103 protein-coding genes (1 of these 103 only partly in view) are annotated in these 112,845 nt (G+C 70.6%); 47 read left to right on the top strand and 56 right to left on the bottom strand.

Going from position 1 to position 112,845, the window contains the following annotated elements:
• Both ABGB12_RS25935 and ABGB12_RS25930 read right to left on the bottom strand, forming a co-directional pair.
• Nucleotides 1-361, bottom strand: the 5' portion of a protein-coding gene (locus ABGB12_RS25935) for a serine/threonine-protein kinase (RefSeq protein ID WP_347682066.1). 1,670 nt of this gene lie to the left of the window's left edge; the window shows 361 of its 2,031 coding nt (coding positions 1-361); the start codon lies at nt 359-361; its stop codon lies beyond the left edge, outside the window.
• A gap of 78 nt (nt 362-439) precedes the next feature.
• Entirely contained in the window at nt 440-928 is a 489-nt protein-coding gene (locus ABGB12_RS25930) for a MarR family transcriptional regulator (RefSeq protein WP_347682065.1), read from the bottom strand.
• A gap of 177 nt (nt 929-1,105) precedes the next feature.
• Here ABGB12_RS25930 and ABGB12_RS25925 point away from each other — a divergent pair, with 177 nt between their 5' ends.
• Nucleotides 1,106-1,711, top strand: a complete 606-nt coding sequence (locus tag ABGB12_RS25925; protein WP_347682064.1) for a TetR/AcrR family transcriptional regulator — start codon at nt 1,106-1,108, stop codon at nt 1,709-1,711.
• A gap of 4 nt (nt 1,712-1,715) precedes the next feature.
• Here the strand turns inward: ABGB12_RS25925 and ABGB12_RS25920 are convergent, their stop codons facing one another.
• Nucleotides 1,716-3,362 (bottom strand): amidohydrolase, encoded by a 1,647-nt coding sequence (locus ABGB12_RS25920; protein WP_347682063.1) that lies wholly within the window; start codon nt 3,360-3,362, stop codon nt 1,716-1,718.
• 65 nt (nt 3,363-3,427) lie between these two features.
• Nucleotides 3,428-4,228: an SAM-dependent methyltransferase gene (locus ABGB12_RS25915; RefSeq protein WP_347682062.1), complete on the bottom strand. Its 801-nt coding sequence runs from the start codon at nt 4,226-4,228 to the stop codon at nt 3,428-3,430.
• Between the two features lie 126 nt (nt 4,229-4,354).
• Here ABGB12_RS25915 and ABGB12_RS25910 point away from each other — a divergent pair, with 126 nt between their 5' ends.
• The 4 genes from ABGB12_RS25910 (at nt 4,355) to ABGB12_RS25895 (ending at nt 9,281) form a co-directional block, all read left to right on the top strand.
• The gene (locus ABGB12_RS25910) at nt 4,355-5,170 is read left to right on the top strand and encodes an NAD(P)H-binding protein (protein ID WP_347682061.1); all 816 of its coding nucleotides are present in this window, start codon (nt 4,355-4,357) and stop codon (nt 5,168-5,170) included.
• Between the two features lie 76 nt (nt 5,171-5,246).
• Nucleotides 5,247-5,759, top strand: coding sequence for a nuclear transport factor 2 family protein (locus tag ABGB12_RS25905; protein WP_347682060.1), 513 nt, complete (start codon nt 5,247-5,249; stop codon nt 5,757-5,759).
• Complete coding sequence (locus ABGB12_RS25900) at nt 5,756-6,610, top strand: SDR family NAD(P)-dependent oxidoreductase (protein ID WP_347682059.1); 855 nt, start codon at nt 5,756-5,758, stop codon at nt 6,608-6,610. Before ABGB12_RS25905 ends, ABGB12_RS25900 begins: the two co-directional genes overlap by 4 nt.
• Before the next feature lie 208 nt (nt 6,611-6,818).
• Entirely contained in the window at nt 6,819-9,281 is a 2,463-nt protein-coding gene (locus ABGB12_RS25895; RefSeq protein ID WP_347682058.1) for a hypothetical protein, read from the top strand.
• A 13-nt stretch (nt 9,282-9,294) separates the two neighbouring features.
• Here the strand turns inward: ABGB12_RS25895 and mltG are convergent, their stop codons facing one another.
• Nucleotides 9,295-10,497 (bottom strand): endolytic transglycosylase MltG, encoded by a 1,203-nt coding sequence (gene mltG / locus ABGB12_RS25890; protein WP_347682057.1) that lies wholly within the window; start codon nt 10,495-10,497, stop codon nt 9,295-9,297.
• A 268-nt stretch (nt 10,498-10,765) separates the two neighbouring features.
• Here mltG and ABGB12_RS25885 point away from each other — a divergent pair, with 268 nt between their 5' ends.
• The gene (locus ABGB12_RS25885) at nt 10,766-11,422 is read left to right on the top strand and encodes a TetR/AcrR family transcriptional regulator (protein ID WP_347682056.1); all 657 of its coding nucleotides are present in this window, start codon (nt 10,766-10,768) and stop codon (nt 11,420-11,422) included.
• A 69-nt stretch (nt 11,423-11,491) separates the two neighbouring features.
• Here ABGB12_RS25885 and ABGB12_RS25880 read toward each other — a convergent pair whose 3' ends face one another.
• Both ABGB12_RS25880 and ABGB12_RS25875 read right to left on the bottom strand, forming a co-directional pair.
• Nucleotides 11,492-12,313: an SAM-dependent methyltransferase gene (locus tag ABGB12_RS25880; protein WP_347682055.1), complete on the bottom strand. Its 822-nt coding sequence runs from the start codon at nt 12,311-12,313 to the stop codon at nt 11,492-11,494.
• A 129-nt stretch (nt 12,314-12,442) separates the two neighbouring features.
• Nucleotides 12,443-13,462 (bottom strand): AraC family transcriptional regulator, encoded by a 1,020-nt coding sequence (locus ABGB12_RS25875; RefSeq protein WP_347682054.1) that lies wholly within the window; start codon nt 13,460-13,462, stop codon nt 12,443-12,445.
• A 356-nt stretch (nt 13,463-13,818) separates the two neighbouring features.
• Here ABGB12_RS25875 and ABGB12_RS25870 point away from each other — a divergent pair, with 356 nt between their 5' ends.
• Nucleotides 13,819-14,967, top strand: coding sequence for an NDMA-dependent alcohol dehydrogenase (locus ABGB12_RS25870; RefSeq protein ID WP_347682053.1), 1,149 nt, complete (start codon nt 13,819-13,821; stop codon nt 14,965-14,967).
• 85 nt (nt 14,968-15,052) lie between these two features.
• On the opposite strand, the gene ABGB12_RS25865 is transcribed toward ABGB12_RS25870, so the two are convergent.
• On the bottom strand, nt 15,053-16,024 hold the full coding sequence (locus ABGB12_RS25865) for a helix-turn-helix domain-containing protein (protein WP_347682052.1): 972 nt from the start codon (nt 16,022-16,024) through the stop codon (nt 15,053-15,055).
• A 97-nt stretch (nt 16,025-16,121) separates the two neighbouring features.
• Between ABGB12_RS25865 and ABGB12_RS25860 the strand changes: the two genes are divergently transcribed.
• From ABGB12_RS25860 to ABGB12_RS25805, 12 genes are all read left to right on the top strand, one after another.
• On the top strand, nt 16,122-16,529 hold the full coding sequence (locus ABGB12_RS25860; RefSeq protein ID WP_347682051.1) for a hypothetical protein: 408 nt from the start codon (nt 16,122-16,124) through the stop codon (nt 16,527-16,529).
• 144 nt (nt 16,530-16,673) lie between these two features.
• Complete coding sequence (locus ABGB12_RS25855; protein ID WP_347682050.1) at nt 16,674-17,816, top strand: sensor histidine kinase; 1,143 nt, start codon at nt 16,674-16,676, stop codon at nt 17,814-17,816.
• Nucleotides 17,813-18,481 (top strand): response regulator transcription factor, encoded by a 669-nt coding sequence (locus ABGB12_RS25850; protein WP_347682049.1) that lies wholly within the window; start codon nt 17,813-17,815, stop codon nt 18,479-18,481. Before ABGB12_RS25855 ends, ABGB12_RS25850 begins: the two co-directional genes overlap by 4 nt.
• A 103-nt stretch (nt 18,482-18,584) precedes the next feature.
• The gene (locus ABGB12_RS25845; RefSeq protein WP_347682048.1) at nt 18,585-18,815 is read left to right on the top strand and encodes a hypothetical protein; all 231 of its coding nucleotides are present in this window, start codon (nt 18,585-18,587) and stop codon (nt 18,813-18,815) included.
• 2 nt (nt 18,816-18,817) lie between these two features.
• Nucleotides 18,818-21,007: an MMPL family transporter gene (locus ABGB12_RS25840; RefSeq protein ID WP_347682047.1), complete on the top strand. Its 2,190-nt coding sequence runs from the start codon at nt 18,818-18,820 to the stop codon at nt 21,005-21,007.
• Between the two features lie 228 nt (nt 21,008-21,235).
• Nucleotides 21,236-22,696 (top strand): serine/threonine-protein kinase, encoded by a 1,461-nt coding sequence (locus ABGB12_RS25835; RefSeq protein ID WP_347682046.1) that lies wholly within the window; start codon nt 21,236-21,238, stop codon nt 22,694-22,696.
• Nucleotides 22,697-22,823: 127 nt separating this feature from the next.
• Nucleotides 22,824-23,411, top strand: coding sequence for a TetR/AcrR family transcriptional regulator (locus tag ABGB12_RS25830; protein ID WP_347682045.1), 588 nt, complete (start codon nt 22,824-22,826; stop codon nt 23,409-23,411).
• 73 nt (nt 23,412-23,484) lie between these two features.
• A complete protein-coding gene (locus tag ABGB12_RS25825; protein WP_347682044.1) occupies nt 23,485-23,733 on the top strand; it encodes a hypothetical protein in 249 nt (82 codons plus the stop codon).
• Complete coding sequence (kdpF, locus tag ABGB12_RS25820; RefSeq protein WP_347682043.1) at nt 23,730-23,819, top strand: K(+)-transporting ATPase subunit F; 90 nt, start codon at nt 23,730-23,732, stop codon at nt 23,817-23,819. Before ABGB12_RS25825 ends, kdpF begins: the two co-directional genes overlap by 4 nt.
• Entirely contained in the window at nt 23,820-25,481 is a 1,662-nt protein-coding gene (gene kdpA / locus ABGB12_RS25815) for a potassium-transporting ATPase subunit KdpA (RefSeq protein ID WP_347682042.1), read from the top strand.
• 53 nt (nt 25,482-25,534) lie between these two features.
• Entirely contained in the window at nt 25,535-27,589 is a 2,055-nt protein-coding gene (gene kdpB / locus ABGB12_RS25810) for a potassium-transporting ATPase subunit KdpB (protein ID WP_347682227.1), read from the top strand.
• Nucleotides 27,589-28,503 carry a potassium-transporting ATPase subunit C gene (locus ABGB12_RS25805; protein ID WP_347682041.1) on the top strand — a complete coding sequence of 305 codons (915 nt, stop codon included), beginning with the start codon at nt 27,589-27,591 and terminating at the stop codon, nt 28,501-28,503. Before kdpB ends, ABGB12_RS25805 begins: the two co-directional genes overlap by 1 nt.
• Nucleotides 28,504-28,574: 71 nt before the next feature.
• Here ABGB12_RS25805 and ABGB12_RS25800 read toward each other — a convergent pair whose 3' ends face one another.
• The 3 genes from ABGB12_RS25800 to ABGB12_RS25790 all read right to left on the bottom strand — a co-directional run bounded on the left by ABGB12_RS25800 (nt 28,575) and on the right by ABGB12_RS25790 (nt 33,069).
• Nucleotides 28,575-29,249, bottom strand: coding sequence for a response regulator (locus tag ABGB12_RS25800; RefSeq protein WP_347682040.1), 675 nt, complete (start codon nt 29,247-29,249; stop codon nt 28,575-28,577).
• Nucleotides 29,246-31,744 carry a DUF4118 domain-containing protein gene (locus ABGB12_RS25795; protein WP_347682039.1) on the bottom strand — a complete coding sequence of 833 codons (2,499 nt, stop codon included), beginning with the start codon at nt 31,742-31,744 and terminating at the stop codon, nt 29,246-29,248. Before ABGB12_RS25795 ends, ABGB12_RS25800 begins: the two co-directional genes overlap by 4 nt.
• 71 nt (nt 31,745-31,815) lie before the next feature.
• Nucleotides 31,816-33,069, bottom strand: a complete 1,254-nt coding sequence (locus ABGB12_RS25790; RefSeq protein ID WP_347682038.1) for a cytochrome P450 — start codon at nt 33,067-33,069, stop codon at nt 31,816-31,818.
• Between the two features lie 137 nt (nt 33,070-33,206).
• On the opposite strand from ABGB12_RS25790, the gene ABGB12_RS25785 reads away from it, so the two are divergent.
• On the top strand, nt 33,207-33,800 hold the full coding sequence (locus tag ABGB12_RS25785) for a TetR/AcrR family transcriptional regulator (protein WP_347682037.1): 594 nt from the start codon (nt 33,207-33,209) through the stop codon (nt 33,798-33,800).
• Nucleotides 33,801-33,868: 68 nt separating this feature from the next.
• On the opposite strand, the gene ABGB12_RS25780 is transcribed toward ABGB12_RS25785, so the two are convergent.
• The 7 genes from ABGB12_RS25780 to ABGB12_RS25750 all read right to left on the bottom strand — a co-directional run bounded on the left by ABGB12_RS25780 (nt 33,869) and on the right by ABGB12_RS25750 (nt 41,937).
• Complete coding sequence (locus ABGB12_RS25780) at nt 33,869-34,975, bottom strand: NDMA-dependent alcohol dehydrogenase (RefSeq protein ID WP_347682036.1); 1,107 nt, start codon at nt 34,973-34,975, stop codon at nt 33,869-33,871.
• 233 nt (nt 34,976-35,208) lie between these two features.
• Nucleotides 35,209-36,015: an alpha/beta fold hydrolase gene (locus tag ABGB12_RS25775; RefSeq protein ID WP_347682035.1), complete on the bottom strand. Its 807-nt coding sequence runs from the start codon at nt 36,013-36,015 to the stop codon at nt 35,209-35,211.
• Between the two features lies 1 nt (nt 36,016).
• Nucleotides 36,017-36,400 (bottom strand): VOC family protein, encoded by a 384-nt coding sequence (locus ABGB12_RS25770; RefSeq protein WP_347682034.1) that lies wholly within the window; start codon nt 36,398-36,400, stop codon nt 36,017-36,019.
• A 115-nt stretch (nt 36,401-36,515) separates the two neighbouring features.
• Entirely contained in the window at nt 36,516-37,484 is a 969-nt protein-coding gene (locus tag ABGB12_RS25765) for a helix-turn-helix domain-containing protein (protein ID WP_347682033.1), read from the bottom strand.
• A 202-nt stretch (nt 37,485-37,686) separates the two neighbouring features.
• Nucleotides 37,687-39,009, bottom strand: coding sequence for a potassium transporter TrkG (locus ABGB12_RS25760; protein ID WP_347682032.1), 1,323 nt, complete (start codon nt 39,007-39,009; stop codon nt 37,687-37,689).
• 144 nt (nt 39,010-39,153) lie between these two features.
• Nucleotides 39,154-40,386 carry a cation:proton antiporter gene (locus ABGB12_RS25755; protein WP_347682031.1) on the bottom strand — a complete coding sequence of 411 codons (1,233 nt, stop codon included), beginning with the start codon at nt 40,384-40,386 and terminating at the stop codon, nt 39,154-39,156.
• 261 nt (nt 40,387-40,647) lie between these two features.
• The gene (locus tag ABGB12_RS25750) at nt 40,648-41,937 is read right to left on the bottom strand and encodes an AarF/UbiB family protein (RefSeq protein ID WP_347682030.1); all 1,290 of its coding nucleotides are present in this window, start codon (nt 41,935-41,937) and stop codon (nt 40,648-40,650) included.
• 131 nt (nt 41,938-42,068) lie between these two features.
• On the opposite strand from ABGB12_RS25750, the gene ABGB12_RS25745 reads away from it, so the two are divergent.
• The 3 genes from ABGB12_RS25745 (at nt 42,069) to ABGB12_RS25735 (ending at nt 44,562) form a co-directional block, all read left to right on the top strand.
• Nucleotides 42,069-43,256: a histidine kinase gene (locus ABGB12_RS25745; RefSeq protein WP_347682029.1), complete on the top strand. Its 1,188-nt coding sequence runs from the start codon at nt 42,069-42,071 to the stop codon at nt 43,254-43,256.
• Entirely contained in the window at nt 43,253-43,903 is a 651-nt protein-coding gene (locus tag ABGB12_RS25740; protein ID WP_347682028.1) for a response regulator transcription factor, read from the top strand. The genes ABGB12_RS25745 and ABGB12_RS25740 overlap by 4 nt, the downstream gene beginning before the upstream one ends.
• A 62-nt stretch (nt 43,904-43,965) precedes the next feature.
• Complete coding sequence (locus tag ABGB12_RS25735) at nt 43,966-44,562, top strand: DinB family protein (protein WP_347682027.1); 597 nt, start codon at nt 43,966-43,968, stop codon at nt 44,560-44,562.
• Between the two features lie 143 nt (nt 44,563-44,705).
• Here the strand turns inward: ABGB12_RS25735 and ABGB12_RS25730 are convergent, their stop codons facing one another.
• The gene (locus ABGB12_RS25730; protein WP_347682026.1) at nt 44,706-44,855 is read right to left on the bottom strand and encodes a hypothetical protein; all 150 of its coding nucleotides are present in this window, start codon (nt 44,853-44,855) and stop codon (nt 44,706-44,708) included.
• 125 nt (nt 44,856-44,980) lie between these two features.
• Between ABGB12_RS25730 and ABGB12_RS25725 the strand changes: the two genes are divergently transcribed.
• Nucleotides 44,981-46,048, top strand: a complete 1,068-nt coding sequence (locus tag ABGB12_RS25725) for a HupE/UreJ family protein (RefSeq protein WP_347682025.1) — start codon at nt 44,981-44,983, stop codon at nt 46,046-46,048.
• A 70-nt stretch (nt 46,049-46,118) separates the two neighbouring features.
• On the opposite strand, the gene ABGB12_RS25720 is transcribed toward ABGB12_RS25725, so the two are convergent.
• The 3 genes from ABGB12_RS25720 to ABGB12_RS25710 all read right to left on the bottom strand — a co-directional run bounded on the left by ABGB12_RS25720 (nt 46,119) and on the right by ABGB12_RS25710 (nt 49,122).
• The gene (locus ABGB12_RS25720; protein ID WP_347682024.1) at nt 46,119-47,351 is read right to left on the bottom strand and encodes an MFS transporter; all 1,233 of its coding nucleotides are present in this window, start codon (nt 47,349-47,351) and stop codon (nt 46,119-46,121) included.
• The gene (locus tag ABGB12_RS25715; protein ID WP_347682023.1) at nt 47,348-48,469 is read right to left on the bottom strand and encodes a PLP-dependent cysteine synthase family protein; all 1,122 of its coding nucleotides are present in this window, start codon (nt 48,467-48,469) and stop codon (nt 47,348-47,350) included. Before ABGB12_RS25715 ends, ABGB12_RS25720 begins: the two co-directional genes overlap by 4 nt.
• A 140-nt stretch (nt 48,470-48,609) precedes the next feature.
• The gene (locus ABGB12_RS25710) at nt 48,610-49,122 is read right to left on the bottom strand and encodes a hypothetical protein (RefSeq protein ID WP_347682022.1); all 513 of its coding nucleotides are present in this window, start codon (nt 49,120-49,122) and stop codon (nt 48,610-48,612) included.
• A gap of 138 nt (nt 49,123-49,260) precedes the next feature.
• Here ABGB12_RS25710 and ABGB12_RS25705 point away from each other — a divergent pair, with 138 nt between their 5' ends.
• The 6 genes from ABGB12_RS25705 to ABGB12_RS25680 all read left to right on the top strand — a co-directional run bounded on the left by ABGB12_RS25705 (nt 49,261) and on the right by ABGB12_RS25680 (nt 56,398).
• Nucleotides 49,261-49,599, top strand: a complete 339-nt coding sequence (locus ABGB12_RS25705) for a metalloregulator ArsR/SmtB family transcription factor (protein WP_347682021.1) — start codon at nt 49,261-49,263, stop codon at nt 49,597-49,599.
• 104 nt (nt 49,600-49,703) lie between these two features.
• Nucleotides 49,704-51,080: an MFS transporter gene (locus ABGB12_RS25700; RefSeq protein WP_347682020.1), complete on the top strand. Its 1,377-nt coding sequence runs from the start codon at nt 49,704-49,706 to the stop codon at nt 51,078-51,080.
• 115 nt (nt 51,081-51,195) lie between these two features.
• The gene (locus tag ABGB12_RS25695; protein ID WP_347682019.1) at nt 51,196-51,708 is read left to right on the top strand and encodes a helix-turn-helix domain-containing protein; all 513 of its coding nucleotides are present in this window, start codon (nt 51,196-51,198) and stop codon (nt 51,706-51,708) included.
• 225 nt (nt 51,709-51,933) lie between these two features.
• Complete coding sequence (locus ABGB12_RS25690; protein ID WP_347682018.1) at nt 51,934-53,271, top strand: lipase family protein; 1,338 nt, start codon at nt 51,934-51,936, stop codon at nt 53,269-53,271.
• A 44-nt stretch (nt 53,272-53,315) separates the two neighbouring features.
• Nucleotides 53,316-54,902 carry a GMC oxidoreductase gene (locus tag ABGB12_RS25685; RefSeq protein WP_347682017.1) on the top strand — a complete coding sequence of 529 codons (1,587 nt, stop codon included), beginning with the start codon at nt 53,316-53,318 and terminating at the stop codon, nt 54,900-54,902.
• Nucleotides 54,903-54,949: 47 nt separating this feature from the next.
• Nucleotides 54,950-56,398, top strand: a complete 1,449-nt coding sequence (locus ABGB12_RS25680) for an aldehyde dehydrogenase (RefSeq protein WP_347682016.1) — start codon at nt 54,950-54,952, stop codon at nt 56,396-56,398.
• A 161-nt stretch (nt 56,399-56,559) separates the two neighbouring features.
• Here ABGB12_RS25680 and ABGB12_RS25675 read toward each other — a convergent pair whose 3' ends face one another.
• Nucleotides 56,560-57,618 carry a DUF4267 domain-containing protein gene (locus ABGB12_RS25675; protein ID WP_347682015.1) on the bottom strand — a complete coding sequence of 353 codons (1,059 nt, stop codon included), beginning with the start codon at nt 57,616-57,618 and terminating at the stop codon, nt 56,560-56,562.
• Nucleotides 57,619-57,699: 81 nt separating this feature from the next.
• On the opposite strand from ABGB12_RS25675, the gene ABGB12_RS25670 reads away from it, so the two are divergent.
• Entirely contained in the window at nt 57,700-60,906 is a 3,207-nt protein-coding gene (locus tag ABGB12_RS25670) for a BTAD domain-containing putative transcriptional regulator (RefSeq protein WP_347682014.1), read from the top strand.
• Between the two features lie 126 nt (nt 60,907-61,032).
• On the opposite strand, the gene ABGB12_RS25665 is transcribed toward ABGB12_RS25670, so the two are convergent.
• Nucleotides 61,033-61,944 carry a UbiA family prenyltransferase gene (locus ABGB12_RS25665; protein WP_347682013.1) on the bottom strand — a complete coding sequence of 304 codons (912 nt, stop codon included), beginning with the start codon at nt 61,942-61,944 and terminating at the stop codon, nt 61,033-61,035.
• 195 nt (nt 61,945-62,139) lie between these two features.
• Between ABGB12_RS25665 and ABGB12_RS25660 the strand changes: the two genes are divergently transcribed.
• The 3 genes from ABGB12_RS25660 to ABGB12_RS25650 are packed head-to-tail and all read left to right on the top strand — an operon-like array spanning nt 62,140 to nt 64,570.
• Nucleotides 62,140-62,823, top strand: a complete 684-nt coding sequence (locus ABGB12_RS25660) for an iron-containing redox enzyme family protein (protein WP_347682012.1) — start codon at nt 62,140-62,142, stop codon at nt 62,821-62,823.
• Nucleotides 62,823-64,070, top strand: coding sequence for a 3-isopropylmalate dehydratase large subunit (locus tag ABGB12_RS25655; protein ID WP_347682011.1), 1,248 nt, complete (start codon nt 62,823-62,825; stop codon nt 64,068-64,070). The genes ABGB12_RS25660 and ABGB12_RS25655 overlap by 1 nt, the downstream gene beginning before the upstream one ends.
• Nucleotides 64,067-64,570, top strand: coding sequence for a 3-isopropylmalate dehydratase (locus ABGB12_RS25650; RefSeq protein WP_347682010.1), 504 nt, complete (start codon nt 64,067-64,069; stop codon nt 64,568-64,570). The genes ABGB12_RS25655 and ABGB12_RS25650 overlap by 4 nt, the downstream gene beginning before the upstream one ends.
• Nucleotides 64,571-64,633: 63 nt before the next feature.
• Here the strand turns inward: ABGB12_RS25650 and ABGB12_RS25645 are convergent, their stop codons facing one another.
• The 3 genes from ABGB12_RS25645 to ABGB12_RS25635 are packed head-to-tail and all read right to left on the bottom strand — an operon-like array spanning nt 64,634 to nt 67,085.
• On the bottom strand, nt 64,634-65,410 hold the full coding sequence (locus ABGB12_RS25645; protein ID WP_347682009.1) for an ABC transporter permease: 777 nt from the start codon (nt 65,408-65,410) through the stop codon (nt 64,634-64,636).
• The gene (locus tag ABGB12_RS25640) at nt 65,407-66,132 is read right to left on the bottom strand and encodes an ABC transporter permease (protein WP_347682008.1); all 726 of its coding nucleotides are present in this window, start codon (nt 66,130-66,132) and stop codon (nt 65,407-65,409) included. The genes ABGB12_RS25645 and ABGB12_RS25640 overlap by 4 nt, the downstream gene beginning before the upstream one ends.
• Entirely contained in the window at nt 66,129-67,085 is a 957-nt protein-coding gene (locus ABGB12_RS25635; RefSeq protein WP_347682007.1) for an ABC transporter ATP-binding protein, read from the bottom strand. Before ABGB12_RS25635 ends, ABGB12_RS25640 begins: the two co-directional genes overlap by 4 nt.
• Before the next feature lie 160 nt (nt 67,086-67,245).
• Between ABGB12_RS25635 and ABGB12_RS25630 the strand changes: the two genes are divergently transcribed.
• Genes ABGB12_RS25630 through ABGB12_RS25585 form a run of 10 tightly spaced genes read left to right on the top strand, consistent with a single transcriptional unit; the run spans nt 67,246 to nt 76,345 of the window.
• Nucleotides 67,246-68,208: a 3-oxoacyl-[acyl-carrier-protein] synthase III C-terminal domain-containing protein gene (locus tag ABGB12_RS25630; RefSeq protein ID WP_347682006.1), complete on the top strand. Its 963-nt coding sequence runs from the start codon at nt 67,246-67,248 to the stop codon at nt 68,206-68,208.
• Nucleotides 68,208-69,080, top strand: a complete 873-nt coding sequence (locus ABGB12_RS25625) for a diiron oxygenase (protein WP_347682005.1) — start codon at nt 68,208-68,210, stop codon at nt 69,078-69,080. Before ABGB12_RS25630 ends, ABGB12_RS25625 begins: the two co-directional genes overlap by 1 nt.
• Entirely contained in the window at nt 69,070-69,303 is a 234-nt protein-coding gene (locus ABGB12_RS25620) for a hypothetical protein (RefSeq protein ID WP_347682004.1), read from the top strand. Before ABGB12_RS25625 ends, ABGB12_RS25620 begins: the two co-directional genes overlap by 11 nt.
• Entirely contained in the window at nt 69,300-70,160 is an 861-nt protein-coding gene (locus tag ABGB12_RS25615) for an aminoacyl--tRNA ligase-related protein (RefSeq protein ID WP_347682003.1), read from the top strand. The genes ABGB12_RS25620 and ABGB12_RS25615 overlap by 4 nt, the downstream gene beginning before the upstream one ends.
• Nucleotides 70,157-71,218 carry an SDR family oxidoreductase gene (locus ABGB12_RS25610; protein ID WP_347682002.1) on the top strand — a complete coding sequence of 354 codons (1,062 nt, stop codon included), beginning with the start codon at nt 70,157-70,159 and terminating at the stop codon, nt 71,216-71,218. The genes ABGB12_RS25615 and ABGB12_RS25610 overlap by 4 nt, the downstream gene beginning before the upstream one ends.
• Nucleotides 71,211-71,768, top strand: a complete 558-nt coding sequence (locus ABGB12_RS25605) for a ferritin-like domain-containing protein (protein WP_347682001.1) — start codon at nt 71,211-71,213, stop codon at nt 71,766-71,768. The genes ABGB12_RS25610 and ABGB12_RS25605 overlap by 8 nt, the downstream gene beginning before the upstream one ends.
• Entirely contained in the window at nt 71,756-72,505 is a 750-nt protein-coding gene (locus ABGB12_RS25600; protein WP_347682000.1) for a 4'-phosphopantetheinyl transferase superfamily protein, read from the top strand. The genes ABGB12_RS25605 and ABGB12_RS25600 overlap by 13 nt, the downstream gene beginning before the upstream one ends.
• The gene (locus ABGB12_RS25595; RefSeq protein WP_347681999.1) at nt 72,499-73,620 is read left to right on the top strand and encodes a DUF3419 family protein; all 1,122 of its coding nucleotides are present in this window, start codon (nt 72,499-72,501) and stop codon (nt 73,618-73,620) included. The genes ABGB12_RS25600 and ABGB12_RS25595 overlap by 7 nt, the downstream gene beginning before the upstream one ends.
• Nucleotides 73,617-74,714 (top strand): GNAT family N-acetyltransferase, encoded by a 1,098-nt coding sequence (locus tag ABGB12_RS25590; RefSeq protein ID WP_347681998.1) that lies wholly within the window; start codon nt 73,617-73,619, stop codon nt 74,712-74,714. Before ABGB12_RS25595 ends, ABGB12_RS25590 begins: the two co-directional genes overlap by 4 nt.
• Nucleotides 74,714-76,345: an AMP-binding protein gene (locus tag ABGB12_RS25585; RefSeq protein ID WP_347681997.1), complete on the top strand. Its 1,632-nt coding sequence runs from the start codon at nt 74,714-74,716 to the stop codon at nt 76,343-76,345. The genes ABGB12_RS25590 and ABGB12_RS25585 overlap by 1 nt, the downstream gene beginning before the upstream one ends.
• Here ABGB12_RS25585 and ABGB12_RS25580 read toward each other — a convergent pair.
• The 24 genes from ABGB12_RS25580 to ABGB12_RS25465 all read right to left on the bottom strand — a co-directional run bounded on the left by ABGB12_RS25580 (nt 76,327) and on the right by ABGB12_RS25465 (nt 104,227).
• Complete coding sequence (locus ABGB12_RS25580; RefSeq protein ID WP_347681996.1) at nt 76,327-77,016, bottom strand: response regulator transcription factor; 690 nt, start codon at nt 77,014-77,016, stop codon at nt 76,327-76,329. The two genes, ABGB12_RS25585 and ABGB12_RS25580, sit on opposite strands and share 19 nt — an antisense overlap.
• Nucleotides 77,017-77,147: 131 nt before the next feature.
• Entirely contained in the window at nt 77,148-78,245 is a 1,098-nt protein-coding gene (locus ABGB12_RS25575; RefSeq protein ID WP_347681995.1) for a DUF2332 domain-containing protein, read from the bottom strand.
• A gap of 21 nt (nt 78,246-78,266) precedes the next feature.
• Entirely contained in the window at nt 78,267-78,836 is a 570-nt protein-coding gene (locus tag ABGB12_RS25570) for a hypothetical protein (RefSeq protein ID WP_347681994.1), read from the bottom strand.
• A 10-nt stretch (nt 78,837-78,846) separates the two neighbouring features.
• Nucleotides 78,847-79,590: a maleylpyruvate isomerase family mycothiol-dependent enzyme gene (locus tag ABGB12_RS25565; protein WP_347681993.1), complete on the bottom strand. Its 744-nt coding sequence runs from the start codon at nt 79,588-79,590 to the stop codon at nt 78,847-78,849.
• Nucleotides 79,587-80,924 carry a PEP/pyruvate-binding domain-containing protein gene (locus ABGB12_RS25560; RefSeq protein ID WP_347681992.1) on the bottom strand — a complete coding sequence of 446 codons (1,338 nt, stop codon included), beginning with the start codon at nt 80,922-80,924 and terminating at the stop codon, nt 79,587-79,589. Before ABGB12_RS25560 ends, ABGB12_RS25565 begins: the two co-directional genes overlap by 4 nt.
• Nucleotides 80,921-81,952, bottom strand: a complete 1,032-nt coding sequence (locus ABGB12_RS25555; protein WP_347681991.1) for an aldo/keto reductase — start codon at nt 81,950-81,952, stop codon at nt 80,921-80,923. The genes ABGB12_RS25560 and ABGB12_RS25555 overlap by 4 nt, the downstream gene beginning before the upstream one ends.
• A gap of 21 nt (nt 81,953-81,973) precedes the next feature.
• Nucleotides 81,974-82,246: an acyl carrier protein gene (locus ABGB12_RS25550; protein ID WP_347681990.1), complete on the bottom strand. Its 273-nt coding sequence runs from the start codon at nt 82,244-82,246 to the stop codon at nt 81,974-81,976.
• Nucleotides 82,233-83,723: a PEP-utilizing enzyme gene (locus tag ABGB12_RS25545; protein ID WP_347681989.1), complete on the bottom strand. Its 1,491-nt coding sequence runs from the start codon at nt 83,721-83,723 to the stop codon at nt 82,233-82,235. The genes ABGB12_RS25550 and ABGB12_RS25545 overlap by 14 nt, the downstream gene beginning before the upstream one ends.
• Nucleotides 83,720-84,709: an SDR family oxidoreductase gene (locus tag ABGB12_RS25540; protein ID WP_347681988.1), complete on the bottom strand. Its 990-nt coding sequence runs from the start codon at nt 84,707-84,709 to the stop codon at nt 83,720-83,722. Before ABGB12_RS25540 ends, ABGB12_RS25545 begins: the two co-directional genes overlap by 4 nt.
• On the bottom strand, nt 84,706-85,785 hold the full coding sequence (locus tag ABGB12_RS25535; protein ID WP_347681987.1) for an SDR family oxidoreductase: 1,080 nt from the start codon (nt 85,783-85,785) through the stop codon (nt 84,706-84,708). The genes ABGB12_RS25540 and ABGB12_RS25535 overlap by 4 nt, the downstream gene beginning before the upstream one ends.
• On the bottom strand, nt 85,782-86,975 hold the full coding sequence (locus ABGB12_RS25530; RefSeq protein WP_347681986.1) for an acyl-CoA dehydrogenase family protein: 1,194 nt from the start codon (nt 86,973-86,975) through the stop codon (nt 85,782-85,784). Before ABGB12_RS25530 ends, ABGB12_RS25535 begins: the two co-directional genes overlap by 4 nt.
• Nucleotides 86,972-88,003 carry a UbiA family prenyltransferase gene (locus ABGB12_RS25525; RefSeq protein ID WP_347681985.1) on the bottom strand — a complete coding sequence of 344 codons (1,032 nt, stop codon included), beginning with the start codon at nt 88,001-88,003 and terminating at the stop codon, nt 86,972-86,974. Before ABGB12_RS25525 ends, ABGB12_RS25530 begins: the two co-directional genes overlap by 4 nt.
• Nucleotides 88,000-89,733 (bottom strand): AMP-binding protein, encoded by a 1,734-nt coding sequence (locus tag ABGB12_RS25520; protein ID WP_347681984.1) that lies wholly within the window; start codon nt 89,731-89,733, stop codon nt 88,000-88,002. The genes ABGB12_RS25525 and ABGB12_RS25520 overlap by 4 nt, the downstream gene beginning before the upstream one ends.
• On the bottom strand, nt 89,726-90,766 hold the full coding sequence (locus ABGB12_RS25515; RefSeq protein ID WP_347681983.1) for an ABC transporter permease: 1,041 nt from the start codon (nt 90,764-90,766) through the stop codon (nt 89,726-89,728). Before ABGB12_RS25515 ends, ABGB12_RS25520 begins: the two co-directional genes overlap by 8 nt.
• Complete coding sequence (locus ABGB12_RS25510; RefSeq protein WP_347681982.1) at nt 90,763-91,464, bottom strand: ABC transporter ATP-binding protein; 702 nt, start codon at nt 91,462-91,464, stop codon at nt 90,763-90,765. The genes ABGB12_RS25515 and ABGB12_RS25510 overlap by 4 nt, the downstream gene beginning before the upstream one ends.
• Nucleotides 91,461-92,714 carry an LLM class flavin-dependent oxidoreductase gene (locus ABGB12_RS25505; RefSeq protein ID WP_347681981.1) on the bottom strand — a complete coding sequence of 418 codons (1,254 nt, stop codon included), beginning with the start codon at nt 92,712-92,714 and terminating at the stop codon, nt 91,461-91,463. Before ABGB12_RS25505 ends, ABGB12_RS25510 begins: the two co-directional genes overlap by 4 nt.
• Nucleotides 92,711-93,916 carry a cytochrome P450 gene (locus ABGB12_RS25500; RefSeq protein WP_347681980.1) on the bottom strand — a complete coding sequence of 402 codons (1,206 nt, stop codon included), beginning with the start codon at nt 93,914-93,916 and terminating at the stop codon, nt 92,711-92,713. The genes ABGB12_RS25505 and ABGB12_RS25500 overlap by 4 nt, the downstream gene beginning before the upstream one ends.
• Entirely contained in the window at nt 93,913-94,998 is a 1,086-nt protein-coding gene (locus ABGB12_RS25495; protein ID WP_347681979.1) for a cytochrome P450, read from the bottom strand. The genes ABGB12_RS25500 and ABGB12_RS25495 overlap by 4 nt, the downstream gene beginning before the upstream one ends.
• 286 nt (nt 94,999-95,284) lie before the next feature.
• On the bottom strand, nt 95,285-96,076 hold the full coding sequence (locus ABGB12_RS25490; protein ID WP_347681978.1) for a histidine kinase: 792 nt from the start codon (nt 96,074-96,076) through the stop codon (nt 95,285-95,287).
• A gap of 876 nt (nt 96,077-96,952) precedes the next feature.
• The gene (locus ABGB12_RS25485; protein ID WP_347681977.1) at nt 96,953-97,429 is read right to left on the bottom strand and encodes a DDE-type integrase/transposase/recombinase; all 477 of its coding nucleotides are present in this window, start codon (nt 97,427-97,429) and stop codon (nt 96,953-96,955) included.
• 113 nt (nt 97,430-97,542) lie between these two features.
• Nucleotides 97,543-97,713 carry a hypothetical protein gene (locus ABGB12_RS25480; protein ID WP_347681976.1) on the bottom strand — a complete coding sequence of 57 codons (171 nt, stop codon included), beginning with the start codon at nt 97,711-97,713 and terminating at the stop codon, nt 97,543-97,545.
• 342 nt (nt 97,714-98,055) lie between these two features.
• Nucleotides 98,056-98,337: a type II toxin-antitoxin system RelE/ParE family toxin gene (locus ABGB12_RS25475; RefSeq protein ID WP_347681975.1), complete on the bottom strand. Its 282-nt coding sequence runs from the start codon at nt 98,335-98,337 to the stop codon at nt 98,056-98,058.
• A 3-nt stretch (nt 98,338-98,340) separates the two neighbouring features.
• A complete protein-coding gene (locus ABGB12_RS25470; protein ID WP_347681974.1) occupies nt 98,341-98,622 on the bottom strand; it encodes a type II toxin-antitoxin system Phd/YefM family antitoxin in 282 nt (93 codons plus the stop codon).
• A 415-nt stretch (nt 98,623-99,037) separates the two neighbouring features.
• Nucleotides 99,038-104,227: a PA14 domain-containing protein gene (locus ABGB12_RS25465; protein WP_347681973.1), complete on the bottom strand. Its 5,190-nt coding sequence runs from the start codon at nt 104,225-104,227 to the stop codon at nt 99,038-99,040.
• 354 nt (nt 104,228-104,581) lie between these two features.
• Here ABGB12_RS25465 and ABGB12_RS25460 point away from each other — a divergent pair, with 354 nt between their 5' ends.
• On the top strand, nt 104,582-105,001 hold the full coding sequence (locus ABGB12_RS25460) for a PQQ-binding-like beta-propeller repeat protein (RefSeq protein ID WP_347681972.1): 420 nt from the start codon (nt 104,582-104,584) through the stop codon (nt 104,999-105,001).
• Between the two features lie 346 nt (nt 105,002-105,347).
• On the opposite strand, the gene ABGB12_RS25455 is transcribed toward ABGB12_RS25460, so the two are convergent.
• The 5 genes from ABGB12_RS25455 to ABGB12_RS25435 all read right to left on the bottom strand — a co-directional run bounded on the left by ABGB12_RS25455 (nt 105,348) and on the right by ABGB12_RS25435 (nt 110,800).
• On the bottom strand, nt 105,348-106,790 hold the full coding sequence (locus tag ABGB12_RS25455) for an MDR family MFS transporter (protein WP_347681971.1): 1,443 nt from the start codon (nt 106,788-106,790) through the stop codon (nt 105,348-105,350).
• 479 nt (nt 106,791-107,269) lie between these two features.
• The gene (locus tag ABGB12_RS25450; protein WP_347681970.1) at nt 107,270-108,493 is read right to left on the bottom strand and encodes an ABC transporter permease; all 1,224 of its coding nucleotides are present in this window, start codon (nt 108,491-108,493) and stop codon (nt 107,270-107,272) included.
• Nucleotides 108,490-109,233 carry an ABC transporter ATP-binding protein gene (locus ABGB12_RS25445; RefSeq protein ID WP_347681969.1) on the bottom strand — a complete coding sequence of 248 codons (744 nt, stop codon included), beginning with the start codon at nt 109,231-109,233 and terminating at the stop codon, nt 108,490-108,492. The genes ABGB12_RS25450 and ABGB12_RS25445 overlap by 4 nt, the downstream gene beginning before the upstream one ends.
• On the bottom strand, nt 109,230-110,330 hold the full coding sequence (locus tag ABGB12_RS25440; protein WP_347681968.1) for a peptidoglycan-binding protein: 1,101 nt from the start codon (nt 110,328-110,330) through the stop codon (nt 109,230-109,232). The genes ABGB12_RS25445 and ABGB12_RS25440 overlap by 4 nt, the downstream gene beginning before the upstream one ends.
• Nucleotides 110,327-110,800: a hypothetical protein gene (locus ABGB12_RS25435; RefSeq protein ID WP_347681967.1), complete on the bottom strand. Its 474-nt coding sequence runs from the start codon at nt 110,798-110,800 to the stop codon at nt 110,327-110,329. The genes ABGB12_RS25440 and ABGB12_RS25435 overlap by 4 nt, the downstream gene beginning before the upstream one ends.
• Before the next feature lie 123 nt (nt 110,801-110,923).
• Here ABGB12_RS25435 and ABGB12_RS25430 point away from each other — a divergent pair, with 123 nt between their 5' ends.
• Together ABGB12_RS25430 and ABGB12_RS25425 are read left to right on the top strand one after the other, a co-directional pair.
• Nucleotides 110,924-111,619, top strand: a complete 696-nt coding sequence (locus ABGB12_RS25430; protein WP_347681966.1) for a response regulator transcription factor — start codon at nt 110,924-110,926, stop codon at nt 111,617-111,619.
• Between the two features lie 10 nt (nt 111,620-111,629).
• Entirely contained in the window at nt 111,630-112,703 is a 1,074-nt protein-coding gene (locus ABGB12_RS25425) for a HAMP domain-containing sensor histidine kinase (RefSeq protein ID WP_347681965.1), read from the top strand.
• The last annotated feature ends 142 nt before the right edge of the window (nt 112,704-112,845 follow it).

Raw genomic sequence — 112,845 nt, 5'->3', positions numbered from 1 at the left:
GCCGGTGCGCGGATTCGAGCCCGAGGAGCGAGCCCTTGAGGACGGTCAGCGCCGCTTCGGGCGTCAGGGCACCGTGCGCGTCCAGCAGGGCGCGCAGCGAGGTGCCGTCCACCGCCTCCATGATGATCGCGGCGCCGCCGGGGAACTCGCGGAACTCGTGCAGTGCCGCGACATGAGGGCCGCCGACGCGCTGGAGCAGCACCGCCTCGTCCCGGAACCGCTCGACGGCCGAGGCGTCCGCGCCGTGCAGGTACTTGACGGCGACGACCAGCCCGGACGGATTGTGCCGTGCGAGCACGACCCGTCCCTGGGATCCCGTGCCCAGCTCCCGCAACTCCAGATACTCGGGAAGATCGCCCATATCGGCAATCTAGCGATACCGGCACCCCTTTCCCGGGCGGTTCTCCCGGCCTCGGGGGCCGGAACAGGCCGGAGGGGCCTACTTCTGGCGCTCCCGGGCGCGCCGGCTGAGGGCCGGGCCGTCGGCCGGAGCGGCCAGGTGGCCTTCGGCCAGCCGGTTCAGGGCGCGGAGCAGGATCTCCCGCTCCTCGTCGGGGAGGGAGTCGAGGGCGGCCCGGTGCACGCCGTCGACGATCTCCTGGCTGCGGTGGGCTATCTCGGCGCCCTCCTCGGTCACCGCGATGATCCGCGCCCTGCGGTCGGTGCCGGACGGGCGCCGCTCGGCGAGCCCGGCCTTCTCCAGGGCGTCGACGGTCACCACCATGGTGGTCTTGTCCATGTCGCCGAGCTCGGCGAGCTGGATCTGCGTGCGCTCCTCCTCCAGCGCGTGCACGAGCACGCAGTGCATGCGGGCGGTCAGCCCGAGCTCGGAGAGCGCCGCGGCCATCCGCGTCCTGAGCACGTGGCTGGTGTGGTCCAGCAGGTAGGACAGGTCGGGAGCGGTACGTGAGGGAACCATCGCAGTCATGCCCACCAGCCTAAGGGCTCGTCCCGAGCAAGATAATCCGCTATTCACCTATATGTCCGGATGGTTCGCTCGGCGGGTTCCCGCCGTCCGTACTGGGCCATATCTTGCAATGTCTTGAAGCTCTGTTTAAGTGCTATATGTCGGTATTAGTGACTCGCTTCATAGGCTGGGGAGACTATGGAGCAGGAGCTTACGGCGGAACAGGTAGCCCAGGTCGCCACCAGACTGTTCGCGGGACTCGGTTATGACCTGACCTCCCTCGACACCATCGCCGACGCCCTCGGCGTCCCCACCTCCAGGGTCGTCGAGCTGACCGGAGGCAAACGCGACCTCTACATGCTGGTGATGAAGCGGATCTTCGACGCCAAGTACGTCAAGGTGCAGGAGATCGTCGACAGCCCGATGCCGGCCCGGGAGGCGGCACACCGGATCCCCGAGGCCTATCTCGACTTCTACGTGGAGAGCCCCCAGCTCCTCGCGCTGTGGACGCACCGCTGGGCGGCCGACGCCGCCGAGATCCCCGACGTGGAGGACCGCTACATGCGGCCCCTGATGCAGCTGGCCGCCCAACGGATCCGCGACGTGGTGCCCCCGGACCTGGGCCCCTACGCGTTCCTGGGCGTCACGCTGTGGTGCATCAACGGGTTCCTCGGCACCGGGCTCCTGGCTCCGGAGAAAGGCATGGCGCGCGTCGACGACCCGACGGCGGTGAAGTATTTCCGAGCCACCCTGCACACCGTCGTCGACCGCCTGCTGACCCCGCCGGACGGACGGGCCGCCTGACGCCTCAGGCGTCGGGAGCGGCGTGGACCCGCCTCCCGTCGACGTAGGTCAGGGCCACCCGGGTCTCGGCTATGGCCTCGGCGGGGCCGTCGAAGGGGTCACGGTCCAGGACGACGAGATCGGCGCGGTGGCCGGGGCGCAGGCTGCCGGTGTCGTCGAGACGGTTCACGTAAGCGCTGCCCGCCGTGTAGGCGGCCAGAGCGGCGGTGAGATCCAGGGCCTGCTCGGGCAGGAAGGGCTTCTCCTCGTGGCCGTGGACGACCCGGTTGACCGCGACGTGGACGCCTTGGAGGGGGTCGGGACTGCTGACGGGCCAGTCGCTGCCCGCGGCCAGGGTGGCCCCCGCCCGGAGCAGGCCGCCGAACGGGTACTGCCAGGCGGCGCGTTCCGGGCCGAGGAACGGGATGGTCAGCTCGTCCATCTGCGGTTCGTGGGCGGCCCACAGCGGCTGGATGTTGGCGGTGGCGCCGAGCTCGCGGAACCGGGGGACGTCGTCGGGGTGGACGACCTGGAGATGGGCCAGGTGCGGACGGGTGTCACGCCACCCGTTGGCCTCGCGGGCGGCCTGGACGGCGTCCAGCGCCTCGCGGACGGCCCGGTCGCCCAAGGCGTGGAAATGGACTTGGAAGCCGAGCGCGTCGAGTGAGACGACGTGCTCCTTGAGCGCCTCCGGTTCGATGAAGCTGATGCCGCTGTTGGCGGTGGCGCAGCCGCAGGCGTCCAGGTAGGGGCTGGTCATCGCGGCGGTGAAGTTCTCCGCGATGCCGTCCTGCATGATCTTGACGGTGTCGCAGCGCAGCCTGCCGTGGGTGAGCCGATCGCGCCGCTCCAGGAGCGCGGGGATCTGCTCGGTCCCCTGCCCCCGGGTCCACCACAGCGCGCCGACGACGGTCGCGGTGAGCAGGCCGTCGCGGGCGGCGGCCAGGTAGGCGCCGGAGTGGTCGGGGTAGCCGTCGGTGCCGGCCAGCATGGCGTCCTGCCAGGCGGTGACGCCCAGGCTGTGCAGGAGTTCCTGGGCCCGCAGCAGCCCGGCGAGGTACTCCTGCCCGGTCGGCTCCGGGATGTGCCCGGTGACCAGGGCGATGGCGCCCTCCTGAAGCATGCCGCCGGGGGAGCCTCCGGCGTCCCGCTCGATCCGGCCGTGGGCCGGGTCCGGGGTGTCGGCGGTGATCCCGGCCAGTTCCAGGGCCCGGCTGTTGACCCAGGCGCCGTGGTGGTCGCGGTTGACGAGGTAGACGGGCCGGTCGGGGACCACCGCGTCGAGCAGGTCCCGGGTGGGCACCCCGCCGTCGAAGCTCTCCATGGACCAGCCGCTGCCGATGATCCACTCCCGCTCGGGGTGGGCGTCGGCGTAGGCGCGGACGCGCCGCAGGTACTCCCGCCGGTCGGTGGTCCCGGTCAGGTCGCACTGGCCCAGCTCCACCCCGCCCGCCACGGCGTGGATGTGGGCGTCCTGGAAACCGGGGAGCAGCGGCCGCCCCCGCAGGTCCACGACCTCGGTGCGCGGCCCGATCAGCTCCTTGACCTCGTCGTGCCCCACGGCGGCGATCCGGCCGTCGCGCACGGCGAGGCAGGTGGCCCGCGTGCGCGCGGAGTCCATGGTCAGGACGGGGCCACCGGTGAACAGCAGATCGGCGGGCGAGTGCGTCATGGGGACACTCTCCCACCGATGCCCCGGACATCCGATGCCGGCACCGCCCGGCGACCGGCGCGGTGTCAGGGGCGGCGGCCCAGGCCCGCGTAGACGGGGGCCTGCTCGACCGGGCGGGGCTCGACGCCCGGCAGCGGACGCCAGTGGCCCGCGTAGACGACACCGGGATCGATCAGGTCGAAGCCTTCGAAGAACGCCGTGACCTGCGCGCGGTCCCGAAGGAACAGGGTGCTGCTCGCCCGCTGGGAATAGGCGTCAGCGAGGGCCTCGGAATTGTCGCGTTCGATGTCGGAGGTGCCGTGGGAGACGGCGAGGTAACCGCCCGAGGGGAGCGCTTCGCGGATTTGTGCGACGAGCCGGTAGGGGTCCTGATCGTCGGTGAAGAAGTGCAGGACGGCGCTGAGCAGAACGGCCACGGGCCGGGTGAAGTCCAGCGCCTCGCGGGCCCGTTCCAGAATGGTCCCGACGTCCGCCAGGTCGCCTTCGGCGACGGTGACGTTCTTCGCCCCGGCGAGCAGGGCGCGGCCGTGCGTCATGACGATGGGGTCGTTGTCCACGTACATCACCCGGCAGCCCGGGTCGACGGCCTGCGCCACCTGGTGCACGTTCTCCTGGGTGGGAAGCCCCGCTCCGATGTCGAGGAACTGGCGGACGCCGGCCTCCTCCACCAGGTGGCGGACGACCCGTCCCAGCCAGGCCCGGTTCTCCCGCGCGGTCGCCTCCGCGTACGGGTACATCTCGCGCAGCAGTTCGACGACCTGCCGATCGGCCGCGTAGTTGTCCTTGCCGCCGAGCATCGCGTCGTAGATCCGGGCCGGAGAGGGGAGGGAGGGGTCGATGCCCCGGGGCGCGGTTTCCTCTGTCACGCGGCGAGCATAAACTCCCCAAGCCCTGACGTGGTAGGAAATTTACGGGTATCTCACGCCCGGTCGGGACGCCATCCGCTCAAAGGCGTTGACTTCAAGTGGACTTCAAGTTTTAGCGTCGGGCTCATGACCTTTTTGATCACCGGAGCCACCGGAAACGTCGGCCGTCACCTCATGGCGGAACTCCTCGGGTCGGGCCGGAACGTCCGCGCCCTGACCAGGAACCCCGAGGCGGAGCTGCCGCCCGGCGTGGAGCGCGTCGTCGGGGACCTCACCCGGCCGGAGACCTGGGGGGACGCCCTCTCCGGCGTCACCGGACTGCACCTGCTGGGCGGCGACGACAACGGCCCCCTGGCCGCCGCGCCCGAGATCCTGGAGCGGGCGGCGAAGGAGGGAGTCCGGAGGGTGACCGTGCTGTGGAACGGGCAGAGCGGACCGGCGGAGGCGGCGCTGGAGGAGGGGAACTTCGCGTGGACCCGCCTGGAACCCACCGAGTTCATGTCCAACACTCTGGGTTGGGCGGCTTTGGTCCGGGAGGAGGGACTCGTTCGCGAACCCTTCCCGGAGGAGCCCGCCGCCGTCGTCCACGAGGCCGACATCGCCGCGGTGGCGGCGGTGGCCCTCACGGAGGACGGGCACGACGGCGCCGTCTACCCGATCAGCGGCCCCGAGGTGCTCACCACCGTCGACCGCGTCCGCGTCCTCGGCCGGGTGCTGGGCCGTGACCTGCGCTACGTCGAACTCACCAAGGAACAGGCCAAGGAACGGATGCGGGCCGCGGGCCACGCCGAGCAGGTCGTCGACTTCGTGATCGGCTGGCACGCCGACCCCCCGCCCGCGGGCCGCACCGTCGTCCCCACCGTCGAACAGGTCACCGGCCGCCCCGCCCGCACCTTCGCGCAGTGGGTAGAGGAGCACGCCGCCGTGTTCTCCTCCCGATGACCGGGAGGGCGGTGTGCGGGCGGTGCCCGTACGGGTTCTACTGGACGGTCGAGCGAGTCCACCGCTGGAGGAGCCCATGCGAGCAGCCCCCGCCCCGTCCGTCCGAACCCTGGAAGAACGCGTCGCCGCGCTGGAGGCGGTCGAGGCCATCAAGGCGCTGAAGCACCGGTACCTGCGCGCCTGCGACCTCAAGGACGCCGAGACCCTCCGCGACTGCTTCGTCGCGGAGGGGGCTTCCATCGACTACGGGCCCGCCGGGGCCTTCGAGGGGGCCGACCTGCTCACCGACCTCTACCGGAAGGTGGCGCTGGCGAAGCACGACGGACGGTACGTCGTGCTCGACATGCACCACGCCGTGCACCCGGTGATCGAACTCCTCGGGGACGGACGCGCGAAGGGCGCGTGGACGCTGAGGTTCCGCCAGGTCGACCGGGTCGAGCGCACCGAGAAGGTGAGCGCGATCGAATACGACGACCGCTACGAGGTCGAGGACGGGCGGTGGCTGATCCGCTCGTCCCACGTGAAGGTGCTGTGGCAGCTCACCCGGCCGCTGCCCGAGGGCTTCTCGATCCGGGGAGCCTTCGCGTGAGCCCGGCACGGGCCGCGAGCGGCGGCGGACGGGTCGCGCTGGTCACCGGCGGCAGCCGAGGAGTGGGCGAGGGCATCGCCGTCGGCCTGGGCGAGGCGGGCTGGACGGTGGTGGTCTCCGCCCGCGACGAGGCCAGGCTCGCCCGCACGGCGAGACGGGTGGAGGAGGCGGGCGGCCGGGCCCGGGCGATCGTCTGCGACCACGGCGACGACGCCCAGGTGGAAGCCCTGATCCAGCGGGTGGGGGAGGAGCACGGCGGGCTGGACCTGCTGGTGAACAACGCCTGGGCCGGCCCCGCCATGGACTACTCCCGCCCCGAGCCCTTCTGGGAGCGGCCCCTCTCCGACTGGGACCTCCTGGTGGGCATCGGCCTGCGGGCCCACTACGTCGCCACCCGCGCCGCCGCTCCCGGCATGGTCGAACGCGGCAGCGGCATGATCGTCAACATCTCCTCGGTCGGCACCCGCGCCTACCTGCACTCCACCCTGTACGGCATCTCCAAGGCGGGCCTGGACAAGATGACCCACGACACGGCCCTGGAACTCAGGCCCCACGGCGTCACCGTCCTGTCGTTGTGGCCCGGCCTGATCCGCACCGAGCGGCTCCTGGCCAGCGGACGCGAGACGGTCTTCGGCGTCTCCATCAAGGACACCGAGACCCCCGAACTCCAGGGGCGCGTCATCGCCGCGCTGGCCGCCGACCCGTCCGTTCACGAGCGCACCGGCCAGGTCGTCATCAGCGCGGAGGCCGCCCGCGAGTACGGAATCCCCGAACCCGAGGGCGGAGTCCCCGTCTCTCCCCGGGACATGTTCGGCGGCGGTCCGGTCTTCCCCGCCCTGCCGACCGCGTGATCTTAAAGCGCGAATTCGGCGGCGGACAATTGCGGTCTCCGGTCGGAAGCGAGTTTCGGGTCCTCTTTCCCAGGCGGTGAGAGCGCCCGAAACTCGCCGGTCACCGCTTTTTCGGCGATGGTCAGAAGGGAGTGGATCAACGAGATTCCAGGGACTAGGGTGAGAATTCACCAGGGGGTGGTTCCGGGGGCGGAGCCGAGGAGCTGAGGTGGTCCGGGCGGAGGTCGGTTGGGCGCTGCGCGCCAGCCACGACGAGTACACGGTGCTCGCCTCGGGTGGCCCGGTGCCCGGTGCGGGCGACCTCGCGGAGGTCTTCTCGCGGTTCTCCCCGGACGTGCGCGGGGCCGACGGGAAGAGCCCGGATTCGTCGCTCCGGGTCGTGCTCGGCGGGGTCCGCGACGGCCATCTCGGCCTGACATTCCACGAGTGGTCGCGTGATATCGACGCCGTGGGGCGTCCCATTCCGCTCAGTCGGCACTTCTCCGTTCCGTACGCGGTCCTTTCTGATGGCGGCATCACTTATCGGCCGCTGTATGCGGCGCTCCACGCGATGGAGCCTCCCCGGGACGGCGGGGCCCTGCGGATCGAGCTGTCCGGAACCTCGGCGGAAGAGCAGGCCGCCTCGGTGGAGCGGTTCGGGTTCGGCAGGGTCGCGGCCGCCGCGTCCTCCCTCCTGGACGGCCCGGTCACCGTCACCCGCGCCGAGGAGCTCTCCCTCGACGAGAGGCTGGCGTTCTTCGACGCGGTGGCGGCGCTGCTGCCCTACGGCCGTCGCATGAGCCTCGTCGCGAGCACCTGGGACGACGGCGACAGCGGGCACGTCGCCCTGGCCTTCGCCCGGCGCCGCCGTCCCGGCTCGGCGGAACTGGACTGGCGGCTGCCGTCCCCGCCCGTCGAGGCCGTGGCCGCGAGCGGGTATCTGCGGCGGCTGTCGGAGCTGATGGAGAAACGGCCGCTGTCCGCGATCGTGGAGTACCTCGCCGGCCGGACGGAGCCGCTCGCCGGGACGGACGCGGTCGAGACCTTCCAGATCCTGGACGAGATGGACATGCCGGATGCGGTGTCGCGTGCGGCGCGGGAGGGGCGGCTCTCCTACGACCTGCTGCACCGGCTCTTCTCGTCCGGCAGGTTCCGGGAACTGCCCTCGGACGACGACCGCCGGTACCTGTTCAACGAGCTGATCATCCGGGGCCGCGTCGACGACCTCATGGTGATCGAGCCGCTCTGGACGGAGGCCGGGGGAGACTTCGAGGCGCTCGCCAAAGCCGCGCGGACGAAGCTGTGGCAGCTGGAACCCGAACTCGAGACGGTGCGCTACCTCTGGACGGCCGAACGGCTCGGGTTCGCGGACGCGTTCCTGGCGCGGCTCGTCACCTGCCCCGACCCCGAGAAGAGCCTGGAGGGCGCCCCGGGCGGCGAGGCCGCGGTGGCGCGTCTGGTGCGCACCCGCAGCAAAGCCGAGTACACGCTGACGTTCAGCGCGCTGGCGGACAACGGGCCGGTGCTGTACGAGCTGTTCCACCAGCTCGCGTCCGACCCCGAGGCCGACACGGACGGCTGGTACGAGCGGCTGAAACGGTTCGTCCCCCCGGAGATCCTGCTGCCCTTCTTCCGCGTGCTGCGCGAGGACGGGGCGTCCGTGGACACCAGCACCCTCTCCAGGATCGTCGCCCGCGGACCGGGCTGCCTGACGACGCTGCTGCGCACGGCGGCGGCCGGAGGACGGCTGGAGGGCGTGCTGCCCGCGTTCGCCGTGCTCCTGTCACGCGGGGCCTTGCCGGACCGGGCTTTCTGGGCGGCCGAGCTCGCCGGGCTCGACCCCGTCCACACGGGCGACCAGGGCATGCTCGACGGGCTCCTGATGTGGCTGGGCCACCCGCCCCGCCACCTGGAGGACGCGGCGGCCGGCGACTGGCCGAGATACCAGGAGGCGTTCGAGCTGGTCTGCGGCCTCCCCGGCATGGCGGATCCCGTCGCCGCGCGGCTGGCCGCCCACCTGCGCGCATGGCCCTGGCAGTCGGACCCGCGCCGTGTGGCCGCGGTGACGGGGCTCGCCTCCGTCCACGAGGACGTGCCGGACCTGGCGCGCGTGCTCCTCGCCGGCCGGTCCGCGGAACCGGCCCTGAGCGAGGACGGGCGGTACGCGTCCTGGCGCAGGCGGGCCCTCGCCCGCCTGCCGTACCTGGCGGCCGAGGAGGTCGCGCTCACGCTGACCGGCCTGAGGCCGGAAGCCGAACCCGAACTCGTGGCCAGGCTCTGCGCCGAGGCGATCGACCGCCGCACCCCGCTGGAGGAGGTGGTGGACCACCTCACCCTGTCCGGCTGGCGGCTCGACGGCGACCGGGCCGTCCGCCTGCTGAACGGCATCCGGCACGCGTTCGCGCTGCTCGGCTGGACCCGCCCGGACGCCGAGGAGTTCGCGCTGGCACTCGGCAGGGCGATCGTGCGGACCCGGCATCCGGCGCTGGTGGAGGAGATCCGCGAGCACACCGCCCGCCAGACCCTCCTGGAGATCGAGTACCAGTACCAGCTCCTGCAGAACGTCATGATGGACCCGCTGGACGACGAGGTCCTCTACCTGTCCGACCGGACCCGCGGGGAACTGGTGGAGCTCGCCGAATGGGTGATGTCGCTGGCGAGGTCGAGCAGGTCCCGCACCTGGTTCGGGTGAGTCCGCGGCCCCGTCAGCCCCTCGGCTGGGGGTTGTCCTCCAGCCATTTCTCGAACTTCGCCTTGAGCTTGAGGAAGTCCTTGTAGCTCACCGCGTACTCGGTGAGGCGCTTGTCGGGGTCCGTCGCCACGAAGTACAGCCACTTGCCCTTGGCCGGGTTCAGGGCCGCCTCGATGGCGGCGACGCTCGGGCTGCCGATGGGCCCGGGCGGCAGCCCGTCGTGGAGGTAGAGGTTGTAGGGCGACTTGATGCCCTGGTGCCGTTCCCGCACGTCGAGCGTCCGCTTCTGCCACGCGTACAGCAGCGCGGTGTCGAACTGGATCCTCATGCCGTCCTCGAGGCGGTTCTGGATGACCCGTGAGATCTTCCGGTAGTCCTCGGGCCGTCCCGCCTCGGCCTCGATGAGGCTGGCCACGGTGACGACCTCGGAAGGGGTGAGCCCGACGTCCTCGCCCCGGCCGAAGTCGACGTTCCCGACCTCCTGCTTGAACCGGGAGACCATCATCTTGAGCAGCTGCGCCGCGGTCGCGTCCGGGGGAAGGTCGTACCGTCCGGGGTACAGGTATCCCTCGACCCGGCCTTCGGCCGCGGCCGGAAGCCCCAGCGAACGGGGGTCGACCTTCTTGAACTTCGCGACCGGGATCCCCGTCGCCTTCGACAACCGGGCGTAGATCTCCGAAGCCCATTTCCCGGGGGGCACGTCGACGACCCCGGTCCTGGATTTCGGATCGAGCAGCAGCGCCACCGCGGCCGCGGCGGACATCTGCCGCCTCATGCCGTAGAACCCGGGCTGGAGCCCCTCGAGCCTGTTTCCCGCGGCCTGGACGAACGCCTTGACGGATTTGACGACATCCGCCTCGACCAGCGTCTGCCCCACATCGGCGGTGTAGTCGTCCTTCACCACCTCGATGGTCACGTTCCCGGACCCCCGACCGGAATAGTCCGGCGCTCCCAGCCGGGTCATCAGCTCGGTGTAGCCGAAATATCCGCCTCCGCCGAGCGAGGCCACGAGGATGAGCAGCGCCATCACGGTCACCGCCCCGCTGAGCCGCCGCGCCCTCCTGGGCCGCCGTCCCCTGCCGGGGCGTCGGGCGGGGGGCTCCGCCCGCACCGGCAGATCGACCGTGGTGGATCTGCTGCCTCCGCGCCCGCGGCCGCTTCCCTCGTTCCCCCAGAAGCCGCCGCCGTTGCCGCTCTCTCCCCAGAAATCCGACATCGTTTCCCTCGATCGGCCTTCCGGGCGGCCCCCGGCAGGCGTTCTCTTCGGTCCGCCGACCACCGGCGCCCGGCTTCTTCGCAGCTCGGGCAGGGGTATGACCCCAACGGCAGCTTTTACTGTAAAAAGCTCTATTCGGGCGGGGAGTATACGGGCAGCGCACCCTTTCGTATCTATCCGCTTTCGTGATGGATCGGTTGCATATTGTGGTCGGCGGCAGTGGACGCGGGGTGTCCGCGAGTGTGACCGGCTGCTCTAAAATGAATGAATGTCGACGCCACGCCGGTTGCCCCGAGGGCGGAACGCGCTGCCTCTGGAAGAGGTGGCGAGGCTGCAGCGTGAGCGGCTGTGCCGGGCGATGGCCGAGGCGATGGCCGAGGAGGGGTACGCGGGCACCTCCGTCGAGGACGTCCTCAAGCGCGCGAGGGTGTCGCGCCTGAGCTTCTACCGGCTGTTCGATTCCAAGCTCGACTGCTTCACGGCGTCCCTGGACCGCGCGAACGAACTGCTCCTGGGCTGGATCACGGACGCGATCGGGACGTCCGGCACGGGCGGCGACCCGGTGGAGCGCTACGAGCGGGCTCTCGGCGCCTACTTCGACATGATCGAGGCGGAGTGGGCCTACGCCCGCCTGTGCATGGTCGAGGTCTATGCCGCGGGGCCGGGGGCGGTCTCCCACCGGAGCGGGATCCACGAGGCCATGGTCGCCCTCCACGCCGAGGTCCTGGGCGTCACCGACGAGCAGGGCCTGCTGGCCTGCCACATGCTGGTCGCGGCCACCGTCGCCCTCACGACCCCCCTGGCCGCGGAGAACGACCGCGAAGGGCTGCGCTCGGTGGGTCCGCAGCTGGTCGCCTACGTCCGTTCCCTCTGGAACGCCGGGGTCTTCGGCGCGGGCACCGGCCCCGTCTCGCAACGCGTGTAGGAGTCGGCAGCCCGCCACGGTGAGGACCACCGCCTCTGAACGCATCGGGCCGGTGGTCCTCACCGTCGACTAGGGCTTGCGGGCGATTCCGCCGTACATGAGCCTCTGGCCGATCGACATGTCGGACTCGACCGGGACCGGACCGTCGGGACGCCACAGCGGCAGCGGGACGACGCCGGGCTCCAGGAGTTCCAGCCCGTCGAAGTAGGCGGTGATCTCCTCGACGGTGCGGAACCTGCCGGTGCCCAGCATCGCCAGGTACTGCTTCTCGGCGTCGCGGGCCTCCTGGCTGGAGGCGCAGAAGTGGGTGACGAACAGGTGGCTGCCGGAGGGGGCCACGTCCAGGTAGGCCTCGACGATGCCCTTGGGGTCCTCGTCGTCGTGCAGGTGGTGCAGGATGCCCACCATCATGATCGCCACCGGCCGGGTGAAGTCGATGAGCCTGGTGACGCCCGGGTCGCCCAGCACGGCCGCGGGGTCGCGCAGGTCGGCGGTGACCACGGAGGTGCGTTCGTTCTGGGCGAGCAGCGCCCGCCCGTGGACCAGAACCATGGGGTCGTTGTCGACGTAGACGACTTTGGAGTCGGGGGCGACGGACTGGGCGACCTGGTGGGTGTTCTGCACCGTGGGGAGCCCCGAACCCAGGTCGAGGAACTGGCGGATGCCCTGCTCGGCCAGGAAGCGCACGCCGCGTCCGAGGACCTGGCGGTTGTAGGCGGCGACGTCGTAGATCTCCGGGATGACCTTGGTGATCTCGGAGACGAACGCCCGGTCGACCTCGAAGTTGTCCTTGCCCCTGAGCACGACGTCGTAGGCCCGCGCGATGCTGGGCTTGGTGATGTCGATCCCCCGCGAGGCCCATTCCTCCGGCCGTTCGGTCGTTCCCGTCACCGCGCACCCTCCACCCGAATAGTGTTTTGTTGTAAAAATGAGCTTATGTGTAGACGCTCCCTAGTGTCGTATGAATGCGTTTTCTCCGGCTGAATGCGTTTCCTCTGGTATGTCCCCCGGTCGCGGCTGTCAGATGTTCTCCCGGTAGCGGCCGGGCGGGACGCCCTTCCAGCGTTGGAAGGCGTGGATGAAGGCGGCGGGTTCGGCGTAGCCCAGCCGCCGGGCGATGTCCTTGGTCCGCAGCCCTTCGGTGAGCATGCGCTCGGCGAGGTGCGCCCGCACTTCCTGCAGCAGCCCGCGGTAGCAGGTGCCCTCGGCGGCGAGCCGGCGGTTCACGGTCCTCGGGCTGACCGACAGCCGGGCCGCCACCTCGTCGAGGGTCAGGACGGGGGTGCGCAGCAGCTCGGCGCGGACCTGTTCGCGGAAGCCGGCGGCCTTCGTTTCGCCGGCACCGGTGAGGGGGGACTCTCCGCCCGCGCGGCGCCGGTGGGCCAGCTTGCGCAGAGCCTGCTCGGACCACTGCCGGGTGTATTCGTCGGCCATCGGCAGAGGCTGGTCCAGCAGGTCGGCGTCCAGAGCCATGAAGTCGCGGTCGGCGGCGAAGACCGGCTCGATCCCGAAGGTCTGGAGGTACAGGTCGACGCGGGGAGGGGCAGGCCGGGTGAGGTGCAGGCGGCGCGGGATCCCCTGGGTCGATGTGGTCTCGCGGTGCAGGGTCAGGAGCGCGGCCATGTCGCGTTCGATGAAGAAGGTCCGCACCTTCTCGGGGAGCCCGTCGGCGTCGAGCACGAACCGGTACTCCGGGACGTCGATCTCCATCCGGATCTCCGTCACCCCGGAGAGGAAACCGAGGTGGCGCAGCCCGAAGTCCGCCGCGTCGCGCACGGTCGGGCAGCTGAGTATGCCGAGCCCCCAGACGCCGTAGGCGGTGAAGTGCATGCGGCTGCCCGCGATCAGGCCGAGCCCGGGCGCCTCGCAGGCCTCCAGCAGGTTGGCCACCGCGCCGATCTCCTGGGCCGGCACGACGTTCCGCTCGGGGTCGGCGAGGTCGGCCTCGGTCAGCCCTGTGCCGGCGAGGCAGCGGTCGGCGTCCACCCCGTGCTCGGCCGCCAGCCGTACGAGCTGCGCCAGAACGCCTATGGTCCGCATCCGGTCCCTTCGCCTCAAGCCCGGAAGCCGACTATGACTCCGGTCACATCTGATATTCCATGCCTTGGCGCAAAATATCAATCTAGCTGGCGTCTGAGCGCATTGCGTACCTCGAAGTAACCACTTATTTTCGCTCTGACCAGCAGAATCGTGATCGCCGCCATCGGCGCGCGGCACCGGGTCACCGGAGCCTCCCTCGATTCGCTGGCGACGTACTGAACCCAAGGAGAGCGCAGGGCGGCCGTCATTCCGGGCCGGACGGCCGTCGCACGGCCGTTCCGCCGACCGCGGTATCCACTCCTGTCCGGTCGGCGCCGGGACGACGCTCGACCAGGCCTTCCACAAGAGGAGGACAAGTGGACACTCAAGCCGCGATTCTCTGGGAGACGAACACGCCGTGGAGCGTGGAGGACATCGTCATCGACCCGCCCAAGGCGGGGGAGGTGGTGGTCAAGCTCGCGGCCTCGGGCATGTGCCACTCCGACGAGCACATCGTCACCGGTGACATGGCACTCCCGCCGGAGATCATCGAGCAGACCGGCGCGTCGATCACCCCCATCATCGGAGGCCACGAGGGCGCCGGCGAGGTCGTCGAGGTCGGGCCGGGGGTCACCAGCCTCCAGCCGGGCGACCACGTGTCGCTGAGCTTCGTCCCGTCGTGCGGCCGCTGCCCCTCCTGCGCGGCCGGCCGGCAGAACCTCTGCGACATGGGCGCGTTCCTGCTGTTCGGCCGCCAGATCAGCGACCTGACCGCGCGCCACCACGCCAAGAGCAACGGCGCCGACCTGGGCCTGATGTGCTGCCTGGGCACGTTCTCGCCGTACACGCTCGTCAACGAGGCCTCCTGCGTCAAGCTCGACGACGACATCCCCCTGGACAAGGCCGCGCTCGTCGGCTGCGGCGTCACCACGGGCTGGGGCTCGGCCGTCTACCTGGCCGAGGTGAAGCCCGGCGAGACCGTGGTCGTCATCGGCGTGGGCGGCATCGGCATCAACGCCATCCAGGGCGCCGCGATGTCCGGCGCGCGGCACATCGTCGCCGTCGACCCGGTGCAGTTCAAGCGGGACGAGTCGCTGAAGTTCGGCGCCACCCACACCGCGGCCAGCGTCGAGGAGGCCATCGAGCTCGTCGGCATGATCACCTGGGGCCAGCAGGCCGACAAGGTCATCATCACCACCGGCGTGGCCGACGGCGCGATGATCCTGCCGGTGATGACGATGGTCGCCAAGGGCGGGCGCTGCGTCGTCACCTCGGTGGCCTCGATGGCCTCCAACGAGGTCTCCCTCAACCTGGCCGACTTCACCCTGATGCAGAAGCAGCTGGTCGGCGGCATCTTCGGCGGCGCCAACCCGCGCCGCGACATTCCCCGCCTCCTGCGCCTGTACAAGGAGGGCAAGCTCAAGCTCGACGAGCTGATCACCACCACGTACAAGCTCGAAGAGGTCAACCAGGGCTACCAGGACATGCGCGACGGCAAGAACCTGCGCGGCGTGATCATGTACTGACCACCGCCGGGTCCGGCCTACCCCGAGGGCCGTGAACCGGAGAAGGGCGCACGGCACACGCCGTGCGCCCTTTCGTCATGGCGCGTCATCCGCCGTGGGCGGAGGACTGCGTCGAGCGGTAGTGCGAGGGAGAGACCCCGTAGCGGGCGACGAACGCCTGGCGCAAGGCCTCGGCGGTCCCGAAACCGCAGCGGGCCGCCACGGCGGCCACCGGCAGAGGACTCGAGACCAGCAGGGCCGCGGCGGCCTCGGTACGAGCCCGCCGCACGAACCGGCCCGGGGTCCGGTCGAGGTGCCTCACGAACAACCGCGTCAGATGCCGTTCGCTCACGCCCGCGCGCGCCGCGAGCGCGGCGGTGGTCAGGTCGGAGTCCAGGCTGCTCATGATGTGGTCGACCACCCGTCCGACCACGCCGTCCCCCGGCGGCGGGGCGGCGGTGAAAACGCTCATCTGCGCCTGGTTGCCCGGCCGCTGCAGGTAGGTCACCAGATGCCGGGCCACCCGGCGGGCGGCCTCGGCGCCGTGGTCCTCCTCGATGAAGGCGAGCGTGAGGTCCAGGGCGCTGGTGACACCGGCGGACGTGGAGACGTGCCCGTCCCGGATGAAGATCGGCTCCGGGTCGACGACGACCTCCGGATGGCGCCGGGCCAGAACGTCGGCCGCCCGCCAGTGGGTGGTGGCGCGCCGGCCGTCGAGCAGCCCCGCGGCGGCCAGGATCGCGGCCCCCGTGCACACGGAGGCGACACGGCGGCTCTCGCGCGCCAGGCGGCGGACGTGCGCGACGACCACCCGGTCGCGGGAGGCGGCCTCATGCCCGATCCCTCCGGACACCACGAGTGTGTCCAGCGGCCCGACGACACGTTCCAGGGGCTCCTGCGCCTGGAGCGTCAGACCGGTGGAGCAGGTGATGGGGCGCCCCCCGGGGGTGGCCAGGCGCGGGTCGTACAACGGTGCGGCGCCGTACAGGTTCGCGCTGATCAGACTCGTGGTGACGCAGGCGATGTCGAGCAGCTCCGCCGCGTCGTATCCGACGACGACGACACGTCGTCCGGCCATGGAGAAACCCTATGCCGGGAGGACGGACAGCCCAAGTTTCCGGACCGGTACATCCTCCCGCGTTGGCCGGGAGCGGGCGCGGCGACACAGTGAGGTCATGACTCAGATCGCATCGACCCCCCGCCGCCGATGGCTCCGCTTCACCTGGCACTACCTTGAGATGATCATCGCGATGTTCGCCGGAATGGCGGTCCTGGGCCTGCTCCTGGGCGCCGTCGGGATCGGCTTCTCCCACACCCGCGACCCCGAGCAGGCCTTCCTGCTGATGGCGTTCGACATGTCCGTCGGCATGGCCGCGGTGATGCGTTACCGCGGCCACTCCTGGCCCGCCACCCTGGAGATGTGCGGCGTCATGTTCGCCCCGGCCCTGCCGCTCTTCCCGCTGCTGTGGCTGGACGTCATCGACAGCGGGTCCCTGATGGCCCTGGCCCACGTGGCGATGTTCCCCCTCATGCTCGCCGCCATGTTCTGGCGCCGCGACGAGTACCTCGGCTGCGCCCACTGAAGCACCGGCCGGAAAAGCCCGCACCACGGCCGTCACCGACCACGAGACCGTGCGGCCTCGTACGACTGCGGTCGACAAGCCGCCGGGACGGGATCAGCCGTGAGGAGGAAGCCGTGCGAGCGGGTACTTCGTAGGCTGGCTCGCATGGTGAACGGTGTCCTCCGTCTGCGGGGGCGGTCCTGGGGACGCAGAGCGGACGGCATGGTCGCCGCCCTGGTGTTCGTCCTGGTAGGGCTGGGAAGCCTGCGATCGCTGATCGGGTCGGGGACCGAATCCCGGGCGGTCGCGGCTCTGGGCTGGTTTCTGATCACCGTGGTGTGCGGAGCGCTGTGCTTCATCCGCCGCAGGCCGGTCGCCGTGGCCGTCTTCGTGCTGGCGGCCACGATCGGCTACTACATCCTCGGCATCGACGGGCCGTTGATGGGCGCGTTCGTCGTGGCGTTGTACCGGGTCGCGGCCGAGGGGCATCTCCGGGCCGCCGTCGGGCTGGCCTCCACGGCCGTGATCGGGACGGGTATCGGGACCCTGTCGGGGAGCGAGGACGTCAACGGCGTCGCCCTCTTCATGCTGGCCGGCTGGCTGGTGGCGGTGGTCGCGACCGGCTGGCTGCGCAACAGCCGCCAGGCGTACACGCTGGAACGGGAACGGTGGGCGGCCACCGAGGAACGGTTGCGCATCGCCCGTGAACTGCACGACGTCGTCGGCCACCACCTGTCGCTGATCAACGTCCAGTCGACGGCGGCGCTGCGCCGTCTCACCCGGCATCCGGAGCGCGGCACCGCGCAGGCCGAGGAGGCCCTGGAGGCGGTCAGGGAATCCAGCGGGGAGGCTCTGCGCGAGCTGCGGGCCACCCTGGGGCTGCTCCGGAGGGCCGGAGAGGACGCGCCCACCGCGCCCGTCGCGGGCCTGGAGCGGATGGGCGACCTGGTGGCGTCGGCCCGCGTCGCGGGACTCGACGTGCGGACACGCGTCAGCGGCGAGCCCGCTCCGCTGCCGACCGAGGTCGACCTCGCCGCCTACCGCATCATCCAGGAGTCCCTCACCAACGTCACGCGCCATGCCGGAGCGGGAGAGGTCGTCATCAGCGTCGAGTACGGGCCCGGGCTGGTGACGGTGGAGGTCGCCGACGACGGGCGCGGTCCCGCGGAGTACACGTCCGGCAACGGCATCACGGGCATGCGCGAACGCGCCCGCGCCCTGGGCGGCGACCTGACCGCCGGTCCCCGCGCGGGTGGTGGCTTCGCGGTGCGGGCCGGCCTTCCCCACGGAAACGGAGCGAACCGATGATCAGGGTGGTGCTGGCCGACGACCAGCGTCTGGTGCGCGCCGGATTCCGGTCGATCCTCGAGGACGAGGACGACATCGAGGTGGCCGGCGAGGCGGGGGACGGCGACCAGGCCGTGGCCGCCTGCCGGGAACTGCGCCCGGACGTCGTCCTCATGGACGTCCGCATGCCCGGCACGGACGGCCTGGAAGCGGCCCGGCGCATCACCGCCGACCCGCGGCTGGACGGCGTCAAGGTCGTCATCCTCACCACCTTCGACCTGGACGACTACGTGTACAGCGCGCTGCGGGCGGGAGCCAGCGGATTCCTGCTCAAGGACACCGACCCCGACGAACTGCTCCACGCGGTGCGAGTGGCGCACCGGGGCGACGCCCTGATCACCCCGTCGGTCACCAGGCGGCTCATCGCCGAGTTCGCCGGGCGGGTCCGGGCGCCGGGGCCGGCTCCCGTGCTCAACGTCCTCACCGCCCGGGAGCGCGAGGTCATGGAGCTCGTGGCCGCCGGGCTGACCAACGACGAGATCGCCGCCCGACTGGTCCTCAGCCCGGCGACCGCCAAGACCCACGTCAGCCGGATCCTGACCAAGCTGGACGCCCGGGACCGCTCCCAGCTCGTCGTCCTGGCCTACGAGTCCGGCATGGTGCGGCCGGGCTGGTTCGGCGGCTGACTCCCGGAGTATCCGCGGGCAGGCGCGTACGACCGGGGGAGCAGACGGGGTGACGGCTCCAGGCCGATGCCCGGGAAGGAGCCGCCCGCCGACGCTGGACGGCATGCACATACCTCAAGCCCATGCCCGGGCCGGGACCGTCGGCCTGCTCGGCGGCGGAGCCGCCGGTTTCCTCCTGCTCGACGTGGCCGCGGCCCTCCTCGCGGCCCTCCTCGGACGTCCACCGGCCAAAGACGGCGAACCGGTCGTCCTGATCGTCGGGGTGCCGGCGGTCTGCGCGCTGCTGGGCTGCCTCGCGGCCGTTCGGATCTCGCTGCGGAAGGGGGGCCGGTGACCATGGCGACACGTTCGAAGACGAAGGCCGGGCTGCCGGGCCGGTTGGCGTCCTGGGCCCAGCGGCACCGCTGGAGCGCCCTTCTCCTGTGGGTGCTGACGGTGGCGGTGGTCACCGTCAGCTCGCAGGCGGTCGGCAGCGCCTACCAGAACGACTTCTCGCTTCCGGGCACGGACTCGCAGGCGGCCTTGGAACTGATGGAGCGGCACGGTGCCGCGCAGGCCGGCGCGGGCGTCCAGATCGTCTTCCAGGACGGCCGCGGGCTCGAAGGCGACCGTCCGCGCGTCGAGCAGATGCTCGCGACGGTGCGCGGGTTGCCCTTCGTCACCGACGTCCGCGGCCCGTACGACGGCGCGCTGTCCGAGGACGGCACCATCGGATACGCCTCGGTCACCCTCGACTCCAAGTCCGAGAACGTGCCCGCGGAGGACGTCAAGGAGCTCATCGACACCGCGAGCGCGATCGCGGGGGACGGGCTGCGCGTCGAGTTCGGCGGAGACCCCGTGCAGGCCGTGCAGGAGGAGTCGGGCGGGGCCGCGGAAGGGGCGGGCATGCTGGCCGCCCTGGTCGTCCTCGTCCTGCTCTTCGGCTCGCTTTTGTCGGCGGCGGTGCCGCTGGTCACCGCGATCTTCGCGGTGGGCGGCGCGCTCGGCCTGATCACCCTGGCGTCCCACGCCTTCACGATCGCCGACTTCACCCCGCCGATCATGATGCTGGTGGGGCTGGGCGTCGGCGTGGACTACGCCCTGCTCATCTTCTACCGGTACCGGCACCAGCTCCTCGAAGGCGACGATCCGCGGACCGCCGCCCGTACCGCCCTGGACGCCGCGGGCCGGACGGTCTTCTTCGCCGGGTGCACCGTCATCATCGCGCTGCTCGGCCTGGTCGTCCTCGGCCTCGGCTCGCTGCAGGGAGTCGCGCTGGCAGTGGCACTGACCGTCCTGGTCACCATGGGGGCCTCACTGACCCTGCTCCCCGCCCTGCTGTCGTTCTTCGGCGGGCGCATCCAGCGCCACGTCCGCAGGAGCGCGGCCAAGGCCGAGGCCAAGGGCAGGAGGGAAGGACGCCGCTGGCACGCGCTCGCCGGCGCCGTGCAGCGCCGCCCCCTGACCGCCCTGCTGATCTCCGCCATCGCGCTGCTGGCGCTGTCCGCACCGGCGCTGGGCCTGCGCCTGGGCTTCGGCGACGCCGGCAACAACCCGCCGCAGACCACCACGAGGCAGGCCTACGACCTGCTCGCCGAAGGCTTCGGGCCCGGCTTCAACGGCCCGCTCGTCCTGGTCGTCCAGGGCGGCGAGGACGCGGCCCGGCACCTGCGGACCGTCCTCGAGCGGACCGACGGCGTCGCCGCGACCGTCCCGCCGTGGCCCACCGAGGACGGGAAGCTGCACACGCTCATCGCCTTCCCCGAGACCGCCCCGCAGGATCGGGCCACCGCCGACCTCGTCCACCTGCTCCGCGACGACGTCCTGCCGCCGCTGGCCGAAGAGCACGGAGCCCGCTACCTCGTCGGCGGGCCGACCGCCGCCGCCCAGGACTTCGCGGACGCCGTCGCATCGCGCATGCCGCTGTTCGTGGCCGTCGTCGTCGGCCTGTCCTCGCTGCTCCTCCTGGTGGTCTTCCGGTCGCTGCTGATCCCCGTCAAGGCCGCCGTCCTGAACCTGCTGTCGGTGGCAGCCGCGCTCGGCACCATCGTCCTGGTCTTCCAGCACGGCTGGTTCGGCGTGCCCGAGGGTCCCATCGAGGCCTACCTCCCCGTCATGATCTTCGCGATCGTGTTCGGCCTCTCCATGGACTACGAGGTCTTCCTCGTCTCCCGCATCCACGAGGAATGGGAACGCACCCGCGACCACTCCGAGGCGGTCCGCGCGGGTCTGGCGGCCACCGGCAAGGTCATCACCGCCGCCGCGGCCATCATGATCGTCGTCTTCGCCGCGTTCGTCCTCAGCCCCACCCGCATGCTCCAGCAGTTCGGCCTGGGCCTGGCCTCCGCCGTCCTCCTGGACGCCGTGGTCATCCGCTGCCTGATCGTCCCGGCCGTCATGCAGCTCCTGGGCGCCCGCGCCTGGTGGCTCCCCGCGCCCCTGGCCGGGCTCCTCCCGAAGGTCGAGCTGGAAGGCCGGGAGACCGTCCCCTCCCCGCGGGCGCCGGCCGCCGGGGCGCGCGACCCCGAACCGGAGCCGCGGGTCTGAGCCGGCGAAGCGCCGGGCGTCGCAGGGTCGTCGCTCCGCGGCGGCCCGGCTGCGCCGGTTAACATAGACAATGCTGTTTACTTGAAAGCATAATGGGCGCCCGTGATCGGGGACCGCCGACAGGACGCTTCCAGGACCCGAGATCGGCGGCCGTGGTGAGGCCGTGACCCGGACCCGGCTCGAGGAAGCGCGGCCGGTGCGGGAGGACGAGCTGTGGTGGAGGCCTGAGTGAAGGACGACCAGGGGCTGGCCGCCGGAAGAGAGCTCGGCAGCAGATACCGGCTGGAGGCTCTGATCGGGCGCGGCGGCATGGGCCAGGTCTGGCGTGCCGTCGACCAGCGGCTGCGCCGCCCGGTCGCGGTGAAGGTGCTGCCCGCGGAACTGGCCGTCGCCGAAAAGGGCCTGGCGCGTTTCGAGCGGGAAGCAGAGGCCACGGCCGCGCTCCAGCACCCCGGCATCACCGTCCTCTTCGACCTCGGCCGGGACGAGGACCAGCTCACCTACCTGGTGATGGAGCTCCTCGAAGGCGAGGACCTGCGCGCGGTCATCGACCGCAACCCCGACGGCCTGCCGGTGCCCCGGGCCGTCGACCTCGCCCTCCAGCTCGCCGACGCCCTCGCCGCGGCCCACTCGCGGGGAATCGTCCACCGCGACATCAAACCCGCGAACCTCTTCGTCCTCGACGACGGACGCCTCAAACTCTGCGACTTCGGCATCGCGGGCCTCGCCGACGCCACCACCAGGCTCACCCAGGACGGCGGCTCCATCGGCACCCCCCTGTACATGGCTCCCGAACAATTCCGCGGCCAGGCCGCCGACTTCCGGTCCGACCTCTACGCGCTGGGATGCGTCCTGCACGAACTCCTCACCGGAGCTCCCCCGTTCGACCCCGGCTCGGGCCTGCCGGGTCTGCTGTACGCGCACCTGAACGAACCCCCGCCGCCCGTCAGAGCCCTCCGCCCGGAGGTGCCCGAGCGGCTCGAACGCCTCGTCCTCTCCCTGCTGGCCAAGCCGATGGACCAGCGCCCGCCCGACGCCGCCACCGTCGCGTCCTACCTGCGGGAAACCTCTGCGACGAGCCCGGCCACACAGCTCCCCGGTGTCGGTGTCCTCCCGCCGCCGGGTCCGGTCACGCCGCCTCCCGGCGTCGGTCTTCTTCCGCCGCCCGGCCAGGGCACGACGCTTCCGCCGGGCGCGTCCCACCAGAGCGCGCTGCCCTCCAAAGCGTTGATCGCGGTGGGGGTGGCGCTGACGGCGGCGGTGGTCGCGAGCATCGTCGCCGTCCTCGCCGTGACCGGCGGCCTGCCGGACCGGAAGGCGTCCGCCGAGAACAGGAGATCTCTGCCCGCGGTCTCGTCACCCAGGCCGACGCCCTCGCCGACCACGCCGAAGAGCCACCGGATCGCCTACACGGTGACCGGGGACGCGCCCCAGGTCACGGTCATGTACATGCACCCGGAAGGCGGTTCGTCCTCGCAGCGGGTCAAGCCCCCGTGGAACGAGAAGTTCGAGGCGGGGGGATTCAACTACCTGTACGTCACGGGGACCACCGGGCTCGAGGCCGGAACCGTCCGCTGCCGCATCAGCATCGACGGCGAGGTGGTCCAGGAGCGCTCCAGCAGCGGACAGTTCGCCTCCGCGAGCTGCCAGTACTCGCCCTACCTGTCCCGGAGCACGCCGACGCGCTGACGGCAGATGGCCGGAAACCGGTCAAGCCCGACGGATCCTCGTCCGAATTTTGGTCTCCCGGGGATGCAAGGGAGAAAAGAGGGTGTGAGAGTGAGGTGGAAGCCGGCACCTGGAGATCTCTTCTGCCATGAACGAAATATCGCCACCGGACGAGCGTGAGCGGGTCATCGCCGTGGCCGGAAAGCTGTTCTCGCAGCTCGGCTACGACATCACGACGATGCAGATGATCTCCGATGCGGTGGGAATACCCATGGATTCCGTCCGGGCCGTCGGCACCAAACAACAGATCTACCGTTCCGTGCTGAAAACCCTGCGGAAAACAGAGAACGAATTCCTGGAGAGCATCGGATCGCAGATCCCGCCGGGAGTGGAGGGCCTCCACGTCCTGGCGGACGCGTTCCTGGAATTCTGTCTCGAGAACCCCGAGCTCCCCTCCCTGTGGATGCACCGCTGGCTCGCCGACGCGGCGGACGTCTCGGACCTCGAGGAGAGCTACTCCGTCCCGCTCCTCACCGCCATGGCGGACGCGGTGCGCTCCGTGGCGCGTTCGGAGGTGGACGCCGAACTGGCGGCCCACGGCGCGGTGTGGCTCGTGTACGGCTACGTGCACACCGGCCTGCAGACCGGGCCCGGCGCCTCCTCCGGCCCCTCGGATCCCCGGAACCTGAAGCGTTTCCGCGCCTATTTCCACAGCCTCATCGAGGCGGTGGTCTGACCCTGGACCGCGTCCCGGCCGCTCCGCCGGCGGCGGCCTCGGCCATGGAGCCGTTTCGCTCCAGCGTCCGTGTATGAGCTCCGTGAAGATGCCCGGGTTCTGCGTATGGAAGGCGTTAAGGAACTCCGGCGAGCCGGAAATCGGGTGTTCGCTTCATGACGGCACAGGTGACGCGGTTTCGGCTGCTGCCCGGTGCCGGCGTTCATCGGACCTTTCGCAGAGGAGAAGGACAACAGCCATGGCAGACCTCGTGCTCATAGCGCTGACCATCGCGGTCTTCGCGGTGCTCGGCCTCGTCGTGAAGGCGGTGGGACGCCTGTGAGTCCCGACAACGTCGTCGGGCTGATCCTCGCGGTCGGCTTGATCGTGTTCCTGGTGGTGGCCCTCCTGCGTCCGGAGAAGTTCTAGATGGGCTCCACCGGCGCGGGAGTCGTCTTCATCGTCTCCCTGCTCGTCGCTCTCGCCCTCGTGCACGTTCCCCTGGGCGACCACATGTACCGGGTGCTCGGCTCGACCAGGCACAACAAGGTGGAGCGCGGCATCTACAAGGCCATGGGCGTGGACCCCGACTCCGAGCAGAAATGGAGCATCTACGCCAGGAGCGTTCTGGCGTTCTCCCTGGTCTCCATCCTGTTCCTCTACGGGTTCCAGCGGCTGCAGGACAGGCTGTTCCTCGACCTCGGCTTCGATCCCGTGCCCGACCACGTGGCCTGGAACACCGCCGTCAGTTTCGTGACGAACACCAACTGGCAGTCCTATTCCGGTGAGAACACGATGGGCTACCTGGTCCAGATGGGCGGCCTGGCCGTCCAGAACTTCGTGTCGGCCGCGGTCGGCATCGCGGTCGCCGTCGCGTTCGTCCGCGGGTTCACGCGCAGGAGGACCGAGGAGCTGGGCAACTTCTGGGTGGACCTCACCCGGGTCGTCCTCAAGATCCTGCTGCCGATCGCGGTGATCGGCGCGATCGTCCTCGTGACGGGCGGCGTCGTGCAGAACTTCGCCGATCCGCAGACGGTCACCACCGTGACCGGAGGCTCGCAGACCATCACCGGCGGGCCGGTCGCCTCTCAGGAGGCCATCAAGGAACTGGGCACCAACGGAGGCGGCTTCTACAACGCCAACTCCGCCCACCCGTTCGAGAACCCCACGAACTGGACCAACTGGGTCGAGATCTTCCTGCTGCTGATGATCAGCTTCTCGCTGCCCCGCACGTTCGGACGCCTCGTCGGCCAGAAGAAGCAGGGCTACGCGATCGTCGCCGTCATGGCCGTCCTGGCCGTTCTGTCGATCACCGCCGCCACGGCCGCCCAGGTCGCCCACCACGGCACCGTCGCGGAGGCCGTCGGGGCTTCGGCGGAGGGCACCGAGCAGCGCTTCGGCGTCATGGACTCGGCCATGTTCGCGGCGTCCACGACCCTCACCAGCACCGGGGCGGTGGACTCCTTCCACGACTCCTACACCAGCCTGGGCGGCGCCGTGCTGCTGCTGAACATGATGGTGGGGGAGGTCGCGCCCGGCGGGGTCGGCTCCGGCCTGTACGGCATGCTGATCCTCGCGGTGATCACGGTGTTCGTCGCGGGTCTCATGGTCGGGCGCACCCCCGAGTACCTCGGCAAGAAGATCGGCGCCCGCGAGATCAAGTTCGCGTCGCTGTACTTCCTGGTCACCCCGGCGCTGGTCCTGATCGGCACCGCGGTCGCGATGGCCTTCGACACACCGCGGCAGAGCATGAACAACCCCGGCGCCCACGGCTTCTCCGAGGTGCTCTACGCGTTCACGTCCGCTTCGAACAACAACGGGTCGGCGTTCGCCGGGCTCACGGTGAACACCTGGTTCTACGACATCGCGCTCGGCCTGTGCATGGCGTTCGGCCGGTTCCTGCCGATCATCTTCGTCCTGGGCCTGGCCGGTTCGCTGGCCCGACAGACACCCGTCCCCGTGTCCGCGGGCACGCTCCCGACGCACCGGCCGCAGTTCGTCGGCATGGTCGCCGGGGTCACGCTCATCCTCGTCGCCCTGACGTTCTTCCCGGCGCTCGCCCTCGGGCCGCTGGCAGAAGGGATCCACTGATGTCCACGACCCCGCAGACGCCCCCGCGGACATCGACCGGGGGCACCGGCGGCATGCTCGACCCGAAGACGCTGCTCACCTCGCTGCCGGACGCGCTGCGCAAGCTCGACCCGCGCGTCATGTGGCGCAATCCCGTCATGTTCATCGTCGAGATCGGGGCGGTCTGGTCGACGGTCCTGGCCGTCCGTGAGCGCACCGTCTTCGCCGTCCTGATCGCGGTCTGGCTCTGGCTGACGGTGATCTTCGCGAACCTGGCCGAGGCCGTCGCCGAGGGCCGAGGCAAGGCTCAAGCGGACACCTTGCGCAAAGCCAAGAAGGGCACCACCGCCCGCCGCCTGGTCGGCGGCCGGGAGGAGGAGGTCCCCGCGGCCGAGCTCCGGCAGGGCGACGTCGTGGTGGTCGAGGCCGGGCAGATCATTCCCGGGGACGGCGACGTCGTCGAGGGCATCGCCTCGGTGGACGAGTCGGCCATCACCGGTGAGTCCGCCCCGGTGATCCGGGAGTCCGGCGGCGACCGGTCGGCGGTCACCGGCGGCACGAAGGTGCTGTCCGACCGGATCGTCGTGAAGATCACCCAGCGGCCGGGGGAGTCGTTCATCGACAAGATGATCGCCCTGGTCGAGGGCGCCTCCCGGCAGAAGACCCCGAACGAGATCGCGCTGAACATCCTGCTGGCCGCGCTGACGATCATCTTCCTGGTCGCCACCGCCACCATGCAGCCCTTCGCCGTCTGGGCCAAGACCAGCAATCCCGGGGTGCCGGACACCGCGGCCCTGGACGGGAACGGGGTCACCGGGATCGTGCTGGTCTCCCTGCTGGTGTGCCTGATCCCGACCACGATCGGGGCCCTGCTGTCGGCGATCGGCATCGCGGGCATGGACCGCCTGGTGCAGCGCAACGTCCTGGCGATGTCCGGACGGGCGGTCGAGGCGGCCGGCGACGTCAACACCCTCCTGCTGGACAAGACCGGCACCATCACCCTGGGCAACCGGCAGGCCTCGGACTTCATCCCCGTCGGCGGTGTCTCCCCGGACGAGCTGGCCTCCGCGGCGCAGCTGGCCTCCCTCGCGGACGAGACGCCCGAGGGGCGCTCGATCGTCGTCCACGCCAAGCGGGCCTACGCGCTGCGCGAGCGCCACCCCGGCGAGCTCGCCCATGCGCAATGGGTGCCCTTCACCGCCCAGACCCGAATGTCCGGAGTGGACGTCGAGGACAGGAAGCTGCGCAAGGGCGCGGCGTCCGCGGTCGCCGACTGGGTGCGCGAGCACGGCGGGGTCGTCTCTCCCGCCCTCGGCGACGCCGTGGACGGCATCTCCGCGAGCGGCGGCACCCCGCTGGTCGTCGGAGAGGTCGAGAACGGCCGGGGCCGGGTCCTGGGCGTCATCCACCTCAAGGACGTGGTCAAGGAGGGCATGCGCGAGCGCTTCGACCACATGCGCGCCATGGGCATCAAGACGATCATGGTCACCGGTGACAACCCGCTGACCGCCAAGGCCATCGCCGAAGAGGCGGGCGTCGACGACTTCCTCGCCGAGGCCAAACCGGAGGACAAGCTCGCCTTCATCAAGGCCGAGCAGGAGGGCGGACGGCTGGTGGCGATGACCGGCGACGGCACCAACGACGCCCCCGCCCTCGCCCAGGCCGACGTGGGAGTGGCCATGAACACCGGCACCTCCGCGGCCAAGGAGGCCGGGAACATGGTCGACCTGGACTCCGACCCGACCAAGCTCATCGAGATCGTCGAGATCGGCAAGCAGCTCCTCATCACCCGCGGGGCGCTGACCACGTTCTCGATCGCCAACGACATCGCCAAGTACTTCGCGATCATCCCCGCGCTGTTCGTGACGCTGTTCCCCGGCCTGGAGGCCCTGAACATCATGCGTCTGTCCAGCCCCCAGTCGGCGATCCTGTCCGCGGTGATCTTCAACGCCCTGATCATCATCGCCCTCATCCCGCTGGCCCTGCGCGGCGTGCGGTACAGGCCCAGCTCGGCCTCACAGCTGCTGAGCCGCAACCTGGCCCTCTACGGCCTGGGCGGGGTGATCGTCCCATTCGTCGGCATCAAGCTGATCGATCTGCTGATCCAGTTCATTCCGGGGATCTCCTGATGAGTACTCTTCCGAGCTGGCTGCGCCAGCACGTCGCGGCGCTCAGAGCGCTGCTGGTCTTCACCGTCCTGTGCGGTGCCGCCTACCCACTGGCCATCGCGGCCGTGGCCCAGCTTCCCGGCCTCAAGGACAAGGCCGACGGGTCGTACGTCGAGGTCGACGGCAGGAGGGTCGGTAGCGAACTGATCGGCCAGCCTTTCCTCGACTCCGGTGGCAACCCCCTGAAGCAGTACTTCCAGGTCCGCGAGTCCAACGCGGGCGACGGCTGGGACCCCATGGCCACCTCCGCGAGCAACCGCGGCATGGAGGACGTCGTCGACACCCTCCCCGACCCCGCGCTCGTGAAGGCGGGCGAGGAGGACGAGAACGCGCGCGAGTCGCTTCTCACCACCGTCTGCGCCCGAAGCCTGAAGTTCGGCGGCCTCGACGGCGTGGAGGGCTCCCGCCCGTACTGCACCGAGAGCGGCGTCGGCGCCGTCCTGTCGGTGATCGGCCCCCGCGACGCCACCGGCGTCGTTTCCCGCCCCACCAAGGTCGTCAGCATCAACGAGGCCTGCCCCGCCAACCCGTTCGTCGCGGAGTACAAGGGCGTCGAGGTCGAGTGCAACACCTACGGCCAGGACTACAGCGAGGGCCAGATCGTGCCGATCCGCGGCGACGCCCCGGAGAGCCCCGCTGTCCCCGCCGACGCGGTCACCGCGAGCGGCTCGGGCCTGGACCCGCACATCTCCACGGAATGGGCGGAACTACAAGCCCCGCGAGTCGCCTCCGCCCGCGGCGTCCCGGCCGAGCGGATCGAGAAGCTGATCAAGGAGCACACGACCGGCCGTTCCCTGGGCTTCATGGGGGAACCGGCGGTCAACGTCCTCACCCTCAACATCGCGCTCGACGAGACGGCCCCGTTCAAGGGCTGAGAGAAGGAACGCCCATGGCCAGGGGGCCGCTCCGCGTCCGCCTTGGAGCGGCCCCCTGGTCCGGCGGGAGGCTATTCGGCGAAGCGGTAACCCATCCCCGGCTCGGTGATGAGGTACCGGGGACGAGGCGGATCCGGCTCCAGTTTGCGTCTGAGCTGAGCCATGTAGACGCGCAGATAATTGGTCTCGGTCTCGTAGGACGGTCCCCAGACCTCGCGCAGGAGCTGCCGCTGGCTGACCAGACGTCCCGGGTTGCGCACGAGGACCTCCAGCACGTGCCACTCGGTGGGAGTGAGCCGCACATCGGCCCCGTCCCTGGTCACGCGTTTGGCAGCCAGGTCCACGGTGAAATCCGCGGTGGTGACCACGGGCGCCGCCCAGGCGGGGACGGCCCGCCGGAGAGCGGCGCGTATCCTCGCCAGGAGTTCGTCCATTCCGAACGGCTTGGTGACGTAGTCGTCGGCACCAGCGTCCAGCGCGGTGACCTTCTCCGCGGCCGAGTGCCGGGCCGACAGGACGATGATCGGTACGTCGAGCCAGCCGCGCAGCCCGTGGATGACCTCGACGCCGTCCAGGTCGGGCAGACCCAGGTCGAGGACGACGAGGTCCGGGTGGTACCGGGCGGCCAGGTCCAGGGCCGTCCGGCCGTCGGGAGCGGCGTCCACCTGGTAGCCGCGGGCCTTGAGGTTGATGCGCAGCGTGCGGACGATCTGCGGCTCGTCGTCCACGACGAGGACCCGGGTCATCCCGCATCCCCCGTCGGGGCCACCGGAAGATCGAAGACCATGGTCAGGCCCCCGCCGGGCGTGTCCTCCGCGGTGAGGGATCCGCCCATGGCCTCGGTGAGACCGCGGGACACCGCGAGGCCGAGGCCGACGCCCATGCCCCTGGGCGCGTCACCGAACCGCTGGAACGGGACGAAGATGTGCTCCTTGTCGGCGTCGGGCACACCGGGGCCGCGGTCGATGATCCGCAGTTCCAGCCGGGCTCCCAGCTCGCTGGCGGAGATCCGCACCGGGGCCCGGCTGTGCTTCAGCGCGTTCTCCACCACGTTGGCGACCGCCCGCTCCAGCAGGCCGGGATCGGCGTCGGCCCATGGCAGGGTCTCGGGGACCTCCAGTTCGATCCGATCGTGGGGGAAGGAACGGATGGCCTTCAGCGTCACCTCGTCCAGCCCCATGGGCCTGCGGAGCAGCTGGACGGCGCCGGTCTGCAGCCGGGTCATGTCCAACAGGTTCGCCACCAGGCCGTTGAGCTGGTCTGCGGACTCCTCGATGGCGGCGAGCAGTTCCGCCTCGTCTTCGGGATCCCAGACGACGTCCTTGGAGCGCAGGCTGCTGACCGAGGCCTTGATCGAGGCCAGGGGAGTGCGCAGGTCGTGGGAGACGGCGGCGAGCAGCGCGAGCCGCACCCTGTCGGCCTCCTCCAGCTCCCGGGCGCGGGATGCCTCCTGAACCAGGCGCAGACGCTCCAGGGCGGCGGCGGCCTGGTAGGCGAAAGCCGACAGGACGCGCTGGTCGGAGGCGGGCAGGGTCTGGCCGCGCAGCGCGAGCACAAGGCCGTCATCGACCTTGACCTGCAGATCCGCCTCGTCCGGAGTCCGGCACGGCACTCCGGCGCACCCCGAGACCGTCCAGCCGTCCGGGCCCCTCTCCAGGAGGGAGACCCCGATCAGGCCGAACGTCTCCAGGACGCGCTGGAGCAGCGCGGGCAGGGTCGACTCGCCCTTCAGGACGCTGGTGGCCAGCAGGCTCAGCGTGGCGGCCTCCGCGCGTGATTCCGCGGCGGCCCGCCGGTTGCGCGCGGCCGAGTCGACCACGGCGGAGACGGCGCCCGCCACCAGGACCGACAGCAGCAGGGCCAGGACGTTCTCGCGGTCGGCGATGGTCAGGGTGTGGACCGGCGGGGTGAAGAACCAGTTCGCCAGCACGGAACCGGCGACGGCCGCGGCCATCGCCGGCCACAGCCCGCCGACCAGGGCCGCGCCCACCGCCACGCACAGGTAGAGCATGAGGTCGGAGGCCAGGGTGAAGCTCCCGCCGACCGCCTTCAGCAGCAGCGTCAGCAGGACCGGCCCGGCCACCGCCACCGCCCAGCCCGCCTCCCTGCGGCGCCGGCCCAGGGCGGAGGCCTTCGCGGCGCGCGGCCGCTTGCCCTTCTTGGACTCCTCATGGGTGACCATGTGCACGTCGATGTCGCCGGACAGGTCGGTGACGGTCCGGCCGACGCCGGGCCCGAAGACGTACTGCCAGTTCGGCCTGCGGCTGGTGCCGATCACGATCTGGGTCGCGTTGATCCCGCGGGAGAACTCCAGGAGCGCGGTCGGGACGTCGTCCCCGGCGACCTGGTGGTACGTGCCGCCGAGGCTCTCGACCAGGGCGCGCTGCCGGGCGAGGGCCTCCGGCGAGCCGCCGCTGAGGCCGTCGCCGCGGGCGATGTGCACGGCCACGAGGTCGCTGCGCCCGCTGCGGGCGGCGATGCGGGCCGCACGGCGGATCAGGGTGCCGCCCTCGGGACCCCCGGTGAGGGCCACGACGATCCGTTCCCGCGTCTCCCAGGTGCTCTCGATGCCCTGCTGCTCGCGGTAGCGGGCCAGTCCTTCGTCCACACGGTCGGCGACCCACAGCAGAGCCAGTTCGCGCAGCGCGGTGAGGTTGCCGACACGGAAGTAGCGGGACAGGGCGGCGTCGATCTTCTCGGCCGCGTAGATGTTGCCGTGGGCCATGCGGCGGCGCAGCGCGGCGGGCGACATGTCGACGAGCTCGATGTCGTCCGCGGCGCGCACCACCGAATCCGGAACGGTCTCGCGCTGCTCGATTCCGGTGATGTTCTGCACGACGTCGTTGAGCGACTCCAGATGCTGGACGTTCACCGTGGTCACGACGTTGACGCCCGCCTCGAGCAGCTCCTCGACGTCCTGCCAGCGCTTGGCGTTGCGGCTGCCCGGCACGTTGGTGTGAGCCAGTTCGTCCACCAGGGCCACCTCGGGCGCGCGCCGGAGGACGGCGTCGACGTCCATCTCGGTGAAGCGGGCGCCCCGGTACTCCATCTCCTTACGCGGGATGATCTCGAGATCGTCGATCAGCTCCCGCGTCCTCGGCCGGTCGTGGTGCTCCACGAACCCGATGACGACGTCGGAATCCCGTTGCCGACGGCGCCGCCCCTCGCTGAGCATGGCGTAGGTCTTGCCGACGCCGGGGGCGGCGCCCAGGTAGATGCGGAGTCTCCCTCTGCCGCTCATAACAGGTCAACTGTAGGTCCCGGCCGGCCGTGTCCTTCAAGGGACCCCGCGCCGGCCGGTACGAGCGCGTCCTACGGGGCGACGGGCGTGAAGCGGGCGGGCATGCGCTTCATCGCGGCGACGAAGGCCGAGGGGTTGCGTTCCGGCGCCGTGGCGGCGTCGACGACCTCGATGTCGGGCAGGCGGCGGAACAGCTCCTGGAACACCACCTTGATCTCCATGCGCGCGAGGTTGGCGCCCATGCAGTAGTGCGTGCCGTTCCCGAAGGCCAGGTGCGGGTTGGGGTGGCGGTCGATGCGGAACTCGTCCGGCTGCTCGAACACCGTCTCGTCCCGGTTGGCCGACTGGTACAGGAGCAGGAGGCGGTCTCCGGGCTGCAGCTCCACCCCGCCCAGGGTGACCGGCTTGACGACCGTCCTGGCGAAGTTCAGGACGGGGCTGGTCCAGCGGACGATCTCCTCCACGGCGCCGTCGATCAGCTCCGGGTTCCGGCTCAGGAGCTCCTTCTGCTCGGGGAAGAGGGTGAACGCGCGCAGCCCGCCCGCGATCGCGTTCCTGGTGGTCTCGTTCCCGGCGACCATCAGGAGCACGCAGAACATCAGGAGTTCCTGGTCGCTGAGCTCCTCCATGCTGCTGAGCCCGTCGATCTGGGCCTTCATGTGCTCGTCGTAGTCGAGTTCGCCCTCGTCGAAGGCCGTGGTCAGCACCGACAGCAGGTCGTCCTGGGGCTCCTGCCGGCGCTGCTCGATCACCTTCGAGACCAGGGTGGTGTACTGCTCGAACGCCTCCGCGGCCCGGATGATCGCGGGGCTCTCCAGGTCGGTCTGGCCCTCGCCGCCCATCATCGCCTCGGACCACTCGTACAGCTCGTCGACCAGCGCGGGGTCCAGGCCGAGCAGTTCGGCGATGACGATGAGCGGCACGTGCCTGGCCAGGTCCCTGACGAAGTCGATCTCTCCCGACCCCTCGACCTCGTCGATGACGCTGTTGGTCAGCTCGCGGACGTGCTCGGTGAGCTGCTTGACCTGGCGGGGCGTGAACCCGCGGGACAGGATGCGGCGCTGCCGCGCGTGCTCGGGGTCGTCCATCGCGACGATGGACAGGGGGACCACGTCGACCGGCCGGACCCCCTGGGCGGCGCTGAAGTACTCCTGGTTGCGGGAGACCTCCATGACGTCGGCGTGCCGGGACACCGCGTACATGCCCGTGCCGGCGTCGAACCAGACGGGGTGCTCGTTGCGGAGCCAGGCGTAGAACCCCCAGGGTTCGTCGTACAGCGCCGGGTCGGTCAGCGACTGCGTTTCGTACGAGGACACGGACGTCATCGGCGGGCTCCCATCCGGATCGCAGGAGAGGCGGAACGTCCCTGCGGCTGTCACACACCATACGAATTCTGGATGATGTATGACAAGACTCGAGTCTCATCTGTGCAACCCGAGCTTCGGCTGACAAACTGGACCCCATGGCAGGCAGAGGATGGAAGGGACGGCCCCCGCGCACCGAGCAGGAGGCCCGCGAGCGCATCCTGGAGGCCGCCAACCGCTGCCTGGACCGCTACGGCGTCGCCAAGACGGGCCTGTCCGACGTGGCGGCGGAGCTGGGCGTGACCCGTCAGACGGTCTACCGGCACTTCCCCAGCACCACCGACCTCCTGCTGGCGAGCGCCACGGCGGCGGCCGAACCCTTCATCGAGCGCGTCGCCGAGCACTGCAGGTCCTTCAGCGACCCGAAGGAGATCGTCGTCGCGTCCATCGTCTACGTGCTGGAGCACCTGCCGAAGGACCCCCGGCTCTCCCCCCTGCTGGCCGTGGAACGAGCGGACCTCTTCACCGTCGGGGTCACCTCCCCGACCGCGATCGAGTTCGGCCGCACCATGCTGCTGCGCTTCCCCATCGACTGGACCTCGATGGGCTACAGCGAGCAGGACATCGGTGAACTCGCCGAGTACCTGCTCCGCATCATCCAGTCCCTGGTGATCGACCCGGGCAGCCCTCCGCGCTCGGGCGAGGAGCTCACCCGCTACCTCACCCGGTGGGTCGCCCCCTCCATCGGTTAGGACGACGGCGGTGCGGCGGGCCCCGTCCCGCCGCAGGCCGCCGGTCATGTACCGGTACCGGGTCGGCTTCAGAAGCGGATGACCCCGCGGAGGATGGTGCCGTTGCGCATGTCCTCGTAGCCCTGGTTGACCTCTTCCAGGGTGTACTCCTTGGTGATCATCTCGTCGAGCTTGAGCTGGCCCGTCTTGTAGAGCTCCAGCAGGCGGGGGATCTCGTGGTGGGCGTTGGAGGAGCCGTACAGCGAGCCGCGGATCTGCTTCTCCAGCATGGTGAGCATGAAGAGGTTGCCGCTCATGTCGGCGTTCGCGAAGTTGGCGACGGCGGTGACGACGACCTTGCCGCGCTTGGTGACCAGGTCCAGGGCCGGGGAGATGTAGGCGCTCTCGGCCCGGTCGGTGGTGATGATGAAGGAGTCGGCCATGTTGCCGCGGGTCAGCTCGACGACCAGGGGCCCGGCCTCCTCGACGCTGGCCGCGACGTGGGTGGCGCCCAGCTCCAGGGCCTTGGTGCGCTTGAACTCCACCGGGTCGATGGCGATGATGTGGCGCGCCCCGGCGATGCGGGCGCCCTGGACGGCGCTGGCGCCGATGCCTCCGATGCCCTGCACCACGACGGTCTCGCCCGCCCTGACCTCGGCGGTCCGCACGGCGCTGCCGTAACCGGTGGGCACGCCGCAGCCGATCAGGGCGGCCTTGTCCAGCGGGGTGCCGTTGTCGACCTTGACCACCGAGGCGATCGGGACGACCGTGTACTCGGCGAAGGCGCCCAGCAGGGACATCTGCCCGATGCCCTGGCCGCGGGCGTGGAAGCGGTAAGTGCCGTCCAGCTGCGGGCCGTTGATGAGGTGCGCGCCCAGGTCGCACAGGTTCTGCATGCCCCGCGCGCAGTACGAGCAGCGGCCGCAGGAGGGGATGAAGCTGAAGACGATCGAGTCGCCCTCGGCGACCTCGGTCACGCCGGGGCCGGTCTGGACGATGACGCCGGCGCCCTCGTGGCCGCCGATGACCGGGAGGGGCATCGGAATGTCACCGGTGACGAGGTGGTCGTCGGAGTGGCACAGGCCGGTGGCGACGAGCTTGACCAGGACCTCGCCCTCCTTGGGCGGGTCGAGCTCGACCTCCTCGATCTGCCACTTCTCGTTCTGTCCCCACAGGATCGCGGCCTTGGTCTTCATCGTGTTCGTCCTCTCTGGGGTGTGTCGCATCTGGTGATGTGCCGGGCATCAGCGGTGGGCGGTGGTGGGCTCACGGCGCTGGACGCGGAACATCCCTGCGGCTGTCACACACCATACGAATTTCGGATGATGTATGACAAGACTCGAGTCTCATCTGTGCGATCCGGTCCGCGGTAGGCAAGTGGAACACACGGCTGAACGGGAGGGAAGAGGCCGACGGGCTTCCCTCCCGTTCAGCCCCGCGCGAAGAACTCGAGCAGTTCGGGGACGAGGGCGCGGGGCGAGACGTTGTGGGTCTCCGCGTCCAGGACGCGGTGGGCGGCGCCGGGGACGGCCTTGGCGAGCGCGACGCCGGCGTTGCGCATCCAGGCCGGGCTGGCGCCGCCGTTCAGGACGAGAACGGGCGTGTTGAGCGAGGCGGCGGTCCGGGTCGGCAGGGCGTTTCCCGGGCCCATCACCTCGGCCTCGTAGGCGAGGGTGTGGGCGAGGCCCTCGATCGCGGCCCAGGAGGGGTCGGCGCGCAGCGCGGCCACGGCGGACGCGGGGACCTCCGCCGCCCGGGTCATGAACAGCTCGACCGCTTCGGCGCGCCGTCCCGTCGCGGCCAGGTCCGCAAGGCGGGCGGCCAGGTCGCGGGGCAGGGACGGCGCGGTCGGGTCGACGTGGTAGGGCGGCTCCCACAGGGCCAGCCGGGTGACGGCCGCGGTCCGGGCGGCCGCGGTGAGGGCCAGGGCCGCGCCGGAGGAGCCGCCGAACACCATCGCCGAGCCGCCCGCCGCGGCGATGACCGCGGTCAGGTCCTCGACCTCCCGCTGGACGGCGTAGGGACGGGTGTCCCCGCTCGCCCCGCGGCCGCGGCGGTCGTAGTTGACCACCGTGAACCACGGGGCCAAGGCGGCGGCCACGTGGGCGAAGGTGGGGTGGGACCGGTCGGTGAACGCGCCGTGGACCAGGACCAGGGCAGGCCCGGTCCCGCAGCGGTCGAACACGATCGTCGTTCCGTCGGCCGAGGTGACCGTGCCGGTGAGGACCGCGGTCATCTCAGCCGGCAAGGCACAGCGCCGACCAGTGGTGGCCGTCGAGGTCGGTGAAGCCGCGCTGGTAGCGTCCGCCCGCCGTCACCGCCTCGCCCACGGCCGTCCCGCCCGCGGCGAGCGCCTTGTCGACCAGTTCGTCGACCTGCTCGGGGTCGTCCAGGCCGAGCACCAGGATCGCCTGGGTGGTCTTGGCCGGGTCGGCGACCTCGTTGCGGGCGTAGCCGGCGAACGTGGGCTCGGTCAGCAGCATGACCTGAGTGCGCTCGCTCATCACCACGGAGGCCATGTCGTCGGTCATGCCGAAGAACTCGAAGCCGAGCGCGGCGAAGAACTTCAGGGAGGCCTTGAGGTCCTTGACGGGCAGGTTCACGAACAGGGTGGTGGACATATCCGGTGTCTTCCTTTCCTCGGGCCGTCATCGGCCTTGTGGTCGTGAGTCTGCCGGTCGGCCGGGCGGCCCGGCTTGCACACCGGTGACGTGCGGTTGACGATCCGCGTCCGTCTCAGAAGGCGGAAAGCAGGCTGGTCCTGCGGTACTCGGCCGGAGGCATGCCGTAGGCCTGCCGGAACAGCCGGCTGAAGTGCGCCGGGTCCGGCAGCCCCCAGCGTGCGGCGATGGCGCTGACCGGCTGGTCGAACAGGACCGGGTCGCAAAGGTCCCGGCGGCACCGCTCGAGCCGCCGCTGCCGGATCCACGCGGCCACCGTCGTGTCCTGGGAGGCGAACAGGCGGTGCAGGTAGCGCAGCGAGACGTGGTGGGCGGACGCGATCGTCGCCGGGCTCAGGTCGGCGTCGCCCAGATGCCGCTCGACGAAGGCGTGGACGTGGCGCAGCAGCACGTCGGCGCGGGTCTCCGGGGCCAGCGCCGCGGTCTGGGAGGCGCGTTCGGCGAGCGTCGTGGTCAGCAGGTCCATCACTACGGTGGACAGCCGGGCGGCGCTGGCGGGCTGGTAGGTCTCGACGTCCTCGGCCACCCGGCGCAGCAGCGGGACGGTCAGCGCCGCCGTCCCGGCGTCCCCGCGGATCGGGACGGCGGTCAGCCGGGAGGCCGCGTCCGACGGGACGGCCAGCAGCGCGCGGGGGAAGCTGAACACCGCCAGTTCCACGGCCGAGTCGTAGGCCAGCTCGTAAGGCCGGGCGAAGTCGTAGATCGTCATGTCGCCGTCGCGCAGCCGCGCCGACCGGCCGTCCTGGGTGAGGCGGGCGGTTCCGGAGACGGCCATGACCACCCGGTACAGCTCGGGCGCGTCCCGCCGGATCAGGCCGGGCGTGCGGAGCACGGTGTGCGGCGTCGAGGTCAGGATCCGGCCGACGCCCAGCGGCCCCAGCTGCGCGGCCTCGATCTGCCCGTGCAGTGGCGCGTCGGGATCGATCCGCACGTCCAGCGGCCCCAACGTGTCGCACACGATGCTCAGCCACGCCTCGGCCCGCTCGGTCGCGGGCACGTCCCGGGCCCGGATGAGAACGGCCATCCAGCCTCCCAGCAGATCCGCGCCCATCGTAGATCACCGGCGGATCGTGCGACACCCGAGCGGTCCGGCGCCCACCCGCCTGGGTGCCGCGGACGGCACGCCGACCGCTGATCTCGCGTCTTCTCCGGCCGTGTCCTGCCACCCGAGGGCTGGACGAACGCGCTGAGCGAGAAGGCCCCGGTCGTGGAGGGGCGGGAGCGTGTCAGCCGACGATGGGGCGCTCTTCGGGCAACGCGTAGTGGCGGGCGCGTTCGCGTAGCGCCAAGGCGGAGAACAGAGTGAGGGGTCCGACGCGTCCGATGAACATCAGAGAGATGATGATGATCTGGCCGGCCCAGGGCAGGTCGGCGGTGATGCCGGTGGACAGGCCGACGGTGGCGAACGCCGAGATCACCTCGAACAGGATCTCATCCAGCGTATGCGGCATCAGTATCAGCAGCGTGAGCGTGCCGACCATGATGAGGCCCACGCTCAGCAGCGCGATGGCCAGAGCCTGGCGCTGCACCGGGCCGGCCAGGCGGCGGTGGCCGACGTTCACCTGGCTCTCGCCGCGCAACTCGGCCCAGATCACGAAAGCCAGTATCCCGAAGGTGGTGACCTTGATGCCGCCGGCGGTGCCGCCGCTGCCGCCGCCGATGAACATCAGCAGATCGGTGGTCAGCCAGCTTTCCGAGCGCATCTGGGCGATGTCGATGCTGTTGAACCCCGCGGTACGCGGCATCACCGCGGTGAAGAACCCCGCCAGGATCCTGGCCGGCTCCGGCAGAGAGCCCAATGTCGCGGGGTTGTCCCACTCGACGACGGTGAAGACGAACGTGCCCGCCGCCAGCAGGACGGCGCTGGCGGCGAGGGTGACGCGGGTCAGCACCGACCAGGTGCCGGGCCGCCGCCAGGAGCGGGCCAGTTCGAACACCACGGGGAAGCCCAACCCGCCCACGATGACCGCCACCGCGATCGGCAGGCATATCCACGGGTCGGTGACGAACCGTGACAAGTTATCGGGCCATAGTCCGAACCCCGCGTTGTTGAACGCCGAGACCGCGTGGAACACCCCGAGATAGGCGGCCCGCCCGCCCGGCTCGCCGTGGCCGAGCGCGAACCTCAGCGCCAACACCACCGCCAGGACCGTCTCACAGGCCAGGCTGAAGATCACGATGTCGCGCACGACGCGGCGCACGTCGACGGCGCGTAGGGTCTTGGTCTCCATCTGGGCCAGCAGTCTGGTCCGCAACCCCAGTTGTTGCGACACCAGGAGCGCGAACAGCGTCGCCAGCGTCATGATCCCCAGCCCGCCGACCTGGATCAGCCCCATGATGACGATCTCGCCGAACAGCGACCACTGGGTCCCGGTGTCGACCACCACCAAACCGGTCACGCACACCGCCGAGGTGGCGGTGAACAACGCCGTCAGCGCTCCCGCCGAGGCGCCGGATTCGCCGGCCACCGGCAGTGACAACAACCCCGTGCCGACCAGCACGGCTGCGGCGAAACCACCGACGATCGCCTGCCCCGGGTGGCGAAACAACCCGGTCAGTCCCTGTCCCCTGCTCGTTCCGCGCACAGCCCCCGCCCACCGACCTCACCGGTCTACATCAAAGCAGGCCGAACATCCTGCCGGTCCGGTGGGCCGAGCACGGCGACGGCGGGAAGGCGCAGAGCATGCCGCCCGTCACCGGTGCTCTCCGTCGCCGGGGTCCGTGCGGGCCAGCCGGTCGCGGACCTTGCCGTACCAGACGGGGGTCTCGTGTTCGTCGTCGAACCAGCGGGCCACCACGATGTCGGTCGAGGAGTGCGCCAGGATCGACAGGGCGATGGTGACGGCGACGAGCGCGAAGATCGGCTGGGCTTCGACGATGCCGGACTCCAGGACGAGCAGGCCGTAGACGACGGAGGCGAAGCCCTTGGGGCCGAACCACATGACCGCGGCCTGCTCGCGGCCCGTCAGGCCCGATCGCAGGAACGACGCCCAGATCGCCACGGGCCTGGCGACCACGAGAGCGATGATCGCGAAGGCCCAGCCGGCCCAGCCGATCGAGCCCAGCAGCTGCGGGGTGACGAGGGCGCCGAACAGCAGGAGCGCGGCGAGCTTGAACAGCTCGGCGATCAGTTCGCCGAAGTGCTCGAACGACTCGCGCTGGCGTTCTCCGAAGGTCGCCACCGTGATGCCGGCGGCGAACGCGGCGAGGAACAGGTTGCCGTGGGTGGCCTTGCCCAGGGCCAGCACCAGCAGGCCGATCGCCACGGCGTTGAGCGGCTCGTAGGCGGTGGAGGCGGCGAAGAAGCGGGTGCGCTCCAGCATGATCGCCGCCCACGGGACCGCGACGCCGATGACGATGCCGAGTAGCAGTTCCGTGCCGAGCTCGCCCAGGTGCAGGTCGGAGCTGCCGGCCGCCACCGCCAGGAACACCACGACGAACGGCAGCGCGAGCCCGTCGTTGACGCCGGATTCGACGTTCAGCAGCTGCCGCAGCCGGGGCGGGACCTTGTCGTTGCCGACCAGCGCGGCGGCGAACACCGGGTCGGTCGGGGCCAGGACCGCGCCGATCAGCAGCGATTCGGCCCAGCCGAGCCCCACCAGCCAGTGGGCCGCGGCCGCGGTGATGAGCAGTGTCAGCGGCAGACCCCAGCCCAGCGCCCGGCCGGGCAGCCGCCACGCGGTGCGCAGGTCGCTCCAGCCCACCCGCATCCCGTCGCTGAACAGCACCGCGAACAACGCCAGCTCCGCCAGCGTCGACACGACGTCGTCCCCGGGTGCGACCGGCACCAGTCCGGTGACGCCGTCCCCGAGCAGGAAGCCTGCGGCCAGGAACACCACGGCCGTGGACAGGACCGTGCGATGGGCCAGGCTCGACAGGAGCACGGCGAGGAGGAGGACGGCGGAGAACGCCAGCAGCAGCGCCATCGGGGGCCTTTCGGGATCGCTTGAATCGGACCTTGCCGACCAGACTTCCCGGCGCACCAGCGCGAATCGTAACGGCCCGCCTCCTCGTCCCGCCAGTCCGGGTGGTCTTCGACGGCGACGGCGGCCTCGACTCTGCGCACCGCCGCTCGGATGCTGCTCGGCGACGCCCCTGTGCGCACCGCACGGCGGGTGCTGGGCCACCTGGTGAGCTCCCGCGTGCGCCGGGCCGTCCGGTGAGTCCGCAGGGCACGGGGCCTCGGCTCAGCTCGTCGGGCTGAGCCAGCGGATTCCCTCGTCCAGGAAGGGGACCTCGGCTTCGAGCTGGCACAGGACCCCGATGGCGACGCCGAGCGCCCGCTGGGCCTGGACGAGGTTCGGAGGGAAGGCCAGGCTGAGGCCGACGGACATCGAGGCGGTGAGTCCGCCCAAGGTGTCGCGCAGATAGGCGGCGTCGAACCTGAAGACGTCGGTGTGCACCGGGGCGCCGGTCCGGGCGAAGAGGGCCTTCAGCCGTTCGGCGTCCACGCGTACGTCCGAGGGGAGGAACTCCAGCTCGCGCAGGACGCGCAGCAGGTCTTCGGAGTCCTCCGCGAGGTGGATGCGCATCCACTTCTCGAGGGGGCTCTCGGTGCCGGGCGGGTGATGGTGGACGGCGCCGAAGTCCAGGACGCCCAGGCGGCCGTCGTCGTACAGGCGGAAGTTCCCGGGGTGGGGGTCGCCGTGCATGAGGCCGCAGCGGGGGACGCCGGAGAACATGAGGCGGGTGAGCAGCAGGCCGGCGCGGTCGCGTTCCGCCTGGCCGCCCGACGAGATGATCTGAGCCAGCGGCGTACCGCCGATCCACTCGGAGACCAGGACCCGGCCGTCCTGCAGGACGACTTCGGGGATGTGGAAGTCCGGATCGTCGGCGAAGGCGGAGCGGAAGGTGCTCTGCGCCCACGCCTCGTGCGCGTAGTCGAGCTCTTCGGCGATCCGGTCCATCAGTTCGACGGCCAGCGTCCTGCCGTCGAGTTCGGGGGCCACGAGCGAGGTGAACCAGCGCATCGCGAAGACGAGCAGGTCGCGGTCGCCGAGCAGCTGCTCCCGGGCGTCGGGGTACTGCAGTTTGACCGCGACGGGGCGGCCGTCGCGCCACACGGCCCGATGCACCTGGCCGAGCGAGGCGGCCGCGGCGGCCTCGAACTCGAAGGAGGCGAAGAGGTCCTGCCAGTCGGGGCCGACGTCCTGCTCCATCACGCGATGGACCATGTCGAGGCCCTCGGGCCGGGCCGCCTCCTGCAGGCGTGCCAGCCGCTCCCGGTAGACGGCGGAGATCGAAGGCGGCAGCACGGCCTCGTACACCGAGAGGACCTGGCCGAACTTCATCACCCCGCCCTTGAGGCCGCCCAGGATCTCGAACAGCTGGTCGGCGGTCTGCTCGTGCAGCTCCAACGCGGACTCGTCGGTCAGCCTGCCGAGGACCTTCAGCCCGCCCGCGAGCCCGGCCCGGCGGGCGATGCCCAGCGGGAGCGCCGACATCCGCACCATCCGGTTCAGCGCCTGGAATCTCATGACGTCAGTGTGGGCGGCGGACGGGCGTCGCCGCATCGGCCGCCGGTCGTCCGTGCCGCTGCCACCGTGGTGCGATGCGATCAGACCACGGTCCGATGACGGCGCGGTCATGAGATGCCTAGGATCTAGCCGTGGAACGGATTCACGCCGTTTTCCTGAAGGGCGCCCCTCCGCGACCTCTGCTGCGGTTCATCTCCCTGGTGGGGGTGGCATGGGCGGTTCTGGCCGTTGCCCTCTCGCCCCTTCCCGTCGCCCGGACCGCGCTCATCACCGGGTTCATCCTGGTGTGGGTCCTGCAGGCGGCGCGTCCGTGGCGGCCTCCGGCCGGGTCGGTGCCGTTCCTCGCGCTCGCGGCCCTGATGCCGCTCCTCCTGGCTCCGACGGCCGTCGGCGATTCCGGCGGGTTCCGTCCTTTCCCGTTCGCCGAAGGCAGCTACGCGGACGGTGCCCTGGCGGTGGCCGCGGCACCCGTCTGGATCCACCTGGTCGTCCTGGGCGGAGGCCGCGACCTGGCCTGGTGCGTGCCGGTGACGCTCGCGCTCGCCCCGGCCCGGCACCTGCTCACCGGGGACTTCCCCCTCTGGCCGGCCTGGCTCCTGTGGGGTGTCGGGTTCCTCCTGCTCGGCTCGGTCTTCAGGGTCCACGGCATGCTCTACGAGGCGCGCCTGCGGCTCGATCGCGAGGCCGTCGCCGAGGAACGCCGGAAGATCGCCCGTGAGGTCCACGACCTGGTCGGGCACGGGCTGGGCGCGGCGCTGCTGAACATCGGCGCGGCCCGGCTCGCCGCCTCCCGGGGCGACACCCGGGCGGCGATCGAAGCACTGGAGGAGGCGGAACGAGCCGGCCGGCAGAGCGTGCGCGACGTCCATCGCGGGCTGGTCCTGCTGCGCGACCCCGCTCGGGCGGACGACACGATGGACAGGGCGCTTCCGACGGCCGAGGACATCGGTGGACTCGTCCGTGAACTCCGCTCCGGCGGCCTCGCCGTCGACCTGACCACGCGCGGTGACCTGGACGCCGTCGACCCCGTGACCGGACTCGCGATCTTCCGTGTCGTGCAGGAGGCGTTGTCCAACACCGTGCGGCACGCGCCCGGTGCGGCCGCGTCCGTCACCGTGGACGTCGGGGAGCGGTTCGCCCGCGTGACCGTCGCCGATCAGGGCCCCACGGCCGCCGGGGGACGCTCGGCGGGCGTCGGCCTGGGCCTGGTCGGCATGCGGGAACGGGTCGCGGCGCTCGGCGGCACCCTGCGGGCCGAGCCGGAGGGCTCGGGCTGGACGGTCCGAGCGACGATCCCCGTGGGGAGGGCCGCCAGATGACGAGGTTGCTGCTCGTGGACGACCAGCAGCTCGTGCGCTCCGGGCTCATCCGGATCTTCGACGGCGAACCCGACCTCGAAGTCGTGGGGGAGTGCGCCGACGGAGACGAGGTCGAGCGGGCCGTCGTGCGGGACCGTCCCGACGTCGTGCTCATGGACGTGCGCATGAAGCGCATGGACGGCGCCGAGGCGACCCGGCTGCTGCGCCTTCGGCCGGAGGCGCCCGCGGTGCTGGTCCTCACGATGTTCGACGACCCGGACGTCGTCGCCGCCGCCCTCACGGCCGGCGCGGCCGGCTTCATCCTCAAGGACGCGCCGGGTGAGGAGATCATCCAGGCGACGCGGGCGGTGGCCGCGGGGAGGGGCTGGCTGGATCCCGTCGTGGTGCCGCAGATCTTCGACGCCTACCGCTCGGACCCGCGCCAGAGGCGGACGACGGATACGGCCCCGGCCGCCGGATTGTCGCAGCGGGAACGCGAAGTGTTGTCCCTGATCGGCGCCGGCGCCACCAACACGGAGATAGCGGCCCGCCTGAACATCGCCGAAGGAACCGTGAAGACCCACATCGGCCGCATCTTCACCAAGCTCGACCTCAGAGACCGGGCCGCAGCCGTCATCTTCGCCCTCCGCCACGGCCTCACCGACTGACAGCGACAGCACCAACGACGACTACGATCGGCGATCGGGTGCAAGGTGGCAGACTTCCCTGCATGACCGGATCGGATCCCAAGGCGGACCTTCAGCGTTATCTGCAGGTCGGGCGTGACGCCCTGTTGTGGAAGATGGAGGGGCTCTCGGACTACGACATTCGTCGCCCGGTGACGCCGACCGGCACCAATCTGCTGGGACTGGTCAAGCATGTGGCCAGCATGGAGTTGATCTACTTCGGTGACACCTTCGGTCGGCCGTCCGGCGAAGTCATGCCCTGGTTCGCCGAGGGCGCCGAGCTCAACGCGGACATGTGGGCGACCGCCGACGAGTCACGCGACCAGATCACCGAGTTGTATCGCCGGGCGTGGACGCACTCCGATGCCACGATCGACGCGCTGGCGCTGGACGCGATCGGCCGGGTGCCGCACTGGTCGGCCGGGAAGAGCGAGGTGACGCTGCACCGGATCCTGGTGCACATGATCGCTGAGACCGACCGTCACGCCGGTCACGCCGACATCGTCCGGGAACTGATCGACGGGGCTGTGGGGGTGCGGGCCGGCAACGACAACATGGCGTCTGGCGACAAGGCCTGGTGGGAGGACTATCGGGATCGGCTCGAGCGCGTGGCGCGGGAAGCCGGCCGGGACCGAGCTTGACTTGATCATGAGTTGTCCCGAGGGGCCGCCGCGCGATGCGGTGAGGGAGACGAAGGCGCCGCTGGTGCTGAGCTGCTCGGGTGCCGGCCCGGCAGGGGCGTCGGAGAGGCGTTCTGCAAGCGACGAACTCGATGCTCAGAACGTCAGGCCCGGTCGTCCGTGTCGTTCTCGCCCGGCTCGGCCGCGGCCCGCCGCCGGTCGAGGATCACGGCGCCGGCGATGACGATGACGATGGCCAGGGCCGGGATGAACAGGGCGATGGCCTCGGTCGCGCTGTGGTCCGCCAGAATCATGCGCCCGACCTTAGGGGTAGTGGACGGTTTTGTCAGCGGTGACCTGCGAACCGTGGACCGACCTGTCCGGTACCGTGCCTGTCTCTCGGGCACGGTGTCGGCTGTTCTCGGCCGGAAGGTGGCGTATGAGTGTTCGTGGTGGCCTGCTCGTCGTGGGCCGGATGGGCGGGGCGGCTCTACTGGCCGCGGTCCTGGTCGCCGTGGTACCCGCGGCGGCTTACGCGCACGGGGTCAGCGGGACCGGTGAGAGCGTGCGGTCGTTCTTCTGGTCGGGGCTCTTCCACATGCTGGGCGGATGGGACCACCTGCTGTTCGTGGCCGGTGTGGTGCTGCTGGCCGGGACGGTGCGGCGCTCCGCGCAGATGATCTCCTTGTTCGCCCTCGGCCACAGCACCACGCTGATCGTGGCCACGCTGGCCGAATGGCGGCTCGACCCGCTCCTGGTGGACGTGGTCATCGTGTTGAGCCTGGTGTTCGTCGGCGTGGTCGGCCTGATCGGCCGACCGCGGGACTGGCGCTGGTTCGCGGCCTGCGTGGTCGGGTTCGGGCTGGTCCATGGTCTGGGCCTGTCGACGCGTCTGCAGGAGGCGGGTCTGCCGGAAGGCGTCTGGGACCGGCTGGCCCGCACGATCGTCTTCAACATCGGGGTGGAGGTCGGGCAGCTGCTGGCCCTGGGGCTGATGGTGTGGGTCGGCAGCGCGTGGAGCCGCCGTGTGCCCTGGGCCCACACCCGCAAGGCCGCGCACGGCGTCCTGGCCGCGATCGGGCTGGTCACCGCGGTGCTCTTGTCCTTCGGCGTCCTGGACGCCACCGAGGAGGAGGAAGAGCTCACCGCCTTCGGCGGCTGCCAGGTCCGGATCCGCACCGAGACCTATCCCGGTGCCGGGGAGCGCCCCGCGAAGGACTTCTACGAGCCGTCGCAGACCGTCCCGATGGAGGGCTTCGGCCGCATGCTCAGCGAGCATCTCGTCGTGGTGCACTACCGTCCGGATCTGCCGGCCGACCAACTGGCGGCGTTGCGCGCCTTCGTCACCGGCGATGAGCGGGTGGTGGCCGGGCCGGCCCCGGGGCAGCGTGAGGCGTTCAAGGCCGTCAACCTCTTCCAGACACTGCTGTGCGACGACTTCGACCTGGAGACGGCGCGCAGGTTCACCGACGACTGGCTGCCCGAGGCTCCCGAAGAAGGCCAATGACCGCATGCTCGGCGGGTACCGCTCGGCGGGTACCGCTCACACGGCACCCGCCGAGATCAAGCGTGCGGGCTCATGCCGCGGCCCGGACGGGTGCCGGTGCGAGCCGTCCTCTGCGCTCCATGGAGCTGAGAGCGACGGCCGACAGCAGTCCCAAGGCCAGCAGGAGAAGCCAGGGCAGGCCGGGTGCCCGCAGGCGGCGCGCGGCGTCCAACGCGGTGCCGGTGAGCAGGTTGGCGGCCAGGATGCCCAGTCCTGACAGCAGGTTGTAGACGCCGTAGTAGGTGCCGATCAGGCGGCCTCCGGACAGGGTGGCGATGGTGGCCATCTCGAAGGGGAAGACCATCATCGTCCCCGCGCTCAGCAGCGCCGCGCAGACCAGCAGGGCACCGATCTGAAGAACGCCGCCGGGCAGTCCGTCGACGAGGATCAAGGGCGTGAACGAGGCGCCCATGAGGGCCAGGCCCCGGGCCATGGCCCGGCCCGGGGTGTAGCGGGCCTTGCACCAGGCGGTGAGACGGATCTGGCCGGCGATGCCCAGCAGGGCGGTGATGGAGAACAGCGCGACCGTCCAGCCCTGGTCTCCGGTCAGGCGGCGCACCTCCAGCGGCAGCCCGAGGTAGATCTGGAACGACAGGGCGTAGGAGGCGATCATCGCGGCGGCGAAGAGCAGGAACGGCCGGTTGGTGAAGGCCTCGCGCCAGTCGGTCAGCACGGGCCGGTCCGTTCCGCTCTCCGCCCCGGACCGCGCGGGCAGGTAGCGGGCCTGCAGCACGGTCAGGAGCGCGAACACCGCCGCGGCGCTCAGGCACACCGCACGGAAGTCGGCTTGCAGCAGCAGGAGCCCGACGAGCGGTCCGGCCAGGATGCCGGCCTGGTAGAAGACGTTGAAGACGGCGAACGCCTCCACCCTGCGGGCGGCTTCGGCGTGGGCGAGGTAGGCGCGGGCCGCCGGGTTGAACAGGGCTCCGGCGAATCCGGTGAGCGCGGAGGCCGCGATCAGGGCGGGCACGGCGGTGGAGAAGGCGAACAGGCCGAAGCCGAGCACGCGCAGGCCGCAGCCGAGCATGATCATGGGTTTGTATCCGAGCCGGTCGGCGAGCGTGCCGCCGATGAGGAACAGGCCCTGCTGGCTGAAGTTGCGCACTCCCAGGATGAGGCCGACCAGCCAGACGGCCAGCCCGGCTCCGTTGGCCAGATGGTCGGCCAGGTACGGCATGAGCATGTAGAAGCCGAGGTTGATCCCGGCCTGGTTGACGAACAGCACCTGGGCCGGGCGGCTGAAGGAGGCGAGCGTGCTCTTCATCGCGTCCCCTCCGCGGCCCGGGGCAGCCAGGTGAGCGGATCGGCCGGAGTGCGGCAGAAGGTCCAGCGGGTCACCTCATGTTCGCCGGGGTGGGTGATTTCTTCAGGTGCGGTCGGGGCAGGCGTCCCCAGAAGACCGTTGTCGAGGCAGTAGTCGTCGTCGTAGACGGTGCTCCAGTACCGCCAGGGCCCATCGGGGAAGACGGCGGCGACGCGGGAGCCCGCGGGCATGCGGGAGGCGGCCCAGGAGGCCACCAGTGCCACGGCGCCCACACTCCAGCCTCCACTGATCAGCTGCGCGCCGGCCAGGCGGCGGCAGGCCCACACCGCTTCGGCCGGGCCGACCCAGTGCACCTCGTCGAACAGGTCGTAGGCGACGTTGCGGGGGTAGATGCTGGAGCCCAGCCCGCGCATCAGACGAGGGCGGGCCGGTTGCCCGAACAGAGTGGAACCGACCGAGTCCACCCCGACCAACCGCAGGTCGGGCAGGTACCGGCGCAGGGTTCGGCCGATGCCGGCGCTGTGCCCGCCGGTGCCCACCGCGCACACCAGGACGTCGATCCGGCGAAGCTGCTCCAGCAACTCCTCGGCCAGACCGGTGTAAGCGCCGACGTTGTCGGGATTGTTGTACTGGTCGGGGCAGTAGGCGCCGGGCAGCGCGGCCAGCAGCTCGGCCACCTTCCGCTGGCGGGCCTCCTGCCAACCGCCTGCGGGATGGGGTTCGGTGACCAGCTCCAGCCGCACTCCGTAGGCGCACAGCAGGCGCCGCAGCACCGGCTCCAGACCCGGGTCGCCCACCAGCACCACCGGGTGGGCGAACACATGGCCCGCCAGCGCCAGCCCCAGACCCAGGGTGCCGCTGGTCGACTCCACGATCGGCGCGCCGTCCGCCAGCTCTCCTCTCTCCCGGGCGCGGGTGACCATGTGAAGGGCGGGACGGTCCTTGATCCCGCCCGGGTTGCACCCCTCCAGCTTGGCCCAGAATCCCCGCTCCCCGGTGAGCAGGTCCGGGATCCGCAGCACTGGAGTGCGGCCTACCAGGCCCGACAGTCTCGGGCCGTTCTCATTGCCGCCGAGCGGTGCGGTCAGCGGGCTCACTGCGTTCTTCGTCGTCTCCATCACGGGCTCCCCCGAGGCACGGCTGAATACGCGCCGCGCGGCGGCACGTTGAATTCAGCGGAACGAAAAGTCGGCTTACGGGCACGCGCGGACGCCCGGCGGGAAGACCGCCGTCGCGGAGCACGCGCCAAGGGGCCGATTTACGTCCGGGAGACGCACAGACAGGCGGGAAGCATGGCTCCCCGCAGGTGATGGCGGATCCAGTAGCCCACGGGCAGATCATCCGCCGGTGGAGACCCGCGTCCGCCGTCGGCTGTTTCGCGGCCTGCCCACGACCGCAGGAGCAAGACCGCGGCGGCCATCATCGCGATCATCATGCCGAGCACCGAAGCGGTGCCGCCCTCCAGCCACCCCAGCGCACCGACGTCCGCGCATGAAGCGTGATGGTGCTCCTCGTGGTGATGCTCCTCCTCGTACATCATCGGGACGCCACGGAATTCCGCCAGGTCGAACTCGCAGCTCGAAGCCGCATCGCTGTTCTCGAGGTGGGCGGGCACGGACACGTCATGACCGCCGCTCTCGCCCACGGTGGACTCGTGCAGTCCGGGCAGGCAGGACACCATGTGCACGATGACGAACGCCGCCAGCAGAGCCAGACCGAGGCGCCCAAAGAGATCAACCCCTTGGGTGACGTGTCGACTACTGGCAGTCATGATTCGAGGTTAACAGGCATGATCGCGTGCATGCGGACCGGTCGGCATCGAGGGGGTCGGCACCTCGGCCCGGTTGTCCTATGTGCGCATATGCGCAATCCGCCTGGCTACGATGTCCGCATGGGCAGAAGCGGTGGTATGGCAGATGCGCATGGCTCGCAACAGGGCAGGGGAGGGGAGCGGCTGGAGGTGGCCGCCTCGGTCCTGGCCCTGCTGGCCGACCGCACCCGTCTGGCCCTGATGGAGCGGCTCGGCCGGGGTGAGGCCGATGTCGCCACTTTGACGGAGGCCGCGGGTGCGAGCCGGACGTCGGTGAGCCAGCACCTGGCCAAGCTGCGCCTGGCCGGTCTCGTCACCACGCGCAAGGACGGCCGCCACGTGGTCTACTCGCTGCGCCACGGTCATCTGCGCCGCCTGGTCGACGAGGCGCTGAACGTGGCCGACCACCAGATCGGCCTCCTGCCGCCCCACGACTGAGCCCTCTTTCCCCGGCCCGGGTCGTGCCCGCAGCATCATGTGCGTATATGCGCACATATTGGTTACCATGGGCTGGTCGTCTGGTGTCGATGGGGATGGGGCCGATGCTGTCCGTGCTGCGCAACCGCGCCTACCGCCATCTGTTCCTCGCCCAGGTCGTGGCTCTGGTCGGGACCGGCCTGGCGACGGTGGCGCTGTCCTTGCTGGCGTATGACCTCGCCGCAGGCGACGCGTCAGCGGTCCTGGGCACCGCCCTGGCGATCAAGATGATCGCCTACGTCGTCATCGCGCCGGTGGCGGGCGCCCTCGCCGACCGGATACCGGCCAGGGCGCTGATGGCCGCCATGGATCTCACACGCGCGGGAGCGGCGCTCGTACTGCCGTTCGTCAGCGAGGTCTGGCAGATCTACCTGACGGTGCTGCTGCTGCAGGCCGCGTCCGCCGCCTTCACCCCGACCTTCCAGGCCGCCATCCCCCGCGTCCTGCCCGACGAGCACGACTACACCCGGGCTCTGTCGATGTCGCGGCTCGCCTACGACCTGGAGAGCCTGCTCAGCCCCGTGCTCGCCGCGGTGCTGCTGAGCGCGGTCTCCTACGGCCGGCTGTTCACGGGGACCACCATCGGTTTCCTCGCCTCCGCCGCACTGGTGCTCTCCGCGGCGCTGCCCAAGCCCGCCCCGGCCGAGCGCACCAGGGGCGTCTACTCCCAGGCGGTCTTCGGATCGCGTCTGTTCTTCGCGACCCCGCGGCTTCGGGCACTGCTCGCCCTCGACCTGGCGGTCGCCGCCGCCGGGGCGATCGTCTTCGTGAACACCGTGGTCGTGGTCCGCGACCACTTCCACCGGCCCGCCGAAGCGGTCTCGCTGGCACTGGGCGCCTACGGAGCAGGGTCCATGATCGCGGCCCTCGTCCTGCCGCGCGTGCTGGCCGGGATCGACGACCGGACGGTCATGCTGCCGGCCGCTTTCGCACTGCCCGTCGTGCTGGCGGGCGGTGCGGCGCTCCTGTCCGCCGCGCCGGGATCCTGGTCCTGGGCGGCGCTGCTGGTGGTGTGGGCGCTGATCGGTACCGCCGGCAGCACCATCCTGGTCCCGGGCGGGCGGCTCATCCGCCGCTCGGCGGCCGACGCCGATCTGCCCGCTGTGTTCGCCGCCCGGTTCTCCCTCTCCCATGCCTGCTGGCTGCTGACCTATCCCCTGGCGGGCGGGCTCGGCGCGAGCGCCGGACTCGCCCTCACCGCGATCGTCCTGGCAGCCCTCGCGCTGGTCGCCGCGGTCGGAGCCGCGGTGCTGTGGCCCGCATACGATCCCGACCGGCTGGACCACGCACACCACGATCTGCCTCCCGAACACCCCCATCTCAAGGATGCCCGCCTCGCCGCAGGCACCTGGCGTCACGGCCACCATTACGTCATCGACCAGCACCACCGCACCTGGCCCCGTTCGGAGCCGAAGACCACGGCCGCAAACGCCGGCGTGTAGGCACCGGCCGTCCGAGGGCGAAAGAAGTTCATCGATGCAACGGCGTCGTTGATATGTTCGGCGAGTGAGCAGGCAGCAAGCGGGAACGGCCCGAGAACGAGTACTGGCCGCCGCGTTGGACCTGTTCGCACGGCATGGTGTCAGCGGCACCTCGCTGCAGATGATCGCTGATGAGATCGGCGTCACCAAAGCCGCCGTTTACCACCAGTTCCGCACCAAGGACGAGATCGTTCAAGCGGTCATCGCCCCTGCCCTGGACCGGTTGTTCCACATCATCGAGACAGCCGAGCGTCGGCAGAGCGGTTCCGAACGCTCCGAGGCCACTCTGGCGGGCCTCGTCGATCTCGTCGTGGACAACCGCCACCTCATGGCCATCATGCAGTCCGACCCCACCATCCTCCACCTCCTGCGCGACAGTTCCGCCATGCAGGATCTGGAGCGGCACATCAGCTTCCTGCTCGTCGGTCCCGAACCCGACGACGAACTCCTCGTCAGCACCCTCATGGTCAGCGGCGGCCTGATCATCGCCGCCACCGACCCCCGCACAGCCGATTTCGATGACGATCGCCTGCGCCACAACCTGCTCGGTGCCGCCCGCCGCCTACTCCGCCTTGGGAAATCCGCCTGAGCGTCGCTCTCCCGCCGTCGCCTCCCACGAATCCGATCGCTTCGGTTCCCGGCGCGAGCACGATCGCGCCGGCTCCTGCCCCACCTCGGCCGATGCCGAGCGGAATCCGCTCCGCGAATAAACGTTACCTCTCCGTAACCTACCGGCGGGTTACTTGGCGAGTGGATCTCGGACTAGCCTCCGACCGAATAGCCGATCGGCTATGTAAAGCGGAGGAGACGAGAGTTGAAGGCTTTCCGGTCTGGTTCGGTGTCCCTCGGCCGGGCGTTGCCCGCCGGCCTGGCCGTGGCCGTAGTCCTGGCCGTCGTCCCGGGATCCGCCGCATCCGGCCGTGAGGTGTCCCGCGGCGTGGCGATCCCGGCCTTCTACGACCCGCCGAAGCGCCTGCCCGCCGAGAACGGCGCCCTGATCCGGACCGGGCCCCTCCCGCTCGCACTCACCCTCTCCGACGTCGACGAACCGCTGCCCGGCAGGGCCACCCGTCTGATGTACAAGTCCACTGATGCCAACGGCCGGCCGGTCGCCGTCACCGGCGCCTACATCGAACCGACCAGGAAGTGGAAGGGCCGCGGGCCTCGCCCGCTGGTCGCGATGGCGTCGGGCACGATGGGGCAGGGCGACCAGTGCGCGCCCTCGCTGGCCCTGGAGAACCCGGTGGTCATCAGCTCCAAGACCGTCTCCTTCGGGTACGAGAGCCTGGCGATCTACCGCCTCCTCGACCGAGGCGCCGCCGTCGTGCTCACCGACTACGTCGGACTGGGCGCCACCGACCGCCTCCACACCTACGCCGAACGCTTCGACCAGGCGCACGCGCTGCTGGACGCCGTCCGGGCCGCTTTCCGCCTGCCCCGCACGTCGCTCAGCCACAGGTCCCGCATCGGCCTGTACGGGTACAGCCAGGGCGGCGGCGCCAGCGCGGCCGCGGCCGAACTCCAGCCCCGCTACGCTCCCGAACTCCGCCTCGCCGGCACCTACGCGGGCGCCCCTCCGGCCGACCTCACCCAGGTCATCAAGGGCATCGACGGCAGCGCCCTGGCCGGAGCCCTGGGCTGGTCCATCAACGGACTCGCGCGGAACTACCCCGCCATCAGGAAGGTCATCGCCGCCAACACCACCGCCAAGGGCCGTGCCGCGCTCAAGGACCTGTCCACCATGTGCGTCGGCGACGCCATCTTCCGCTACGCCTTCTCTGAAAGCAGGCAGTGGACCACCGGCGGAAGGCCGCTCCTGGAGGTCATCTCCGCCAGCCCCGCCTCGAAGAAGGTCCTCGCCAGAGAGCGGCTCGGCACGCTCAGGCCGGCCGGCCCCGTCCGCGTCGCCACCGGTGTGCTGGACGACATCGTGCCGCACCGCCAGGCGCGCCGCCTGGCCGTGGACTGGTGCGCCAAGGGCGCCAAGCTCACCTACCGGCCCGTCAAGCTGTCCAACCTCGGGGACAAACTCCTCACCAACCACTTCGCCCCGCTGCTCACCGACCAGGCCGACGCCATCTCCTGGCTCACCGACCGCCTCAACGGCAAGCCCGCGACCTCGAACTGCTCGACGCTGTCTCCCCGGCCGTGACCCGACCGAGGCCTCTGGAGCCCGCCCCACTTGTTAGGAGCTTCATGTCCGCCATCAGCCGCCGTTCCATGCTCGCCGGCGCCGCAGGAGCCACCGGACTGACCGTCCTCGGAACATCGTCGAGGGCGTCCGCGTCCAGGCGGCGCCGGGTGCCGGTGACGCGCGAGGAGCACCGCGTCGTCATCGTCGGCTCGGGTTTCGGCGGGGGTGTGACGGCTCTGCGGTTCGCGCAGGCCGGGATCCCGTCCCTGGTCCTGGAGCGGGGGGTCCGGTGGCCCACCGGGCCGAACGCCGAGACGTTCCCGCACGCCTCGTCCCCGGACAAGCGGATGTTCTGGCTGGGCTCGCCCGTCTCGATCTTCGGGATCCCCGTCCCCGGATTCGAAGCGCCCTACACCGGGCTGCTGGAGCAGGTGTCGGGCAATGGGATGGACATCATCTGCGCCTCGGGCGTCGGCGGCGGCTCCCTGGTCTACCAGGGCATGACCCTCCAACCCTCCGAGGACGTCTTCAACGCCACCATGCCCCAGGGCCTGGACTACGCCCGCATGAACAGCGAGTACTACCCGCGCGTCGCGCGCATGCTGCGGCTGCAGACCGCCCCGGACGAGCTGGTCAACAGCAAGACCTACAAGCCGGCGCGGATCTTCGCCCGCAACGTCGGACTCTCCGGCTACGACCTGTCGAAGATCCCCATGCCGATCGACTGGTCCTTCGCGCTGCGCGAACTCAACGGCGAGATGAAGCCGTCCTACACCAACGGCGACTGCGCCATGGGCGTCAACAACGGCGGCAAGCACTCGGTCGACGTCACCTACATCGCCGCCGCGGAGGCCACCGGCCTGGTCACCGTCGCCACCCGGCACAACGTCACCGACGTGGCCATGGCCAAGGACGGCCGCTGGCAGGTCCATGTCGACCACATCAGCACCGACGGGACCGTGCTCGCGCAGAAGATCATCACCGCCAAGGCCCTCGTCATGGCCGCCGGCCAGGCCGGCACCACCCGGCTGCTGATGCGCGCCGCCGCCAAAGACCAGATCCCCGACATGCCCGACGGGCTGGGCACGGGCTGGGGCTCCAACGGCGACCGCATCTACCTGTGGACGAATCTCGCCGACGACTTCGGCGCCCCCCAGGGCGGACCGGTCGTCTACGGCAGCAAGGACTGGGCCGACCCCGCCACCGCCAACACCATCATCCAGGCGTCTCTCCCCCCATCACCCAACCTCCGCTCCACCATGCTCGTCGGCTACGGCGTCAGCTCCGACCGCGGCCACTTCCTCTACGACTCCGCCAAGGACGACGCCGTCCTGCAATGGCCCAAGAACGGCGACAACACGCTGTTCAAAAAGATCGACGCACGCGCCAAGAAGATCGCCGGCCCGCTGTCCCACCTCCTGGACACCACCGCCGTCTACCCCTCCACCTGGCACCCCCTCGGCGGCGCCTCCATGGAAGTGGTCTGCGACCTCGCCGGCCGCGTCCAAGGCCACCGCGGCCTCTACGTCCTGGACGGCGCCCTGGTGCCCGGCACCACCGCCGCCTGCAACCCGTCCATGACGATCGCCGCGATCGCCGAACGCGCCACCGACGAACTGATCGCTCAAGACGCCGGAACGGTGTTCTGACCCCGTCGCTTCCGTGCGGGGATCCGGCGGTCGTCTCTGGAGGACGCGTGCAAGAGCGAGGACTGCTGTTCGTGGGGGGCGAGTGGGTCGCGCCGAGCACGAACCGCGTGATCGAGGTCGTCTCCCCTCACAGCGAGCAGGTCATCGCCCGTATCGCAGCGCCCGCCGCCGAGGACGTGGACCGGGCGGTGGACGCCGCCCGCAAGGCGTTCGAGGAAGGCCCCTGGCCCCGCCTCGCCCCTTCTGAGCGGGTAGCGGCCGTCCGAAGGCTCTCGGAGTCGTACGAACCGCTCCGCGAGGAGGCCGCTCGGCTGATCACCGCGGAGATGGGCGCCCCCATCACCTTCTCCAGGTCGACGCAGGCCCATCTGCCGTGGGCCATGATGCGCGCCTTCGCCGACATCGCCGTGGGTTTTCCGTGGGAGGAGAACCGGCCCGGGTTCTTCGGCAGGGACGTCATCGTCCAAAGAGAGCCGCTCGGAGTGGTCTCCGCGATCGTCCCGTGGAGCATGCCGCTCCTCCTGGCCGTCATGAAACTGGTACCGGCCCTGCTGGCCGGCTGCCCCGTCGTACTCAAGCCCTCCTCCCGGACACCGCTGGACGCCTACCTGCTGGCCGAGCTGCTGGAGCAGGCCGACCTTCCTCCCGGACTGGTCAGCGTGCTGCCGGGCGGCCGGGAGCTCGGCCGGTACCTGGTGTCGCACTTCGGAGTGGACAAAGTGTCCTTCACCGGATCCGCCGATGCGGGCTGGCAGGTCGCCGCAGCGTGCGGGGCGGCTTTCAAACCGGTCGGCCTCGAGCTCGGCGGCAAGTCCGCGGCCGTGGTACTCGACGACGCCGACCCTGCTGCCGTGGCCGCCGGCATCAGGGCCTCCGGCTTGGCGAACGGCGGCCAGACGTGCGTCGCCCAGACACGGATCCTCGTTCCCCGGAACCGGTACGGAACGTTCGTCGACGCCCTGGCCTCGATGGTCGCCTCGCTCACGGTGGGAGATCCGTATGATCCTGCGACCGAGGTCGGTCCCCTGGCCTCCCGGCAGCAGCAGGAACGGGTCCGAGGCCATATCGAGCGGGGACGGGAAGAGGGCGCCCGCCTCATCACCGGCGGCACCGACCTGCCCGACGGCATCGACCGCGGATGGTACGTCCGCCCCACCCTGTTCACCGACGTCGACAGCGAGATGCGCATCGCCCAGGAGGAGGTCTTCGGCCCGGTCCTCACCGTGATCCCCTACCGGGACGAGGAAGAGGCCATCCGCATCGCCGACGACACGCCCTACGGGCTCTCGGGTTCGGTCTGGACCCCCGACCTCGACCGGGGCCTGGCCGTCGCCCGCCGGGTTCGCAGCGGAACCTTCGGCATCAACCAGGCCTACAACATGGACCCGGCCGCGCCGTTCGGCGGAGTCAAGGACAGCGGCATGGGACGGGAACTCGGCAAAGAGGGCATCGAAGGGTACCTCGAGGTGAAATCCATCTCGATAGCGTTGCCATAACCCTGACCGCCACCAACCGACACACCGCCACAAACGGCCTAAGCAGGCTGATGTCTCATTCGGTTTGGCAAGTTCCGTATCCGGTGTCACCTCGGGACCGGCCAGACGAAGCCGGTTATCGGCCATCGGCCACGTGACCGGAGGGCCTCCTCGTTCGCCGGTCAGCGGCGGGCGGCGCGCAGGAGCAGCAGGCCCGAGGCCAGCACCGCCGCGGCCGTCGCGCCGTGGATGCCGAACGCCGCCGCCGTCGACCCGTGGTGGGCGAGGACCGTCAGCATGTCCCCGGCGGGGATCGCCGCGAACGCGAGCATCACCCAGCCGAGTGCCTCGCGCTTGCCTGCGGCCAGCAGCGCGAAGACGGTGAGGCCGGCGCCGAGGTCGCGGACGCCCTTGATGTTCAGCCACGCGGCCTCGTCGCCGGTAGGCCAGGCCGGAAGGCCGAAGCCCAGCGCGCTGCCCACCGGGTCGAGGAGGAAGCCGAGCCCGACGTAGGTGATGCCGACTCCGGTGAGGGCGGCGATGGCGGTGCCGGCGCGGGAGGTGCGGACGTCCTCGCGGAGCCGCCTCATCCGTGTCGCGTGGCGGCGTCCCCCGTAGAGCCGCCAGATCGCGCGGGCCGGGGCGGGCAGCCCGGCGAGGAACTCGGCGCGTTCCTGCGGGGTCGCGTCCTCCAGGACGACGCCGAGGAGCGTCAGGATCTTGGACTTGGGGGTGTGCTGGGCGAAGTGCTCGCCCTGGGTGCTCCATTCGGCCTCGGTGAGGTGGTGTTCGGCGAGCGGCAGCAGGTGCGCCTCCTCGTCGTCCAGGTGCTCGATCAGGACGGTGCGGTGCTCGGTGAGCGCGGCGACCAGGGCGTCGCGGCCGGCGGCGTCGGCCGACCGCGTCCACGGGCCGATGAGGCCGCGGATCCGCTCGATGGTCGCGGCGACCTTCTCGTGCTGGGCCTCCATGCGCAGGACGACGTCGGCGTCCAGGTCCACCCGCGACAGCAGCAGCGGCCAGATCAGTTCGTCCTCGCCGTGGTGGTGGTTGCGCAGGCCGAGCAGGTAGTCCGACAGGTGCGAGGCGAGCACGCGGGCGCGGCGGCGGTCACCGGGCCGGGCCGCGCCGATCATCTCGGCCAGCAGGCGCGACTCGCGGCGGAGGCCGCGGTGGATGACGACCATGGAGTGGGTGAACGGGCGGGCGGCGCGGATCGTGTCGGTGTTCATGTCGTTCATGTCTCCACGTTGCTCCGGGCGTCATGGAGCCGACTTGGAGCGCGACTTGGAGATCGAGGAGGACATTACGATGAGGCCGCGATGGTGCGAATTCGGGTGTTCGGGGCGTTCGAGGGCGAGGTGTCGGGCGCGCGGGTGGCGCTGGGCGGGCCGAGGCAGCGGGCCGTGCTGGCACTGCTGGTCGCCGCGCACGGCCGGGTCGTCTCGGTGGACCGCATGATCGAGGACCTGTGGCACGGCGAGCCCCCCGCCCGGGCCGTCACCTCCCTGCAGGCCTACATCTCCAACCTGCGCAGGCTGCTGGAGCCCGAGCGCCCACCGCGAGCCCCGGCGCGGGTACTCGTCTCCGCCGCGCCCGGCTACGCGCTGCGCCTCCCCGACGACGCCGTGGACGCCTGGCACTTCGGCGCGCTCGTCCGGGATCCCGAACGGCCGGCGGAGGCCTTGGCGCTGTGGCGCGGTCCGGCGTTCGAGGAGTTCGCCGACGAGCCGTGGGCGCAGGCCGAGATCAGCCGCCTGAACGAACTGCGTCTGGCCGCCCGCGAGCAGCACGTCGCAGCCCTGCTGCGCGCGGGTGACGCCACCGGGGCCGTGCCCGAGGCCGAACTCCTCACCGACGACGAGCCGCTCCGCGAGGAGGGCTGGCGCATGCTGGCGCTGGCACTGTGGAACTCAGGCCGACAAGCCGACGCCCTCGCCGCCCTCCGCAAGGCCCGCGCCACGCTCGTCGACGAACTCGGCCTCGATCCGGGCCCCGCGCTGACCGACCTGGAGACGGCGATCCTCCAACAGCGCACCGACGTCTTCGGACACCCCTCGCCCCTCTCCTTGCCGGACCCCGCACCCGTCCCCGACCGCGAACTCTTCCTGGGCCGCGACGACGAGCTGGCCGCGCTGACCGGACTGGCGGGCAAGGGCGGAGGTCTGCGCGTGGCACTCGTCACCGGCGAGGCCGGACTGGGCAAGACCGCGCTGCTGACCCGCCTGGCCGACGTCCTGGAGCGGAACGGCTGGCTCGTCACGGCCGGCCGCTGCCCGGAGAGCGAGAGCGCGCCCCCGGCATGGGCGTGGACGGAGGCCCTCACCGCCCTCGCCCGGCACGTCCCGGCCCCCGAGGAGACCGCGCCGCTGCTGCGGGACACGTCCGCCGTCGAACCCCGCGACACCACGGCCGGCCGGTTCCGTCTCCACCGGGCCGTCTGGAACTGGCTGAACGACGCGGCCCGGCGACGCCCCCTGGCCGTCATACTCGACGACCTGCACTGGGCCGACGCCGAGACCCTCGCGCTGCTGGCCGCCCTCTCCGGCGACGCGCCCCTGCTTCTGGTCGTCGCGTTCCGGGCCGACGAGATCGGCGCGCGCTTCACCGACACGCTGGCCGTCCTGGCCCGCCGTTCCCCGCTGCGCCTTCCCCTGCGCGGGCTGCCCGAGCCGGCGGTCGCCCGGCTCATCGCCGCCGAATGCGACACCGGCGTGGACGCCGCGACGGTCACCGCGCTCGCAGAACGCACCGGCGGCAACCCCTTCTACGTCCGGGAGAGCGCGAGGCTGCTCAGCAGCGAGGGCGCGCTCGTGGCGACCTCGGAGGTCCCCGAAGGCGTGCGTGACGTGCTGCGCCGCCGTCTCGCACGCCTGCCCGAGCCCGCCGTCGCCGTTCTGCGCCTGGCCGCGCTCGCAGGCCGCGAGGCGGACGTGGACACACTCGTCATGGTGGCCGACACCGACGAGAACGGGGTGCTGGACGCACTCGACGCCGGGCTCGTCGCCGGACTGCTCAGCGAGCGGACGCCGGGCAGGATCCGGTTCACGCACGCGCTCGTCCGGGACACGATGATCGCCGACCTCAGCGCACTGCGCCGTACTCGCATGCACGCGAGGCTGGCCACGGCCCTGGAACGCCTCACCCCCGACGACGCGCCCGCGCTGGCGTACCACTTCCACCGCGCCGCCTCCGCCGCGACCGCCGCCAAGGCCATCGAGTACGCCGTCCGGGCCGCCGACCTGGCCGAGAACCGCTACGCGCACGAAACGGCCGTCGAACTGCTCACCCAGGCCCTGGAGTCCTTCGAACGACTCCCGGACCGGGACGACGCCGTCCGCATCGACCTGCTGGGCCGCCTGCTCCGCGCCCAGGCGCGCTCGGGCGCGGTCCAAGACGCCCGCGCCACCCGCCGGCTCGCCGTCGATCTGGCAGAGGAGGCCGAGCGCGACGACCTGCTGCTGGCCGCCTTCACCGCGTGGACCGAACCCGCCCCCTGGCAGCTTCGCCCCTACGGAGTCGTCGACCATCACCTCGTCGGACTGCTCTCCCGCCTCCTGGAACGCGACGACCTCGTTCCGGACGTTCGGTGCCGCCTTCTCGACGCCTACGCCGCCGAACTGTCAGGCACCGGCGACGCGCGCGCAAGAGCCGCCGCCGAAGAGGCCGTGGAAATCGCGCGGAGCCTGGGCGACCCGAAACTGCGCGTGCTGACGCTCTTCACGCTCTGCCGTGAGCACGACCACAGCGAGACCGACCATCAGACGGAGCACGCCCACGAGCTGCGCGCCCTGGGCACAGAACACGACATCCCCGCCGCTTCGTGGTCGGGCACGTTCAACCTCGCCGGAGCCGCCGCGCGGAGGCAACGCGCCGACGAGGCACGCGCCCTGGTCTCCGAGGCGGCGGAACTGGCCCACCACTACCGGATGCCCGAAGCGACCACCGTCTGCGAGATCGCCCGAGCCGCCCTCGCCCACACCGAAGGACGTCTGGACGACGCGGAACGCCACTACACCGTGGCGACCAGGGCGATGGCCGAGCAGGGTTCCCTGCACACCGTCGGATTCAGCCTGCTCACGCGCGCGACTCTGGCGGTGTCGCGCGGCACGCTGGCCGACTTCACGGCCGAGATCGCGACCGTCCCGCCCGAACTGCTCCCCGTGATCGCCGAAGTCTTCGCCGCCGCGAACGCCGCCGCGGGCCGACTCGACGAGGCACGCCGTCTCCACGAGTCCGCCGCACCGATCCAACCGGACTTCTTGTTCACGATGTTCTGCACCTTCCGCGCCATGGCCGTGATCGCGTTGGGCGACGAACGGGAGGCCGCAGAACTGTACGAGGCGCTGCTGCCCCACCGTGACGGTCCGCCCGCCGGGTTGGAGAGCCTGGCGGTCGCCATGCAGCCTCCCGCCCTCACCCTGGGCGAACTCGCCCGCCTCCTCGGAAGGGACCCGGCCCCGCACTTCCAGCGCGCCACCGAGATCGCCGCCTTGTGGAACGCACCCCACTGGACACCCGCCGCCTGACCGCGATCTCACGTGGTCCGGCCGGGACCGTCGCCGAAGGAATGTGAAATCGCCTTGACTGCTTCCGGTGGCATTGCGGGTTCGGAACACGGGGGCGCACTCGCCGGAAGGAGACGGCCGGTGCTTTCAGTGCGCGCGGTGCACGGAATACTCGACCAGAAGTGAAATTGTCACCGCGTATTGGGTCCACATGAACACCCGGTAAGGAAGCCTGTCCGTCACGGCCGAACCGCCGCCCGGCGCGAGCGCGGCGAGGATCGCCGCCCCGCCCAGCATGAGGAACGCCGGAAAGGTCGTCGCGGTCAGTTCCCAGGCCAGGGAGGCGGCCAGGAAAGATCCGGCGACGAGCAGGGCCGAAGCCGCCCCGACGAGCCCCGCCCGACGCCGGCCGAACACCACCGCCAGCGTTCTGCGGCCGGCCTCCGCGTCGCCGGCGATGTCCGAGTAGTCCTTGGTGAGCGCGCCGACTCCGCCCATCCAGGCCGACAGCGCCAGGATGACGACCGCCGGTTCGAGGAGGCCGTGCGCGCCGTCGCCCAGCTGGTACCCGGCCGCGACCGTGGCCGCGCCTCCGGCCAGCGCTGTCGCGGCGGCCCCGGCGCTGGTCCGCTTCAGCGCGACGCCGGGCGCCGAGTAGAGGTATCCGAGCACGAGCACCACGACCACCAGGGCGAGGAACGTCCCGTCCAGGAAGGCGCCGCCGGCCAGCGCCACGGCCGCGAGCCCGGCGCACCAGCGCAGCGCCGCCGCCGGCGGCAGGGCCCCGGACGCGATCGGCCGGTCCTTGTGGTTGCGCCGGTCCTCGCTGACGTCGGCGATGCCGTTGAACACATAGATTCCGACCATCGCGCAGGACCAGGACAGGCAGCCGACCAAGACCTCGACGGGGGAGACCGTGCCCGGGCCGCTGACCGCGGCGCCTGTCAGGAACCGCAGGAGGAAGATCAGTTGTACCGAGGGCCTCGCCTCGATCAGGCAGCGGCCGAACGCACGGGAGAGGGACGAGGCGGGCCGGTGCGCCGAATCGGCGGAGAGCATCGATCCTCCGTGCATATTCGAGTTTTCAAATATGGATACCGGAAGGCACAGCCCGAGGTAACCCGGGAAGAGGGCGCTACAACCGAAGTTGTAGCGCCTTCAACCCTTCGATGAGAAGGGGTGGAGGCTCCTGCCGGAAGTCATATCGCCTGGCTAGAGTTTTCCTGAATTGGCTCTCGACGGAAGGAACCCTGCATGGACAGCGCCTTGCTGGGACGCCTGGACAAGATAATCGACGATTCGGCCTATGTTCGTCATTCTTTCACCGAGACGCTCGTCTCCGGATCCGTCTCCCGCGACCAGCTCAGGAGCTGGGCCATTCAGAAATACCACCAGACTTTTCTGCAGAACTGCGGATTCTCCGCCATCCACGCCCGGGCCATGCACCACGAGGACGTGCGGCAGTGGGAGATGGAGCAGCTCATCGCCGAAGAGACCGATATCCGGGACGGCAGCGACTCCCACTACAACCTGATGAAGCGGTTCGCGATCGCGATGGGCGCGGACGAGGATCTGGACGGCGTCGGCCCGGCGCCCGAGGTGCTGGAGTTCATCGACTACCTCGTGGGCACCTGCCTCGACGAGCACTTCGTCTACGGGCTTCTGGCGTTCTACGTCAACGAACGCCAGACTCCCGCCGCGGCCCAGCGCATGTACGACTACCTGACCAAGGAGATGGGCGTCTCCCGCAAGGACGCCGAATGGTTCCTCGTCCACGGAGAGGTCGACGTGTACCACGCCCGTGAGGCTCGCGTCCTGATCGAGAAGTACGCCGACGACGCGCCGGGGTTCGAGACCAGGGCCGAGGAGATCGTGCGCGACGGCTGCGCCCACTGGCGCAGGCTGCAGGACTTCTACTTCTCGAAGATCTCCGCCTGATGGCCGGGCAGACCTTCGCCCAGCGCATTCTCGGTGCCAAGGCGGGCCGCCCCGTCCGTCCGGGCGAGGTGGTGGACGTCCCGGTCGACGTCGCCCTCACCCACGAGGTGCTCGGCCCGCCGACCTTCGCGATGTTCGAGGAGCTCGGGGTGCCGGTCTGGGACCCCGACAAGGTCTTCGTGACCATCGACCATTTCGTGCCCGCCGCCACCGCCGCCCAGGCGAACAACAACCGGGTCACCGAGGAGATCGTGCGCCGGCACGGGATCACGCACACGGCGTTCTACGACGGGCCGAGCCACCAGACGCTCGCGGAGTCGGGGATGGTGGCACCGGGCATGGTGGTCGTCGGCACCGACTCCCACACCTGCACGGCGGGGGCCCTGGGGGCCTTCGCCACCGGGATCGGATCGACGGAGATGGTCGGGGTGCTGGCCACGGGGCGGATCTGGTTCCGGGTGCCGGAGGCGGGCCTGGTGGAGTTGACCGGGCGGCTGCGTCCCGGGACCTCGGCCAAGGACATCGTGCTGCACCTCCTGGGCGGCCTCGGCGTGGCGGGATGCCGGTACGAGTCGATCGAGTACGGCGGCCCGGGTCTGCGGGAGCTGCCCATGGACGAGCGGATCGTGCTGGCCAACATGGCCGTCGAACTCGGCGCCAAGGTCGGCCTGCTGGAGACCGACGGGAGGACCGCCGACTTCCTGAGCTCGGCTCCGCGGACGGAGTACCGGGTGGAGTCCGACGCGCCCTACATCCGGCGTATCGCGATCGACCTGAGCGAGCTCGAACCGATGTGCGCCAAGCCGCACAGCGTCGACAACGTGGCGCCGGTCAGGGAGGTCGCCGGAAAGGTCCCGATCCACCAGGCTTTCATCGGCTCCTGTACCGGCGGACGGCTGTCGGACTACCGGGTGGCCGCGGACGTCCTCGAGGGGCACCGGGTACACGACGGCGTCAGACTCATCGTGACTCCGGCGTCCAAGGTCGTCTACCGGCAGATGCTCCTCGAAGGGCTGGTGGAGCGGCTGTCCGCGGCGGGAGCCATGGTCATGGCCCCCAGTTGCGGACCGTGCGCCGGGCTCCAGGGGGGTGTGCTCGCGGACGGCGAGAACGTCATCAGCGCCAGCAACCGCAACTTCGTCGGGCGCATGGGCAATCCCGGCGCCAACGTCTACCTCGCCTCGCCGGCGACCGTGGCGGCCAGCGCGGTCACCGGGACGATCACCGACCCCAGGGACATGATGTGAAAATCGGGATCCACGGACGCTGCTGGGTGCTGGGTGACAACATCGACACCGACACGTTGTTCCCCGGAAGGTTCATGACCCTTTCGGGGGCCACAGCCGAGGGCGCCCTGCGCGGCCTCGCGGCGCGGTATCCGGAGCTGGCCGCGCGTTTCCAGAAAGGCGACGCCATCGTCGCGGGCGACAACTTCGGGTGCGGGTCGAGCCGAGAGTACGCCGCCACCGCCATCCGCGACCTCGGCGTACCGGTGGTGATCGCGCGGAGTTTCGCCCGCATCTTCTACCGCAACGCCTTCAACGTGGGCCTCCCGATCCTGGAGTACACCGGGGAGGCGCCGCTCCCGCAGGACGGCCCCCTGGAGGTCGACCTGGCGACGGGCGCCATCACCCATGCGGCCTCGGGCGAGGTCTTCGCGGGCACGCCGGTCGACCCCTACCTGCTGGAACTGCTGAGTGAGGGCGGGCTGCTGCCCCGGCTGCGCCGGCAACTGAACCGCCGATAGCGAGGTGCCCTGGGCGCCTGCCCAGGGCACCTCGCCGCGTGTGCCTCACAAGGACCGTGTGCCTCAGGAGGACGACGCCATCCGGCGCAGTCCCAGGTACGCGGTGCAGGCGAGCAGCAGGCTCACCCCGAGCAGGGCGTAGATCCCCGGCGCGACACCGTCCCAGGCGATCCGCCCGGACAGCCCCTCACGCGCCATGCCGAGCACAGGGGTCAGCGGATTCACCCCGGTCACCGCGCGCAGCCAGCCCGACTGCAGTTCGGCGGGCACCTGGCCGGTCGACATCAGGCCGGTCGCGAAGATCCCCAGCGTGACGAGGCCGATCGCCTGGGCCGACCGCATCCAGTACATCAGGGTGAGGCTCCACAGCCCCGACCAGGTCGCCAGGCCGACCGCGGCGAGCACGAGCAGGCCGAGCGCGCCGGGTCCGCCGGGGAGGTCGAGCCCGCACGGCACCGCGACGGCGAGGATCACCGCCACCTGCAGCAGCGCCCGGCCGACGGAGCCGAGCACCTCGCCGGTGACCAGCATGCCGCGGGAGCCCGGGGCCAGCAGCATCCGGTCCATGAAGCCTCCCGCCAGATCCCGCTGGACGTTGAACGCCGAGCCGAGCCCCACGAACAGCGCGCCCATCGCCACCGCGAACGGGGTGGTCCAGGTGACGGCGTCCACGGGCGGGAAGCCGGGCGCCCGGGTGACCTCGTTGAAGGCTCCGGCGAACACGACGAGCACCAGCACCGGCAGCGCGATCACGGTGACGGCGTTCCCGCGGATCCGCACGATGTTCTTGAGGTTGCGCGCCGCCACGAGCAGGGCGACCTGGAACGGTTCGAGGGTCATGGTTCGCCTCCGGTGGTGCGGTACAGGGCGGACAGCGCCCAGGCCACGGTCAGCACGCCGAGGCCGAGGGCGGTTCCGGCGGCCTTCGCCAGGTCGCCGGCGCGCAGCCCGTCCGCCAGCCAGGTGAACGGGCTGTACTGGGCGACCGCGCCGAACCATCCCTGCATGTATCCGGCGGGGAAGAAGGCCGAGCTGACGAACAGGCAGAGGAACAGCAGCCCGAACAGGCTGATCATGATCTCCCCGGTGCCCGCCTTGAGGCCGAGCGCGATGGTGAGCCCGGCCATGGCGACCGCGAGCAGCGGGGCCGTGCAGACGACCGCCTCGGCGCCGTTCGTCTCGGCGCCCAGCGCGCCGAAGACCAGCACGAAGAGCGATCCCTGAAGGAGGCCCTGGAGCGCGGCGGCCGCGAGGGGGCCGACCAGGATCATCGCCCTCGGCATCGGGGTCAGGGCCATGCGGCTCAGGAACCCTCCGGTCAGGTCGGAGGTCACGGCGGTGCCGGCGGCGACCCCCGCGTAGAGTCCTCCGACGATCACCGCGGCGGGCAGGATGAAGGACAGGTAGGACGCGCCTTCCGGCAGCCCGAGCAGCACACCGGCCCGGCCGTAGTTGGCGGTGAACACCGCCGCGATGAGCAGCGGGAACAGCAGCCCCGGAAGCCAGGCACCGGGCTGCCGCGCCATCCCGGCCACCGACCGGCGCACCAGGAGCGCGGTCACGTGCCGCTCTCCGCGGTGAGCGCGCCTTCGAGCCGTCCGCCGGTGGCCTCGGCGAAGACGTCGTCGAGGCTCGGCGGCTCGACCTGCAGCCGGTCCACGGTGATCGCCGCCTCGTCCAGGGCACGGACGACGGCCGCGGTCTCCGCGGTCCCGCCGGGCAGCGCGATGGCGATCTCGTCGTCTGAGCGGGCGCGGGCCGGGCCGAACCCGGCGAGGATCTCCGCCGTCCGGGCTCGGACGCGCTCCTCCACCCCGACGACCAGCGTCGGCGCGTCCACCTCGGCCTTGAGCCTGTCGACCGCGCCGGACCGCGCGATCCGCCCTTGGACGAGGATGGCGACGTCGCGGCAGAGCCGGTCGGCCTCTTCGAGGTACTGGGTGGTGAGCATGACCGTCGTGCCCTCGTCGCGCAGTGCGCGGATCTCGTCCCAGACGGCGAGCCTGCTGGTCGGGTCGATGCCGGTGGTGGGCTCGTCGAGGAAGAGGACCTTCGGCCGGTGCAGCAGGGACAGCGCCAGGTCCAGCCTGCGCCGGGTGCCTCCCGAGTAGGTCGACACCCGGTCGCCGGCCACCCCGTCGAGCCCGAAGCGGCTCAGCAGTTCGCCGGTCCGGCGTCTCGCCTCGGCTTTGCCCAGGCCGTGCAGGGCGGCCTGCAGCCGCATCAGCTCCACGCCGGTCATCAGCTGGTCCACCGAGGTCTCCTGCAGCACCCCGCCGATCACCTTGCGGACCTCGCGGGGCCGGGACGCCACGTCGATCCCGGCGATCAAGGCGCGGCCCGAGGTGGGTTTCAGCAGGGTGGTCAGCATCCTGATCAGGGTGGACTTGCCGGCGCCGTTCGGCCCGAGCACGGCGAAGATCTCGCCTTCGCCCACTTCGAAGTCCACTCCGGCGACGACCGTGCGCGCGCCGAAGACCCGCGTCAGGTCCTCCACCACCACCTGTGGTCCCATCGGTCACCCCTTCTCGCCCGGCGAACCAGGTCAGGGTAGGCGCGCCCGGTCTCCCGCGTCCCTTCATCGTTGGTTGTACGCCGTTCGTTCGATGGCACGTCCGCCGCCGTGGATGCCACGCTCGACCACTACTGACAGCTGCGGTTCCGGAGGCGCGCGCATGGGGAACGGCGAGGTCTACGCCGAGGGATTCGCCTACTCGCTGGGGGACCGGCGGATGCGGGTCCGCGAGTCGGCCGCGCTCGGCCTGCTCGTCTCCGATCCCGAGGACCTCGAAGCGGCGGGGTTCGGCTGGCACCACACGAGCTCACCTCACCTGAGCTCCTACGACCTCGCCCGCGAGGCGGTGTCCACCCTGGTGAAGAACACGGGGGACGTCGACGCCGACGCCATCGTCTACGCCACCTGCCTTCCGCTGAACGGCAACTGCGGAGAGCCCGAGACCTGGCGGAAGACCGGCGACGTCAAGCATCTGATGGACTTCCCCGGCAGCCGACTCCAGGCGGACTTCGGTCTCGACGACGCGGTCGTGGTCGGGATCAACCAGCAGGCGTGCACCTCCATGATCGGCTCGCTCCGGCTGGCCCGGGCGCTGCTGCTGTCCGAGCCCGACTGGCGGCGGGTCCTCTGCGTGACCGCCGACCGCTTCCCCGAGGGCTCGCGGTACGAGCAGGCGTACAACCCGATCTCGGACGGCGGCGCGGCCTGCCTGGTCGGCAGGGAGCCGCGCGGCGTCCGGCTCAAGGCCTTCCACCAGCTCACCAACGGGGGGCTGGCGCAGGCCGACGACGACGAGACCGTCGGCAGCTACTTCGCCTACACCCACCGGCTGGTCCGCGAGACGCTGGACCGCGCGGGCCTGGCCGCCGCCGACCTCGACTGGGTCGTCACGCAGAACACCCATGAGAAGGCGTGGCGGATCCTCGCCCGCTTGCTCGGCATCGCCGAGCACAAGATCTGGTTCCCGTCGCTGCACGAGGTCGGCCACGTCATCTCCGGAGACAACATCATCAATCTGCGCATGCTGCTCGACTCGGGCCGGCTCGTCCCCGGCCAGAAGATCCTCACGGTCATGGCGGGCTTCGGGCTCAACTGGCAGGCCGCCGTCCTGGAAGCGGTCTGATGGCGCCCGGCCTCGACGCGATGCGCCGGATCTCCGGCCGGTTGAGCGACCTGTCGCGGCGCTCCTACCAGAACCCCTACACGGCCGTGGAGTGGCCCGGCGAGCTCGACCCCGAGGCGCACTGGTTCACCAGCCCGGAGCTGCTCAGCCTCTACGGGACCCCCGTCTGGGAGACGTTCGACGAGTCCACCCGGCGGCGCCTGGCCTTCCTGGAGGCGGCGAACTTCTACAGCCTGAACATCCACGGCGAGAAGAGCCTCATGAAGGGGCTGGCCGCCAGGCTGTACCGGCCGGACCTGCAGCCGATCTCCGAGTACCTGCACCACTTCCTGGACGAGGAGAACAAGCACAGCATCTACTTCGGCGGGTTCTGCACCCGGTACGCCAAGGTGTACCGCAGCCGGCACGTGCCGTTCGAGCTGGAGCAGAGCAGGGACATCGCGGACTTCCTCTTCTTCGCCAAGACGCTCGTCTTCGAGGAGCTGGCGGACCGCTACAACTGGCTGCAGGCGCGAGACGAGCGGCTGCACCCGCTGGCCCGGTTCATCAACGACAACCACCACCGCGAGGAGGCCAGGCATCTGGTCTTCGGCCGCGAGCTGGTGAGGCTGCTGTGGCGCGAGTCGTCCTGGGACGAGCGGGTCAGGGACGACATCCGACTTCAGCTCGGCCAGTTCCTGGCGGCCAGCTGGCGCGAGTACTACAACCCCGACGTCTACGCCGACCTCGGCCTGGACGAGCCCTGGGAACTGGCGGAGCTGGCCTGGTCGGCGCCTTCCCAGCGCGCGCACCGGCGCCGGACGTCGGCCCGTTGCGTGGAATTTCTGGCAGCCGAGCACATTCTCAGCGAGGAGCCGTCCGATGCGTTCTGAACTGCACGCCTGGGTGCTGGACAAGGCCAAGGAGCCCCACCCCGGCGAGCTGACCGGGAGCAGCCCGCTGTTCTCCGAGGGCTGGCTGCGTTCCGTGCACCTGCCCGACCTCCTGCTGTACATGGAGCGGCTGCGAGGCGCACCCATCGACGTCGAGGACCTGCGGCCCGGCGACTTCCGCGACATCGACACGCTCGTCCTGCGGTTCGGGACCCCGTCGTGATCGGCCTTCGCTGGCGCCGGAACGGCCAGGCGAGCCTGCACGGGCCGCTCCTGGAGCTGGCCGACGACTGCGACGCCGCGTTCGTCGCGCTCGCCCGCCGCTTGGGCGCGGCGGAAGAGCGGCACCCGGCCTCTCTGCCCGCGGACGTCCTGCAGCGGGTGGACTACCTGCGTTCCTTCCCCCATCAGGCCGTGCTCGCGACCGGACTCGACCCGGACGACGAGAACCTCGGCAGGTTCACCGGCTCCGAGGTGCTCGAGGCGGACGGCTCGGTCCGGCTCACCGACACCGTCGCCGTGCGCGAGATCCTCACCCCCGCCGCCTGCTACCACCTGTACGCCGCCCACGCCGACGAGGAGCTCACCGGCCCGCTGGTCCTGACGACTCGGAACACCTGCTTCCGCGCCGAGAAGGAGTACGTGCCGCTGCGCCGCCAGTGGAGCTTCACCATGCGTGAAGTCGTCTGCGTGGGGGACCGCGAGTACGTGGAACATTTCCACAGGGAGGCCGCACAGGCGGCGGCCGCCCTGCTGGAAGCCGCGGGCCTGGCGGTCGAGTGGAAGGCGGCGACCGATCCCTTCTTCCGCCCCGAGAGCAACGTCAAGCACCTCATGCAACTCCTCGACCCGACGAAGCTGGAAGCCGTCTACACGGCGAGGGACGGCTCCGAGCTCGCGATCGGTTCGCTCAACCTGCACTACCGGTACTTCGGGGAGTCCTTCGGAATCCGGTACGCCGGCGAGCCCGCCTTCAGCTGCTGCCTTGCCTTCGGCGTCGAGCGCTGGCTGTACGCGCTGACCGACCGGCACGGCGAAGACCCGGCCCGCTGGCCCGACCTCGCCGGGGTGGCGGTATGAGCACGCTCATCACCGGCGCCGACGGGTACCTGGCCCGCAGGCTGACCGAGGCGCTGCTGCGGGACGGGGAGACCGTGGTGCTCGCCGCCAGGGGCGAGGGACTGTCCCGCCTCGCCTCCCGGCACGCGGGCGAGGCGTCCGTCACCCTGGTCGAGGCCGATCTCGGGGCGCCGGACGCGCTGGCCGGGATCGATCCGGCGAAACTCACCAGGATCGTGCACGCGGCGGCCGTGACCCGGTTCAACGTGGACCGGGAGACCGCACGGCGCGGCAACGTCGAGGGCACCGCCCAGGTCTGCGACCTCGCCGAGCGCTCGCCGAACCTGGAGCGCCTCACGCTGATCTCGACGCTCTACACCGCGGGCCGGCACCTCGGCGAGATCCCCGAGACGCGGCACGGGGACGCGGGTTTCGTCAACCACTACGAGTGGTCCAAGCACGAGGCCGAGGAGCTCGCGTGTTCGCGCGGCCTGCCGCTGTCGGTGCTCCGGCTGCCCACGATCGTCTGCGACGACGACACCGGCCTGTCCATCACCCAGTACAACGCCTTCCACCGCACCCTGAAGCTCTACTTCTACGGGCTGCTCTCCCTGGTCCCCGGCCTGGCCGAGACCCCGTTGAGCCTGGCCTCGGCGGAGTTCGCCGTGCGGGCCGTGCTGGCGCTGCTCGACGCGCCCGAGGGCATCGTGCACGTGTGCCCGGACGCCGAGGCCTCCACCGACCTCGGGACGATGATCGATACGGCGTTCGCGGTCTTCGAGCGGGATCCCTCCTTCCGCAGGCGGAGGCTGCTGCGTCCGCTGCACGTCGACCACGCGGGCTTCCGCGATCTGGTCTCGGTGGCCGAGGCGCTCGGCAAAGGCCCGATCAACCAGGCGGTCGGCGTGGTCGCCCCGTACGCCGAGCAGCTCTACCTGCCCAAGACCTTCGACAACCGGGGCCTGCACGCCCGGTGGCCCGGCTACCGGGCCCCCGACCCGGTCCGCCTCGTCGAGTCGGTCTGCCAGACCCTGGTCCTCACCCGGTGGGGCCGCGGTCCGAGGAGCCCCCGTGACTGAGATCTCCGAGAACGAGCGCTGGCTGCTCAGCTACTACCGGTCGTCCGAGATCAACGGGGCGTTGTTCTTCGGCAGGGTGGCCCGCACCATCCGCGGGCCGCTGCAGGTGGAGGTGACCCATCACTTCGCCGACGAGGCGGCCCACGCCAAGCTGTGGACCCGCTGCCTGGACGACCTCGGCCTGCTGCCGGTCAAGCTGTCCGACAGCTACCAGGACCGCTATCTCGCCGCGATCGGCGCCCCCGCCAACCTCATGGAGGTCATGGCCATCACCCAGGTCTTCGAGCGCCGTGTGATCACCCAGTACCGCCGCCACCTGCGCCACTCCGGCACGCATCCCGCCGTCCGCCAGACCATCGAGCGGATCATGGAGGACGAGCGCTGGCACATCTCCTACGTCAAGGAGGCGCTCGAGGGGATGGCGGGCAGGTACGGCGCCGAGGAGATCGAACGGACCCTGGCCCGGTTCACGGCGGCCGACGAGGAGGTCTACAAGGGGACCCTGGCCGAGTACGGCGACCGCATGGAGTTCCTGGAATGGCAGAGCTGAACCGGCTGCGCCTGCTCGCCGCGACCTGGACCGGCCCGTCCCGGGCGGGCCTGGTGTTCCTGGGCGCGCTGCTGGGCGAGCCCGCCCTGCCCGCCCTGCCGCACCCCAGACTGTCCATGAGCCGCTCCGGGGACCTCAACCTGGCGGCCTGCGTCCTCGGCGCGCCGGTGACGGGCTTCGGCATCGACCTCGAGGAGGAGCGCTCGGCCGACCCCAGGACCGGCCGCTTCTTCCTCCGCGACCACGAGCTGCGCTGGCTGGACGGCGTCCGGCCCCGGGACCGCGACCACGAGCACATGCGGCTGTGGACGGTCAAGGAGGCGCTGTTCAAGGCCGATCCCGCGAACGCCGGAACGGTCCTGCGCGACTACGGCCTGGCCGACCCCTCGGCCCGGACGGGCCGCGCCGGCCCCGCCCGGTACACCACCGTCCGGCTCGGCGGCCGATTCCTCTCATTCGCCGTCACGACGAACCCAAGGAGCAAGGTGCCACCCAAGATCGATTTCGCAGACGTGGCCGAGCGGGTCGCGACGCTGCTGAACGTCCCGGCCGACCGCCTGGAACCCGGCACGCTCGTCCGCGACCTGGTCCGGGAGAGCTTCATGCTGGTGGAGATGGTCATCGACCTGCAGGAGGAGTTCGACGCGGTCTTCGGCCAGGAGCAGCTGCGCGAGGTGTCCACGCTCGGCGATCTGGCCGCCCTGCTGCGGGAGACCGGCCGGGAGGTCCCGTGCTGACCAGGACGAGCCTGCCCGGCGCCGTCGACGACCGGCTCTACTTCGCCCAGGTGCGCGAGGACCCGCGCCTTGAGCTCGAAGCGCTGAAGGACCGGCTGCACGGCAGGATCGCGCTGGTGACCTCCGGCGGCTGCACAGCGCTGACGCTGCTCGCCGAGGGCGCCCGCGAGGTCGTGGGCGTCGACATGAACCGGGCGCAGAACCACATCACCGAACTGAAGGCGCTGGCCGTCTCCCGGCTGGGCCCCGAACACGCGGCCCGTTTCCTCGGCGGCCTCCCCGCGGAGGCCGCCGAGCGCATCGACGCCTACGGGGCGCTGCGGCGGGAGCTGACCGGCGGAGCCCGGGCCTACTGGGACGGCAGGCGCCGTGAGGTGACCTCCGGCGTGCTCGACGCGGGGGTGACCGAGCGCCTCATGCGGGTCATCGCCCGGTACGTGCGCTGGAGCGTGCACCCGCGAGCCGTCATCGAAGAACTGCTGCTTCAGGACGACCCCGTGCGGCAGCGCGAGTTCTACGACCGCACCTGGAACAACGCACGATGGCGGTTCATGTTCCGGGTCCTGTGCGGGCGTCTCGCCTTCCGCCGGACCTACGACCCCGCGTTCTTCACCCACATCGAGAACCCCAGCTTCGCCCTGCACTTCCACGGCACCGCCGAACGGGCGCTGCGGGAGCTGCCCATCGGCGGCAACTACTTCCTCCGCCACCTGTTCACCGGCCTGTACTCGCGCGACGCGACGCCCGCGTATCTGAAGGCCGAGCACGCCTCCCGGCTGGCCGAGGCGGCCGACCGGCTCTCGCTCGTCGACGCGTCGTTCGAGGACTACCTGAGGACGCAGCCCGACGGCAGCCTGGACGGGTTCGTCCTGTCGAACATCTGCGAGTGGCTGTCGCAGGAGCAGATCGACGGGCTGTTCGCCGAGATCGTCCGCACCGCCGCGCCGGGAGCCCGGCTGGTGTTCCGCAACTTCGTGGGCTGGACCGAGGTGCCCGCCCGCTGGAGCCACGCCGTGGTCGAGGACCGCGCGCTCGGCCAGGAGCTGATCAGACTCGACCGAAGCCTGTGCCAGCGGCGGATCGCCGTCTGCGACGTCCGCGGGGAGGGACTGTGAGCAAGATCAGGGAAGCGGTTCCCGAGGACAACGAAGCACTGCTCACGCTGGCCGAACAGTGCCCGATGGCCGGTGACATCTCGTTGTGCGTCGACCGGCGGCCCGATTTCTTCGCGCTGAGCCGGCTGGAGGGCGACCCGTGGCTGGTCGGCGTCGTCGACCTCGGGGACGGGCCCGTGGCCTGCGCCGGCGTCGCCCGCCGCGAGGTCTACCTGAACGGCTCCCCGACCCCGATCGTCTACATCGGCGACATCAAGGTGCTGCCGGGCGCCCGCCGCAGGGGGCTCGCCCGCGAGCTGCTGCACTGGACCCGGGAGAAGGCCTGCGAACTCGTCGGTCCCGACGGGGTCAAGCTCTCCACGATCATGGCGGGCAACGAGCCCGCGACGCGCCTCTTCCAGGAGTTCACCGCCGACGGCGCGCCGGGGGCTCCACGCGCCCGCCTGCGCTCGCACAGCATCCAGCTGCTGTGGAAACGGCGGATCCGGCAGGCAGGGCTGACCGTCCGGGAGGCCGCGCCCTCGGACGTGCCCGCCATGGTGGAGGCCTGGCGCCGCGTCGCGTCCGGACGCCAGCTGGCGCCGGTCCACGACGAGGCCTCCTTCCTCGAGTGGATCGGGGCCGCGCCCGGACTCGAACTGTCGGACTACCTGGTCGCCTTCACCCCGGGCGGAGCCGTCGCCGGTTTCCTCGGCCTCTGGGACCAGCACTCCTTCAAGCAGATGCGGGTGGTCGGATACACGCCGCAGCTGGCCAGGGTCCGCACCCTCACCCGGGTCCTCGCACCGGTCCTCAAAGCCCCGCCGCTGCCGGAGCCCGGCGGCGAGCTGCGGTACCGCAGCGTCGTCAACCCGTGCGCGGAGGACCCGATCGTGCTCTCCGCCCTGCTCAAGTCCGCGGCGAACCGGCTGCACGGCCGCGGCTACTCGGTGCTCACCATCGGCCTGGACGCCCACGACCCGCTGAACGACGCGCTGCGCGGTCTGGTCTCCCAGCCGTCGGACACCGACGTGTGGATCGACCCGGTCATGCCCGGCGCCGCAGAGATCGATCTCGGCGGCGCCCCGGTGCACTTCGAGATAGGCACGGTCTGATGGCCCATCCGCTCACCGCCTGGCTCACCGACCCGCGCGCCGGGCGGGGCATCGGCTTCGCCGACGATTCCGGCGGCTGGACCCGAGTCGGCTATCCCGAGCTCGCGGCCGACGTCCGGGCGGCCGCGGCGTACCTGGCCGCGCGGGGAGCCGGGCCTGGCACCGTCGTCTGCGTCGTGATGCCCTCCGGGCGGGAGCTGGTCACGACGGTGTTCGCCGCGTGGGCCGCGGGGGCGACCGTCTCGCTGCCCGTCCCGCAGACGGTCCAGCCGGACGCGGAGTACGTCGCCCGGACCGCCCCCGTCCTGCGGGCCGCCGCGCCGTCGGTGACGGTGTGCGGCCCGGAGGCGCTGCGGATCCTCGGCCGGGCGTGGCACGAGGCGGGCGAGCCCGGCGTCCTGCTGCCTCCCGGGACCGCTCCGGAGCAGGGGCCGGTCCTGGAGCCCGGAGAGCCCGCGCTGCTGCAGTTCACCTCCGGGTCGAGCGGGACGCCCAAGGGGGTGCGGGTGACGGGGGAGAACCTCGCCGCGAACTTCCGGCACATCCGGCGGACGCTGGACTTCGGCCCCGACTCCTCGATGGCCTCTTGGCTGCCGCTGCACCACGACATGGGCCTGATCGGGTGCCTGCTCTTCACCGTGTCGGAGCAGGCCGACCTCAGCCTCATGCGGCCCGACCAGTTCATGCGCGACCCGGTGCGGTGGCTGGAGTGTTTCGGACCCGGCGGCGCCACCCACACGGCGGCCCCGTCGTTCGCCTTCGGCTACGCGGCGCGGCGGACCGCCCCCGAACGGATCAAGGAGCTGGACCTGTCCGGCTGGCGGAGCGTGATCGTCGGGGCGGAGCCGGTCGACGTGCGGGCGCTGGCCGCGTTCCTCCGGTTCGCCGCGCCCGCGGGCTTCTCGGCGCGAACCTTCCAGCCCGGTTACGGCCTGGCGGAGGGGACGCTGCTGGTCACCGCCAACCCGTTTCGCGCGAGGGTCAGGGTCGTGCGGCCGGCCTGGGCCGAGCTGACGTTCGGCGCCCGAGTCACGATTGAGAGGGAGTCCTGGCTGGACGAGGCGGACGGGGCGGAGGGCTGGACCGCCGGGCACGGGCTTCCGGCCGGCGGCGAGGTGACCGTGCGGATCGTGGGGGAGGACGGCGAGTCCCTGCCCGACGGCCATCTCGGCGAGATCGTCGTCGGCGGCGGGTCGGTCGCGGACGGCTACCAGGACCATCCGGCGCCCGAGACGTTCGTCGGGGGACTGCTGCGCACCGCCGACGCCGGATTCGTGCACGAGGGAAGGCTCTACGTGCTGGGCCGCATGGGCGACAGCCTCAAGGTCAGCGCCAGGAGCGTCTACATGGAGGACCTGGAGGGCAGGGTCGCCGCCGCCGCCGGGCTCGCGCCGGGGCGTGTCTGCGTGGTCGGCGCGCCCGGAGCGGGCCGTCCCGGGGTGGCCGTGATCGCCGACGAGGCTCCGGGTCCGTGGGTCGACGCGGCGCGCGGGTTCCTGCGCGAGGAGCTCGGTCCGATGCCGGTGGTCTCCGTCGCCACCGGACCCATCCGGCGGACCTCCAGCGGCAAGCCGCGCCGCCGCCTGATGTGGAGCATGCTGCAGGAGGGACGCTACTCCCGTCTGGACTGAGCCTGCCGTACGGGGCGGTCGTCGCGGGCGGGGTCCGCGGGGATGATCGCCGCCGCCTTCGCCTTGTTGACCGCGTCGATGCGGGAGACCGCGCCGAGCTTGCGGAACGCGTTGTGCAGGTGGCGCTTCACCGTGGCCTCGGCGACGAAGAGCCGGCTGGCGATCTGCGAGTTGCTCATGGCCTGCGCGGTGAGTTCGAGCACCTCTCTTTCCCGCCGGGACAGCAGGGAGTCGCAGGGGTCCCGCGGTTCCGGCGGCCGCACCATGCTCTCGCGCGAGACGGCCAGCAGCAGCCGGTCGCCTCCCGTGGCGCAGGTGCGGATGGCCGCGATGAGCTCCCTGCTGGACACGCTCTTCAGCAGGTAGCCGCTGATGCCCATGTCGATGAGGCGCCGCACGAGGCTGCTCTCGTCGTACATGCTCAGGACGATGACGCAGGTGTCGGGGTTGACCTCCTTGATGGCCCGAACGGTCTCGGTCACCTCCGCGCCGGGTATCTCCACGTCGAGCAGGACCAGGTGCGGCCTCATCCCGGTGATCAGTTCGAGCGCCTCGCGGCTGTCGCCCGCCTCTCCCACGACGGACAGGTCGGGCTCCTGTTCGAGGAGCCGCCGGACGCCCTCTCGGAAGAGAACGTGGTCATCGACCAGAACAATTGTCCATTTAGGCATATGTCGTGACATTAGCACGATCCATAAAGGACTCGGCTGTCGCCTAATGCTAATTGTCCAGTGTTATTGGCCGATTCTGGCCACTCGGTAAAGTGGCATGTTTGGCCTGTGCGTAAATGTTTACACACTTTCTACAATTGGCTTTTTTTGATGTTCGTCATCCAGGTGGCATGCGGATGGCAGACGGCGATCAGCTCGTCCCTGCGGACTCCCTTGTCGAACCGCAGAACGGCCAGCAGCGTCGGCGGCTGCGCGCCGCAGGGCACCGGGACGCCGATCCCCGGCAGGGAGCCTGCCGGCTCCAGCGCGACCCAGCTGACCGGCCGGCGCAGGGAATGGGCGCTCAGGACGTCGAGCAGGGCCAGGACCGCCGTGCGCGACAGATACGGCATCACCCAGGAACTCATCGCGCACGGGGCCTGATCCTCCGGGACGAGATCGAGCAGCTCGGCGAACCCGTCGGGAAGCGTGGCGCGCAGCAGCGCCGGAGGCTCCTCGCGGGCCAGTTCGACCGCCGCCCGGAGCCTGGCGGCGCGCTCGGGGTGGTCACCGAACACACAGGCCGCGAGCCAGGCCACCGCGGCGTCGTCGGCGACGTCGACGGGCTCGGCGTCGAGGCCGACCCGGCCGCCGATCCGCGGCGGCTCCGCCGGGATCAGGCCGTCCCAGTCGCCCCGCAGCTCGCTGCGCACCCGCACCCCGCCCGGCCCGGCGATCTCCGGTCCGCCCTCGTAGACGTAGGAGAAGCGGTCCAGGCCCAGGTTGAGGCCGGCGCTGGCACCGAGCTCGACCAGCCCGAGCGGGCGGTCCGCGCCGACCGCGGCCAGCCCGGGCAGGAGGGCGGCCGCGCGCCCCACCTCGTTGGTCTGGGTGCGGCGAGCGGCGATGCGCGTCGTGAGCTCGTCCCGGCGCCGGACGCAGAACCCGACGAAGGCCTCGGCCGGATCCTCCCGCGGCACCGGCCGCCCGGTCAGGGTGGGGAACCACGCGGCGAGCGGCTCGTCCGGGCGTTCGGAGAGCAGGCTGTGGACCGCCGCGAAGAACAGCGTGTACCTGCGGAACGGCTCCGGCGCGGCCAGCAGCGCCTCCAACGCCGCGGGCTCCTCGGAGGCGATGTCGGCGAGGCGTTCGTAGAGCGGCGAGTACCCGGCGCCCTCCCTGGCCCGAAAGGACCGGAACTCCGCTCGCACGGCGGAGAACGACGGCTGGTCGGTGAGGGCGGTGCCCATGGGTGCTCCCGTCTGTTCGTCTTACCCGTCGGCCGCGGTGCGGCTCCGGCCGAGCGTGGCCAGCAGGTCCGCGTGCAGTTCCATCCAGGCGTCGTGGTAACTGCGCTGACGCGGGGCCGTGAGCGCCCCGCTCTCCCCGCTCTCGAAGCGCCGCCGGGCTTCGGCGAGGCGCTGCTCGTAGCGGCCGAACCGGGGAACGGCGGCCGACACCGCGGCGAGGAGCGGCGTCACCTGCCCGTGCACCAGAGCGAGGGACTCGCGTGCGGCGGCGGCATCCTGGTCGGCCTGCCAGCGCGAGCACGCCTGCTTGAACCGGCCGTTGACCGGGAGGAAGGCGGTGTAGGCGTCCTCGACGACCCGGATGGCCTCCGATCCGGCCAGGGCGTCGCGGAGCAGGCCTTGGCGCCGTGCCTTCCCCTCGGCCGTGACCGTCCAGCCCTTGATCCGGCCCTTGCGCAGCCGGACGTGGCCGGCGGCTTCGAGCTCGCTGAGGACGGCGGCCACCTCGTGCTCCGGCCGGCCGGTCGCCTCGGTCAGCTCGGACACCTCGGCCAGGCCCTTGATGGCCAGCGCGTTGAGCACTTCGAGCATCACGTCTCCTTCACAGATAGGCACGGACATGCGCGACGGCGAGTTCGGCGAGCGGCCCCCGCGCGCGGAGCCCCGTACGGTCACCGGGACGCGGCCGGCGCACCGCGACCCGGCACCAGCCGTCCAGGGGGCCGGTCACCACGTCCGTGGCGTCCGGCGGGCCGAAGTGCCGCAACCTGCGGCCGTCGTGCAGGCGCAGGCGGAGCGAGCGGTCGCGCGGGCGCCGCACACCGGACCTGGCCAGCGCGTAGGGGACGCTGGCCAGGGCGAGCGCGGCCACGGGCGGCAGCGCTTCGCGATCGTCGTCGGGCAGGCCGAGCGCCGCCCTGATGTCGAGGCCGTGCGCCCAGTGCTCCATGATCCGGGCCCGGGCGAAGTCCTCGACGCCCATGCCGAGGCCCCACGGCACGCGCGACTCGGAGTCGGCCTCGGCGAAGGCCTTCCTGGTGCGCGCCGCGGCGACGCTCCACCACGCGAGCAGCGCGCCGGGCGACAGCCCGCGGCCGCGCGCGCAACCGGACTCGGTGAACGCCTCGCCGTCGGGGAAGCCCGAGACGGCGTCGGCGAAGGTCCGCCGCCCGCCGGTGAGCGTCGCGTGGGCCACCTCTTCGGTGTCGGCAAGATGCGCCACCTGGTCCCGCACGCTCCAGCCCTCGGCGGGCGTCGGCAGCTCCCACTGCCCGGCCTCCAGGCCGCAGAGCAGGCGCGCCAGCCGTGCCTGCACCCCGGCCAGGACGTTCAGCACAGCGGTCACGTCGCCTCCGCGGACCAGGCCGCCAGCCGTTCCTGGTACTCGGTCGGGCCGTCCGTCCGCGCCGCCACGGATCCGGCGTGGACCCGGCCGCTCGTTCCGTCGACGGTGATCAGGTCGCCGAGCACGATCCGGTGCCCGCCCGCCCACGCCTCACCGGCGGCCTCGTCGATGCGGAGCCCGGCCGCGCCGCAGACGCAGGCCACGCCGAACTCCCTGGCGACCACCGCGGCATGGCTCATCTTGCCGCCGGTCCTGGTGAGGACCGCCTCGGCGACGGCCATCCCGTGGATGTCGGACGGTTCGGTGAAGTCGCGGACCAGCACCACCGGGCGCCCCTCGTCGGCGTAGTCCTGCGCGGTGTCGGGGTCGAAGACGGCATGGCCGGAGCCGAGGCCGGGCGAGGCGGCGATGCCCTCGCAGAGCACGGTGGACGGCCCCGCCTCGGCGACCGAGACCGTGCCCGACCGCTCCGCGGCCCGGCGCACCGCCTCGGCCCTGCTGATCAGGCCCTCCTCGGCCAGCTCGACCGCGATCCTGGCGGCCGCCTGGTCGGTGCGCTTGCCGGGACGGACCTGCAGCAGCCACAGGACGCCGTCCTCGATCGTGAACTCGATGTCGCACATGTCGGCGAGCGCGTGCTCCAGCCGGTCGCCGTAGCCGAGCAGTTCGGCGTGCAGCCCGGGTGCGCGCGCCTCCAGCACGGCCAGCGGATCAGGAGTCCGGGTGCCGTCGACGAGGTCGCTGCCGAGACCGCCTTCGATGAACTCGCCGACCGGCTCCCGCGCCCCGGTGGACGGGTCGCGGGTGAACAGCACCCCGGTCCCGGACAGCCGAGGGCCCGCCAGGTCCCCCCTGACCATGAGCTGGACGGTGACCGCGGTCGAGCCCTGCTCGCCGAGCCCGTGCAGCCGCCGGTAGGTCACGGCGCGGTCGGACCGCCAGGAGGAGAAGACCGCTCCGATCGCCTGGAACAGCTCCGCGTAGGGGTCCGCGGACGCGCCGACGTTCAGCAGAGTGTCCATCATCCCCGGCATGGAGGTGGCCGCTCCCGACCGCACCGACACCAGCAGCCGGTCGGAATCCCCGCCGAACCTCCGGCCGGCGGCCCGCTCCAGCCGCGCGATCCGCTCCCGCACCCCCTCCTCCAGTTGCGGGGAGAGGGCGCCCGAGTCGAGGAAGGCGAGCCCGACCCGGGTGGTGAGGGTGAAGCCCGGCGGCACCGGGAACCCCGCCTCCAGCATTCCGACGAGCCCGGCCGCCTTGCCGCCCAGCAGCGCCACCCGCTCGCCGGGCGGCACCGCGGCGGCCTCCTCGAAAGTGAAGATCCCGCTCACCGGCGGCGCCTCCGGGAGCTGTCCAGCAGCCACGGCGGCACGTAGCCGAGGTCGGACGGGTTGACGTCGGTGCCGGGACGGACCAGCAGATCGATCAGGTCGAGCACCTCGTCGTCGAGTTCGGCGCCGACGTTCTCCAGCAGCGACGACAACTGCTCGGCGCTGCGCGGGCCGAGCAGGGTCGAGGTGATCGCCGGGTGCCGGTCGACCCAGGCCAGCGCCAGCTGCAGCAGGCTCAGCCCCGCCTGGGCGGCCAGCTCGGTCAGCTTCTCGACCAGGTCGTACTTGCGGTCGTTCTCCGGGGAGTCACTGAAGAAGCGGATCGTGACCCGGTTCTCCGCGGCACGCGAGCCCGCCGGGAACTCCGCGCCCCTGCGGTACTTGCCGGTCAGCCAGCCGCCCGCCAGCGGACTCCACACGATCACCCCCATGCCGAGTCTCTGGCAGGTCGGCAGCACCGCCGACTCCACCGCCCGGGAGAGCACCGAATACTGCGTCTGCTCGGCGACGAACCGCTCCCGAAGCCGCTTCTCGGCGACCCAGGCTGCCTCGACCAGCATCTCCGGCGGGAACGCCGACGTGCCGAGGTAGCGGACCTTGCCCTGCCTGACCAGATCGGTGAGCGCGCCGAGTGTCTCGTCGAGATCGCAGTCGGCGTCGGGCCGGTGCACCTGGTAGAGGTCGAGGTGGTCGGTGCCGAGCCGGGCCAGGCTGGCCTCGACGGCCCGCATGATGTGCAGCCGCGAGTTGCCGCGGTCGTTGGGTCCCGGCCCGGTCGGCATGTGGAACTTGGAGGCCAGGAAGACCTGGTCGCGCCTGCCCTTGAGCGCCTTGCCGAGGACCCGCTCCGACTCCCCGCCGGCGTAGGCGTCGGCGGTGTCGACGAGGTTGACCCCGTGTTCGAGCGCGATCCCGATCATCCGGTCGGCCTCGTCGGCCCGCCAGTCGGGGGACGCGCCGAACATCATGGTGCCCAGGCCCCAGGCCCCGACCTTGGCGCCCGAGGTTCCCAGCCTGCGGTACTCCATCCGTGCTCCTTCTTCGAGAGGTCAGCCGACGCGGGCTCCGGTGAGCCTGCCGAGCAGCTCGTACAGGTCTCCGACGGTCTTGACCGCCGCGACGTTCGGGCTGCCGACGAGTTCCACCGAGTAGCGCTGCTCCAGCGAGACCAGGAGTTCCAGGGCGTCGAGGGAGTCGATGCCGAGGTCCTTGGCGATCACGTCGTCCAGGCGGATGCTGCGGCGCACCTGCTTGAGGTCGGCGTAGATCTCCTCCACCAGGGCGAGGAACGCGTTCGGCTCCGCCAGTTCACTGTTCGACATAGACCTCTCCTGTGGTGCCGTTGATGGTGACCATGTCATTGGGTTTCAGTTCCTTCACCAGCGCGCAGCCGACGACCGCGGGCAGGTGGTACTCGCGGGCGAGGATCGCGATGTGCGACATGTCGCTCCCGCGCTGGGTGAGGACGCCGTCGACGTACCCCAGCAGGGGCGCGACGTCGGCGTCGGCCGACTCGCACACGAGGATGCACGGGACGTCCTCGGGGAAGTCGTCCTCGGCATGGACGACGACTCCCGTCACCTTGCCGGGCGAGACCCCGCGGGCCTTCTTCGGCAGGTCGTCGGCCCACACGCGCGGTACGCCCCCGGTCATGTCGAGGTGTTCGGGCATCGGGGTCCGCAGCGCCGACTCGACGGCCGCGCGCCGGGCGGGCACCCGTTCGGCCAGGCCCGGCTCTCGGTAGAGCCGGCGGAACTCCTCGATGGTCAGGTAAGGCCACAGGTCGTCGTCGGTGTTCCACGCCGCCGCGAGATGCGGCAGCACCCTGCGGTGGACGTGCAGCAGCCGCATCACCAGCGACTTGGAGTGCTCGCGGGAGGCCATGGTCTCCCCGACGACCCGGGCCAGCGACTTCACGATCCGTCCGCGGGTCTTTCCGAGCATGCCCCACTGCGCCTCCGCGGGATCGAGGACGCCGCTGGAGTGCGCGGTGCCTTCCGCGACGACGCGGTGCCTGACCGCGTACGGCTGCCAGGGGAGCCGGTCGTCGGCCACCTCGTAGAAGGACGAGTCGAGGAACTCGCCGGGCAGCAGGTCGTCGCCGCCCGCGAACCGGTGCAGCCTGCTCCAGACCAGTTCCCGGGGCCGGTTCAGGTAGGGCTCCACCTCGCCGTAGCGGCCGAGTACCCTGTCGTTCAGCGACCGCTGCAGAACGGTCAGCGGCACCAGCCCGGTCGTGGTGACGATGTGAGCGGCCCAGGCGTCGTCGAGCAGGTCGGCCGCCTTGAGCACGGTCTCGGTGAGTCCCGCCTCGCTGCGCAGCGTGATCGCCGTCCGGGCCAGCGACTCCAGGACGTAGACGTCCTCCTCCAGCCTGCGCAGGGTCGGTCCCAGCCGTCCGAGCTCGCGGACCAGTCGGGGCACGGCCGCGGCCTTGCCGAGCCTGCTCTCCCGGGCCGCCGCGCTCGGCGGCGACTCGACGCCCTCGAAGTAGGCGGCGGTGACGTCCTCCGGCCGCACCCTGGGCAGCTGCCGCGACAGATGGGCGTACGCCGAGAGGTTGTGGTAGGGACGGCAGCCGAAGTAGCCGAGGAAGACGTAGTGGTCGCCCTGGGCCCAGGCGCGCTCGCCCCAGACGTTCCTCACCAGCCGGCGGGTGCCGCGCTCCATGGGGGTCCCGACGAGGGACCACGACATCGGGGACAGGCGCTGCGGAGCCACCTCGCCGAGGTTGCCCGCCGAGTACACGCCGAAGCGGGGGTGCGGATCGATGTCGATCTCGGGGAACCGGCCGGTCACGTGAAACTCCCCTGCAGGTCGGCCTCCGGCTCGAGCAGCGCCCGGCCCGTCCCGGCCAGATAGCCGGGACGGCATGCGGGAGGCCCGCCGGGGAGCGTGTCCATGACGGAGGGGTCGAGGTCGAACCAGGGTTCGGCGTAGTCGAGCAGCGCCTTGGGCAGCCCGATCCGCGAGGCGACCAGCCGCTGCACCCTGCCCACCACGGCCGAGTCCACGATCTTCGGAACGACGCCCCACGGACGGCACAGCCGGTGCATGACCTCGGCGACCGTCGGCAGCGCGGGGTCGAACCAGGTCCAGGTCGCGCCGGTGGCGGGCGTGCGGACGGCGGCCGCCACGACCTCGGCCGCCCCGACGACATCACCGACATAGCTGGGGAACCGGCCGCCGTGCTTGAGATGCACCGGGTAGCCCTGGAGCAGGTACGGTACGGCGGCGAGCAGGCCGTCCCCGGCGCCGAGAGCATGGCCCGCCGGGTCGGGCCCCAGCAGCGGACCGAACCTCAGCACGGTGAAGGGCAGGTCCTCGGCCTCCCGGACGAGCGCCTCCGCGTGGTACTTGCCGTACTCGTACCAGTTACGGAAGTCCTGTCCGACGTAGAGCTCGCGATTGCCGACGCGCCCTTCGGCCCTGCCGAAGGCCAGCAGCGAGGAGACGTGCACGAGCGCCTCGAGCTTCGGGCAGGCGCGGGAGAACCGGAGCACGTTGCGCACCCCGGTCGCGTGAACGTCGAGCGCCTGTGCCGGGCCGGAGTCCCAGTCGACGCTGCCGAAGACACCGACCACATGGGTGACCTCCGCCTGCAGCTCGGCCAGCTCGTCGCCGAACAGGCCGAGGTTGTGCCTGGTGACGTCACCGCGCAGGCCCCGTCCCGCGGCGGCGCTCCCGGAACGGGAGAGCGCCACCACGTCCAGGCCCGCGCCTTCCAGCTCCAGACAGACCGCCCGGCCCAGATAGCCGGAGCCGCCCAGCACCAGAACACTCATCCGGGGAACCTCGCCATCGTCATCGCCCTCCCCTTTCGCGGTTCGTCGAACCGCCGCCTCGACAGGCCGAACACCAGGGACGCCATCAACTCGGGGTCGGCGCGCGGCAGGTCGCCGCCCACCAGCGACGCGAGCACGGCGCGTGGGAACACCCGCTCCATCGCCACATAGCGCAGGCCGATCAGGCTGTTGTGCCAGGAGGCCGAAAGCCCCGCGAACCGGTCGGCGTTCTGGGTCAGCCAGACCAGCGGCCGCACCGGTGCCTTCACGAAGCGCGGCTCGCGCCGGAACCGCATGGGGTCGAGTCCGTGCGCGGCGTCCAGGACGCTGTTCACGCTCGGCGCGGTCTCACCCGCGCCGAGGTGGCAGACGAGAGGCTCCTCGGGACGGGTGTCGCACAGGGCCCGCACGGCCCGCAGCAACAGCGTCGCCGCGGTGTCACGGGGCAGGGCGTCCACGAGGGCGCCGCGCATCACGGGCAGCACCCCGGCGGGCAGGTCGTCCCAGCGGTCGGCCAGCAGGTACAGCGAGCTGCGCTTCAGCGTCCGTCCGGTGGAGCTGTTGCCGATCAGGGCGCAGACCCGCGCGATGAGCAGGGGGACCGCCCCCGGCTCGGTCGCGAGCTGCCCGAGCCTGCACTCGGCGAGCCACTTGGAGTGCTCGTAGGCGGTGCGGTCGGGGCCGCTGGGCAGCGGCGCCTCGGGGACCGTCCCGAGCATCCCGCCCGCCACGTAGATCGAGCTGGCGTAGACGTACGGGACGCCGAGCCTGCGGGCGAGCCTGTAGCCGTGCTCGGCGCCGAGCACGTTGGTCCCGATCAGGTCGGACGAGCGGCCCGCCCAGTTCGTCTCACCGGCGAGGTTGACGACCGCGTCGACCTCCAGGTCCTCCGGGACCAGCCCCCACATCGGCCTGACCACGTCCCCGTGGACCGCGGTCGCGGCCAGGGCGGGATCGACCGGGTGGCGGCCGGAGGAGCGGGCGCGCAGCAGCGGGACGACCGTCGTCCCCTCGGGCAGGACCTCGGTGATGCCGGCGCCGAGCTGGCCGGTCATCCCGGCCACGAGCAGCCTCATACGAGCCTCCTGCCGGTGTCGACCTCACGGTCGTAGGTCTCGAAGTCGGGGACCAGACCGGCGGCGACCAGCTCCCACATCATCTCGTCGCTCCCGCCGCCGAGCCGGCCGAGCCGCACGTCCCGCCACATCCGCGCCATCGGCGTCTCGTCCTCGAGGTAGCCGGGCCCGCCGAACAGGTGCATGCACTCGCTCGTCACCCGCTCGGCGAACCGGACCGCGGTGACCTTGAGCGCCGCGGACTCGCGGACGTTGCAGCCTCCCCGCGGCACCGAGGCCGCGGCCCCGTACACCGCGAAGCGCAGCACGGTCAGCTCGGAGGCCAGTTCGGCCAGGCGCAGCCGCAGCGCCTGGTGGTTGATCAGCGGTGTGCCGAACTGCTCACGCCGGTGCAGGTGCGCGGCGGCCAGGCCGATCGCGCGGTCGGCCACGCCCGCGATCTGCGCCGCGACGGCGAGCCGCTCGTGGCTGAGCGCCCACGCCGCGACGGCGAGCCCCATGCCGGGACGGCCGACGACCGCGTCCGCGGGGACGACCGTGTCGACCGACATCCACGTCGTGTCGAGCGAGGCGGTGCCGACCTTGCTCAGCGGACGGACCACCCGCAGGTCGGAGCAGGGGACCTTGACCATGCCGAGCGGCGCGATCGAGCCGTTCGCCGGGACCTCCTCGTCCATCCTGCACAGCAGCAGCGCGAAGTCGGCGACCCGGCCGAGCGACAGGAACTTCTTCTCGCCGCGGACCCGCCAGCCGCCGTCCACCCGGACGGCCGTGGTGCGCATGCCGTTCAGATCCGACCCTCCGGACGGCTCGGACGCGCCGAAACAGCCGACCAGCGACCCGTCCAGGATCCCGGCCAGCGTGGTCTCGTGTGCGGGCCCCCCGTAGCGGCGCAGCGCGGCGGCGACGGTCTCCATCGACAGGCTGATCCCCACCGCGACGCCGCCGACTCCGGCCCGTCCCAGCTCCTCGGCGATGACGGCGCCGCGGCCGGGGTCGGGCCCGTCCCAGCGTTCGGCGACCAGGCCGGTCGCGGCGAAGCGCCGGTAGGCCTCGCGTGGGAACAGGCCCGCCTTCTCGGCCTCCTGGAAGTAGGGCAGGACGGTCTGGGAGACGGCGGCGCGCACTCGCGCCCGGAACTCCTCCACCTCGGGCCCCGCGGGGCCCCCGTCGAACAGCAGCCGGGTCATGCGGGGCTCGTTTTCCGGGCGGGCTCCGCGATCCCGAGGGACCTGCGGATACCACCCTTGATCATGCGGCGGGCGTAGAGCTTTCCGCCGCCCCAGAGCATCAGGTAGAGCAGCGCCCCGGTGATGAGCGCGGCGGGGAGCGAAAGGCAGGCGACGACGGCCATGTGCCGCACGTACTCGCCGGTCTTGAACATCTTCATGTCGGCCATGCGCTGGATCCGGCCGCGTCCTTCCTCGTGGAAGGTCGCGAGCGTGCGCCGGTGGCTGCCGGCCATCAGCGCCAGCGCCACGGCCGCGACCGGCAGGCCCCGCCAGCCGCCGTCCACCGTGACCGCGAGGACCAGCACCGGGACGAGCGCGAGGTAGGCGACGACCGCCGCCAGCCGGAAGGCGCGAGCCGCGCCGAGCCGGACCGGCAGGGTGCGGTTGCCGACCAGCGGGTCGAGGTCGACGTCGCGCAGCGCGGCGAGGACGTTGTTCGAGACGCACGCGGTGAGGTGGTACACCACGACCAGGGCGAGCGCCCACGGGCGGCCGCCGCCGGCCAGCATCCAGGCGATCACCGCGGGTACGGTCTGCGGGATGCTGATCACGAACGAGGCGACCACGCCTTCGTCCTTGACCTTGGAGTAGGCCATCGAGAGCACCACGGTCACCGCGGTGAGCCCGGCCGCGATCGCGAAACTGCCCGGGTCGCCGCAGGCCAGGTAGAGCGCGACGACGCCGACGGCGAAGTAGGCGCCGGTCGCGTACCACGCCTGCTTCTTGGTCACCAGGCCCGACGGCAGCGGGAGGTAGGGTGCCGTCACCGCGTCGCCCTCGGCGTCCAGGATGTCGTTGACGATGAACAGCGCGCCGCCCGCCGCGGCGGTGAAGACCACCAGCCCGACGATCTGGGGCGCGCCGAGCGCGTCCTGTGCCGCGACCCCGCCCATCACGGCGGGCCACATGTTGATGTTCGACAGGTGGATGCGGGTCATCCACCACAGCGCCTCGAAAGTGAGCAGTGCCCTGTGCAGGGGGTTCATCGGGTTCCTCCCACGGGTTCGCGCGGCTCCGGCCCCGCCACCGCGACGACCTCCCCGGGGAGGTCGCCGGCGAGCACCTTCTGCCAGATCCGGCGGCGGCGGGGCTTGCCGCTGGAGGTCACCTCGATCGTGCGCCGCGGCACCTTGATCACGCGGACCGCCACGTCGGGGCCGATCAGGGACGCGAACACGTCGAGCACCTCCTCGCCCTTGACCGGGGCCTCGCTGAGCAGGCAGACGGTGGGCAGGTCGTCCAGGTAGCCGGCCACGACGGCCATGCGGTGCCAGGAGAACAGGCCCTCCTCGGCCAGGGCCTGCTCGAGGTCCTCGACGTAGAGGTTGCGGCCGCGCACCTGGAGGCTGTCGCCGATCCGGCCCAGCACGTACAGCTCTCCGTCAAGGATGAAGCCCGCGTCGCCGGTGAACAGGCGGCGGTCCTCGAACCGGGTGGACGCCTCGTGGTCCTCGCGGGAGTAGCCCGCCGCCACCGCCGGGCCCTCGACCGCGATCTCGCCGACATGGCTCTCGGGCAGCGGATCGCCGAGGTCGTCGACGACCTCGATCGAGGTGCCGTGCAGCGGACCGCCGCAACTGACGTGCCAGAGCACGCTGTCGCCCTGTTCCTCGTCGAACTCGGTGAGGTCCCCGGTCCTGAGGACCTCGACCGGGTCGCCGATCTGGAGCGGTCCGGGAGCGATCGCCGCGATCCGCGGGATCCGCCCGTACTCGACGCCGCTGACCGCGAGTGTGGCCTCGGCCAGGCCGTAGGCGGGCTGCAGGGCGCACGGGTCGAATCCGAACGGGGCGAGCAGCCTCACGAACGCCAGGAGGCTGGACGGGCGCACCCGCTCCGCCCCGGTGATCACCACCTTGACGGACGAGAAGTCCATGCCTTCGAGCTTGTCCGGGCGGATCCGGCGGGTGACGTAGTCGAAGCCGAAGTTGGGCATCACCATGATCTCGCCGTTGCCGGAGCCGAACTCGGCGAGCCAGCGCAGCGGGGTCTGGATGAACTGCTCGGGGCGGGCGAGGCCGTGCTCCATCTGGGTGGTGACCGGCACCAGCAGCCCGCCGACCAGGCCCATGTCGTGGTAGAGCGGCAGCCAGGAGGCACCGCCGATGTCGCCGCTCCTGATCCAGCGGCCGATCATGCTGATGTTGGCCTCGAGGTTCTCCCGGCTCACCCTGACGCCGCGGGTCGGGCCCCGCGACCCCGAGGTGAACTGCAGGAGCGCGATCTCGGCGGGCGGCCTCGGCCGCTCCACCGCGTCCCGGGTCCCGTCGTCCGGGACGATGACCGGGCACCGGCGCCCCGCCCGCCCGGCGGCCTCGGCTGCGGCGTCCGCGAGGTCCTCGTCGGCGAGCACCAGGCTCGCGGAGGCCGCGTCGATCACGTGCGCGGCGTGGCGCGTCCACTCCTCGCCGCCGCCGAGCGCGGTCGGCGGCGCCAGCGGTGAGACGGTGCCGCCCGCGTAGATCGCCCCGAAGAAGGACGCCACGAAGTCCGGCCCCGTGCGGTGCACGACCACGACCACCTGGCCGCGTTCGAGCCCGCAGGCGAGCAGGCGGCCCGCCACGGCGCGCACCCGGGCGGCGAGCTCCGGGTAGGGATGGGGACGCCAGGTCCCGTCGTCCTGGAGAAACCTCAGGGAGCGGTCGGGAAACGGTCGCTCCACCCAGTCCAGCAGCCCGGTATCGATCGGATCCTCCCTGAGTCGTGTCTCACTCATGACGCAACCGCTCCCAGCGCATGGCCAGCCGGCCTATGACGGCGAAGACGACGATGAAGACGCACAGCACCGCGAGGTCCAGCAGCAGGGCGCTCGCGGGGGCGTCTCTGCTCGTGGCCCCCTTGATCAGGTCGAGCGCCCAGTACTGCGGGAAGACCGGAGCCACCGCCTGGACCCAGCCCGGCATCAGCGCGACCGGGACGAGCGCCCCGGCGACCGCGCCGCCGAGCAGGGCGAGCAGGTTGTTGAACTGCGGCACCTGCATGTCGTTGCCGGACACCGCGGCGATCGTGCAGGCGGCGGCGGCCACCACGCATCCGGTGGCCAGCGAGGCGAGGAGCAGGAACCCGGGACGGTGGACGGGGATGCCCGCGATCAGGCAGCCGCCGCCGATGAGGATCAGCTGCTGCAGCGCCGAGATGATCGCCATCGGGGCCATCTTGGCGAGCAGGATCGTGCCCTTGCCCAGCCGCAGCGACAGCACCCGGTTCCAGGTGCCCCAGTTGCGTTCGCGGTGCAGCGCCTGGGCGGCGTGCGCGGCGCCGAAGAAGACGTTCATCAGCGCGAACCCGAACAGGCTCTGCTGGTACGGGCTGGCCGCGTCGGCGTAGGGACCGCCGTCCGGGCCGATGACGGGGACGTCGTCCGCCGACAGGTGGTTGAGGAAGACCGGCAGCAGGGTGGGCAGCGTCGGATCGGCGATCACGTAGCGGCGGCCGTCCGGTTCGGTGACGACCGCGAACGGCACCTCGCCCGCGGCGACGCGCCTTCGCGCGTCCTCCCGGTCCACGACGGCCTTCGGGGCGCCGAGGCCGTCCGGCCGGGTGTCGCCGACCTGGACGTAGGCGGGAGGCTCGCCGCTGAGGGCGTAGGCGCCGCCGAGAGCCGGGGCCAGGAACACCGTCAGCACGACCGGCACCAGGAATATCATGATCAGCAGCAGCGGGTCCCGGCGGTAGATCAGCAGTTCCTTGCGGAACAGCGCCCAGAACGCGACGGCACGGCCCGGGGCCGCGAGGGCCGGCGCGGTCATCGCTCCTCCTCCTGGCCCGTCAGCGCCATGAAGACCGATTCGAGCGTCTCGCCCTCGGCGCCGACCAGTTCGTGCACCGGGCCCTCGGAACGGATCACGCCGCGGTGCAGCACGGTCACCGTGTCGGCGATGCGCTCGGCCTCCTCCATGTAATGGGTGGAGTAGACGATCCCGACGCCCTCGGCGGCCTGCTCCTCGACCAGTTCGAGCAGGCTCAGCCGCGACTGCGGGTCGACCCCGACGGTGGGCTCGTCGAGCAGCAGCACCCTGGGGCCTCCCAGGATGGCGGCGGCGAAACCGAGACGGCGCTTCATGCCGCCGGAGAACCTTCCGGCCCTCTCTCCCGCGCGGTCGGTGAGCGCGACCCTTTCCAGGACGCGGTCGACCTCGCGCACGGCGGCCTTCTTCGACAGCCCGACGGCGCGGGCCACGAACATGAGGTTCTCCCGCGCGGTGAGCACCGGGTAGAGGGCGTGCTCCTGCGGCATCAGGCCGATCCGCGTGCCGGGGTCGTACCCGACGGAGCCCGAGTCCGCCGACAGCAGGCCCGCCGCGATGGACAGCAGCGTCGACTTGCCGGCGCCGTTGCGCCCGAGCAGCGCGATGACCTCGCCGGGACGCACCCGCAGGTCCGCTCCGCGCAGAGCCCGGGTCTCGCCGAAGGCCTTGTGCACGCCCTCCAACCGCAGAAGGGTCACGGGCCCACCTCGGCGGCCTCGTCGATCTGGTAGGGCTCGGCCAGGACGCGCGCCGCCGACCGCCGCGCCAGCGCCCGCTCCACCGGCTCGGCCAGGCGCCGCCGCCGCGCCTCGTCCTTGGCGTCGCGGTCTTCGGCGAACCTCGGCAGCACCTTCTTGGAGAACAACTCGATGCTCTCGCAGATGTCCTCATGCCGGTTCCTGCCCGCCTGCAGGACGAAGATGACCTGGTCGACGCCCGCCGCCTCGTACCTCCGGACCAGATCGTGGACCTGGTCCGGAGTGCCGATGGCGCCGCGCAGCGAGCCCAGCCCCTCTTCCAGCAGTCTGACCGCCAGGTCCTGCCCGTCGGCGCGGACGAGGTCGCGGACGAAGCCGAGTTCGGCACGGCGGGCCTGGAACTCGTCCCACAGGACCGTGCCGCCGACGACGTGCTTCTCGTAGTAGTAGTGGGCCAGCGAGAAGCCGAAGAAGTGGGCGCCGTCGATGCCGCGGTCGATGGCCGTCTCCTCGTCCTCGTGCAGCATCATCGGCAGCACGACGGCGAAGTTCGGGTTGACCGAGAAACCGCGCGGCACGCACTCTTCCGAGGCGATGATCCGGTAGTACTCGTCCACCCACTGGGCGGCCTGCTCCGGCTCGATGAACGAGAACGACAGGGCGCCCAGCCCGTTCTGCGCGGCGACCTTCAGCGACTCGCGGCGGCTGCAGGCCATCCAGAGCGGCGGATGCGGCTTCTGCACCGGCTTCGGGTGGATCTCGCGCGGCGGCATCCTCACGTACTCGCCCTGCCAGCCGCAGAACGGGTCCTCGACGAACATGCGGGTGACGACGTCGACGGCCTCCGCCCACATGTCGTGCTTGCGCGCCCGTTCGACGCCGAAGCCGCCGAGCTCCGCGGCGGACGCGCCCTCCCCGGTGCCGAACTCCACCCGCCCGCCGGACAGCAGGTCGAGCGTGGCGATGCGCTCGGCGATCCGCGCGGGATGGTTCACCTGCGGCGGGACGTGCATGATGCCGTGGCCGAGCCGGATGTCGCGGGTGCGCTGGCTGGCCGCGCCGAGGAACACCTCGGGTGCCGAGGAATGCGAGTACTCGCTGAGGAAGTGGTGCTCGACCTCCCAGACGTAGTCGAAGCCGAGCCGGTCGGCCAGCTCGATCTGGTCGAGCGCGTCGGTCAGGAGCTTGCGCTCCGAGCCCTCCGCCCACGGACGCGGATGCTGGTGCTCGTAGAAAAGGCCGAACCTCACCGAATGCCCCCGATCTCCACCTGGAACTCCTCGTAGCCGCGGATGGCGAGCATCTTGCGCCGGCGCGGCTCGGCCGCCGGACGGATGCCGGGGAAACGCTCGGCGAGGGCACGGAAGGAGATCTCGGCCTCCGTCCTGGCGAGCATCGCGCCGATGCAGAAGTGGGTGCCGCCGCCGAACGACAGGGACTGGACGTTCTCGCGGGAGACGTCGAAGGCGTCGGGGTCGGGGAACTTGGCGGGGTCGCGGTTGGCCGCGCCGATCAACCCCATGACGCTCGCGCCCTCGGGGATCGTCCTGCCGCCGATCTCCACCTCGCGCAGGACCTTGCGGGAGAAGTACTGGACGGGCGGGTCCCAGCGCAGGACCTCGGCGACCACGGCCGGTGCGCGGCCCTCCGGGTCGGCGCACAGCGCCTCCCACTGCCCGGGGTGGGTGAGCAGCGCGTGCAGGCCGTTGCCGAGCATGCCGGTGGCGGTCTCGTGCCCGGCGCCGAACATGAACACGATGTTGTTGAGCAGCTCGGTGTCGGTGAGCCGCTCCGGCTCCCGGTCGTTGACCTGGACGAGCGCCGAGATCAGGTCGTCCGCCGGGTTCGCGCGGCGCTCTTTGACGAGCGCGCCGAAGTAGTCGAGGGCCCAGGCCGCGCCCTGCTCCGCCGCGGCGAGCTGGTCGGCGTCGATCAGCGGGTCGAGCAGCTTGACCATGGCCGAGGAGTGCCGGGTGCAGTCGGCCAGGTCCATGTCGGGGATGCCCATCATCGAGCAGATCACCGCGACCGGCAGGTCCTGGGCGACGGTCCCGATGAAGTCGCCGCCGCCCTCCCGCTCCAGGACGTCGAGCCTCCGGTCGAGCACCGCGCGGATCGTCTCGCGCATGGACTCGACCCTGCGCGGCGCGAAGGTCGAGGTGAAGAGCCTGCGGACCCGCGGATGGTCCGGCGGGTCGAGGAAGAACAGCCAGGACTCCGAGACCCGGTCAATGTCGGAGCCGGGCGGGCAGTTGCCGAAGAATCGCTCCTTCACCGCGCCGAGGCCGGGATCGCGGAGCATCGCCTGCACGTCGTCGAACCGGGTGACCAGGTGGGCGTCCATGACGTCGTGGAAGTAGACGTGGTCGGCGTCGCGGACCCTGCGGTAGTACGGGTAGGGGTCGGCGATGAACTCCGGGTCGAGGGGGTTGAACAGTTCCAGGGAGTTCAACGGGCCGCCTCCGTGCTCAGCGGAAGTCTTTCCAGTCCCCGGAGGAAGAGGTTCGAGCTCCACTCCGGAGCGTCCGAGGCGAGGCGGAGGTCGGGGAACCGCTCGAACAGCTTCCGGAAGGCGATCTCGCCTTCCAGCCGTGCCAGCGGGGCGCCGAGGCAGAAGTGGATTCCGCCGCCGAAGGTGTGGTGCGTCCTCGGCTGCTCCCGGTCGAGCCGGAACGCCTCAGGGTCGGGATAGGCGTCGGGGTCGGCGTTCACCGCCTGCGGTATGACGATCGCGGTCTGCCCCTTGGCGATGGTCCTGCCGGCGATCTCGACGTCCTCCAGCGCGACCCGAGCGGTCATCCGCAGCGGGCCCTCGTAGCGCAGGACCTCCTCGACGAGCCGGCCCGCCAGCCCTTCGGGGTCCTTGAGGAAGGCGTTCTTGGCCTCCGGGTGGCGCAGCAGGGTGAGCACCCCGTTGCCGATCAGGTTCATGGTCGTCTCGTGGCCGGCCCAGACCAGCAGCGTGGCGTTGGCGACCATGTCCGCCTCGCTGATCGACTCCTCCTCGTGCGCCTTGACCAGCAGGCTCAGCACGTCCTCGCGGGGTTCGGCCCGGCGTTGTCCGATCAGCTCGCCCAGGTACTCCGAGAAGTTGAGCACCGCCTCCCGGCTCCGTTCGAGCGACTCCGGGGTGAGGTCGACGTCGAACAACCGCGCCAGGTCCGCCGACCAGTCCTTGAACCGCTCCCGGTCCTCGGCGGGCACCCCGAGGATCTCGCAGATCACGATCACCGGCAGCGGATAGGCGAAGCCGTCGATCAGGTCGAACTCCGGCCCCTCCAGGGAGTCCAGCAGCTGGTCGACCAGTTCCTCGATGCGCGGTCGCAGCAGCGCCACCATCCGCGGCATGAAGGTCCGGCCGAACACCTTGCGCACCTGGGTGTGGTCCGGCGGGTCGAGCTGCGACATCCACCGGCGCACCACCCGCACCGACTCGGACTCCTGGCCCGCACGGCCGCCGACGGTGCTCCAGAACTCCGACTTGCCGAACCGCGGATCTCGCAGGATCTCCGTCGCGTGTTCGTATTTCGTCACCAGCCAGAATCCGGGCGGAAAAGCCTCGCTCCAATGCACCGGATTCCGCTCGCGCAGCAATCGGAAAATCGGCCGTGGATCGTCCAGGAACCCGGGCATGAATATATTGAGCTCCAACGGCTCAATAAGTTCCGCTACGTCCGCCATGAGCAGCAAGCTAACTCACGTGCTCACACCCCAACCACAGTCGCCGACCCGAACTCATCCAAAGTGCATCGCCTACAACCTAAGTTGCACAGCGCTCCGGTCCGGCCGGATCCGGTGGGCGGCCGAGGCCACCGGAGGGTCAGTCCGCCACGAGGTCCGGCGGCCGGTCGGCGGGGAAGAGGGGGACGGCGAGCTCGACCCGGGTGCCTCCGCCGAAGCGGTCGACGACGGCCAGCGAGCCGCCGAGCAGGGCCGCGCGTTCGCGCATGGAGCTGAGGCCGCTGCTGCGGGGGTCGGGGTCGGTTCCGATGCCGATGCCGTTGTCCTCGACGGTGGCGCGGATCTCGCCGGGGGCGATGTCGATCTGGGCTCGCAGCACCCGGGCCAGGGAATGGGCGAAGATGTTGCGCAGGGCCTCCCGGATGATGAGGAAGACCTCCGAGCGGACCTGGGCCGGCAGGAGGCTGTCGTCGCCGTTGACCTTGACCAGGTAGGTCATGCCCGCCGCGTCACTGTTGTCGATGACGTCGAGCAGCGCCCGCTCCAGGCTCTGCCGCGGTTCCTCCAGCCGGAGCCCGTGAATGAGGTCGCGCAGGTCGCGCAGCGTGTCCCTCAGCACCTCGCAGGCCTGCTCCACGCCTTCGACGGGTTCCGGCCGGGCGGTCTCGGCCCGTTCGAGCATGCGGAGCGCGGCCGCGACGTCGCCGCCGACCCTGTCGTGCAGTTCGCGGCCGATCCTGCGGCGCTCCCCGACATGGGCCTGCTGGACCGTATCCAGCAGGAAACCGGTGTAGGAACTGGCCGCCAGCCGGATGCGTTCCGAGATGACCCGGTTCGCCACCACGACGACCTGGAGCATGACGTCCGAACTGAGCGCGTTGTGCTCGAGAAAGCCGGCGCACCGCGCCGCCACCACTTCGAAAAGGATCATCGCGGCGCGCAGCGACTCATTCGGATGAATGCTCCGTGAAGCCCTCGATATTCCTATCTCCGCAGAAAGAGAGCGAGCGGCAGCCTCTCTTCTGTCCCCTTCTCCGCGCAGATTCGATGCTATGTCGGAGATAATTCCTCGGGCCTGCTCAAAACATTCTGAACGGGTTTCCTCGTCGCACAGAAGGGAGCTTCCCGCCTCGCTGAGCTGCAGCTCATAAGACGTGACCATTGCATTGACGTTCTGATCCAGGAAATTCGCCAGTGACATCGCTGGTGAAGATCGGTACATCACCAAGTTGGCCTCGCAAGTGAAGAATCTCGCCTGCGGGTCAGTCTAACCTCGATCTTTCGTGACGTTGGTCGGGCCGTGTGGCGACCCGACCAACGCTGTTTTCAGCGGGTGGAACAGCATGGTGGCCCGGCTGTCGCGCCGGGTGGGCGGGGTTCCACGGGCCCCGGCGGTCTCCTTTCCGGATGGTCGGGGCGGTGGGTGCAGGTCCGGGCCGGGCGCAGCAGCGGGCGCCGTCCGCCTCGGGCCAGGTGTGCGGCGCAGGAGAACAGCCGTAGCCGCCACCTACGGTGAGACGGGTCAGCCGACGTCTGGCGAGGATCAGTACCGCTCCTCGTAGGCTGCCGGGCTGAGCGTTCCGAGGCTGGAATGCCTTCTGAACGGGTTATACCGGCACTCGATCCATTTAAACACCGAGGCGGCGATTTCGGCTCTTGTCCGCCATTTTCGAGTGTCGGGCAGCTCAAGCCGGAGCGTTCCTCGAAACGACTCCATCATCGCATTGTCAAAACAATCTCCGACCGTTCCAATCGAGCCGAGAAGCCCGGAGTCGCGCAGGCGCTTGCCGAATGTCCAAGACGTGAACTACGAGCCATGATCGGAATGCGGAATCGTCTTGTCCCGGACGGGACGGCGTCGGGTGGCCGCTGCCGACATCGCATTGATGACCAGATCGCTGGACTGGCGGATGTCAATGGAACGGCCGGCGATACGACGCGAGAAGAAGTCCAGAACAACGGTGCAGTACGGTTTTCCTTCCGCGGTCGGGTGTTCGGTGATGTCGGTGAACCACGGAATTCCGGGCGCGTCGGCGTCGAAGCCGCGGTGGACGGGTCGTCCTCGGTGGCCGGGCCGCCTGGGGCGCGTTTGCGGCCGCGGCGCCGGTAGATGCCCTGGATACCGGCTTCGCGCATGAGCCGCCCCAACCCGCTTGCGGTTCACCGGCTCGCCCGGCCCGAGCGTCGCCTCGGCGTGCACGCGGGGTGATCCATAGCTGAATCGGGATTCCTCGTGGATCCGCCGGATCACCTTCAACAGCTCTTTGTCGCGCTGCTCGCGCACGGACGCCGGCCGCCCCGCCCAGCTCTTATAACCCGGTGGGGAGACGCCCAGAATCCGGCAAGAGGCAGCCACGGGAATCCCGTGCTCCGCGAGTTCTCGGATCAGCGGGAACTTTATTTTGGGAGGACGTTCTCACGGGTGAAGCAGGCGGCGGCACGCTTGAGGATTTCGTTCTCCAGCTCCAGCTGTCTGGTCTTGCGACGCAGCTCGGTCAGTTCTTTCTTCTCCGCCGTCGTCAGGCCGCCGTCGTTCCTGATTCCTTCGTCTCTGTCGGCTTGGCGCATCCGGTTACTCAGCCGCGACTGACTGACCCCGAGGCTTTTCGTGAGCGCTGAGATCGATTTATCGCTCGTTCGCCGGCGCCACCTCGATTCGGGATGGCCACGGAGCGCACGGGGGTTCATGATGGTGGGGCGAGCGCGACCATTTGCACATGCCTCTGCCTACCCCATCGGCGACGTCTGCCGCGTTCGCGTGCCCTGATCCGCGTTGGGCCGGCACCCGGTCGTCGGGCTGGGTATCGGCCACACGGTCACGGTGACGACCGCATTTCGACCTGTCGTCTGGGCGGGGCGGGCGTCGAAGGCCGAGTTGTCGTCGTCCGGTCGGCTGGGTGAACGCGGTTTCTATGGGAGGCGGCGGTAGACGTCGCGGCGGTTGCCGACCGTCAGGACCCATACGGTCAGCTGACCGTTTTCGACGGTGTACACGACGCGGTGGTCACCGACCCTGAGCCGCCAGCGGGCGTTGTGGCCCTGGAGTGCCTTGATGTCGAACGCCGAGGTGTCTCCCGTGTCCATCGCCTTCTGGAGTTCGGTGAGACGGTGCAGGATCCTCATGGCGTCCTGGCGCGGGATTTTGAGCAGGTCCCGCTGGGCCTGGGGGGTGAAGCGTGTCGTGTGTCCCATGGGTCAGCCGTGGTGGTCGCGGATCAGAGCCGCCATCTCTTCGAGGGAGACCGACCTCTCCGTGCCCTCGGCCTCGGCTTCGTCGGCCAGCTGGTTGAGCCAGGCGTCCTCGGCCTCTTCGGCGATCCGGTGCAGTCGCCGGTACTCCTCGATATCGAGCACCACGGCCTCCTGCTTGCCCCGGCGGGTGATGATCGTCGGGGTCTCGTCACGGTGCGCACGGTCTATGACGTCGGCGAGGTGGCTGCGCACCTCCGCCATGGATTCGATCACCGGCTCACTCATGTCACCAATGTAACAGATGTACATGAACGGCTTCAGGAAGGAGGAGCGGGCCGAGTTCTCCAGGGTGAGGGCGTCCCCCGCTGTTCGGGGAAGAGAGGTGACCGCAAGAACTGTCCCGCGCCTTCGGGGCATCTCATTGAACCGCTCCGAGTTCGGTGGAGGCCCGACCAGCCCAGAGCCATGAGCAGCCCGCGACCGCCGCCGATCATCGGGACAGGACCAGCGCCCGGCACGGCCTGATCGCGCCGCCGCAGTCGAGCAGCATGCGGCTGGGATCTGATTCTCGAGTCGGATCCGTGCCGGACAGGACGGCCCGAGGCCGCCTTTGGCATCCGACTGGCGGCATGGGCGGATGTCCTTGCCGTCCGGGATCTTCGGGGCGGCCCGAGAGTGATCGGTTTCGAGGCTCAGCCACTCAGTTCGGGGTCTCCTCTCGCGGCTGCTCGTCGGGTATCGATGGTTCTTCCGCTTTCGTGGTCGGTCTCGGCGAAGAGGACTGGTCTCCTGTCAGCGGTGCCGGACTCGGCGTCGGTGTAGGCGCGGGGGTCGGCGTAGGCGTCTGGGGATTCTGGGGTTCGCTCGTCTTAGGACTCGGCGTCGACGCGGGTCCTGGGTTCGCGGGTTCTGCTTTGGGGGGCGTCGCCGTGTCAGGGGGGAGGTCGGGATAGGTCTGTGTCGGCATCGGCGCGTCAGGCTCAGGGTCGTGGACGGGAATGCTGGGGTCGACTTCTCTGGCTTGGTCAAGCACCTCGAGGACGATGATTGCCCCGACAACTCCGGCCCAAAGTGCGAGCGTCGCTTTTCCGGTGAGGTCGCGGTTGTTGATGGGGTCGCCGTTGGCGTAGTCGTAGTTGTTGGCCGATCCGCCGGAGACGGGGTCGGTCTGCAGGAAGCGGCCCAGGACGGGAAGGTAGGTGCGGGCCCCCATCTCGAGGGCCTGGTGGCTGGCGAGGTGTTCGATGGGAACGGTGTGCTGGCCGAGGTATCCGAAGTCCATGCCGCCCTCGGCGGTGGCGGGGAGCGGGATGTCGCCGATGGCGCCGGTGTCGGGGTCGATGTTCTGGCCGAACGGGTCGTACAGACGGATCTTGCCGGTGCGGACGCCGGAGCCGTTCGCGGTGAACAGGATGTGGCCCTGAATGTCGGGGTAGGCCCAGTTGGCTGGAGTGTTCGGGGTGTAGTTCTTGGTGAGCACGACTCCGCCGGGCAGTTTCAGCACGCGCTGCCGCAGGTTTCCGGCGGCGTCGAGGACGAAGTCGGGGCCGCCGGAGTCGGAGGTGAAGGCGTACCGGGTGGTCTGTGCCGCCTGTGTGCCCTCCTGGAACGTCCGCGCGATGATGCGGTCGTTGATGTCGCGGGTGTAGCTGATGGAGCGCCCGGCTGCGGTCGTGGTGGACACGTGCCGGCGGGTGGAGTCGTAGCCGAGGGTGTCGGTGCCGACCTTGGTCGCGTTGCCGTAGACGTCGTAGTCGAACGACAGCGCGGTCGCGCCGCTCGTCGAGATCAGCCGGTCGGCGTGGTCGTAGCAGTAGGTGGTGGTGGCCGGAGCGGCGCCGTCGAGGCTGTCGGTGAAGGTGGTGCGGTTGGTGTTCGCGCCCGCCTTGGGGTTCGGCCCGCAGCCTCCGTCTCCGGCGAAGCCGTAGGTCAGCTTGTGGTGCGGCACGGTGGCGGCGACCAGCCGTCCGACGCCGTCGTAGGTGTAGGAGTGGTCGTAGGCGGTGCCGGTGGAGGTGTCGGTGACGGCGGTGTCGGTGATGCGCTGGTCGCGGGAGCGGACGGCGGTGTCGGTGACCGTCGAGGCGGGGGTCTTCCATTTCAGGCCGGTGACCGGCCCGGCGTCGTTGTAGGTGAGCGTCAGGTCCGTGGTGTTGCCGTAGCGGACGGTCTGCAGCCTCCCCGAGCTGTAGGCGGGAGTGGCGACAGTGGTGCCGTCCAGGTCCGTCCGGGCCAGGCGGAAACCGTCGGTCCAGCGGTAGGCCAGGGTCGAGGTGACGCCCTTGACCGTGGTGGTCTCGCTGGTCTTGCGTCCGGCGGCGTCGTACTTGGTGGTGGTGACCGCCCCGTTGGCGTCGGTGTAGGACACGACCTGTCCGAGCAGGTCGACGACGGCGGTGGTCGAGCCGCTCTCGTCGGTGGTCCTGGTGGTGAGGGGGTCGCCGCCCACGGCGTGGTCGTAGGTGATGGTGCGCGCAGGCTGGCCGCCCTGCGCGGGGAACGACTTGCGGACGACCCGGCCGCGGGCGTCGTGGCCGGTGCACGACCAGGGCTCGTTGTTGATCCTGGTGGCGACGACGAGGCCCGCCGCGTTGTACACCTGCTCGGCCTTGTTGGCCGATCCGTCGGCGTTCTTCGCCGCGGTCTGGGTCTTGACCATGCCGCCCTGGTTGACTGCCGGCGAGTCCTCCTCGCAGGGGTCGGCGCGGGTCTCGTTGTCTCCGTAGAAGGTGGCGGAGCCGCGTTTGGCGGGATCGGCGATGTCTCCCCCGGGCAGGGCCTCTGCCAGTCGGCGCAGGAACCCGTTGCCGGGGCTTTCGAAGAGGTTGCGCCTGACCAGGTCGAGGCCGCCGGGGTCGCTGGTCTTGGAGACCAGCAGCCCGAACACCGGGTCGATCCCCGCGGCGGGGTCGGAGTAGTCGGTCGTCGTCTTCGTTGACGGGGCGCGCTCGGTGTCGCCGGCGGAGGAGCTGTAGGTGATCTTGCTGGTCTCGTAGCCGTAGCGGGGGGCCAGGTGTTCGCCGGGGACGGTCACCGCGTCGTCGTCTCCGGGCGGTGTCCAGGTCAGGGCAAGGGCGCCGGTGTTCCCGCTGCGGTTGTAGTACTCCACGCGGATGCGGTGCCGGCTTCCGGCCTTGGTGTTGGTGAACTTCCCGGAGACCTCGGTACTGGCCTTGTCGGTCCAGCTGTCGACGCGCAGCACATCGTCGATCCACAGGCGCACCCCGTCGACGACGGTGAAGCCCACCTTGTACTCGCCGGTCTCGGGGAACCGGATCTCACCGGTGAACCGGCCCGACCAGCCGCCGGTGCCGGCCACCGGCGGGCCGGCGCCCCAGTCGCCCGACAGAGAGCCGTCACCGGTGCCGACCCCGGTCTGCCACACCGCGGGCGCACCCGACAGGTACGGGTTGTCGTACAGCGCGGCCTGCAGACCGCGGATGCCCTCGTCGTAGCCGAGGCGCTGGTGCGGGACCTTGTCCGCGCACGCCGATGTCGGGGTCTGGCCGTCGAAGCACGACGCCGCCGCGGGTCCGTAGCTGTCGGTCAGCCGGTCGGCGTGGTCGTAGACGTGGGTGGTGCGCTTGCCCGGCGCGTCAACGCTCGCGACCAGATTGTCCTTGGAGTTCCATTCCAGCGAGGAGGCCACGCCGTCGGCGTCCGTCGTCTTCGACTCGCGGCCCCCGGAGTCATAGGTCACGACGCGCGAGCGCACGGTGTTCAGCCCGCTGATCCAGATCGCCGTCTCCCTGCGGGTGAGGTCGTAGGTGTAGGTGCGGCCCGGTCGTGCCCCGACCTGCGCGTAGCCGCTGGGGAACGGCGCGAGGACCTTGACCGCCCGGAGCGGCGACTCCTGGATGTCGCTTTCGTAGATGCTCTCGTATTCGATCTCGGTGCGTTCGGCCAGCACCCGGCCCGCGGGCGTCTGCCGGGCCAGCCAGTCGTAGGCCTGCGGGGTGCGGATCTGGGTGAGCGGGCCGACCTGGTCCTTGAGCTGCTGGCGCTGCTCCGGGGTGGTGTCGGAGCGGTCGTGGGTGACCTTGAGGGAGTCTCGGTCGAGGTAGTTGTAGTCGGTGATGGCCGCACCCGGGTTCTCGATGCGGGCGAGGGTGTCCATCGAGTACCACAGGCGGGTCTCGGTGCCGTCCCAGTACCGGATGCGGCACAGCTTCTGCGCGGGTGCGGGGTGTGAGCCCGCGGGACGGGCCGTCCCGCCGTAGCAGCCGTCGGTGCCGTCGGTGTTGTAGTACAGCGTGTGCGACCGGCCCGACACCGGGTCCTTGATCTGCGTCAAACGCGGGACGGCGCCGCTGTAGAGGTACTGCAGCGAGGCCGGTTTCTTGCTGTCCAGGACCGAGACGACCTGCGCGAGCGTCCCGTCGGGGTTGAAGATCGACGCGACATCGGTCTCGGTGATGGTGATCCGGCCGTCGGCGTCGAAAGAGAGCACACCGTCCTCGCCCGCCGGCGGGGCGTAGCCGCCGGAGGAGGTCTTGGTCCAGGTGTGCTTGCCGCCGGAGGTGTCGGTGAGCACCACCGAACCGTCGAGGGCCTCGGCGCCGGTGTAGCCGCTGCCGGCCACGCCGAGCGTCCACCCGGACGGGAGCGGCTGCGGGTCCTGGGCGTACAGCATCTCGGTGGTGACGACGCGGGGGCTCAGGTTGTGGCTGCGCTGGGTGGTGCCGGTCGTGCTCTTGGTCCACAGCACCATCCGGGGCCGCTCGGCGCTGTGGTGGTACAGCTCGACCTTGACGGCGGCGCGCTGGCCGGTGGTGAGCGGAACGTCGGCGTCCTGCTTCGGTCCGGCCTGCAGGAAGTCGTTCCCCAGGCTCGGGACGGCGTTCGGGTTGTCGTAGACGAGCCTGCCGTCCACCCAGATCCTCGCGCCGTCGGCGTGCATCCCCGCGAACCGGAAGTCACCGGAGGCCGGGGCCCGGAAATAGCCCTCCCAGCGGATGACGTACCCGGTCTCGTCCAGCGCGGAGGGGAGCGGGTTCTCCTTCCACGGAAGGTTCTCCGACACGTTGCTCCACACGTTGCCCCAGTCCAGGTTCACCTGGGCCTCGCTGCGGATCATCACCGGTGCCCCGTCCGGGACGCCGTCGTGGTTCGCGTCGTCGAAGTAGGACGCGCGCACACCGCGCGGCTCGCCCTGCCGGGAGTTGTAGGCGAACGTCACCCCGGCCGGGCCGCCCACCGCCTGGAACTCCGGGCCGGAGGCCTTCGTCTGGGCGTTGCCGTTGAACAGGTTGACCGCCACCGGGCCGAGCTCGTCGACCGGCGCCGGCCCCGGATCACCCATCCGCATGTCGACGGTGAAATGCGCGACCCAGCTCGGCGGCGTCACCGGCTGCCCGGCCCCCGTCGTCGTGCCGGCCGTCCAGGTGTACCTGCCCCCGTCCCGCAGGACGTGCTTGGGCACCTTCCACTGTGGCGTGGACAGACAGCCCGAGTCGACGACGCTGCCGGAGGCCCCGTCGAACCCGGTCGACACCTTGAAGCAGTACAGGACACCGCTTCCCGCCGACTGGACCTTCAGGATCGGCACCTGGGTCGCCACGACACTGTCGTCGGCGGGGCTGACCAGGCTCGTCTGCGGCGCCTCCGCCGCCGCAGCCGACGCCTCCGCCGTGGACCGGGCCAGAGCCGTGAAGTCCGCCTTCGGCTCCTTGGCCGGGGACTCCGGCTCAACGGGTTTGGCCTTCGCCGACGACGCCAGGAGCGGAAGATCCCTCCGCGGGATCTTCGGCTCCGCACGAGCCTCCTGCGCGAACACCACCGCCTGCGCCAACGACGTCACCAGCACCAGCGACGTCACCAACGCCGTCGCCCGCACCCGCCCCCAGGCCCCGACCGGTGACAGAGCACTACTCCGACGTTTCAAGTCCATGAACGACCCCATCCGATCTCACCAATAAGGCAACTGGACACCGGCCATCTCAGAGGGGGCCCACAGTTAATAGACATTAATGTCTACTTGGCGAATGGATGTTGTGACCTCAGTCTCATCGCCGCGCCTCCGACGGCCCCGATCTCCCCAGGACGAATGGGAGCATCCCCCGAGGGCGATACCACACTCCGTTCGGTGGACGACGTAGGCAGATGTTCTGCGTCCAGCACGCACCGGCGCGTTCGTCCTCACCCAGGCCGGACTCCTCGACGGCCGACGGGCGACCATCTACTGGCCGTTCTCCGAGGAATTCCGTGTCGCCCATCCCGGCGTCCTGTTCGTCGAGGACGGGCTGTGGAGGTGACCTGGGCGTCGCCGTCCGACACCGTCTCCGACGCCGAGACCGAGGGCGTCTGGACGTCCGGCGGGCTGACCGCCTTCGACGCCCCGACCCGCGCCGAGAAGGCGCGGCACCAGGTCACGGCCTACGCCCTGGCCGACGGCCGCCGCCTGTGGGCGACGAAGGAGGACCGCGACTCCGTCTCGGCCCTCGCCGTGGACGGCCAGGACGTCATCATGGCGACCGCGCGGTTCGACACGATGAAGCTCCGGATCCTCGACCCGGCCACCGGAGCGGAGCGCAGGTCGGCGACCGTCCCGCTGCGCCGCATCGACTCACGGCTGCAGCTGGTCCCGGCCCCCACGGCCCTGGTCGTCGTCTCAGGCACGGGCATGACCCCCTACCACCCGCTCCAAGGCCTGCCGAGGTTCTAACCGTTCCGCACCATCCGATGTCAAGACATGGCCTCGAACGCTTTCTTCTTCGACGTGCCGCCGTGCCAGGGTCCGCTACCGGCGGACGGTCGGGAACGACCGGTCGTCGGTAGTGGATCCTTCTCGCAGGGGCGTTGCTCTCCCTGACCTTCGAGGCGCTTCTGGGGAGGGCGCGGGCTTGCCGATGTCTTCGATCAGTCGGTTCAGTCGTTTGAGGGTGGCGCGGTCGTTCTGCTGCCACCAGCCTCCACCAAATTCGGAACGATTCACACCATCCTGCCCGCCATGCTGGACGGCGGTCGGTCGTAGGGAGGCCGGGGTTCTGCTGGACGGTGTTGCTTCGGGTTCAGTTTCGGGGGGTGGGGTCCGGGCGGGCGGGGAGCAGCAGGGCGGTGATCAGGACGACGACCGAGAGGACGGCGCTGACGATGAAGGCCAGTTGCATTCCGTCGAGGGCGGCGACGGCCGCAGTCGCTCCCTCGGCGATCCGGGTCTCGGTCCGCTGGCTCATCAGCGTGATCACCAGGGCGGTGCCGAAGGCGGCGGAAACCTGCTGAAGCGTGCTGAGGATGGAGCTGCCGTGCGAGTAGAGGTGCGGGGGCACCGCGCCGAGCCCGAGGGTGAAGACCGGCGTGAACAGTGCGGCGAGGCTCAGCATCAGGAGCATGTGCAGGCCGAGGATCTGCCAGTAAGGCATCGTCATCGTGAGCCGGGTGAAGCCCGCGAGCGCCAGGATGATGCCGACGGATCCCGGGATGATGAGGACGCGGCCGCCGAGCTTGTCGAACACCCGGCCGATGGCCGGGCCGAGCAGACCCATCGCGAGGCCGCCGGGCATGACCAGGAGACCGGTCTGCAGGGCGCTGAGCGCGCGCACGTTCTGCAGGTAGAGCGGGAGAAGGATCATCGACCCCATCATCGCCATGAAGGCGACCGCCATGAGGATGAGCGCGACCGTGTAGGTGCGGTTGCCAAGGGTGCGCAGGTCGAGCAGCGGGACCCCGCGCTTTTGCAGGCGCAGCTGCCGGAAGACGAACACCGCGATCGCCGCCAGCCCGGCCGCCACGATCGCGACGGCCGTACCGTAGCCGCCGGCGTGGAACTGGCTCAGCCCGTAGACCAGGCCGCCGAAGCCGAGGGCCGCCAGGACGACGCTGAACCAGTCGATGGCGCCTTCCTGGGGCTCACCGACGTTCTCGAGTTTGCGCAACCCGGCCCAGGTGATCACCGCCGCGATGGGGACCACCACGACGAACAGCCACCGCCAGCCGCCGACCTGGAGGATCAGCCCGGACACCGCCGGCCCCATCGCGGGCGCGACGGAGATCGCCAGGGTGACGTTGCCCATCACCCGGCCGCGGTCGGCCGTCGGGACCACCTGCATGAGGGTCGTCATCAGCAGCGGCATCATGATCGCGGTGCCGGACGCCTGAACGATCCGCGCCGCCAGCAGGACGACGAAGCCCGGTGCGGCGGCGGCCAGCACGGTGCCCGCGATGAACAGCCCCATGGCGACGCAGTAAGCCTGCCGGGTCGTGACGCGCTGCAGGAACCATCCGGTGACGGGGATGACCGCCGCGAGGGTGAGCATGAACGCGGTCGAGAGCCACTGAGCCGTCTGTTCAGTGATCTCCAGAGCGCTCATGAGCTTCGGAATCGCGTTGATCATGATCGTTTCGTTCAGGATCACCACGAACGTCGCGAGCACCAGCAGGCGGACGACGGGAGGCGTCCGTCCCGCTGTCACGGGTTCGGCCGGGAAGGAAAGGTCGATCTCGGAGGCTGTCATGTCACCCGACCAGACGTGCGGAGATGGCGTGGGGGCTGTTTAGACAGAGACTTCCACACGCCACCGACAAAATCCCACAGGATTTCCTCCGTCGCGGGAGGCGGGGGCCCCGCACTCTCCGCCCGGCTGCAGCAAGCCGGTGGGCCGAACTTCCTGGCACTCATCCGGCAACACGCTCCGGTCGAAGTACAGGCAAGAGCCGTTGCAGGCGATTTAGGAGGGCGGATGCGCACAGGATCCTACTCGCTGCGTTCATGCTGACGATGAGCCCGGCAGGGCTCTACAGCACGAGCGCACGGGCATCACGTGAATTCCATCGTCCAGGAGAGCTTCCCCCTGAAGTCAAGGAGCCGGTCCGGGGGTCCGTTGTTTGGTGAAGCGCCCCGGTTTATCCATGGGTGACATCATCGCCCACGACGCCGAGCTCACCGCGAACGCGTGGCCGCAGGGTGGCCTCTCGATGGAGATCCGCTTCCCGCTCACGCCGTACGCAATGCCACGGTAGGCGGCATCCGGGACGCTCGAACGGCGGGCGCCAGACCGGCGAACGCACCGATCAGGAGGGCCGAGGCGATGCCGCCCGACCACGCCTCGACGGGGATCACGACGGCCCAGCCCTTCGAGCCGGCGTACACGGCCGTCGCCACGGCCCCGGCCAGCACACCGACGACGCCGCCGATGACGGCGAGCAGAATCGACTCACCGAGGAACTGCGTCCGGATCTGGCCCTTCGTCGCACCGAGGGCGCGACGGAGGCCGATCTCCGAGCGGCGTTCCAGCACCGATATGATCATGGTGTTGGCGACGCCGACGGCACCCACGATCAGTGCCACCACCCCGAGCCCCAGGAAGAGGCTGTCGAACGCCCCCGCCGCGGCGGCCCTGGCGGTGAGCACGTCGGACGGCTGGCTCACGTTCACCTCGTTCGGTGCCTCGGGATTGGCGGTCTGCGCGAGCAGTCCCTGCACCGCCGCCTCGTGACCGGTGGTGACGCGCACGTAGATCGTGCTCGGCGGGCCGACCGTCACCTTGCCGCGGACCAGGCTGACATGGCCGAGGTACTTCTGGGCGGCCGGATAACCGATCAAGGCGCTGTTATCGATGTCGGGCTCCAACGGCGCGGGTTTCAGAACGCCCGCGACATTGAACCACTGGTGTCCCAGCCAGATCCGCTGATCGGGCTGGACCCGGCTGACACCCAGCCGTTGCGCGGCCTCCGAACCGAGCACCGCGACCGGCCCGAGGGCAGTGCCCTCGTTGAGCCAGCTGCCGCGTGCGATGCCGGTGTTGAGCACGGACAGCAGGTTCAGGCTGGCGGCCCGTACCTGGAGGCCACCGGAGTCGCTCTCCGGGATCATCGAGTTCCGGTAGACCTTCTCGTCCTTCATCAGACCGGTGTGCGCCAGCAGTTCGACGTCGTCCAGGTGTGAGATCCGCGCCGGTGCTTCGAGGGGCAGCTTCGACGGCTGCCCGGTGAAGCTCTGTCCGGCCTCGACGGTCAGCATGTTCGTGCCGAGCCGGTCGATCTCCGCGAGCAGTCCGGCCTGCGAGGAGGAGGACAGTCCGAGGACCGCCACGATCGCCGCCGTTCCGATCGCGATCCCGAGCGCGGACAGCGCGGCGCGCAGCGGCCGGGCGCGCAACCCGACGCTCGTCACCCGCAGTCCGTCCTTCAGCCCCAGTCGCCCGCCCTTGTCGCTCATGGCGCCCCTCCCTTCGCACCCGTACCGTCCGTGGGCACCGCGAGGACGCCGTGATCGGGTGTGGTATCGGAGACCACCCGGCCGTCCAGCACCCGAATCCGGCGAGGCAGCTGATCGGCGAGGACCGCATCGTGCGTGATCATGATGATGGTGGCGCCGGCGGCGTTGAGCTCGCGGAGGAGCTTCATGATCGATGCGCCGGTGGCGCTGTCGAGGTTCCCGGTCGGTTCGTCGGCGAGGACGATCGCCGGACTCCCGACGAGGGCCCGGGCGATCGCGACCCGCTGCCGCTGCCCTCCGGAGAGCTTGGTGGGCTTGAAATTCGCGCGGTCGGCGAGGCCGACCCGTTCGAGCGCCTCATCCGCGCGCCTGTACCGCTCTGCGGCGGCGACGCCGGCGTAGAGCAGTCCGTCGGCGACGTTCTCCCGCACCGTGGCGTGTTCGGCCAGGAAGAACCGCTGGAAGACGAACCCGATCTCCCTGGCCCGCAGCAGCGAAAGCTCGCGGTCGCTCAGCCGCGCCGCGTCGACCCCGCTGATCCGGACCACGCCGCTGCTGGGCGGCTCCAGCGTCCCCATGATGTGCAGGAGCGTGGACTTGCCCGACCCGGAGGGCCCGACGATCGCCACCAGCTCACCCCGCCGGACGGAGAAGGACACTCCTCGGAGGGCGGGCACCGGCGGCTGCTCACCGTAGACCTTGGTCACCCCGTCCAGTTCCAGGACTGATTCACCGCTCATGGCGACGGCACCACCACTTGATCGCCTTCGGCGAGGTCACCCGTGATCTGAACTCGCCCGTTCGCGGTATCGAACAGGCCCAGCTTCACCGCGACCAGTTCGCGCCGCCCGTCGTCGCGCACGACCTCGACCGCGAATCCGCCGCCGGACCTCCCGACGAGCGCGGTGACCGGGACGCTCAGGGCGTTCTCCACCCCCTCGGCCGTGATCTCCACCTGGACCGGAGCCCTGTCGAGCTCGCGTGCCTCCTCCGGCTTGTCGAGCGTGACGTAGGCCGGAATGGTCGCGGCCCCGGCACTGTCGTCCTTTCCATCGGTCCGGGCGACTCTCCCGAGCCGGTCCACCTTTCCCGTCACCGCCTTGTTGCCGGGCAGAGTGATCTGTACAGGGTCGCCCTTGCGCACCACACCCTGCTGCGACGCATCGAGCTCCACCTGCACCTCCAGCGTGCCGGAGGTGGCCTGCGCGACCTGCGCACCCGGTTGAGCAGGTCCGCCGAGCCGGCCGGTCACCTTGGAGATGCGCACCGAATCGGGCAGAAAGACCGCATTGTCGAGGGCAAGCTTTCCGGTCTCGTCCAAGCCTTTGGCGTCCTGGAGCTCCTTGAGCGCCTTCTCCGTCTTCCAGGTGAAATCGTCGTCGACGGGGTCGATGGCGACATGGGCGTCGGCGTCGTGGCCGAGCTTGTGCAGGTTCCGGTTGAGCTGAAGGACGTCCTTGCCCTTATCGCCTCTGTCCAGCTCCCGGTAGGCGGGGACCATGCCGCACAGCAGCAGCACCGGGTCGTCGTCCACCCGATAGAACACGTCGCCGCAGTCGACCTTGTCGCCTTCATCGGGCAGCTTGGTGAATATCCCGTGGGCCTGGTTGATTGCGGAGTACGGCGAGCCGTCCGATCGCGCCCGATAGGTCAGGGTCCCGTCCTGAGAAACCGTGGAGGAGAGCTTCCCCCTTTCCACCTTCACGATGTTCGTCGGCACCTCCTGTGTGGCCTGGGTCGTCGGCTCGGCATCGGACGTGCAGACCGTGACGACCACGGCGCCGGTGGCGGCGACCAGGACCACCGCTCCGGCCAGCGCCCAAGTCTTCCGCTTCACCGGCCCCCCAGTCCGCCCGGCAAGAGATCGCGGCACTGCTGCAGCGCTTCTTGGAACCCCGGAATGCTCTGGGCGTTCTCCACGTTGATGAGGGGCCCGTCAGGGGTGGGGTCCGGGAAATCCTTCACACCGTTCTCGCGCATGCACGCGGCGAACTTGAGGCGCGCCTTCATCACCTCGGCGCTCGCCTTTCTACTGCTCATGAAGCCCGGTGGCCGCAGGTCCTTGCACGCGCCGATGGCCTTCTTCCACACTGCGGAATTCGGGTCCAACGACGAGCCCAGCTTGATCCCATAGGTGAACCCGCCCGACGCGTTCGGGTCCGGAAACTCGCTGACACCGTTGTTCCGCATGCACTCGGCGAACTTCACCGCCTTATCCCGATCGGTGGCGGCCGTGCTGCTGTCGTTTCCATCAGATGCGTTCGAACAGCCGGTGCCGATCAGGGCGACCAGGGCAAGGGCGGCCAACGGCCGTAGTCTTCGTATTCGTCCGCTGTAGGGCATGCCTCCAGTCAAGGCAGCGCGGTGTTGCCAGCACGTATGTGCTTTTCGATACGCCGACGATATGTTCCGGCTCGTAGCCTCGAAAGTATGCGTGTGTTGATCGTCGAGGACGAGCCCTATCTGGCAGAGGCCATCCGCGATGGCCTACGCCTGGAAGCGATCGCCGCCGACATCGCCGGTGACGGCGACACCGCTCTGGAACTGCTGGACATCAACGCCTACGACGTCGCCGTCCTGGACCGCGATATCCCCGGCCCCTCCGGCGACGAGATCGCCGAATGCATCGTCGCCTCCGGCAGCGGCATGCCCATCCTCATGCTCACCGCCGCCGACCGGCTCGACGACAAGGCCTCCGGGTTCGAACTCGGTGCCGACGACTACCTCACGAAGCCCTTCGAACTCCGAGAACTCGTGCTCCGTCTCAGAGCGCTCGACCGCAGGCGCGCCCACCACAGGCCGCCCGTGCGAGAGATCGCCGGGCTGCGTCTGGATCCGTTCCGTCGCGAGGTCTACCGCGATGGCCGCTACGTCGCGCTCACCCGCAAGCAGTTCGCCGTACTCGAAGTTCTCGTCGCTGCGGAAGGCGGTGTCGTCAACGCCGAAGAACTACTGGAACGGGCATGGGATGAGAACGCCGACCCGTTCACCAACGCCGTACGCATCACCGTCTCGGCACTGCGTAAACGCCTCGGCGAACCCCAGATCATCACCACCGTGGCCGGCGCCGGGTACCGCATCAGCACTCAAACAGACACCAAGCGTGAGGGAGGAGACCGTGGATAGAGCCCATGGTTTGAGCGTTCGCCTCAAACTCACCCTCAGCTACGCCGGCTTCCTCATGCTCGCAGGTGCCTTGTTGCTCGCCACCGTGTGGGTGTATCTCCTGCGCGGCTTGCCCGACACTGTGAGCAGCCCCCGTGGGCTCGTGCCCATCCGCTCCATCGTTCTGCACGCCTACGCCCCGGCGACGGCCGGGGTGCTGGTGTTCCTGCTGGCGTTCGGTCTGCTGGGAGGGTGGCTTCTCGCCGGCCGGATGCTCGCCCCGCTGACCCGCATCACGGCCGCCGCCCGCATGGCCGCGAACGGATCGCTCTCCCACCGGATCGAGTTGGCAGGCCGTGACGACGAGTTCCGTGAGCTCGCCGACGCCTTCGACACCATGCTCGCGCGGCTCGCGGCACACATCACCGAACAGCAGAGATTCGCGGCCAACGCCTCCCACGAACTGCGCACCCCGCTGGCGATCACGCAGACACTTCTCGACGTGGCCCGCAACGACCTGAACCGCGTCACCGGCGAACTCATCGACCGCCTTCACGTCGTCAACACCCGAGCGATCGACCTCACCGAGGCATTGCTCCTGCTCAGCCGCGCCGACCAGCGGTCCTTCACCCGAGTACAGGTCGACCTGTCCCTCATAGCGGAAGAAGCCACTGAAACGCTCTTTCCCCTCGCCGAAAAACGCGGCCTCACCATAGAGACCTCCGGCGACATGGCCCCCACCGTCGGCTCGCACGCGCTCCTGCTGCAGTTGAGTACCAACCTCGTGCACAACGCGATCGTCCACAACCTGCCTGAACAGGGCACCGTGTGGGTCACGACCAGCGCTCACCCCGAGAACGTGGTGCTCACCGTCGAGAACACCGGAGAGAAGCTCACCCCGCCGTCGGTTTCCACGCTTGTCGAGCCGTTTCTTCGCGGCACCGAACGCATACGCACCGACCACGCAGGTGTCGGCCTCGGCCTGGCAATCGTCAAAAGCATCACCCAAGCACACGACGGAACCCTCACCCTCACCCCCCGGGCCGATGGGGGGCTCCGTGTCACGGTGCGACTACCCGCCGCACCACCGCATTCCGGTAGATGACGATCAAGGGAGCTGTGAGACGCCAGTGAGAATGGATGAGGTGGTCGCGGCGAGGTATGACTCATGAGACGCCAGACTCCCCGGGATGTCTTTTTCGGGATCCGTCTACCTTGTCGGGCCACCGGCATAGCAGTCCCCTCGG

It is taken from the genome of Actinocorallia sp. B10E7 (assembly GCF_039871655.1).
In the GTDB taxonomy this organism is placed as follows: domain Bacteria; phylum Actinomycetota; class Actinomycetes; order Streptosporangiales; family Streptosporangiaceae; genus Actinocorallia.
Note: the sequence above shows the minus strand (reverse complement) of the source record. Positions and strands in the feature narration are given on the sequence as shown.

Excerpts from the sequence above, each read along its gene's own strand:
- ABGB12_RS25930 (WP_347682065.1), bottom strand. The coding sequence starts at position 928 with ATGACTGCGATGGTTCCCTCACGTACCGCTCCCGACCTGTCCTACCTG.
- ABGB12_RS25925 (WP_347682064.1), top strand. The coding sequence starts at position 1,106 with ATGGAGCAGGAGCTTACGGCGGAACAGGTAGCCCAGGTCGCCACCAGA.
- ABGB12_RS25920 (WP_347682063.1), bottom strand. The coding sequence starts at position 3,362 with ATGACGCACTCGCCCGCCGATCTGCTGTTCACCGGTGGCCCCGTCCTG.
- ABGB12_RS25910 (WP_347682061.1), top strand. The coding sequence starts at position 4,355 with ATGACCTTTTTGATCACCGGAGCCACCGGAAACGTCGGCCGTCACCTC.
- ABGB12_RS25905 (WP_347682060.1), top strand. The coding sequence starts at position 5,247 with ATGCGAGCAGCCCCCGCCCCGTCCGTCCGAACCCTGGAAGAACGCGTC.
- mltG (WP_347682057.1), bottom strand. The coding sequence starts at position 10,497 with ATGTCGGATTTCTGGGGAGAGAGCGGCAACGGCGGCGGCTTCTGGGGG.
- ABGB12_RS25885 (WP_347682056.1), top strand. The coding sequence starts at position 10,766 with ATGTCGACGCCACGCCGGTTGCCCCGAGGGCGGAACGCGCTGCCTCTG.
- ABGB12_RS25875 (WP_347682054.1), bottom strand. The coding sequence starts at position 13,462 with ATGCGGACCATAGGCGTTCTGGCGCAGCTCGTACGGCTGGCGGCCGAG.
- ABGB12_RS25865 (WP_347682052.1), bottom strand. The coding sequence starts at position 16,024 with ATGGCCGGACGACGTGTCGTCGTCGTCGGATACGACGCGGCGGAGCTG.
- ABGB12_RS25860 (WP_347682051.1), top strand. The coding sequence starts at position 16,122 with ATGACTCAGATCGCATCGACCCCCCGCCGCCGATGGCTCCGCTTCACC.
- ABGB12_RS25855 (WP_347682050.1), top strand. The coding sequence starts at position 16,674 with ATGGTGAACGGTGTCCTCCGTCTGCGGGGGCGGTCCTGGGGACGCAGA.
- ABGB12_RS25850 (WP_347682049.1), top strand. The coding sequence starts at position 17,813 with ATGATCAGGGTGGTGCTGGCCGACGACCAGCGTCTGGTGCGCGCCGGA.
- ABGB12_RS25845 (WP_347682048.1), top strand. The coding sequence starts at position 18,585 with ATGCACATACCTCAAGCCCATGCCCGGGCCGGGACCGTCGGCCTGCTC.
- ABGB12_RS25840 (WP_347682047.1), top strand. The coding sequence starts at position 18,818 with ATGGCGACACGTTCGAAGACGAAGGCCGGGCTGCCGGGCCGGTTGGCG.
- ABGB12_RS25830 (WP_347682045.1), top strand. The coding sequence starts at position 22,824 with ATGAACGAAATATCGCCACCGGACGAGCGTGAGCGGGTCATCGCCGTG.
- ABGB12_RS25825 (WP_347682044.1), top strand. The coding sequence starts at position 23,485 with ATGAGCTCCGTGAAGATGCCCGGGTTCTGCGTATGGAAGGCGTTAAGG.
- kdpA (WP_347682042.1), top strand. The coding sequence starts at position 23,820 with ATGGGCTCCACCGGCGCGGGAGTCGTCTTCATCGTCTCCCTGCTCGTC.
- kdpB (WP_347682227.1), top strand. The coding sequence starts at position 25,535 with ATGCTCGACCCGAAGACGCTGCTCACCTCGCTGCCGGACGCGCTGCGC.
- ABGB12_RS25805 (WP_347682041.1), top strand. The coding sequence starts at position 27,589 with ATGAGTACTCTTCCGAGCTGGCTGCGCCAGCACGTCGCGGCGCTCAGA.
- ABGB12_RS25800 (WP_347682040.1), bottom strand. The coding sequence starts at position 29,249 with ATGACCCGGGTCCTCGTCGTGGACGACGAGCCGCAGATCGTCCGCACG.
- ABGB12_RS25795 (WP_347682039.1), bottom strand. The coding sequence starts at position 31,744 with ATGAGCGGCAGAGGGAGACTCCGCATCTACCTGGGCGCCGCCCCCGGC.
- ABGB12_RS25790 (WP_347682038.1), bottom strand. The coding sequence starts at position 33,069 with ATGACGTCCGTGTCCTCGTACGAAACGCAGTCGCTGACCGACCCGGCG.
- ABGB12_RS25785 (WP_347682037.1), top strand. The coding sequence starts at position 33,207 with ATGGCAGGCAGAGGATGGAAGGGACGGCCCCCGCGCACCGAGCAGGAG.
- ABGB12_RS25780 (WP_347682036.1), bottom strand. The coding sequence starts at position 34,975 with ATGAAGACCAAGGCCGCGATCCTGTGGGGACAGAACGAGAAGTGGCAG.
- ABGB12_RS25775 (WP_347682035.1), bottom strand. The coding sequence starts at position 36,015 with ATGACCGCGGTCCTCACCGGCACGGTCACCTCGGCCGACGGAACGACG.
- ABGB12_RS25770 (WP_347682034.1), bottom strand. The coding sequence starts at position 36,400 with ATGTCCACCACCCTGTTCGTGAACCTGCCCGTCAAGGACCTCAAGGCC.
- ABGB12_RS25765 (WP_347682033.1), bottom strand. The coding sequence starts at position 37,484 with ATGGCCGTTCTCATCCGGGCCCGGGACGTGCCCGCGACCGAGCGGGCC.
- ABGB12_RS25755 (WP_347682031.1), bottom strand. The coding sequence starts at position 40,386 with ATGGCGCTGCTGCTGGCGTTCTCCGCCGTCCTCCTCCTCGCCGTGCTC.
- ABGB12_RS25750 (WP_347682030.1), bottom strand. The coding sequence starts at position 41,937 with ATGAGATTCCAGGCGCTGAACCGGATGGTGCGGATGTCGGCGCTCCCG.
- ABGB12_RS25740 (WP_347682028.1), top strand. The coding sequence starts at position 43,253 with ATGACGAGGTTGCTGCTCGTGGACGACCAGCAGCTCGTGCGCTCCGGG.
- ABGB12_RS25735 (WP_347682027.1), top strand. The coding sequence starts at position 43,966 with ATGACCGGATCGGATCCCAAGGCGGACCTTCAGCGTTATCTGCAGGTC.
- ABGB12_RS25730 (WP_347682026.1), bottom strand. The coding sequence starts at position 44,855 with ATGATTCTGGCGGACCACAGCGCGACCGAGGCCATCGCCCTGTTCATC.
- ABGB12_RS25725 (WP_347682025.1), top strand. The coding sequence starts at position 44,981 with ATGAGTGTTCGTGGTGGCCTGCTCGTCGTGGGCCGGATGGGCGGGGCG.
- ABGB12_RS25720 (WP_347682024.1), bottom strand. The coding sequence starts at position 47,351 with ATGAAGAGCACGCTCGCCTCCTTCAGCCGCCCGGCCCAGGTGCTGTTC.
- ABGB12_RS25715 (WP_347682023.1), bottom strand. The coding sequence starts at position 48,469 with ATGGAGACGACGAAGAACGCAGTGAGCCCGCTGACCGCACCGCTCGGC.
- ABGB12_RS25710 (WP_347682022.1), bottom strand. The coding sequence starts at position 49,122 with ATGACTGCCAGTAGTCGACACGTCACCCAAGGGGTTGATCTCTTTGGG.
- ABGB12_RS25705 (WP_347682021.1), top strand. The coding sequence starts at position 49,261 with ATGGCAGATGCGCATGGCTCGCAACAGGGCAGGGGAGGGGAGCGGCTG.
- ABGB12_RS25700 (WP_347682020.1), top strand. The coding sequence starts at position 49,704 with ATGCTGTCCGTGCTGCGCAACCGCGCCTACCGCCATCTGTTCCTCGCC.
- ABGB12_RS25685 (WP_347682017.1), top strand. The coding sequence starts at position 53,316 with ATGTCCGCCATCAGCCGCCGTTCCATGCTCGCCGGCGCCGCAGGAGCC.
- ABGB12_RS25675 (WP_347682015.1), bottom strand. The coding sequence starts at position 57,618 with ATGAACGACATGAACACCGACACGATCCGCGCCGCCCGCCCGTTCACC.
- ABGB12_RS25670 (WP_347682014.1), top strand. The coding sequence starts at position 57,700 with ATGGTGCGAATTCGGGTGTTCGGGGCGTTCGAGGGCGAGGTGTCGGGC.
- ABGB12_RS25665 (WP_347682013.1), bottom strand. The coding sequence starts at position 61,944 with ATGCTCTCCGCCGATTCGGCGCACCGGCCCGCCTCGTCCCTCTCCCGT.
- ABGB12_RS25660 (WP_347682012.1), top strand. The coding sequence starts at position 62,140 with ATGGACAGCGCCTTGCTGGGACGCCTGGACAAGATAATCGACGATTCG.
- ABGB12_RS25655 (WP_347682011.1), top strand. The coding sequence starts at position 62,823 with ATGGCCGGGCAGACCTTCGCCCAGCGCATTCTCGGTGCCAAGGCGGGC.
- ABGB12_RS25645 (WP_347682009.1), bottom strand. The coding sequence starts at position 65,410 with ATGACCCTCGAACCGTTCCAGGTCGCCCTGCTCGTGGCGGCGCGCAAC.
- ABGB12_RS25635 (WP_347682007.1), bottom strand. The coding sequence starts at position 67,085 with ATGGGACCACAGGTGGTGGTGGAGGACCTGACGCGGGTCTTCGGCGCG.
- ABGB12_RS25630 (WP_347682006.1), top strand. The coding sequence starts at position 67,246 with ATGGGGAACGGCGAGGTCTACGCCGAGGGATTCGCCTACTCGCTGGGG.
- ABGB12_RS25625 (WP_347682005.1), top strand. The coding sequence starts at position 68,208 with ATGGCGCCCGGCCTCGACGCGATGCGCCGGATCTCCGGCCGGTTGAGC.
- ABGB12_RS25620 (WP_347682004.1), top strand. The coding sequence starts at position 69,070 with ATGCGTTCTGAACTGCACGCCTGGGTGCTGGACAAGGCCAAGGAGCCC.
- ABGB12_RS25610 (WP_347682002.1), top strand. The coding sequence starts at position 70,157 with ATGAGCACGCTCATCACCGGCGCCGACGGGTACCTGGCCCGCAGGCTG.
- ABGB12_RS25600 (WP_347682000.1), top strand. The coding sequence starts at position 71,756 with ATGGCAGAGCTGAACCGGCTGCGCCTGCTCGCCGCGACCTGGACCGGC.
- ABGB12_RS25585 (WP_347681997.1), top strand. The coding sequence starts at position 74,714 with ATGGCCCATCCGCTCACCGCCTGGCTCACCGACCCGCGCGCCGGGCGG.
- ABGB12_RS25580 (WP_347681996.1), bottom strand. The coding sequence starts at position 77,016 with ATGCCTAAATGGACAATTGTTCTGGTCGATGACCACGTTCTCTTCCGA.
- ABGB12_RS25575 (WP_347681995.1), bottom strand. The coding sequence starts at position 78,245 with ATGGGCACCGCCCTCACCGACCAGCCGTCGTTCTCCGCCGTGCGAGCG.
- ABGB12_RS25570 (WP_347681994.1), bottom strand. The coding sequence starts at position 78,836 with ATGCTCGAAGTGCTCAACGCGCTGGCCATCAAGGGCCTGGCCGAGGTG.
- ABGB12_RS25555 (WP_347681991.1), bottom strand. The coding sequence starts at position 81,952 with ATGGAGTACCGCAGGCTGGGAACCTCGGGCGCCAAGGTCGGGGCCTGG.
- ABGB12_RS25550 (WP_347681990.1), bottom strand. The coding sequence starts at position 82,246 with ATGTCGAACAGTGAACTGGCGGAGCCGAACGCGTTCCTCGCCCTGGTG.
- ABGB12_RS25540 (WP_347681988.1), bottom strand. The coding sequence starts at position 84,709 with ATGAGTGTTCTGGTGCTGGGCGGCTCCGGCTATCTGGGCCGGGCGGTC.
- ABGB12_RS25535 (WP_347681987.1), bottom strand. The coding sequence starts at position 85,785 with ATGAGGCTGCTCGTGGCCGGGATGACCGGCCAGCTCGGCGCCGGCATC.
- ABGB12_RS25530 (WP_347681986.1), bottom strand. The coding sequence starts at position 86,975 with ATGACCCGGCTGCTGTTCGACGGGGGCCCCGCGGGGCCCGAGGTGGAG.
- ABGB12_RS25525 (WP_347681985.1), bottom strand. The coding sequence starts at position 88,003 with ATGAACCCCCTGCACAGGGCACTGCTCACTTTCGAGGCGCTGTGGTGG.
- ABGB12_RS25520 (WP_347681984.1), bottom strand. The coding sequence starts at position 89,733 with ATGAGTGAGACACGACTCAGGGAGGATCCGATCGATACCGGGCTGCTG.
- ABGB12_RS25515 (WP_347681983.1), bottom strand. The coding sequence starts at position 90,766 with ATGACCGCGCCGGCCCTCGCGGCCCCGGGCCGTGCCGTCGCGTTCTGG.
- ABGB12_RS25490 (WP_347681978.1), bottom strand. The coding sequence starts at position 96,076 with ATGATCCTTTTCGAAGTGGTGGCGGCGCGGTGCGCCGGCTTTCTCGAG.
- ABGB12_RS25480 (WP_347681976.1), bottom strand. The coding sequence starts at position 97,713 with ATGCGCCAAGCCGACAGAGACGAAGGAATCAGGAACGACGGCGGCCTG.
- ABGB12_RS25475 (WP_347681975.1), bottom strand. The coding sequence starts at position 98,337 with ATGGGACACACGACACGCTTCACCCCCCAGGCCCAGCGGGACCTGCTC.
- ABGB12_RS25470 (WP_347681974.1), bottom strand. The coding sequence starts at position 98,622 with ATGAGTGAGCCGGTGATCGAATCCATGGCGGAGGTGCGCAGCCACCTC.
- ABGB12_RS25465 (WP_347681973.1), bottom strand. The coding sequence starts at position 104,227 with ATGGACTTGAAACGTCGGAGTAGTGCTCTGTCACCGGTCGGGGCCTGG.
- ABGB12_RS25455 (WP_347681971.1), bottom strand. The coding sequence starts at position 106,790 with ATGACAGCCTCCGAGATCGACCTTTCCTTCCCGGCCGAACCCGTGACA.
- ABGB12_RS25450 (WP_347681970.1), bottom strand. The coding sequence starts at position 108,493 with ATGAGCGACAAGGGCGGGCGACTGGGGCTGAAGGACGGACTGCGGGTG.
- ABGB12_RS25445 (WP_347681969.1), bottom strand. The coding sequence starts at position 109,233 with ATGAGCGGTGAATCAGTCCTGGAACTGGACGGGGTGACCAAGGTCTAC.
- ABGB12_RS25430 (WP_347681966.1), top strand. The coding sequence starts at position 110,924 with ATGCGTGTGTTGATCGTCGAGGACGAGCCCTATCTGGCAGAGGCCATC.